The sequence below is a fragment of the Ruegeria sp. CRTD044 genome (assembly GCF_059613485.1).
The window spans coordinates 1-107,926 of sequence record NZ_JBXWSP010000009.1; the positions used below are offsets into that span (position 1 = coordinate 1).

Sequence of the window (107,926 nt, forward strand, 5' to 3'; positions counted from 1 at the left end):
TGGCTCCGGCGGTAGGGATCGAACCTACGACCAATTGATTAACAGTCAACTGCTCTACCGCTGAGCTACGCCGGAACTGAGGCGCGTATAGCAATCCGGTTTTTCGGCGTCCAGAGGGGAAAAGCACCCAGGTCGAATTTTTTGCGCGTTCAGGCGATGCGGTGAAAACTGCTCTGCACCGACAGGGCGCCTTGGGGGGCGACGCGGTCTTTTCCGGTCAGATCCACCAGATGGGCAAACACGTTGCGCTCGGCCGCTGGAAGCAGGGCAGGCGGTGTTTCGACATAGATCCGCTGGGCCAGATCCCGGGCTGTGCCCGGGCGCTCGGTCAGCGCGTCGAGGATTTGTGCCTCGCGTTCCAGCCGATGGCGGATCAACCAGTCAAGCCTTCCCGAGGGGTCTGTGATCGGCGCGCCGTGCCCGGCATGGAAGACGGACCAGTCGCGGGCGCGTAGCCGGTGGCAGGCTTTCATGAAGTCCGTCAGATCGCCATCCGGAGGCGAAACCAGTGAACTGGCCCAACCCATTACGTGATCGGCGGTGAAACACACGTCTCCCCAGGCCAGCGCGATGTGATTGCCCAGATGACCCGGCGTGTGAATAACCTCAAGGCCCCATCCGTCCCCCTCGATCCAGTCGCCGTCCGCCAACTCGATGTCCGGGCGGAATTCCGTGTCGATTCCCTCGCCGCCGCCGGCGAGGCCTTGCTCGGCCAGTTGGGACATGATCGCGCTGCGCCCTGCCTGTGGTCCGCCAAAGGCGTAGATCGGGGCACCTGTCCGTTCTGACAGCGGAGCAGCCAGCGGCGAATGGTCCAAGTGGCTGTGGGTGACCACGATATGGCTGATCTTTTGCCCGGGCTGCAGCGCATCCAGAATGGCTTGCATGTGACAGTCGCTCAACGGTCCGGGGTCGATTACGGCAAGGTCGCTGGTGCCCAGGAGGTATGTATTTGTCCCCAGATAGGTCATCGGCGACGGGTTCGGGGCCAGCAAGAGCCTGAGGCCCGGCTGCAGGGCGACAGGGATCCCCGGTTTCGGGTTGAAATCGTCTGCTGGCAGCATCTTGGCCTCTTTCTCTTGGCGGGGCAGCCCGCTAGGTTTAGCGCATGTCCTCGCGCTGGCTCAAACCCTATTTGCCCCGCAGCTTGTATGCCCGGGCGGCCCTGATTCTGGTGTTGCCGGTGATCGTGGTTCTGTTGGTGGTGTCGGTGGCATTTGTGCGTGAACACCTCGAGGATGTGACCGGTCAGATGACCCGCGCGGCGTCGCGCGAAGTGCGGCTGGTTCTGGAAGATATTCAGGGTGCCGAAACCCAACAGCAGGCGCTGGCCGCGGTGCGCCGGGATCTGAGGGTGCTGGACATGCAGGCCCGTTTCCTGGGGATCAACGAAACGCCTAAGATTGAACCGCGGCGCTGGTATGATTTCATCGCGCCGCAGATCGACGCTGATCTTCAAGAGCTGCTGCCAAACCTCGTGGCGGTATCGTTGCCGGACAGTCAGGTCGCGACTTTGTTCTTGAACACCCATCTGGGTGTGTTGGAGCTTGGCTTCGATCGCCGGCGACTGTCGACGGTCGCTCCGCACCAGTTGATCGTTACGATGCTGTTCTTTGCGGTGATCATGACCTCGATTTCGTTCTTGTACATGCGCAATCAGTTGCGGCCGATCACTCGGCTGGCCGTTGCGGCGCAGGCTTTTGGACGGGGTCGGGTCGTGCCGTTCACCCCCGGAGGGGCCGTCGAGGTGCGGGCCGCCGGTAGCGCGTTTCTTGACATGCGTGCCCGGATCGAGCGGCAGATCGAGCAGCGGACCTTGATGCTGTCGGGTGTCAGCCATGACCTGCGAACGCCTCTGACCCGGCTCAAGCTTGGCCTGTCGATGCTGCCCGAGGACGATGCCAAGCCGCTGCTTCAGGACGTGAACGAGATGCAGTCACTCCTGGATGCCTTCCTTGATTTCTCGCGCGGCGCGTCTGAGGGAGAGCAGGTCGAGATTCGTCCGGATGAGCTTTTGCGCTCGATCGTGGATGATGCGCAACGGGCCGGACAAAGTGTCGAGTTGCTGCCGCCCGAAGGGCAGGGTGCTGTGATGCTGCGTCCGACTGCGATCCGCCGCGCCGTGGAAAACCTGATCGGCAACGCGGTGCGCTACGGGTCGCACGCGATGGTCAGCATGACCCTGACCGACAAATCGCTGCGCATTCGGGTCGAGGATGATGGTCCCGGTATCCCGCCCGAGCAGCGGACCGAGGCGGTGAAACCGTTCAGCCGGTTGGACCCGTCGCGGAACCAGAATCAGGGCAGCGGGGTGGGCCTCGGGCTTGCGATCGTTGCAGATATCGCTCGTGTCCACGGCGGTGTTTTGCGCCTGGGCCAAAGCGAACGCTTGGGCGGTTTGTGCGCAGATATCATCATTGGGCGGTGATTTCGGCCGTATTTGGTAGGCCCGGAGGGACTCGAACCCCCAACCAAAGCGTTATGAGCGCTCTGCTCTAACCAATTGAGCTACAGGCCCGCCTGAGCGCTTGGGTACCACGCAGAACAGCCGCGTCAAGCCTGACCGTTGCAACGCGGCGCACAATCGACTAACCCGCGCTGAAAGCATTCATGAGGGAACGGCCATGACAGCGGGCAAGAACGGCATCACCTATGCAGATGCGGGTGTGGACATCGATGCGGGCAATGCCCTGGTTGACCGGATCAAGCCCGCCGCCAAGCGTACGAACCGCCCCGGCGTCATGAGCGGCCTTGGCGGGTTCGGCGCGCTGTTCGACCTGAAAGGGGCAGGGTATTCCGACCCGATCCTGGTGGGCGCAACCGATGGCGTCGGCACCAAGCTGCGGATCGCGATCGACACCGGCGTGGTCGATGGCGTGGGCATCGATCTGGTGGCCATGTGCGTGAACGACCTGATCTGCCAGGGGGCAGAGCCGCTGTTCTTCCTGGACTATTTCGCAACTGGCAAGCTGGACACCGACACCGCAGCGCGGATCATCGAGGGCATCGCCGAGGGCTGTGTCCGCTCGGGATGTGCCTTGATCGGGGGTGAGACCGCCGAAATGCCGGGGATGTACCCCGATGGCGATTTTGACTTGGCCGGGTTTGCCGTCGGCGCGATGGAGCGCGGCAGCGATCTGCCCGCCGGTGTGCAGGCCGGGAATGTTCTGCTGGGGCTGGCCTCGGACGGGGTGCATTCCAACGGTTATTCGCTAGTGCGCAAGTTGGTTCAGATCTCGGGTCTGGGATGGGATGCGGATTCACCGTTTTGTGACGGGCCTTTGGGAGAGGCGCTGCTGACGCCCACGCGGCTTTACGTCAAACCCGCCTTGGCCGCGATCCGGGCCGGTGGCGTTCATGCGCTGGCGCATATCACCGGCGGCGGGCTGACCGAGAACCTGCCGCGCGTGCTGCCCGACGATCTGGGTGCGCAAATCGACCTGACCGCCTGGGATCTGCCGCCGGTGTTCCGCTGGATGGCGGAAACCGGAGGCATCGCCGAGTCGGAAATGCTCAAGACTTTCAACTGCGGAATCGGCATGATCGTCGTCTGTGCCGCCGACCGCGCCGATGACTTGGCCGCCCTGCTGTCGGATGCCGGCGAGAGCGTCGCGCGCATCGGGTCGGTCACCGAAGGGGCGGGCGTCAGCTACGCAGGCAAGCTGCTGTGAGCCACAAGCGCGTCGCCATCCTGATTTCCGGGGGCGGGTCGAACATGGTGTCGCTGGTCGACAGCATGACCGGTGACCATCCGGCGCTCCCCTGTCTGGTTCTGTCGAACAATGCAGATGCTGGCGGCTTGGCCAAGGCGGCGGATCGCGGGATTGCCACAGCCGTGGTCGATCACCGACCGTTCGGTGGTGACCGCGCCGCATTTGAGGCCGAGCTGTGCAAGCCGCTGCTCGAGGCGCAGCCAGACATCGTCTGCCTGGCGGGGTTCATGCGCGTGCTGACTGGCGATTTCGTGTCCCGCTTTCAGGGGCGGATGCTGAATATCCACCCCTCGCTGCTGCCCAAGTACAAAGGGCTCAACACCCACGCCCGAGCCATCGCCGCCGGGGATGCCGAACACGGCTGCACCGTCCACGAGGTCACCGCGGCGTTGGATGACGGGCCGATCCTGGGGCAAGCCCGAGTTCCGGTCGAACCCGGCGACACCCCGGATTCGCTTGCTCGGAAGGTGCTGGCCTGGGAACACAAGCTGTATCCGGCGGTTCTGGAGCGCTTTGCCCGTGGCGATCGCGCACCGGTGTTACTCCCCTGATCTTGCGCCAGAGATTTACATGAGCGGCCAATTCGGCCTATGGTCTGGCCAAGCGCTCGGGGCAGAAGAAACCAACGGGCAATGACCAGAGCAAGAGCAAGAATAGCAAGCGCATGAAGACCCTCAAAACCACGCGAGAGTTGGCTGACTTCTGCAAGGCTGCCGCCCAACACCCCTATGTGACCGTCGACACCGAATTCCTGCGCGAGCGGACCTACTACTCCAAGCTATGTCTGGTGCAGTTGGCTGTGCCCTCTGAAGACGAGGACAGCGCGGTATTGGTCGATCCGCTGGCAGACGGGTTGTCGCTGGAGCCGCTTTACGAATTGTTCCAAAACGAAAACGTCGTCAAAGTGTTCCATGCCGCCCGCCAGGACCTTGAGATTTTCTGGGTAGAAGCCGGCATTTTCCCCAGACCGCTTTTCGATACGCAGGTCGCTGCGATGGTTTGCGGTTTCGGGGAACAGGTTGGCTATGAAACGCTGGTTCGCAAGATCTGCAAACAGGGTCTGGACAAGACCTCGCGGTTTACCGATTGGTCGCGGCGCCCGCTGAGTGAGGCGCAGCAGACCTATGCGCTGGCGGATGTGACGCATCTGCGCAAAATCTATGAACATCTGGCCGCCGAGCTGGAAAAGTCCAAACGCAGCCATTGGGTAGCGGAGGAGTTGCGCGTTCTGACCGATCCCGCAACCTATGACATCCGCCCCGAAGAGGCATGGCGGCGGGTCAAGACCCGGACCAACTCGGCCAAGTTCCTTGCGGTGGTGCGGGAGCTTGCCCGGTTCCGTGAGGAATATGCCCAACAAAACAACGTGCCGCGCAGCCGTGTATTCAAGGATGATGCGCTGGTCGAACTGGCGTCGACCAAACCACGCACGCATGCTGATCTGGGCGGCTCGCGTTTGCTGCTGCGCGAAGCGCGCAAAGGTGCCATCGCCGACGGGATTCTGGCCGCCGTGCAGGCAGGTGTGAATTGCCCGCCAGAGGATCTTCCCAAAGTGGACAACAGCCGGGACAAGATCAAGGTGAACCCTGCGCTGGCTGACCTGCTGCGAGTTTTGCTGAAGTCAAAGACGGAAACCGCAGGGGTCGCGGCCAAGCTCATCGCGACCAGCTCGGAGCTGGATCAGATCGCGGCTGGGGACCGTGACGTTGCTGCGATGTCCGGCTGGCGGTTCGAGGTCTTTGGCGAGGACGCGCTCAAACTTTGCAGAGGCGAGATTGCCTTGGCAGCGAAGGGGAAAACTGTTCAGGTCGTCCCCCTGTAAGATTGATTTCAGCGCCGACGCGATTCCAGGGCGTTCTGCTGACCGACCACGCGGATCAGACGAATGCCTTCAAGGTCCTGAAGGCTGACATTGACTGCATCGGTCACTTCACGCGTACGTTCGGGCCCCTGCGCAGTGGCATAGGTCGGGTAGTTCACGCGGAAAACAAACTCCATAACGCCGTTCTTCCGGTTTTCCTCGGATTCGACAAAGGTGAGCTTTGCGTCATAGGCGCCTTGGCGGAAGGCGGTGCCTTGCGCGACCACAATGGCACCCGAGGCGTTCGGCTCGATCCGCAGCTCTGTGATGGTGGTGATCGGTACGCTGGTGTCTTCAGGATCAGGGCGCGCGAACAGTCCCCGGCCCGAGCTTTGCTTCGGTACCAGCGCGTCTGCGTCGCTGGCCGATGTCTCGACCGGGGCAGGGGTGCTGTTCCCGAACCAGTTCGACGGGTTTGCCCGGGAGTCGCGCCAGCTGCTGCAGGCGGACAGGGTCAACAGGGTGACGAGAAGGACGGAAACAGTTTTTTGCATGGACCCAAAGCTTTGCAAGGTATTACTCGCACTGGGTAGCCTACTTTGGGTCGTTTGAAAAGCCGCCCATAGGGGTGGACACCGGACATCGGGCGACTTAGGTCAGAACCAGAACCGCAACCAGAGGACCCACGTTCATGGCCACGCCTGCCTTTGAGGAGATTGTCGAGGATTTCGAGTTCCTTGAGGACTGGGAGGACCGGTACCGCCACGTGATCGAGCAGGGCAAGGCGATGGAGCCGCTGGATGACGCCTTGAAGGTGCCGGCAACCAAAGTCCATGGCTGCGCTAGTCAGGTCTGGCTTCATCCGGTGATCGAAGATGGTGTTTTTCGGTTTGACGGCGACAGCGATGCGCTGATCGTGCGTGGTCTGATTGCTGTATTGCGCTCGCTTTACAACGGTTTGCCCGTTGCCGAAGTGGAGAAGGTCGACGCCGCGGCCGAGCTTGCCCGATTGGAATTGAATGAACATCTGTCGGCCCAGCGGTCGAACGGTGTGCGTGCGATGATCGACCGAATCCGAGACGTAGCGCGCGAAAACGCCTGAGACAGTTTCACCACTCGGGGGCCAATCAGGAAGATTTGGGGCGTGCGTCGGCCCAGTCTGTCAGCGTGGTCTGGAGATCGCCATATCCGGTGAAACGGCGTTCGAACTCCAGCCCCATCCGATCCGCGCATTCCTGTGCCCGACGGGTCAGTTCGGGGTCATCTGTCTGCGCCTGGTAGATCAGCTTGGTGTAATTTCCGAAATACATGTCGCGCAGTTCCGGGTGCCGATCCAGCCCCAGCGGCTTCCAGACGAACGCATCAAATTGTCTGGCCAGAAAGTCAGTCAGGTAAAAGGCCGTAGTCTCATCGTCGCCGCGTTCGGCGAATTTGTCGTTTCCTTCGAAGAAGGAATAACAGTGCGGCCCCCGCACCATTTCGACACCCAGCCGTTTACAAGCCTGCTCCAACAGTCCGCCGGTCCCGCAATCGGCATAGACGACAAAAATCCGGTCATACTGGTCGCGATGCTTGGCGACGGCATCCTCGACGGCCTGAGTGATCCGTTCGGGATAGACATGCAGGATGGCAGGCAGGCACGTCAGTGCAAGGTGGTCCCAGCCGTTGCGTGTCTTCAGGTCCAGAATCTCGCGCGCCAACGCACCGCAGGCGATCAACAGGATGCTTTGCCGTGCATCCATCTCGTCAAACCCCTGTTCCGTCAGGCGTTTGTCGTCAGGTATGTCGTTCTGCGGCATGTGTCGCCTCCGCAAGGTTCCAATGTCAAATGACTGCGAAAAAGCCCCGGATGCAAGTTCGCGGCCTTTGGGATCACACACTCGGCACCCGAGTTTCAATCTCGTTGTGATGCCACGGCCCGGAAATGAAAAAGCCGCCCGGACAGGCGGCTTTGTCAAAACAAGGCGTTCAGGATCAACCCGCCAGTTGGTTGTGCTTGCGCGAGACGAATTCCTTGGCGGTTTCGACCGCAACCGCCGCGTCCCGGCAATAGGCGTCAGCGCCGATTGCCTTGCCGAACTCTTCGTTCAGTGGGGCGCCGCCGACCAGCACGATGTAATCGTCACGCTTGCCCTGTTCGACCAACGTGTCGATGACCACTTTCATATACGGCATGGTCGTCGTCAGCAGAGCCGACATACCCAGAATATCAGGCTGCTCGGTTTCCAGCGCTTCCAGGTAGTTTTCGACCGGATTGTTGATGCCGATATCGACAACCTCGAAGCCGGCGCCTTCCATCATCATCGAGACGAGGTTCTTGCCGATGTCGTGGATGTCGCCCTTTACGGTACCGATCACCATCTTGCCGACGCGCGGAGCGCCGGTTTCCGCCAGCAGAGGCTTGAGGATGGCCATGCCGCCCTTCATCGCGTTGGCGGCCAGCAGAACTTCGGGGACGAACAGGATGCCGTCGCGGAAATCCTGTCCGACGATGGTCATACCGCCGACCAGCGCCTTGGTCAGAATGTCATACGGTGCCCATCCACGTTCCAGCAGGATGTTCACGCCTTCTTCGATCTCTTCCTTCAGACCATCGTAGAGGTCATCAAACATCTGTTCGACGAGTTCGTCGTCGTTGAGTTCCGACAGGACGATGTCTTCTTCATCGGACATGGGTCATTTCCCTGAGCTGGCGGGCCTTGTGCCCTTGGTGGCTGTTTTTCCCGTTTTGGCCATTTCGCCGCAGTTAGACTGTGACGATTGCGACCTCGGCGGCTCCGAGACCGACCTATAGGTTAAAATCTTGCCGCGCTCGACGCCAAATTTCACATGATCTTTCTGAGCGGTATTCATGGGTTCTGTGCCTGGAACAAGGCGGGCAACTGTGATGGCGGACTTGCCGCGGAAACCCGCAGATGCTAGGAGTATCGAGAACAAAAAGGAAACAAATATGCCGTTGCGCCACACTATTTCCGGGCGAGGTGCCATATCGAACGACGCTGGTCGGTACGAGGCGTATGCGCACGAAGCGGTCGATGACGGCTGGGAGGATCCCGAGCCTCTGCCTCCATTGCGAACCTCGGTTCGGGACGAGGTCGCGAAGTCTCTGATCACCTACAACAAGTCACCGGATCTGCCATTTGACCGGTCGATCAACCCGTATCGCGGGTGCGAACACGGTTGCGTCTACTGCTTTGCCCGACCCACACATGCATATCTCGGTCTTTCTGCCGGGTTGGATTTCGAAACGCGTCTGATCGCACGTCCGAACGCGCCGGATGTGCTTGCGCGCGAGCTTTCGTCCGCGCGGTACAAGGTGGCGCCGATTGCGCTGGGTACAAATACGGACCCGTATCAGCCGATCGAAAAAACACGTTCGATCACAAGGGCCTGCCTGGATGTTCTGAGAGATTTCAACCACCCGGTTGCGATCGTGACCAAGGGCGCTTTGATCGAACGAGACATCGATATTCTAGCTCCGATGGCCGCCCTTGGGCTGGTCCGGGTCGGCATCTCGCTGACCACGTTGGATGATAGCCTGTCGCGGCGGATGGAACCGCGTGCCCCTGCACCAAGACGCCGGCTGCTCATGATCCGAAAGTTGAACGAGGCCGGGATACCCGTTCGCGTCATGACGTCCCCGATCATACCGGGACTGACCGATCACGAGCTTGAAGCGTTGTTGGAGGCGGGCCGTGACGCGGGCGCGGATGCGGCCAGTTGGATCATGCTACGGTTGCCCCGCGAAGTCTCGCAACTGTGGCAGGAATGGTTGACCGAACACGAGCCCGGTCGCGCCGAAAAGGTCATGGCGCGGTTGCGCGAATTGCACGGGGGCAGGGACTACGACCCGCGGTGGGGGCATCGGATGCGCGGCGAGGGGGTCTACGCCGAAATGGTCGCCAAGCGGTTCAAGTCTGCGATTGCGAGGCTTGGCTTGGCGACCACAACTCCCAAACTGCGTTGCGACCTCTTTGCCCGGCCTGCGCGGGCCGGGGATCAATTGTCACTGTTCCAATAAGAAAAGACCCCGCTCGATGGCGGGGCCTGTTGTCTGTCTCAGCGGTTTTCGATGTCGACGTAGTCGCGCAGAGTTTCGCCCAGATACAGCTGGCGCGGGCGGCCAATCTTGTTCTGAGGATCGGCGATCATTTCTTTCCACTGGCTGACCCAGCCAACGGTGCGCGACAGCGCGAAGATCGGGGTGAACATCGAGGTCGGGAAACCCATCGCCTCGAGGATGATGCCCGAGTAGAAATCGACGTTCGGGAACAGCTTCTTGTCGACGAAATACGGATCTTCCAGTGCCTGTTTCTCAAGCGCCTTGGCGACCTGCAGTTTCGGGTTGTTCTCGATGCCCAGCAAGTCCAGAACCTCGTCGGCCGACTGCTTCATCACTTTGGCGCGCGGGTCAAAGTTCTTGTACACGCGGTGGCCAAAGCCCATCAGGCGGAACGGATCGTTCTTGTCCTTGGCACGTTCAATGAACTCGGGAATGCGGTCGACGCTGCCGATCTCTTCCAGCATCTCCAGGCAGGCCTGGTTGGCGCCGCCGTGCGCAGGGCCCCAGAGGCAGGCGATACCGGCTGCAACACAAGCGAACGGGTTTGCGCCCGAAGACGAGGCCAGACGCACCGTCGAAGTCGAGGCGTTCTGTTCGTGATCGGCGTGCAGGGTGAAAATCCGGTCCATGGCGCGGCTGAGGATTGGGTTCACCTCGTAATCCTCGGCCGGAACCGCGAAACACATGCGCAGGAAGTTCGACGCATAGTCCAGATCGTTGCGCGGATACACGAAGGGCTGGCCGATATGGTATTTGTAGGCCCAGGCCGCGATGGTGGGCATCTTGGCGATCAGGCGGTGCGACGCGATCTCGCGCTGGCGCGGATCCGAGATGTCGGTCGAGTCATGGTAGAAGGCAGACATCGCGCCCACGACACCCACCATGATCGCCATCGGGTGCGCGTCTCGGCGGAACCCGCGATAGAAATACTGCATCTGCTCATGCAGCATCGTGTGGTGGGTGATGGTGGATTCGAACTGTTCCAGTTCGTCGGCCTTGGGCAGATATCCGTACAGCAGCAGGAAGCAAACTTCGAGGAAGTGCGATTTCTCGGCCAGTTGGTCAATCGGATAGCCACGGTGCAGCAACTCACCTTTTTCACCGTCAATATAGGTGATGGTGCTGTCGCAGCTGGCGGTCGAGGTAAAGCCGGGGTCATAGGTGAACACGCCCGCCTGACCATAGAGCTTGCGGATGTCGACTACATCGGGTCCTGCCGTTGGCGAATGAACCGGCAACTCATAGGTTTTTCCGTGGACGGTCAGAGTCGCTGTCTTGTTGCTCTCGGTCATGTTTTCCCTTCCTCAATCATACGAATGCCGGCTCGCTGACCGACAAAACGGGCGGTGATCGCGCAAGGCTGCGCGAGTCAGGTCGTAGCGGAGCAGCATTACCCGAATGTGAAGTCAGGACTGTGCCGCTGCATCAGAAATCCGTGCAATGGCCTCATCCCGACCCAGCACGAGCATCATGTCAAAAACCGAAGGTGTGACGGCCCGACCCGCCAACGCAGCCCTGAGGGGGCCAGCCAGCTTGCCGAACTTCAACCCGTTTGCCTCGGCAAACGAATTGAGGGTCTCCTCCAGTTCGTTCCGCGTCCAGCTAGCATTTTGCAGCTGCGGCGTCAATTGATCCAGTATACCGTCGGATACAGAACTCAGCGCCTTTTCTGCTTTCTCATCGCGCTGGATCGGCCGCGAGGTCAGTGCAAAATGCGCCTTTTCAAGGAGTTCTGGAAATGTACGCGCCCGATCCTTGAGGCAATACATCGCACGTTCCAAATCATCCGATTGTGTTCTTGTCAGCGCAGGCAGGCCAGCGGCGTCCAGATATTCTTCGATTTCTTGCCGCAATGCAGCATCATCGGATATGGCGATGTGCTGTCCGCACAAGTTCTCGAGCTTTTTCAGATCGAACCGCGCCGGGCTTTTCCCGATTCCGTCCAGGTCGAACCATTCCTTGGCCTGTTCATCTGTAAAAAACTCGTCGTCCCCGTGGCTCCAGCCCAGGCGCGCCAGGTAGTTTCGCATACCGGCGGCAGGATAGCCCATGGCCTGATACTCCTGCGCGCCCAACGCGCCGTGCCGCTTGCTGAGTTTCTTGCCGTCAGGGCCGTGGATCAGCGGGATGTGCGCCCAAACCGGAACCTTCCAGCCCATGGCTTCATAGATCATCATCTGCCGCGCCGCGTTGTTCAGGTGGTCGTCGCCGCGAATGACATGGGTCACACCCATGTCGTGGTCATCAACGACCACCGCCAGCATATAGACCGGTGTACCGTCCGAACGCAGGAGGACCATGTCGTCCAGCTGATCGTTTCGGATGGTCACGTCACCCTGGACCTTGTCGCGGATGACAGTTGTGCCGTCCTGCGGAGCCTTGATCCGCACAACAAAAGGGCGATCGGGGTGGGTGCTGGGATCGGCGTCGCGCCACGGGCTGCGGAACAAGGTCGACTTGCCTTCGGCCCGGGCCTGTTCACGAAAGGCCGCGATCTCTTCCTGGGTTGCAAAGCACTTGTATGCTTTGCCTTCTGCCAGCAGCTGGTGGGCGACTTCGGCGTGACGAGCTGCGCCTTCGAACTGGCTGATGACATCTCCGTCGTGGTCGAGCCCGAGCCAGCTCATGCCCTTGAGGATTGCCTCGGTCGCTTCGGGCGTTGACCGTTCGCGGTCCGTATCTTCGATCCGCAGTAGGAACTTTCCGCCTCGACCGCGGGCGTAAAGCCAATTGAACAGCGCAGTACGGGCTCCGCCAATGTGCAGATAGCCGGTGGGCGAGGGTGCAAATCGGGTAACGACCTGATCGGACATTGTAGTGATTAACCTTTTGGTAACCGCGTTGAGCGTAGAGTTGAGCCTGTCTAACGAGCCTCAAGGACGGGGGCAACCATGCGTGTTGTGGCGTGGGTCGAAGGTGCGTTGCTAAACCAGCGAGGGCACCTTTTGCCTTGGTCTCCGGTTTGTCTGGCCATCGGCATAGGCCTGTATTTCGCAATCCGGTTCGAGCCGGATGCGCGGATTTATTCGGGCCTGTCCGGGTTGGTCCTGCTTGCCATTTGGGCCAGCCGCCGGATGTCGTCTGCCTGGGCTCCGTTGGCAATAGGGGGGGCGCTGGTCGCCGTCGGGTTCATCCTGGCGGGTGCTCGCGCTCACATGATTGCAGAGCCGGTTTTGAAATGGCGCTATTACGGCCCGGTTGAGGGGAGGGTCGTGGCGTTGGATCGCTCTGCTTCGGATGCGCTGCGGGTTACGCTGGACCAGGTGCGGATCGGGGACGTGCCGCCGGACCAAGCCCCGCGGCGCATCCGACTTTCGTTGCATGGCGACCATGTACCGATTGTGCCAGGGCAACGCGTTATGACGACGGCCCATCTGTCACCGCCGCAAGGTCCCGTCGAGCCCGGCGGCTTTGATTTTCGCAGACATGCCTGGTTTCAGCGCTTGGGCGCGGTCGGATACGCGCGCACGCCGGTGGTCACCGCCGCTCCGGCCCGCTTTGAGGCCGGGGTGCGTGTCGTTGCGGTGCGCATGGCCATTTCCGACAGAGTGCGAGAAGTGCTGCCAGGTGATGTCGGCGGCTTTGCCGCCGCTGTTTCGACCGGGGATCGCAGCGGCATCAGCGCCGACGCTTTGGACAAATTGCGTGCGTCGAACCTTGCCCATCTGCTTGCAATCTCAGGCCTGCATATGGGGTTGTTGACGGGGTTCGTCTTTGTGACTTGCCGGGTACTGCTTGCGGCCTTGCCTGCACTGGCGTTGCGGTGGCCGGTCCGCAAGGTTGCCGCGGTCTGCGCGCTGATCGCTGCAACGCTCTATCTGTTGCTTTCTGGGGGCAATGTCGCGACCGAGCGCGCTTTCGTGATGGTATCGGTTCTGTTTGGGGCAGTTTTGATCGATCGGCGTGCCATATCCTTGCGGGCCGTCGCGGTTGCCGCGCTGTTGGTGCTGTTTCTTCGCCCTGAATCATTGCTCAGCCCCGGTTTTCAGATGTCCTTTGCCGCCACGACAGCACTGGTCGCGGTTTTCGGTGCCCTTCGCGACGTCGAGGTTCCAAGAGTGCCCAAGTGGTTGCGCCCGGTGGGTGGGCTTCTGTGCTCCTCGGCGGTCGCTGGTTTGGCGACGGCCCCAATTGGTGCGGCACATTTCAACATGGTTTCGCACTACGGCTTGCTGGCCAACACCCTGTCCGTGCCGGTTATGGGATCCGTCGTGGTTCCCTCGGCAGTTCTGGCAGCGATCCTCGCGCCTTTCGGGATCGAGGCCGTGGCGATCCATGTGATGGGTTTCGGGCTGGCGTGGATCCTGGCCGTCTCGGACTGGGTGTCCGGCCTGGATGGTGCGCGGAGCTTTGTTGCCAGCTCGCCCGGTTTTGTCCTGCCGCTGTTTTCCTTGGGTGCGCTGTGGGTCATTTTGTGGCAGGGACGCAGCCGCTGGGTCGGAGTTTTTCCGATGGCGTTCGCCGCAGTATTCTGGGGACAAGGGCAGCGGCCCGAGGTGCTGATCGCCGATTCAGGTGGTTTGGTTGGGGTGATGACCGAGCGGGGCCGCGCGTTGAGCAAGGAAAAAGGCGCTGGGTTCGTCGCTTCGGTCTGGCTTGAAAACGATGGAGACGGAGCAACCCAGCCGGAGGCTGCAGGCCGGTGGCCATCGGCCCCAGATCTTGTTCAGCGATACCCTTTCGAGAAATTCCAGCTGGTCCACATCACGGGCAAGCGCGCGGCCCAGCAGGTCACCGTTTGCCACCCGGGCGAACTCGTGGTCTCTGCTGTGCCGATCAAGCTGACTGGTGACTGCGCCGTTTTTGATCCAGACCGACTGCGAAAGACCGGAAGCCTTGCGATCCGCCAAGGAAAGCTGTTCAGCAGCGCTGATGCGACGGGGCCGCGCCTTTGGTCACCGGCTCGGCCCGACGGCTTCAGTAAGTCCGAATAAGTCCGACCAGACGCCCTTGGACCTTGACCTTGTCCTCGGGCAATACCCGCGTTTCGTAAGCGGGGTTGGCGGCCTCGAGCGCAATCGCCTGGCCGCGCCGGAAGAACCTTTTGAGGGTTGCTTCCTGGTCTTCGACCAAGGCCACGACAATGTCGCCATTGTCTGCCGAAGATGTTTCGCGGATCACGACCACGTCCCCGTCATTGATACCGGCGTCGATCATGGAATCTCCGCGCACCTCAAGGGCATAGTGTTCGCCACGGCCCGATACCATCGTGCCCGGTACCGCAACATGATGGGAAACGTGGCTGATCGCCTCGATCGGAACACCGGCAGCAATTCTGCCCATCACCGGAAGTTCGAGAGCGTCCACCGACACAGGCTCGACATTGGCGGGGCGGGGCACGCTGGGCTTGTCACCTTCGATCACGCGGGGCGTGAAGCCGGCGGTCGGCTCGCCCCCCAGGCTTTCAGGCAGTTTCACGATCTCGATCGCGCGCGCCCTGTGGGCGAGACGCCGAATGAACCCACGCTCTTCCAGCGCGGTGATCAACCGATGGATGCCGGATTTGGATCTCAGGTCCAACGCCGTTTTCATTTCGTCAAAGCTGGGTGGAACACCGTCCGCCTGAACGCGTTTGTGGATGAATTCCAGCAAATCCAATTGCTTCTTGGTCAGCATCGCTCACACCTCGTTCCCATGCGTTTTCTTTTGTTCTACGCATGTTCACGTTTTGTGTCAATGGATTTGCCGGCTGAACCTAAATCGGCAGGTAGGACACCGTTTCCCCCGCAGCCCGCGCGGGATCGTTTGGAGGGCGCATCAGCAAGGCGTTCGACCGCGCCAGAACGCTGAGCAGCGAACTGTCCTGATCCTCGAAGGCGCGTATCCCATCGCTTTCCAATCGAGCGCGCATATAGTGCTCGCGCGGGCCGTTTGGTGGCAGGGCCTTCGACAGGATGGCCTGATGGAGTATCGGATCAACAGTCTGGATGCCCAGCATTTTTTTGACCAAGGGAACCAGGAAGAGATATCCGCAAACCATCGCGCTGACTGGGTTGCCGGGCAACCCGATCATCGCCGCATCACCCAGCCGCCCGGCCATCAGCGGCTTGCCGGGGCGCATCAGGACCTTGTAGAAGGATTGTTCGAGCCCCAGCCGTTGCGATGCTTCGGCCACAAGGTCGTAGTCACCCACCGACGCTCCACCAATTGTCACGACCAGATCGGCGCCTTCGGCCAAGCCAAACGCGGTTTCCAGCGATGACAGTGTGTCTTGTGCCACTGGCAACATGCGAACATGTGCGCCAGCCTTCTCGAGCAACGCTTTGATGCCAAACGAGTTCGAGGCAATGATCTGGTCAGGTCCCGGAGTTTCGCCCGGCATGACCAGCTCGTTTCCCGTGGCGATCAGCGCGATCTGAGGTTTGGTGGCCACGGAGACAGTTGGAACATTCATCGCCGCCAGCAATGCAAGATCTTCGGGCGAGAGGACTCGCGGCGCACTAACTACATCGCCGATGGTGAAGTCCACGCCTGCCGGTCGGATGTTGGTTTTTTGGCCGGGATCTTCCGTGATCGTCAACAGATCGCCGCGCAGGTCGGTGTCTTCCTGGATGACGACGAAATCTGCCCCCTCGGGGACAGGCGCCCCGGTGAAGATCCGAACCGCCTGACCCGGGCCAACCGTACCCGTGAAACGCTGACCAGCGGCGGCCTCACCGATGACCTTGAACATCGCGTGGGGTTCAACCTCGGCCGACTTCAGCGCATATCCATCCATTGAAGAGGCGGCAAACGGGGGTTGGTCCCGCTCGGCTTTGACATCCCGCATCAGCACTCGGCCGGCCGCGTCAGCAAGCGCAACCTGCTCTTCGGGCATGGTGGCGACCAGGCCGAACAGCAGCTGTCGGGCTTCTTCAACCGTTATCATTTCGCCTCGTAACGACCTGACTTACCGCCATCTTTCAGCAGAACGCGGATCCCCCCGATTTCCATTGCCTTGTCGACGGCTTTGGCCATGTCATAGACGGTCAGCGCCGCGGTAGACACGGCTGTCAGGGCCTCCATCTCGACACCAGTCTGACCGGTGGTCTTGACCGTCGCTTCGATCTGCACGCCGGGCAGGTCCGGGTCCAATGTCAGGTCGACCGACACCTTGGTGACAGGCAGGGGATGGCACAACGGTATCAGGTCCGGTGTCTTCTTTGCTCCCATGATCCCGGCCAACCGGGCAACCCCCAGAACGTCGCCCTTCTTCGCGCGGCCTTCGGAAATGATTTCAAAGGTTTGTTGAGCCATTTTCACGTGGCCCGCGGCAACGGCGACCCGGTTTGTCGTGTCCTTGTCCGATACATCGACCATATGGGCCTGGCCGTCGCTGTCAAAATGCGTCAGGGGCATCACATGACCCCCGGCACCAGCGGGTTCGACAGGATGTGACGGGTTGCGGCGGCGACGTCCTGCTGCCGCATGAGGCTTTCTCCGATCAGGAAACACCGGGCACCATAGCGGGCGATATCCGCAAGGTCTTCCGGGGTGTTCAGCCCGCTTTCGCACACGATCATGCGGTCAGCGGGAACCAGCTTGGACAAGCGACGAGTGGTATCAAGCGAAGTTTCGAACGTCTTGAGATTGCGGTTGTTTATCCCGATGAGGGGGCTTTTGAGATCGGCCGCGCGCTCAAGCTCGGCCTCGTCATGTACCTCGATCAGGACATCCATGTCCCAGTCAAACGCGGTCTGTTCCAGTTCGGCGGCTTGCTGGTCGTCCACCGATGCCATGATGATCAGGATACAGTCGGCGCCCAGTGCACGCGCTTCGACCACTTGATAGGGATCATACATGAAGTCCTTGCGCAGTGCCGGAAGCGAGCATGCAGCCCGGGCCGCGGTCAGGAATTCCTTGGAACCTTGAAAGCTGGGTGTGTCGGTCAAAACCGAAAGGCAGGCGGCGCCGCCTTCTTCATAGGCTTTTGCCAGCGCGGGCGGATCGAAATCCTCACGGATCAACCCCTTGGACGGGCTTGCTTTCTTGATTTCGGCGATCAGACCATACCCGCGGCGACTGGCCGTGCGCAGTGCCTCCACAAAGCCGCGCGTCTCAGACGCTTCGCGGGCTTGTTGCTCAACCTCGTCCAGGGGAACTTGGGCTTTGTCGGCGGCGACTTCTTCCAGCTTGTAGGCCTTGATCTTATCCAGAACGGTTTCGGTCATGCGGCTTCCTGTGTGAGTTGTGCCAGAGCAGCAATCTTGTCTTTCGCCTTGCCGCTGTCGATGCTTTCGGCGGCCATTTCGACGCCTTGTTTCAGGTCCGGTGCAGCTTCGGCGACCACAAGGGCAGCGGCCGCGTTCAGCAGGACCGCATCCCGGTAGGCCGACGGCGCGCCATCCAGCAATGCGCGGAACGCAACGGCGTTTTCCTCGGGTGTGCCGCCCAGAATATCTTCAAACGGATGAACCGGCAGGCCCGCATCTTCGGGATGCAGTTCAACCTCTTTCACCCGTCCGTCCTCAAGCGACGCGACCCAGCTGATGCCAGTAATCGTCAACTCGTCGGTCCCGTCCGAGCCATGTACCAGCCAGGCGTGCTCGGCCCCAAGCAGGCCAAGGGTCTCGGCCATCGGTCGGATCAGGTCACGGCTGAAGGCTCCGGTCAGCTGCCGCTTGACGCCGGCGGGGTTGGTCAGGGGGCCAAGGATGTTGAAGATGGTTCGGGTGCCAAGCTCTTGCCGGGTGGGCATTACATGGGCGATGGCCGGGTGATGCATGGGCGCCATCATGAACCCGATGCCGACGGTCTGCAAAGCTTTTTCAACAACTTGCGACCCGACCATCACGTTGATTCCCATCTGTCCCAATGCGTCGGCGGCCCCGGATTTCGAGCTGAGATTCCGGTTGCCATGCTTGGCCACGGTCACGCCCGCGCCAGCCACGACAAAGGCCGTTGCGGTCGAGATATTGAGCGTGCCTTTCCCGTCGCCGCCGGTCCCCACGATGTCGATCGCGCCAGATGGCGCTTTGACCGCGTTGCATTTCGCGCGCATCACGGCGGCGGCGGCGGCATATTCCTCGACCGTTTCGCCGCGCGTCCGCATGGCCATCAACAGACCGCCGATCTGGCTGGGCGTGGCGCGGCCCTCAAACAGGATCTCAAAGGCCTGTTCGGCTTCGGCACGGGTCAGGGCGCGATCGGCCGCAGCTCCGATCAACGGTTTCAGCGCGTCACTCATGCGGGGACTTTCATTTCGTTCAGGAAATTCTTCAGCAGAGCGTGGCCGTGTTCCGAGGCGATCGATTCCGGGTGGAATTGAACACCATGGATCGGCAGCTCTTTGTGTTGCAGGCCCATGATGGTGCCGTCTTCCAACTCTGCCGAGATTTCGAGGCAATCGGGCAGGGTATCCCGATCGACGACCAGTGAATGGTAGCGGGTCGCCTCAAACGGTGACGGCAGGCCGGCGAACAGGCCTTTGCCAGTGTGATGCATGGTTCCCATTTTGCCGTGCACGATTTCGTGGCACCGTACGACCTTGCCGCCAAAGGCCTGACCAATGGTCTGGTGACCCAGACATACGCCCATCAAAGGCGTGCGCGTTTCCGCGGCAGCCTCGGTCAGCGCGAGGCAGATCCCGGCCTGGTTCGGATCACAAGGGCCGGGGCTCAGCAAGATGCCGGAAGGGTTCATGGCCATAGCTTCCTGCACATCCAGCGCATCATTGCGGCGCACGACCATTTCCGCGCCCAATTCGCCCAAATAGTGGACAAGGTTGTAGGTAAACGAGTCGTAGTTGTCGATCAGCAGCAGCATTTGGCACTTGTCTTGTGTTTGGGCAATTCGGACTGGCGATACAGCCCCGCGCCACGGTATAGTGTTGGGACATACATGCTCAGGCTTGTGCGGCAGCGTCAAGGGGACAACCTCTACAAGGCGACCGGACGGGTGAGTGCCGCAGAGACGGTGCACGGGCTGCCGAGGCAGGATGAAAGACGAGAGGCAAGAACAGATGGGCGGATTTATCGGTGGAATGATCGCCGGCGCGGTCGTTGTGTTGGTTCTGGGCGCAGTGCTTTCCCTGAACACGCCACTTGGCAGCAAACCGGATATTCAGACAGCGGCGCCAGCCGCGGCGGAAGCCGATCTGCCCAAGGCGGATACTGAGGTGCAGGGCGCTGGTCCGGATTCCGATCTTGTCGAAATCGCACCACGAGCGCTTGAGGCGCTGGACGATACGTCGGATGGGGCCACTGGGCTGGATGGCATTCAGGCCGAGCCGGATGATCGTCCGCAGGTTGGTGACACCGTAGCAGGCCTGAACCACCCGGGTGCAGGAGATGCCGCGTCGGTCGATGTGACGACCGACGCGCCAGCCGCGCCCCCGGCGCCCGGACCGGTTCCGTCCAGCCCGGACGAAGAGGTCCAGCCTGTCACTGTGGACGCGACGCCGCCGACCGCACCGCAGCCACCGGCGCAAGAGGTCACGGCCGTCGAGCCCGAGACCGCCGAACCAGAGACCACGGCAAATGCGGAACCCGAAGCGACCCCCGAGCCGGAAACAGCTGTGCTGCCGTCGACGCCTGAGCCGGATCAACCGACCGGAACCGGCGACAGCCCGATCGCGGTCGAGGGGGACGAAGACACGCAGCCTCGCAAACGGGCCCGGATCGCGGCCTTGCCCCAGATCGGCGGCGAACAGGCAACGGCCTCATCCTCGATTGCCGGCAAACGCGTGATCCCGCTGACCGAACGCGATGATGCCCCGGCCGATCAGCCGGCAGAGGGTGAGGGCATGCCCGGCAAGCCGATCGATGCTTATGCGGCTGCCTTTGACAACCCGGATGCCAAACCGCTGATGTCGATCATCCTGATCGATGACGAAGGTGCGTTCGGGGCTGAGGCGCTGAAGGATTTTCCGTATCCACTGAGCTTTGCGGTCAGCCCTTCGGATCCGCAAGCGGCGGAGAAGATGAAGCGCTATCGCGAGGCTGGGTTCGAGGTTCTGGCCTTGACCGACCTGCCAAAGGCGGCCAGCGCGCAGGATGCCGAAGTTTCGCTGGCGGTCTGGCTTGAAACCTTGCCTGAAACCGTTGGCCTGCTTGAGGGCGTGAACACCGGGATACAAGGCAACCGAAAGTTGGCCGATCAGGTGGCTGCCATCGCGGCAGGAACGGGCCGTGGGCTGGTCGTGCAGGACAACGGGCTGAATACCGTTCAAAAGCTGGCCGCGCGGGCCGGTATTCCATCCAGTGTGGTGTTCCGCGACATCGACGGTGCGCGTCAGGATCCAACGGTCATGCGCCGGTTTCTGGACCAGGCCGCTTTTCGTGCCGGGCAGGAAGGCGCGGTTGTGATGCTGGGCCGATTGCGGCCCGAGACAATTTCGGCGTTGTTGCTCTGGGGGCTTGAGGATCGCGGCAACCGAGTTGCCCTGGCCCCGATCTCGGCGGTGATGAAAAGCCAGATCCAGTAATCAGCGTAGAAAAAGAAGAAAAGGCGGCCAGTTTGGCCGCCTTTTTTATGAATTCCCGGATCCGGTGAACCGCGCCGCATCCGCGGCGGCCCGTCTGATCGCATTCGATTTGTGCACGGTTTCCATATATTCGGCCTCGGGGTCGCTGTCATAGACGACACCACCGCCGGCCTGGATATAAAGTTTCTGGTCCTTCACGATGGCTGTACGCAGCGCAATGCACATGTCCATGTCGCCACCGGCGCTGAAATAGCCGACACCGCCGCCGTAGACACCGCGCTTTTCGGGTTCCAACTCGTCGATGATCTGCATCGCCCGGACCTTCGGTGCACCCGAAACCGTGCCCGCAGGCATCCCGGCAAAGAAGGCGTCCAGGGCATCCTTGTCGTCGGCCAACTCGCCCACAACGTTCGACACGATGTGCATCACGTGGCTGTAGCGCTCGATGATGAATTCCTCGGTCGGGCGGACGGTGCCGATTTTGGACACGCGACCTGTGTCGTTGCGGCCCAGGTCCAGCAGCATGAGGTGCTCGGCCAGTTCCTTTTTGTCGGCCAGCAAATCCAGCTCGTTGGCCTTGTCCTCTTCGGGGGTCGCACCACGGGGACGTGTTCCGGCGATCGGCCGGATGGTCACTTCGTTGCCGAACACGCGTACAAGTATCTCGGGGCTGGCGCCGATCACCTGAAAGCCACCGAAGTTGAAATAGAACATGAACGGCGACGGATTCGTGCGGCGCAAGGAACGATACAGTGCAAAGGGCGGCAGCGGGAAATCCTGCGTCCAGCGTTGTGCCGGAACCACCTGGAAGATGTCACCAGCCTGGATGTACTCCTTGGCCTTTTCTACGGCTTCCATGTAGCCCGATTTGGTGAAGTTGGATACCGGCGGCGCGATCTCGTGCGCTTCGCCCAAATCCCGCGATTCCGAGGGCATCGCGCGTTCCAGGTCGCGCACCGCGTCCATCACACGCTCGGCCGCTTGTGCGTAGGCGGCCTTGGCTGACTGCCCGTCGCTGGCCCAGGCCGGAGACACAATGGTGACTTCGCCTTTCACACCGTCCAAGACCGCAACCACCGACGGGCGCAGCAGTATCGCATCCGGCAGCCCCAGAGGATCGGGGTTCACATCCGGCAGGTGTTCGACAAGGCGCACCATGTCGTATCCCAGATAACCGAACAGGCCGGCCGCAGCCTGGGGCAGGTCATCGGGCAGGTCGATGCCGCTTTCGGCGAGCAGCGCGCGCAGGTTGTCCATCGGGTTGCCATCTTGCGCGTCGAACGCATCCGCATCAAACCGCGCCGAACGGTTCAATTCCGAGGTTTCGCCCCGACAGCGCCAGATCAGATCCGGCTTCATCCCGATGATCGAATACCGCCCGCGAACTTCGCCTCCGGTCACCGATTCAAGGACGAAGGCGTCCTTCTGGGCGCCCGTCAGCTTGAGCATCAGCGAAACCGGTGTGTCCAGATCCGCGGCCAGACGGGTATAAACGACTTGGTTCTGTCCGGCCTCGTAGGCGCGGGCAAAGCTGTCGAAATCGGGTGTCAGAGCCATTTTCGTTCCGGTCAGAAGTTGGCCTGAACCGCGTTCAGCGCGCGCTGGTCCAGGGTCGGCCGCGCGCGTGTCTGAGCGTCGCGCACATAGATGTCGAAGATGTTTTGGGCCAGTGCCTGGTTCAGCTGAGCGGCAGCGGCTTCCTGCATCAGGCGCTGTTCGTCGGTTTCCGCAGGCGGAAGAACCTCGTCCAGCCGTACGATGAATGCCGCATCCGGTCCCGCGATCACGCGCATCTCATTGGGCTCCATCTCAAAGATCTGGGTCATGAAGTCGGCCGGTACGTTATCCAGAAACGCGGTACGGGTCAGCGCGTTTTCGACACGGAATGGCAGCCCGGTCGCCGTGAAATCACCGTCGACGGCCAATTGAGTCACGATGCCGTTGGCCTGTTCCTCAAGCGCCTTGGCCGTCTGTTCCTGTACCCATGCGGCGGCGACGCGGTCGCGAGCGGACTCCAGCGGCTCGGGGCGCGGCGGCAGAACCTCATCCAGCCGCAGGGCAAAGATCGAACCATCCTCGAGGAATCCGATTTCCGGGAAATCATCTTCGCGGACGGCCTGAGCGGCCTGGCGGAAGCCGTCATACGCGGCGATGCCGTCGTCGCTTTGGCGGGTCCAGTCAATCTTGCCAAGCTCCATTTCGGTCTCGTTGGCCAACTCTTCCAGCGTGGCGCCGCCGGCCAGCATGTCGTTGATCTCTTCGGCCTGGCTTTCGATCAGGCGCCGGGCGCGTTCGCCGGCCAGCTCTGCACGCAGTTCCGGTTCGGCGTCCTCAAAGCTCACGTTCTGTTCGGCCAGCGATCCGTTGACCCGGAACAGGGCCGGACCAAAGACCGAGGGCAGGGGACCCACGACCTGATCAATCTCTGCGGCAAAAACGGCATCCGCGGCCTCGCCCAGATCTTCGCGGGTCACATCGCCCAGATCGACACTGCTCAGTTCAAGTTCGCGTTCGCGTACCAGCTGCTCAAAATCCGCCCCGCCGACTTCCAGCTGCGCCATCGCCGCAGTCGCCTCTTCTTCCGAGGGGTAGACCAGCCGCTCAACCAGACGACGTTCGGGTTGCTGATACTGGTCCTTGCGCTGTTCATACAGACGCTTGAGCGCGTCTTCGTCGATTTCGACCGTATCCTGCAGCATCTCCGGCGACAGAACGGCGTAGGTGATCTTTTTGGTGCGCGGCAGGGTGAACCGATCGGTATTCGCGTCGTAAAACGCTTGGATCTCGGCCTCTGTCGGCTCGGGGATCGGGGTCGTCAGAGCGTCCGGCGACAGAGTTGCGACGGTAAAGCTGCGGCGAGCGAGAACATAGTCGGCCAAGGCTTTGGTCATGATCGCGGGCATTTCAACACCGTCCATCATCGCGCCTTGGACAATTGTCCGTGCTGTTTCCTTTCGCAGGTCTTCCTCGAACTCGGTTTCGGTCATGCCGATCTGTTCCAGCTGGAAGCGGTAGGCTTCGCGGTCAAAAGATCCGTCAGGGCCCTGAAAGGCCTGAATGCCGACGATTTCCTTCTGCAGGTTGGCATCACCGATCGAAACACCCAGCTGTGCGACCTCGTTGTTCAGGGCTGCCAGCGAAACCAGACGCGCCAAGGCCCGCTGATCCAGCCCCAGCTCGCGGGCTTGTGACATCTGCATCGGTTGACCGGTCTGCGCCTCGACCGCGCGGATTTCGCGCTGCAGCTCGCGGACATAGGCATCGACCGAAACGTCCTCATCCCCGACCTGGGCGACTGTGCGTACCGTTCCGCTGAGGTTGACGGCGCCAAAACCGGCAAGACCCAGCATCAGCATGCCCATGAGAATCCAGACGAAGGTTTTGGAGAGTTTGTTAATGCCTGCGGCCATAGTGCCCTCTTGGATCTTGCGGCAGGGTTCTGCCGTGACTGTTGCGGCCCTGAATACGACGCGGGATGCCGGGGGGCAAGCTCAGAAGGACAGAGCCTGCAAGCGGTCGAACAATAGCCCGATTCCGGCACGGTCCAGATTGGCGAAAGCAATGCGCACCTGGCGTTTCCCGGCGGGGTCGTGATCGGGCATGAACATCGTGCCCGGCAACAGCAGAATACCCGCCTCGGCGACCAGTCTGCGCGCCAGAATATCCGACGGCATGTCGAACGGGTGTTCGAGATAGGCGAAGTAGGCCCCGAGACCCAGCAGCCGCCATCCCTTGTCCGTCAGGCGGGGCATGTTCTGCGTGATTGCGGCGCGGCGATCCAGAATCTCGGCGCGTTCCCCGGCCAGCCATTGAGACAGGTTCTGCATCCCCCACAGCGCCGCGAACTGGCCCATTTGTCCGGGGCAGATGGCGACGGTGTCGAGGAACTTCTCGACCTCGGCCAGCAGCGGCGCACCGGTGGCGATCGCACCCACCCGGTGGCCGGTTAGGCGGTAGGCCTTCGAGAAGGAATATAGATGCACCAGCGTCCGGTCCCAGTCGGACTGCTGGAACAGCGCGTGCGGCGGGCCACTGCGGCTGTCGAAATCACGATAGGTTTCATCGACCAGCAGGCGCAGGCCATGCTGTTGCGCAAGGTCATAGAAGGCTCGGACCAGATCCGCTGGGTATTCGACCCCACCCGGATTGTTGGGCGTGACCAGCGCGATCGCGCGCGTGCGCTCGGTGATCAGCGCGCGCGCCTGTTCCGGATCGGGCAGTAGGTCCGACCCGGTCGGCAGATCAACCGCCCGCACTCCGGCCATGTCCAACCACATTTTATGGTTGAAATACCAGGGTGTTGGCAGGATGACCTCATCCCCTTGATCGGTGATCGCCGAGATGGCCGAGGCAAAGGCCTGATTGCATCCCGAGGTGATGGCTGTCTGCTCCGGCCGAACCTCGGCAGCGTAGTGATCGCCGATCTCACGCGCGAGCTCCGTGCGCAGATCGGGGTTGCCCAATACCGGGCCGTAGAGATGTGCGGCGTCCTGATTGATCGCGAAATCGGCCATCGCCTGCCGCAGCGCCAGAGGCGGCGGATCGACCGGCGCCGCCTGGCTGACATTGATCAGCGGGCGGTCTTCCGAGAACGTGACCCCTTCGAGCCAACGCCGCGCCTCCATCACCGGAGGGGCGAAGGTGGCGGCGGTGCGGGTCAATGTCATCGGGTGTCCGGTCTTGCTGATTTGTGGTGGAAAAGTGGGATCAGTCGGTGCCGCGATAGGGCTCGACATATTGCAGGGCCATATCCCAAGGGAAGAAGATCCAGGTGTCCTGGCTGACCTCGGTGATATAGGTGTCAACCATTGGGCGGCCCTTGGGCTTGGCATAGACCGTGGCGAAATGGGCCTTGGGGTACATCTTGCGCACCAGTTCCAGCGTCTTGCCGCTGTCGACCAGGTCGTCGATGATCAGCACGCCCTCACCATCCCCCATCAGATCGGCATCGGGGGCTTTGAGCACCTCGGCCTCGCCACGTTCTTGATGGTGATAGGATTTGACGCTGATGGTATCTACGGTGCGGATGTCCAGCTCTCGGCTGACGATCATCGCCGGTGCCATGCCGCCGCGCGTGATCGCCACCACGGCGCGCCAAGCACCGTCATCGGGGCCCTGACCGTCCAGCCGCCAGGCCAGCGCGCGCGAGTCACGGTGAATCTGGTCCCAGCTGATGTGAAAGCCTTTTTCGTGGGGCAGGCGGTCCTTTGCGCTCATGGTCTTATCCCTTTTCCACGTCCGGCGCGTCGACGGCTTTCATGCCTACGATGTGATAACCCGAGTCAACGTGCAGGTTTTCACCGGTCACGCCGCTGCTGAGGTCGGACAGAAGATAAAGGGCCGATTTGCCCACGTCATCGATGGTCACGTTGCGGCGCAGGGGCGAGTTGTATTCGTTCCACTTCATGATGTAGCGGAAGTCGCCGATACCGCTGGCGGCGAGGGTTTTGATCGGCCCGGCCGAGATCGCGTTGACGCGGATGTTGTCCTTGCCCAGGTCCTCGGCCAGGTATTTCACCGACGCCTCGAGCGCGGCCTTGGCCACACCCATGACATTGTAGTGCGGCATGACCTGCTCGGCGCCGTAATAGGTCAGGGTGATGGCGCTGCCGCCGTCGGTCATCAGCTTTTCGGCGCGTTGCATCACTGCGGTGAAAGAGTAGACCGATACGTCCATCGTCAGCTTGAAATTCGCGCGCGACGTGTCGACATAGCGGCCGCGAAGTTCGTTCTTGTCGGAGAAACCAATGGCGTGGACCACGAAATCCAGCTTGCCCCATTTCTCTTTCAGTGCCGCGAACAACTCGTCGATCGACTCTTCGTTGCTGACGTCACAGGGCAGGACGATCTCGCTACCCAGTTGGGCCGCCAACGGGTCGACCCGTTTTTTTAGTGCATCCCCCTGATAAGAGAAAGCCAGTTCGGCTCCGGCTTCGGACAAGGCGCGGGCGATTCCCCATGCGATTGATTTGTCATTGGCCAGTCCCATGATGAGGCCGCGCTTGCCGGCCATCAACTGATTTGACATGTTCGGTTCTCCGCCTGTCGTCGCGATGTGTTGCGTTGGTTTATGCCATTGATTGCGCTGCATCAAGGCCATGCACTCTTGCCCGGGGCGGGTTCTCGCCGTAGGGTCATGTTCAATTCGTTCCAGGGGATGGACATGAGTGAGCGAAACGGCATCTTTGCCGGTGACGATCCGTTCGTGATCGCGGCCCGTTGGTTGGCCGAAGCCGAAAAGACGGAACCGAACGATCCGAACGCGATTGCCCTGGCAACCGTGGACCCCGATGGTATGCCGAACGCACGGATGGTGTTGCTGAAGGATATCGAGGCGGACTCCTTCGTTTTCTATACCAACTATCACAGTGCCAAGGCCCAAGAGCTGGATGCGGCCGGCAAAGCCGCTTTTGTTATGCACTGGAAATCACTGCGGCGTCAGATCCGGGTTCGTGGTACAATCACCAAAGAAGACGGCCCTTTGGCCGACGAATATTATGCGTCACGCTCGCTGAAAAGCCGGCTGGGTGCCTGGGCTTCGCGACAGTCGGAACCTCTGAGCAGCCGGGCTGCTCTGATGGCCGAAGTTGCAAAGGTGACGGCAAAGCTGGGATCAAACCCGCCGCGGCCCGAATTCTGGGGTGGCTACAGGCTGATGCCGGTTGAAATCGAGTTTTGGGCGGATGGTGCCTTTCGGCTGCACGACAGGTTCCGCTGGCGGCGCGACCCGTCCGAGCAAAAGTGGAGCGTACAGAGGTTGAATCCATGACGTTCGCGTATCGTGAAATGCAACACACGGAAATGTCTGAATTTTTTCAGCTTGAATTTGCCCGACGTTTCCATACACATCAGACCCCTAATGACCCTTTGAATCTCGTGATGGGAACACCGTGCCAGAAGACCTGAACAGCATGTACCGCGTTCGTGGACACGTAAAATGGTTTGACCCCGCAAAGGGGTATGGCTTTGTCGTGTCCGACGATGGCGGCCCTGATATCCTGCTGCACGTGAACGTTCTGAGGAACTTCGGGCAAAGCTCGGTCGCTGATGGCGCGGGCATTGAGATCATGACTCACCGCACCGATCGCGGGGTTCAGGCGGTTGAGGTCGTGAGCATCGATCCGCCCGAGCGCGCCGACTCGGTGATGCTGGCGGATTTCGCCGAAATGGATCCCAATGAGATCGCGCATGCGCCGCTCGAGGCCGCGCGCGTCAAGTGGTTCGACAAGAGCAAGGGTTTCGGCTTTGCCAATGTCTTCGGCCGCAGCGAGGACGTGTTTCTGCATATCGAAGTTCTGCGCCGGTCCGGGTTGGCCGATCTCCAGCCGGGCGAGGCGCTGGCGATGCGGGTCATCGACGGCAAGCGGGGCCGCATGGCCGCACAAGTGCTTGCGTGGGAATCCGCGCTCAATGACTGAGCGCTGCGCGTGATGCGGATTCTGGCCGGTCTTCTTCTGAGTATTTTTCTGTCACAAGGCGCCTTTGCTGAATGCCGGTCTGACCGGGTGGACCTTCGCAATGACAAGGCACAGGTCCGGTTTCTGGTCGAATTGGCCGTTTCTCCGCAGGAGCGGGCAAAGGGTTTGATGTTCCGCGAAAGCATGCCTCAGGGCGAAGGGATGCTGTTCGTGTTCGATCCGCCCCAGCCGGTCGCATTCTGGATGAAGAACACCTTGATCCCGCTGGACATGATCTTTCTGGATCGCACTGGAGTGGTGACCCGTGTTCATTCCGACGCCGTACCGGGGGATCTGACCCCAATCGAGGGCGGCGATTCGGTCTTTGCGGTTCTTGAGGTGAATGCGGGACTGGCCGCCCGTTACTCGATCGCACCGGGTACGGTCATGCGCCACGAAATTTTTTCGCAAGGCTCTGCAATCTGGCCCTGTTAGGGCTTTTCAAATCCGAATGACACCGTTAGGAAGGCGCACGGTCCGGGGCGTGGCGCAGTCTGGTAGCGCACCTGTTTTGGGTACAGGGGGTCGTGAGTTCGAATCTCGCCGCCCCGACCACTTTCCTTACAACGGAGTTCCACCGAAATAACGGTAGAGCCGTGTCAACTCATCATCCAGAACCGAGCTTTCGACGGGAACCTTGATCGTCGCTCCGTCCTTCTGGGGGACCAGGAAAAACAACTCGGCATCGACCCGGTAACCGGCCTGATTGCGGGTCGAAGACATGCGGCGCACCCCTTTGGGCAAGTCCTGCGGGTAACCGTCATAGTTGAGGATCAAGAACGCGGTGGTTTCCGGAGGCAGAGAGGAACGGCACTCGAAACTGCTGCGCTCGGGGCGTGTGAACCGTTCCTCCGGACCTTCGCAGCTGATCTCGAACGTGCTGAACAATTGATCGGGGTATTCGGCGAACTGAGCGCTGCGTGAAGACTGTTCCGGCTCCGGCGTCGCGCAAGCGGCCAGCAAGGTAAGAACCGGTAACAAACGGATAATCGAGGTTTTCACGGCGCACTCCGTCTTTTGTGTGTCGTGATGCGTCGCGTCGCGCTGCCACGAAGATTGGTGATTCTCCCCTCAGTATGGGGCACGGACGGGCAGGTGACCATTTTCTCGTAACCGGGCCGGGAAAAAAGAAAATCCGATTTGACCGATCTGCACGGTTTTGTGGACAGCGTTGTGGAGGAATCGGCGCGTTCTGTCTTGGCCCATCCTGCGGTTTTGCGGTCAACAGAAAAGTTTTGGTTCGGAGCCAAAAAATGCCGTTGACCAACTATGGGTAGATACGCCAGATTGTATGGGCCGAGTGAGTTGCCACTAAATCTGGTAGGAATAGCCGGAGTTGGCATAGGGCGAGGGTCGGAAAGCACTCCAAACTGACGTGCAACCGTGCGAACGGGTTTGCGCTGCCAAAGGCAGCGCCCGGTCCTTTGCGTCCCTGATCGGCGGTCAAGGCGGGCGGCACCCCGCCAAAAAACGGAATTGGTGCCGGACAACCGAATTTGGGCTGATTGATCTAGGGCGGCGGACATGAAGATTGAAAGAACATTTACCAAGGCAGGGCAGGACGCATACGCAGAGTTGGACTTCGTGTCCGTCACGTCCGAGATCCGCAATCCGGATGGAACGATCGTGTTCCGCCTTGATAACATCGAGGTCCCCTCTCGGTGGAGCCAGGTCGCCAGCGACGTGATCGCTCAGAAGTATTTCCGCAAGGCGGGCGTTCCCAGCAAACTGAAAAAAGTCCGTGAGAAGGACGTGCCCGAGTTTTTGTGGCGCTCGGTTCCGGCCGACGATGCCGAATTTGGCGGCGAGACGTCTTCGAAGCAGGTGTTTGATCGCCTGGCGGGTGCGTGGGCCTATTGGGGCTGGAAGGGCGGTTACTTCTCGACCGAGGAAGACGCGCGCGCCTATTTCGACGAGATGCGCTACATGCTGGCGACACAGCGCGCCGCACCGAACAGCCCGCAATGGTTCAACACTGGTCTGCACTGGGCCTATGGGATCGACGGTCCGGCCCAAGGTCACCACTATGTGGACTACAAAACCGGTAAGCTGACCAAGTCGAAATCGGCCTATGAACATCCGCAGCCGCACGCGTGCTTCATCCAGTCGGTCGATGACGACCTGGTGAACGAAGGCGGCATCATGGATCTGTGGGTGCGCGAGGCGCGCCTGTTCAAATACGGCTCGGGTACCGGGACCAACTTCAGCCATCTGCGTGCAGAAGGCGAAGCGCTGTCGGGTGGCGGCAAGTCCTCGGGCCTCATGGGCTTTCTCAAGATCGGCGACCGCGCCGCTGGCGCGATCAAATCAGGCGGGACAACCCGTCGAGCAGCAAAGATGGTGATCGTCGATGCAGATCACCCTGACATCGAGCAATTCATTGAATGGAAGGTGATCGAAGAGCAGAAGGTGGCCTCGATCGTTGCTGGATCGAAGATGCACGAGAAGATGCTGAACGGCATTTTCGAGGCCATCCGCGCTTGGGACGGCGCACAGGACGACGCCTATGACCCCAAGAAAAACGACGCGCTGAAAGCGGCGATCCGCGAAGCGAAAAAGGTCGCGATCCCCGAGACTTATATCAAGCGCGTGCTGGATTATGCCAAGCAGGGCCACGACAGCATCGAGTTCCCGACCTATGACACCGACTGGGACTCTGAGGCCTACAGCTCGGTCTCGGGGCAGAACTCGAACAACTCGATCCGTGTGACCAACGCTTTCCTGAAGGCGGTAGAGAAAGATGCCGATTGGGAGCTGATCAACCGTACCGACGGCAAGGTTGCCCGGACGGTCAAGGCACGCGATCTGTGGGAAAAAGTCGGCCACGCGGCCTGGGCCTGCGCCGATCCGGGCATTCAATTCCACGACACGGTCAATGAATGGCACACTTGCCCTGAAGACGGCGAGATTCGTGGCTCGAACCCGTGCTCAGAGTACATGTTCCTGGATGACACGGCCTGCAACCTGGCTTCGATGAACCTGTTGACTTTCCTGAAGGATGGCGAGTTCCAGGCGGCCGACTACATGCACGCGGCCCGTCTCTGGACGCTGACGCTCGAGATCTCGGTAACAATGGCGCAGTTCCCGTCGAAAGAGATCGCGCAGCTGTCTTACGACTTCCGTACGCTGGGTCTGGGTTACGCCAATATCGGCGGACTGCTGATGAACATGGGCTACGGCTACGACTCGGACGAGGGTCGTGCGATCTGTGGCGCACTGACCGCGATCATGACCGGCGTTGCCTATGCCACCTCGGCCGAGATCGCCGGAGAGCTGGGGCCGTTCGCCGGCTACAAGCGCAACGCCGAGCATATGCTGCGGGTCATCCGCAACCACCGTCGCGCTGCGCAGGGTGTGACCCAGGGCTATGAGAAGCTGTCGGTCAAGCCGGTGCCGCTGGATCACGCCAACTGTCCGGACAAACGCCTTGTCGAATTGGCCATGAGCGCCTGGGACGAAGCGCTGAGCTTGGGCGAGAAGAACGGCTATCGCAACGCGCAGGCCACGGTGATTGCGCCGACCGGCACGATTGGTCTTGTGATGGACTGCGACACCACCGGGATCGAGCCCGACTTTGCGCTGGTGAAGTTCAAGAAACTGGCCGGGGGCGGCTACTTCAAGATCATCAACCGCTCGGTGCCGTCGGCGCTGGAAAAGCTGGGCTATTCCTCGGCCCAGATCGAGGAGATCGTGTCCTACGCGGTGGGTCACGGCACCTTGGGCAACGCGCCGGGGATCAACCACACCTCGCTGACCGGTCACGGGTTCGGCCCGAACGAACTGGCCAAGATCGACGCTGCGCTGGAAAGCGCGTTCGACATCCGGTTTGTCTTCAACCAGTGGACGCTGGGCGAGGATTTCTGCACCGGTGTTCTGGGCATCCCGGCCAGCAAGCTGAACGATCCGACCTTTGACATGCTGCGCCATCTGGGCTTCAGCAAGGCGGATATCGATGCAGCCAACGACCATGTCTGCGGCACCATGACCCTGGAAGGGGCCCCGCATCTGAAGCCCGAGCACTACTCGATCTTCGACTGCGCCAACCCCTGCGGCAAGAAGGGCAAGCGGTTCCTGGGTGTTGACAGCCACATCACCATGATGGCTGCGGCGCAAAGCTTCATCTCGGGCGCGATCAGCAAGACGATCAACATGCCCAATGACGCCACGATCGAAGATTGCCAGAAGGCCTACGAGCTGTCCTGGAGCCTGGGCGTCAAGGCCAACGCGCTGTATCGCGACGGGTCCAAGCTCAGCCAGCCGCTGGCGGCGGCGTTGGTCGAGGATGACGACGAAGCGGCTGAAATCCTCGAAAGCGGCTCGATCCAGGAAAAGGCAGTGACTCTGGCCGAGAAGGTCGTCGAAAAGGTGGTGGTCAAAGAGATCATCCGCAGTCACCGCGAAAAGCTGCCGCATCGTCGCAAGGGTTATACCCAAAAGGCGATCGTGGGCGGGCACAAGGTCTATCTGCGCACCGGCGAATTCGAAGATGGGCAACTGGGCGAGATCTTCATCGACATGCACAAAGAAGGCGCTGGCTTCCGTGCGATGATGAACAACTTCGCCATCGCCGTCTCGGTCGGTCTGCAATATGGCGTGCCGCTGGAAGAGTTTGTCGACGCCTTCACCTTCACCAAGTTCGAACCCGCCGGGATGGTTCAAGGCAACGACTCGATCAAAAACGCGACGTCGATCCTCGACTACATCTTCCGCGAACTGGCCGTGTCGTACCTCGATCGCACCGACCTGGCGCATGTGAAGCCCGAGGGCGCAACATTCGACGACCTGGGTCGTGGCGAGGAAGAGGGTGTATCGAACGTCTCGGAGATCAGCGACAGCGCGGCTTCGAAATCCCTCGAGGTGCTGAAACAGATCAGTTCGACCGGTTATTTGCGCAAGCGTTTGCCGCAGGACCTGATGATGTTCAACGGTGCCGCCGAAGCGACCGGACTGTCCGAAGCGGCTGTGACCTTTGAAACCAAGAGCGAAACCACCGTCGTCACCGAAACGGCTACGGGGATGGATGCCCGGACAAAGGCCAAGATGCAGGGATACGAGGGTGATCCTTGTGGCGAATGCGGAAACTACACGCTGGTGCGCAACGGCACCTGCATGAAATGCAACACCTGCGGGGCAACCAGCGGGTGTAGCTAAGGCAAACGCCCCGCCAGGCGGGGTGTAGGGACCTGGATTTCCCCCCGGACTTCCGGTCCCGACGAATTCGGAGCAAGGCAAAACCTGAGACTTACCCTAGGTTGCCCTGGTCCACTCGGCCGGCATGCCCGTGCTGGCCGGGAACAGGGTGGGGCGGAATATCGGTCCTTCCCACTCTCTCACGGGGCGGGTGCGCTCGTCCCATGTGCAGTCCAGGCCGCAGGCAAAAAAACACCGGGCGGTCAACGAATTGAGCCTGGACGGCAAAACTGACAGGGGGCTTCGGCCCCCTTTCTTTTTTCGACTCGGTCGGGCTGAGCGACAGATTGCCGGGAACAGGGGTACGGATGAGGGAAGTTGTGCCGATAGGCCGGCAAGCGGCTTGGCGCAGCGAAAGCTTGCGAATCCAAATGGCCCAAACGGGCAGGGATTAGCGCGAATTGCGGGAAAATCTCTGCGGCCGATGACAATGCGGCTGAGCGGGTGTTTTGTGTGCCTGTCCGGACAGACTACCACAAACCCCCTATCAGGAGACTGACAATGAACTCTCAGAAACTGGCCGTTCTGGCCGCAGTTGCCCTCGGGTTCCCTGCGCTTGCATTCGCGCAGAGCTCGGCTGACGCAAATGGCGACGGTGTTCTGACCATCGAAGAGGTTCAGGCCGTTGTGCCCGACATGGATGCCGATGCGTTCTCGCTTTTGGACGCGAATGGTGACGGCGCTTTGGATGAGGCCGAAATCGCAGCCGCGCAAGAAGCCGGTCTGCTGCCGCCCAGCAACGGTTAACAGCTTGAAGCACGAGGCAGCCCAGAGCGATCTGGGCTGCTTTTCAATTGGTTATGCAGGCAAATGAATGTTGAACCTGCTTCTGAGTCCCGCATCCAGCGCCGGATCGAAACGCGCCGGAGACGGAGCGCCAAGGATCTCTTCTTTGCGTGCGGTGGCCTTTTCGACCAGGTCCGGCTTGCCCAGCTCGGCCCATTCCTTGGGCGAGGTCCGGTCGCCAAGCGCCGGATAGACATAGTCGGCCTGCATACGGCTGAGTGTTGCGTCGGTACCCAGGTAGTGACCCGGGCCACCGAGACAGACCGACGCGATCTGGTCCAGCGCCAGCGTGTCGTCCGTGACCTCGATCCCACGAACGCATCGCAGGGCCTGACCGATCAGATCGTCACCAAGGATCAGGCTTTCAAAGCAGAAACCCAGCAGCGAAGCGTGCATGCCCGCTGCTTCGTAGACCATGTTCAGGCCGGACAGCCCGGCCATGACGTTGGAACACATCTGCTCCCATCCGGCTTGCATGTCGGGCAGTTTGGAGTCCGAAGCACCGGCTGCAGCGCCGCCGGGCAGGTCATAGAATTTGTGCATCTGGGCGCAGCCTGCCGTCAACAGGGCCTGCTCGCCAGACCCGACGCTCATCGCACCGGTCCTGAGATCAAGACCAAAGGGCCAAGTGCCAAAAACCGCCGGGGCGCCCGAGCTTACGGCGTTTACATAAACCAGACCGGCCAAGCATTCCGCCGTAGCCTGGACAATCGCACCGGCCACCGTTGACGGGGCCGTGGCGCCCGCCATTCCAGCGGATAGCAACAGGACCGGCATCCCCGCCTTGATGCATTCTTCCATCACCTGGCAGCTCTCGGTCGCGAATTTCATCGGTGGCACGACAAAGCAGTTCGAGTTCGAGACGAAGGGCCGCTCACGCCATTTGTCCTCGCCGCCAGCGATCATATGCAGCATTTCCATGGCCGGAGCTACATAGCTGGGGTCTGTGAAGGATGTTCCGATATGCTTGTAAGTTCCAGAACAACAAGCATAAATCGTGTTCAGATCCATTTCGCGGTTGTCGGTGATGTCGCGGCAGACCATGGGGCGCTGCACGAAATGGATATTGTCCAATTGTTCGCAAATCCGCGCGGCATCGTGCAAGTCCTGCACTGTCGAGTCGCGGTAATTGCGGCCTTGGGCGTCGACCATGCTGACGGCTGCCCCAGCGGTTCCATAATGAACACGTCCGCCGGACAGTTCGAGATCGGTTTTGCCGTCGCGGCTGTACAGCGTGACCGAGCGGTTGGCGCGGGCGATCGTGTCCTCGACCAGCGCACGGGGAAAACGGATGCGTCCGTCATCGCCCAGCGTACAGCCGGCATTCACCAGGTAATCGATCCCGCTGGGTGGTGCGTCGGCCAGACCGATGGTTTCGAGCGCATCGAGAGCGGCGGAGTGAATACGCTCCATGTCCTGCTGGCTGAGCGGTTTGTAGGTGCCGCCCTCAAGCCCCGGGCGGACGGGGCGCAGATGTTCGGGCAGGGCCGCGGCACGGGCGGCCCGACGGGCGGCGCGGCCGCCACTGCGGGACGTTGAGCGGGATTGGTCGTTCATGGTGAGGATTCCAAATTGAAAGTCAGGTCAAAGGGGGAAGCTTCAACCCGTCACGGCCGTCCTCGTGCCGCACGCCCCCTATCGGCACCGATGGTGCGGCTGATCAGGCAGATCTTCCAGATATCGTTTGGCATGTGGTCCTCAACTCCTGCGACGAATGATGTCAGGGTCCGAGCAAGCAATCTGTCCTGTTTGCGACCGATGTCGCTTTTGGCCTCGAAAATTTGGAACGTCGATGAACGCCGCAGGAAATCCTCACGCAAAGGGCGAAATATGTTATGCTTCCATTACTTATTGTTAAGATTTGCGTGACTTGAATTGATCTGACGGCACCAAAGCACATGTGTAATTGAGGTGCACATCACCGCATCTGTTGCAATCGCAAAGGGTGCTGAACGAAAACCGGAGGTCTGCATGAAACTGATCCGCGCCTTGCTGTCGGCCCTGCTGATTCCAGCGGCGCAGGTGGCGTTGGCCGAGGATTGGACCGGACCTTATGCCGGGTTCACCTTCGGTTATACCGACGCGGACGGCCCCGGCAGTAGTGGAGGCAATTCGGGCAGCATCGGTGCGAATATCGGATACAATCTGGATCTGGGCAGCTTCGTCGTCGGGGGTGAGTTGGAGTATGATCGACTGAATCTCGACCTGGGCGCCTCGGAGGGCAGTTTGGACAGCGTGTCCCGCGTGAAACTGCGCGGCGGGTACGAGTTCGGGCCCGCTTTGGGCTACGTCGTGGTGGGTGCCGCGCGGGCGAATACTTCGGGCGACAGCGACACAGCAGCAGTCTACGGGATCGGCGTCGCTTATCCTTTGGGCGACCGGCTGATTATCAGTGGCGAAGCCTTGCGGCAGAATTTCAACGATGTCACGCGGTCGCGCGGCGATCTGGATACCAACACCTTCAATCTGCGCACGACCTTCCGGTTCTGAACGAAACCCGCCTCGGTCACTCGGCCGCTGTCTGACCCGCCAGCCGGGCAGCGAAATCGCATAGGGTCTGAAGGGCGGCGGCAAACCGGTCATCATCAATGGTCATGGCCACGCGCACATGCCCTGCAGCGGCTTGTCCGAAGCTTTCGCCGGGCATGACCGCGATGGCGTGGGTGTCCAGCAGCGCATTAGCGAAGTCTTCGCCGCTTTGCCCTGTCGCGCGGATGTCCAGCATCAGATACATCGCGCCTTGTGCGGGGATCAGGCCCACAGTGTTTTGTCGGGCCAGAACCTGCATCGCCAGGGCGCGGCGGCGGCGGAAGGGGGCCGCAACCTCTTCTTCCAGTTCGTCCCCCGCGGTCAGCGCAAAGCTGGCAGCGTCCTGGATGAATCCCGGAACCCCGTAGGTGGTGTGCGTGGCAAGGTTGACCAGATGTTTTATGGCCTCTTCGGGGCCAACGATCCAACCGCAGCGCGATCCGGTCATGGCGTGGGATTTCGACATCGAGCCCACGACCAGGGTGCGGTCGGCCATACCGGGCAGGGCGCGGGGCGACAGGTGCGCGCCGTCCCAGATCTGCGTGTCATAGACCTCGTCCGAGATCAGCCAGAGGTTCCGCTCGCGGCACAGATCGGCAATCTCGGTCAGGGTTTCGCTGGAATAGACGACCCCGGTCGGGTTGTTCGGCGTGTTGATCAGCAGCGAAGCGGCACCCTCGGCCTGTTCCGCGATCAGGGCCACGTCGGGCTGAAAGGCGTCCTCGGCCCGGGTCTGAACCGCGCGTGCGACTGCGCCCGCTCCGCGGATGGTGCCGGGGTAGGTGGCGTAGAACGGATCAAGATAGAGGCCCACATCGCCCGGGTCGCACGCAGCCATATGCGCGGCGAACAGCGCGGCCTGTCCGCCCGGGGTGATCAGCACGTTGTGGCGCGTGGTGGGAACACCCGTGCGGGTCTGCACCCGCGCGGCCACGGTATCGCGCAGCAGATCCGTGCCCGGCACCATGGCGTATCCGGTATGGCCCGCACGCGCCGACCGGTCCATCTCGGCCAGGATCGAGGGGTGGGTACGGATGTCATGCTCGCCAATGGTCAGCTCGGTCACGGCTTGGCCTTCGGCGATCATGCGGCGCGCACGATAGAACACGTCCCACCCGTCCGAACCGCCTCCGTTTAGGTGCGTGATGCGGTGCGAAAGTTTCATGGCGCGCCTCCGTTGCAGCAAGTCCGCCGAATGGGTCAGAGCCGCGGTGATTTGTCAATCAGCTTCCCGGGTTGGCAACAGAAGTCTTGGCGCGCGGGACCGGGCGTGCTATGCGATGGGCCATGAACCGGAAGACCTGCATCATTATCTGCTGCATTCCCTGCTGAACTTTCACGCGGGCCGGTTTCTTTCGTTTTCTTCCCTGAGACAAGTTGCTAAGCCCGCGTCAACGCGCACGCTATTGCTGTATCCAGGAGCCAGACGCATGACGACGATCAAACTGCACAACACGCGGACCCGGACGAAGGAAGATTTCGTTCCGATCGATGCCGACAACGTGCGGATGTATGTCTGCGGACCCACCGTGTATGACCGGGCGCATCTGGGCAACGCGCGGCCCGTGGTGGTGTTTGACGTGCTGTACCGCCTGCTGCGTCACGTTTACGGGCCCGAGCATGTGACCTATGTGCGCAACTTCACCGACGTCGATGACAAGATCAACGCGACGGCCCTGGCGCGCAAGCAGGCCGGGGCCGAAGGAACGCTCGAGCAGTTGGTGCAGGAGCGGTCGGACGAGACGATCGGCTGGTACCTGCATGACATGGGGGCGCTAGGGGCGCTGGAGCCCGACCAGATGCCGCGGGCCACGCGGTATATCGATCAGATGATCGCGATGATCGAGGACCTGATCGCCAAAGGGCACGCCTATGAGGCCGAGGGGCATGTTCTCTTCGCCGTGGACAGCTGGCGCGACGACTACGGCAAGCTGTCGGGCCGGTCGGTCGATGACATGATCGCAGGCGCGCGGGTCGAGGTGGCGCCCTACAAGAAGAACCCGATGGATTTCGTGCTGTGGAAGCCCTCGGACGATGAACTGCCCGGTTGGGAGTCGCCCTGGGGCCTGGGGCGTCCGGGCTGGCATATCGAATGCTCGGCCATGAGCTATGAGTTGCTGGGCGAGAGTTTCGACATCCATGGCGGCGGCAACGACCTGATGTTTCCTCACCACGAAAACGAGATCGCCCAGAGCAAATGCGCCCATCCGCACGGCGAATTCGCGCGGTATTGGCTGCACAACGAGATGCTGCAGGTCGAGGGAAAGAAGATGTCCAAATCGCTGGGCAATTTCTTCACCGTGCATGACCTGCTGGATCAGGGCGTGCCGGGCGAGGTGATCCGGTTCGTCTTCCTGCAGACCCACTATCGCAAGCCGATGGACTGGACCGAGAAGAAGGCGCGCGAGGCCGAGGCCACGTTGCGCAAGTGGCGGGCGTTGACTGCGGGCATCGAGCCCGCACCCAGCGCGGCGCCCGCGGTGATCGAGGCGCTTGCCGATGACCTGAACACGGCGGGCGCCCTGGCCGAGCTGCATCGCCTGGCCTCGTACGGCGACGCCGCGACCTTGCTGGCCAGTGCGCGGGTCCTAGGCCTGTTGGAGCCCGGCATGGGGGCCTGGGCCGAGACCGACGGCGTGGATCTGTCGGCCCATGCCGACCGGCTGGCCCGTGTTCGGGCCGAGGCGATGCAGACCAAGGACTTCTCGGAAGTGGATCGGTTGAAGGCCGCCTATCTGGCGGCCGGCCTCGAAGTGCGGATGAGCAAGGACGGGGTCGAACTGGTGCCCGGCGCGGGCTTTGACGCCAGCAGTCTGGAGGGCGTTGAATGAGCAAAGAGCGCCTGTACCTCTATGACACCACGCTGCGCGACGGGCAGCAGACGCAAGGCGTTCAGTTCTCGACCGCCGAAAAGGTCCAGATCGCGCAGGCGCTGGATGCTTTGGGGGTGGACTATATCGAAGGCGGCTGGCCCGGTGCGAACCCCACCGACAGCGCGTTTTTCGATACTGCGCCCAAGACGCGCGCCCGCCTGACCGCCTTTGGCATGACCAAGCGGGCCGGGCGCTCGGCCGAGAATGACGACGTGCTGGCCGCGGTCATGAACGCAGGCACGCGGGCGGTCTGTCTGGTTGGCAAGTCGCATGACTATCACGTGACCGACGCGCTGGGGATCTCGCTGGAGGAGAATGTCGAGAACGTCCGCGCCTCGGTCGCGCATATCGTGGCGCAGGGGCGCGAGGCGCTGTTCGATGCCGAGCATTTCTTTGACGGCTACAAAGACAACCCCGCCTATGCGATGCAGGTCTGCCAGGCGGCGCTGGAGGCCGGTGCCCGCTGGGTGGTGTTGTGCGACACCAATGGCGGCGCGCTGCCGGCCGAAGTGGGGCGGATCGTGTCCGACCTGGTCGCCGCGGGCTTCCCCGGCGACCGGCTGGGCATCCACACCCACAACGACACCGAAAATGCTGTGGCCTGTTCCTTGGCGGCCGTGGATGCCGGCGCACGCCAGATCCAGGGCACGTTGAACGGGCTGGGTGAGCGTTGCGGCAACGCCAACCTGACCGCCCTGATCCCGACGCTGCTGTTGAAGGAGCCCTATGCCTCGGCCTTCGAGATCGGCGTCAACCGCGACGCGCTGACCGGTCTGACCCGCATCAGCCGCATGCTGGATGACATCCTGAACCGGGTGCCCAGCAAACAGGCGGCCTATGTCGGGGCCTCGGCCTTTGCGCACAAGGCGGGGCTGCACGCCAGCGCGATCCTCAAGGATCCGTCGACCTATGAACATGTCGATCCGGCCACCGTGGGCAATGCGCGGATCATTCCGATGTCGAACCAGGCGGGCCAGTCGAACCTGCGCAAACGCCTGACCGAGGCTGGGTTGCAGGTAGAGCCGGGCGACCCGGCGCTGGGGCGCATTCTGGAACGGATCAAGGCGCGCGAGGCCGAGGGGTATTCCTATGACACCGCGCAGGCCAGTTTCGAGCTGCTGGCCCGCGATGAACTGGGCCAGCTGCCGCAATTCTTCGAGGTCAAGCGCTACAAGGTCACGGTCGAGCGGCGCAAGAACAAGTACAACCAGATGGTCAGCCTGTCCGAGGCGGTCGTCGTGGTGAAGGTGGATGGCGAGAAGAAGCTGTCGGTCAGCGAGTCGATGGACGAAAACGGTAGCGACCGTGGCCCGGTGAACGCGCTGGCCAAAGCTTTGGCCAAGGATCTGGGGCAGTACTCGCCCATCCTGGACGATATGCATCTGGTGGATTTCAAGGTACGTATCACCCAGGGCGGGACCGAGGCGGTGACCCGCGTCATCATCGACAGCGAAGACGGGCAGGGGCGGCGCTGGTCCACGGTTGGGGTCAGTGCGAACATCGTCGACGCCTCGTTCGAGGCACTACTGGAAGCGATCCAGTGGAAGCTGGTGCGCGATTGCAGCCCGCAATCGGTGGTGGCCGAGTGAGCGTGCCCTTCGACGACGACGTCAAGGCCTGCGCGGCGCTGGTCCACCGGGCCGACCCCGATCGGTTCATGGCCGCGATGGCGGCGCCGATTCAGGCGCGGGCCGTGCTGTTTCCGATCTATGCGATGAACATCGAGGTCGCCCGCGCGCCGTGGGTCACCCAAGAGCCGATGATCGCGGAAATGCGCCTGCAATGGTGGCGCGACGCGCTGCAGGAGATCGCCGAAGGACCCTCCGTGCGGCGGCACGAGGTGGTCACGCCCCTGTCGCGCGTCCTGTCCCCGCATCTGGCGGCGATGCTGGATGAATTCGTGGCCGTAAGGCGTTGGGATATCTACCGGGATCCGTTCGAGGATGAGGAACACTTCGAGGCCTACCTCACCCACAGCGCAGGGTCGCTCATGGTCGCCTCGGCGCAAGCCCTGGGTGCCGCCGACGAAATGGTCCTGCGCGATTTTGGCTACGCGGTCGGTGTGGCGAACTGGTTCCGCGCCATCCCCGAGCTTGAAGCCCGCGGGCGCATTCCCCTGTTGGATGGGACGCCGGACGGGGTGCGCCAGTTGGCCGAGCGCGCGCTGGACAGGATGGCCGCGGCGCGAGCACGGCGCGCCGATGTTTCGGATCAGGCGCGCCCTGCGCTTTTTGTCGGCTGGCAGGCAGACCGCGTCCTGCGTCATGCTTTGGCTGAGCCCGGTCGGGTCGCTGCTGGTGCGCTGAACGTGGGCGAAATCCGACGACGCGTGTCACTGATCTGGACGGCTTCGACCGGTCGGTGGTGATCAGGAGAGTTTGGCCTCGCGGGGCCTCAGCACCAGCCACAGCAGCGCGCCGCCCGCCAAGGTCAGCAGCGGCACCATCGCCAGGTTGACGGCGGTCCATCCCTCGACCGGGGATCCGCCCGAACAGTTCATCAATCCGCCCGAGGCCAGCGACGCTATCGTCACGCCGCCGAACACCAGCAGGTCGTTCAGGCCCTGCACTCGGCCGCGTTCATGCACCTCGTGCTCGGCCGCCAGCATGCTGGTGGCGCCGATGAAGCCGAAGTTCCAGCCGATGCCAAGCAGCACGAGGGCCAGAAAGAAGTTCTCGATCTCAACGCCTTGCAGAGCCACAACGCCCGCACCGCCCAAAACCGCCAAACCGATGGCGACCATCTTCTCGGCCCCGAACCGGGCGATCAGATGGCCGGTGAAGAAACTGGGAACATACATCGCCAGAACGTGGCTGGTGACCACATCCGCCGCATCACCTTCGGAGAAGCCGCAGCCGACGACCGCCAGCGGCGTCGAGGTCATCACCAGGTTCATCAGCGCGTATGAGACCATGGCACAGATGATGGCCACGGCGATGCGCGGAGTTTTCAGCAGTTCGAGCCGCGACCGGCCTTTGGGTGCATCCTGTGACGGACGGTCGGGGGTCGGAATGTCCAGAAACAGGAACAGGACCGAACCGATGACGTTCACCGCGATCACCGCGAAATAGGTGCCCAGGAACGGAATGACATAGGCCTGCGAGGTCAGTTTGACGATCTGCGGCCCGATGATGGCCGCAGCCAGACCGCCGGCCATGACGTACGAGATCGCCTTGGGCCGGAACGCGTCCGACGCGGTATCAGCGGCGGCAAAGCGATAGAAGCCATGTGCGCTCATGTAGATGCCGGTCAGCAGGCTGCCCAACAGGAACACGGGAAACGATCCCAGGTACAGGCCATAGGCGCCTACGGCGCCGCCCACCGCTCCGGCGGTGGCGCCGACGAGGAACCCAGCGCGGCGGCCCCAGCGCTGCATGATGGCCGAGACCGGCGTGGCCGCCAGCATCGAACCCAGAACGATCAGCGAAATCGGCAGCGTGGCGAGGCAAGCGTTGCTGGCCAGCGACTGGCCCGCCAATCCGCCGACGATGAAGATCATCGGCATCTGCGCGCCCAGAATCGCCTGGGCCGCCACCAGAACGGCAACATTCCGTTTGGCGCGGGTATCGTCGGGGGCGGTGCTGGTCATCGTCATGCGCAAATGGGTATCGGCGAACCGACAGACATACAAGCGGGTTGCATATGCGACAAAGCAGCCTAACCTGCGCCCCGAACCGCCACCCGGAGCCGCCATGACCGTTGGTCGAATTATCGAGACACCAGAATGCGTTGCGGAAGGGGCCGAGTGGCTGTCTGACGCCTGTCCGCGCATGGCGCACGCGATCGAACTGACCCGCCCGTTGCCCTTGCGCCGCCGGCCTGACGGCTTCGCGCAACTGCTCAGCGCCATCGTTAGCCAGCAGGTCAGCGTGGCCTCGGCCAACGCGATCTGGAGGCGGATGCAGCAGGCGGGCCTGACCGGGCCACGCAAGATCAAATGGGCCACCGACGACGATCTGCGTGCAGTGGGGCTGAGCCGCCAGAAGATCCGGTATGCCCGGGCGCTGGCCGAGGCGCGGATCGACTACAAGGCCCTGCGCGAGGCACCCGATGACGTGGTCATTGCGGCCCTGACACAGGTGCCGGGCATCGGGGTTTGGACGGCCGAGATCTATGCCATGTTCTCGCTGGGGCGGGCGGATGTGATCGCGCCGGGCGACCTGGCCCTGCAGGAGGCCGCGCGGATGCTGTACGGCCTGCCGGATCGGCCGACCGACAAGGCGCTGCGGCAGATGGCCGAAGTGTGGTCGCCGTGGCGGTCGGTTGCAGCCCGGGTTCTGTGGGCCTATTACCGCGTGGCCAAGGATAGGGAAGGGATCAGATGACACGGGTTTTGAACGCGCTCCGCAAAGAGCCGGTTTCGGGCGACACGCGCTCGGTCGTGGTGTTCGTGCATGGCTATGGCGCCAACGGGGCCGATCTGCTGGGCCTTGCGGATGTTTTGGGCGAACACCTGCCCGACACGCTGTTCGTGGCCCCCGACGCGCCCGAGCAGATCCCCGGCATGCCCAACGGGTTCCAGTGGTTTCCGATCCCGTGGATCGACGGCTCGTCCGAGGAAGAGGCCCGGCGCGGCATGGAAATGGCAGTCGAGGATTTCAACGCATTTCTCGACGCCCTGATGGTGGACGAAGACGTGCTGCCCGAGCAGGTGGTGCTGTTCGGCTTTTCCCAGGGCAGCATGATGAGCCTGCACGTGGCCCCGCGTCGCGAAGATCCGGTGGCTGGCGTGATCGCGTTTTCCGGCCGCCTGCTGGAGCCTGACCTGCTGGCCGACGAGGTGGTCAGCCGGATGCCGGTGCTGCTGGTCCATGGCGATGCCGATGACGTGGTGCCGCTGCAATCGCTGCCCGAGGCCGCCGAGGCCCTGCAGCGTGCGGGCTTCAAGGAGGTCTATGCCCACATCATGAAGGGCACCGGCCACGGTATCGCACCCGACGGGCTGGGCGTCGCGTTGGCCTTCATGCGGGACAAGCTGAGTCTGTAACGCGGAAGGGTCACCCCCACAGGTGCCCCTCGGCAAACTCCACCGAATTACCGGCCGGGTCACGCACATAGAGCGACCGAGCCCCGTTGGGCCAGTCAAACTCGGCCTCGACCGGGACGTTCCAGTCCAGCAGATGCTTGCGCATCGACGCGATCTGGTTGCGGGTCAGGATGAGGCACACATGCCCCGGACCGCGCGCACCATGCGGCGGCACCGGCAGGTCAGGATTGGTCGCAGGCTGTTCCGTCTGGTCCGGGTTGAACAACAGCAACACCGAGGTGCCGACCCGGAAGAACACGTGCCGGCCCTCGACGCGCTGAATGCGGTCCAAGCCCAGAACCTCGCCATAGAACCGTTCGGCGGCGTCCAGATCATCGACATACAGCGCGGCCTCGAGAATGCCCGAAGGCGACGGGATTCCGGCTGCTACTTTCATGACGCTATAATAACGGACATCGCTGAAAAAGTCACCGCCGCGGACGCCGGTCCCGCTTGCGTTGGGGGGCGGTTTCCAGAACGGGCATCGGCAGGCTGTCCCAGCTGCCGGGGGCGAGATCGTCTAAGGTCCAGTCTCCGATCCGGGCGCGGATCAGGCGCAGGGTGGGGTGGCCCACGGCGGCCGTCATGCGGCGCACCTGACGGTTGCGCCCCTCGCGCAGTGTCAGTTCCAGCCAGCAATCCGGCACCGACTTGCGCTCGCGGATCGGAGGCGTGCGTGGCCACAGACCTTGGGGTTCGTCGATCAGCCGCGCCTTGGCTGGGCGGGTCATGCCGTCATTCAATTCGACCCCGTCGCGCAGGGCCCGGATGGCCGCCGCATCCGGGATTCCTTCGACCTGGACCCAGTAGGTTTTGGGCATTTTGTGCTTGGGATCCGAGATCTGGGATTGCAGCCGCCCATTGTCAGTCAGCAGCATCAGCCCCTCGCTGTCACGGTCCAGCCGCCCGGCCGGATAGACCCCGGGCAGGTCGATGAAATCCGACAGGGTGCTGCGGGGCGACTCGGCATATTGCCGGTCGGTGAACTGCGGCAGCACGTCAAAGGGTTTGTTGAAGCGGATGAACCATGACATGGGCTCCGCCATACTCTCAGTTCCGGACCTGCGCAAGCTGTGGATAACTGTCACGTGATTGTTACGGATTCGGAATAGTCCGTTACCGAGATGTTGTGGAAAAACAGGACTTGTCAGAGTTTTAACACGATATATAGTTAAGTTAAGACCGGGGCGGGTGCTCCCCGCTCTGGTGTCCCATACAGGCAGCCGAGAGCGAGGAGCGATTCAGCCATGGACGGAGATTTCAGGACCGAATTTGTCAGGGAGCCAGGTGCCCTCAAGCACCATCCGGCATTGGTTTTGAACGCCGATTATCGCCCGCTTTCCTACTATCCGCTGTCGCTTTGGCCCTGGCAGGAGGCGATAAAGGCCGCCTGGCTGGACCGGGTTGATATCGTCGCCGAGTATGACGAAGTGGTCCGCAGCCCGAGTACGGTGATCCGAATACCGTCGGTGGTTGTCCTGAAAGACTATGTGAAACCCAGAAAGCGCGTGGCCTTCACGCGCTTTAATTTATTTCTGAGGGATGAATTCCGCTGCCAGTACTGCGGCAGCCGGGGCGAACTGACTTTCGACCACGTCGTGCCGCGTGCAGCAGGGGGTGTCACCAGTTGGCAGAACGTGGTGGCCGCCTGCAGTCCATGCAATCTGCGCAAAGGGTCGAAATCGCTGCGTCAGGCCGGGATGAGCCTGCGCAAGCCACCTCGGCAGCCTGACGCCAGCATGCTGCAGAATATCGGACGGAAGTTTCCGCCGAACCACCTGCACGAAAGCTGGATCGACTTTCTGTATTGGGACGCAGAATTGGACGCCCAGTAGGTTCAACGCGCGCGCCAGGCGGCCAGCCAGACCAGAACCAAACCGGCGGACAGCAGGGCGTTCCACCCAGCCATGGACAGCCCGAACATTTCCCACGGGATATCATCGCACCGCACCAACGGGGCGGCCATGATCTGCTCCATCAGTTCCTCGGCGGACAGGCCGCTAATACTGCCCGATGTGCAACTGGACGGACCTTCCCAAAGACCACGCTCGACCCCGGCGTGATAGACGCCGATACCGGACGTGGCGGCGGCAGCGGCTGCGCCGAGGAGAGGCAGCAGGCGCACGCCCGGAAGTGCAAAGGCCAGCGCGCCGAGCAATACAGCCGCACCATGCGGGTAGCGTTGCCAGATGCACAATTTACACGGGGCCATGCCGCCCAGATACTGGAACCCCCAAGCCGCAAGAAGCAAAGCTGCAGACCCACCCGCAGCCAGCAAAATGAGTGTCCGTTTCCGCGTCATATGTATTTCACCACCAGAAATCCGCCGATCAGAAGAATGATGAACAAGGTGAACATCAACCCAAGCCGTTTTTCGATGAAGTCCCGGATAGGCTCGCCAAAGCCCCAAAGCAACCCGGCGACGATGTAGAACCGCAAAGCGCGGGCGAGAATCGAAGTGGCGATGAACGTCCCCAGTGGCATTCCCGTCCAACCGGACATGATCGTGATGACCTTGTACGGGAAAGGCGTGACACCGGCGGTCAGAACGGCCCAGAACCCGAAATCGTTGAACCGCTGGTTGAACTCCTGCATCGCGTGACCCTTGCCCATCGCTTCGAGGATGGGTTGTCCGATGCTGTCGTAGAAGAACGCGCCGATTGCGTATCCCAAAAGGCCGCCCAAGACCGAGAACACCAGCGCAACGGTGGCAATCAGCCATGCCCGCGATGGGCGCGCCAGAATCATCGGGATCATCAGCACGTCGGGTGGAATCGGAAAGACCGAGCTTTCGATGAATGCCACAAATGCCAACACCCACAGTGCGTGTGGGTGGTCGGCCAGTCGAATCGTCCGATCATAAAGCGATTGCAGCATCAGCGCGTGTTCCCAAGCTTTGTCATGACGAGGCAAACCACGCGTCCGACGGGGCGTCAACCGATCTGTCTCGGGCTGATCGTCGATTGACCGATTTTTGCCTCTGGACGTTCGGCAAGATGGGCGGTAATTCAATGCGCGTGGCCCAAGTGGCGGAATGGTAGACGCAGGGGATTCAAAATCCCCCGCCTTCACGGGCGTGAGAGTTCGAGTCTCTCCTTGGGCACCACCACCGCAACCGTTACCGCATAGTCCCCAGGGCGTTTGAGCTGTCAAAGCTCGCGTGCTCGGCTGGCTACAGCTCGAGCATCCAGCCTCGAATTGAGCGAGGAAACTGTACGCGGAACAGTGGGATCCGGACCGTTGTCTGATGCGGTATCACGAGCAACGGTAGAGTTTCCAAATCGGCAACTATAGCCAACGCAGAGGCTGTCTGTGTCTCCGTTGGACGGTGTCTCTGACAGCGTATCCGCGCGCGACTGGGCGCTGAAGTGGGCACATTCCAGAGTGATATGACCCTTGAAGCTCGTGCAATATGAATGCGGCCGCATTGGGTGAAGGGCTTTCAAATAATTGAAAGAACGCGATTATGGTACAGCGTCACTGGGATAGGCCGTGACGCCATCATTTGGCCATAGAAATTGGTGAAACAATGAGCCGTGACAGGCACTGACGTGATATCGAAGCAGGCTATGACGAGAAGGGTTGGCGGGCACAGCTGTGCAGTTGCCATGCCTTTTGAGCTTTGCAATAACGGACCTCATAGTTCCCCGTCCCGGGTAATGATTATAGTTGGTTGATTTATGTGCAAAATCCTTGTGGTAGATCTGGATGGCACTCTTTTGAAGAGTGACATGCTGTACGAAAGCTTTTGGTCGGCTTTCGGACGGAACTGGCGTAGCCCGTTTCACTCAGCTGCGGCTCTGTTGGGGGGACGCGCTTCATTGAAACGTTACCTGGCCGCAGAGGCCGAAATTGACGTCACCTCGTTGCCCTATGATCCCAAGGTGTTGGAATACATCGAGAAGTGGCGCGCAGATGGCGGCAAGACCGCCCTTGTGACGGCCTCGGATGAGGGTATCGCCCAAAGCATCGGAGCCCATTTGGGTATTTTTGACGAGGTTCATGGTTCCGACGGGTCGCTGAACCTGAAAGGTGAAAACAAGGCCGAGTTTCTGGACGAACGCTTTGGTCCGGGCGGATACGCCTATATGGGCGATTCCCACGCCGACCTTGCGGTGTGGCGAAGGGCCAATCTGGCGGTTTCCGTGAACGCGGGGCCGGGACTGGCGAAACAAGCGGAAGCGGTTGCACCCAAGGTCGAGCATCTGCACACACACGAAGTGACCGCCAAGTCCTACCTCAAGGCGCTGCGTCCGCATCAATGGATGAAGAACCTTCTGGTCTTTTTGCCGATGCTGGCGGCCCATCAACTAACGGGGCAGGTGTTTTGGTTGTCGTTGCTGGCTTTCATATCGTTCAGCCTGATCGCATCCAGTGTCTATGTCCTGAATGACTTGCTGGACCTTGCAGCAGATCGGGCGCATCCGCGCAAACGCGCGCGGCCGTTTGCTTCGGGCAGCATTCCGATTTCGTCTGGAACGTGGATGGCTGCCGGTCTGCTGATTTCAGGCTCGGTCATTGCGGCCATGGTCGGGCTGGAGTTTTTCCTGGTGATGGTGGCGTATTATGCACTGACGACCGGGTACTCATTGTATCTTAAGCGCCAGTTGGTCATCGACATTTGTGTCTTGGCCGGCCTTTACACGACCCGGATCGTGGCGGGTGGAGCGGCAACAGGGTTGGAGCTTTCAGTCTGGCTCCTGGCATTTTCGATGTTTCTGTTCCTGTCGCTTGCGGCGGTCAAAAGGCAGGCCGAGTTGGTGGACTATGCGGCACGCGGTAAATTGTCGGCAACCGGGCGCGGCTATCACGTGGATGACCTTCCGATTATCTCCATGATCGCCGTCAGCGCGGGTTATGTCGCAGTTCTGGTTATGGCACTCTATGTCAGCTCGCCGGTGGTGGTGCAGCTCTACTCCTACCCGCAGGCCCTGTGGGGCGTGTGTGCTGTTCTGCTGTTCTGGATCACCCGGACCGTCATGATTACGCATCGTGGCAACATGCACGATGATCCCGTGATCTATGCGGCCAAGGACCCGGTCAGCCTGCTTTGCTTTGCTATAATTCTGCTGTTCGTTGTCGCGGGGTCAATGCTGTGACGGTTCAGGGATTGATTCTGCGCTATTCCGCCTTTGCCATCGTGGCGATGGCCTTGAACCTGGCCGCGCAGCGCGCAGTCCTGTCGCTTGGCGAGGGTGGCTGGTACTTCGCGGCTGCAGTGTTTGCGGGTACTCTGGTCGGCCTTGTGGTCAAGTATACCCTCGACAAGCACTGGATTTTCTATGACCGGCAGACGGGGCTGAAGGCCCATGGTCAGAAATTTTCGCTGTATACGGCGATGGGTGTGGTCACCACTGCAATTTTTTGGGGCACCGAGACGGCCTTTTGGGTGGTTTGGAAAACCGATCTCATGCGCGAGGTTGGCGCGGTTATCGGGCTGACAGTGGGTTACGTGATCAAGTACCATCTGGATAAGCGCTTCGTATTCAACGCCGGCTCGGCGGAGGCGCGGGCATGAGGCTTTCCGGCTGGGGCAGGTACCCCGTTCTTGAGACCAGCGTGATCGCGCCGCGCAGCGTCGAAAGCCTTCGATCGGTCGTGCGGGAAGGACCAGATGTGATCGCGCGCGGCAATGGGCGCGCCTATGGAGACAGCGCAATTGGGCGCACGACAACCGTACACACCCGGCATCTGAACAGGATGGTGTCCTTCGACAACCAGACCGGAGTGTTGGTTGCCGAGGCGGGGGTTCTGCTGGGCGACGTGATCGCAGCGTTTCTGCCCCGGGGTTGGTTTCCGATCGTTACACCGGGCACCAAATTCGTCACGATCGGCGGTGCCATCGCCGCAGATGTTCATGGCAAGAACCACCACCGTGTCGGTAGTTTCCGCCATTGCGTCGAATGGGTTGAGGTCATGGGCGATGATGGGGAAATCACCCGATGCAGCCGCGCCTCGAACAGCGCATTGTTCGACCACACCTTGGGCGGCATGGGCCTTACCGGGATCATCGTGCGGGCCGCGGTTCGGTTGCAGCCAGTCGAGACAGGTTGGATCAAGCAAAAGACCATAGCCGCACCCAGCCTTCAGGATGCGATGAATGCATTCGAGGCCGCACAGGATGCAACATACTCGGTCGCGTGGATCGACTGCTTGTCCACAGGCCGAAACCTGGGGCGGTCTCTGGTGATGCTGGGAGAACACGCTGCGGTCTCGGACCTGCCGGGGCGGTATGCCAGGCAACCTCTGGTCTGCCCGACCAAGCGAAAAAAATCCGTGCCGATGGATCTGCCGTCGTTTGCCTTGAACCGCCATACGGTTCGGGCATTCAACGCCGGTTACTACTGGATGGGGGTTCGAAACGGCGACACCAAGCTGGTGAACTGGGATACGTTCTTTTATCCGCTGGACGCCATTTTGGGATGGAACCGTATCTACGGTCGCAGCGGCTTTGCCCAGTTTCAATGCGCGTTGCCTATCCACCGTTCACGCGCCGGCCTGACCGAGCTTTTGCAAGCCATCTCTGGCAAGGGCATGGGTTCGTTTTTGTCCGTGCTGAAACGGTTCGGTCCACAGGACAGTCCGTTTTCCTTCCCCATGGAGGGATACACGCTGGCGCTTGATTTCCCGATTTCCGACAAAACGCTCATCCTCATGGACAAGCTGGATCGGATTACTCTGGAACATGGTGGACGGTTCTACCTGGCCAAAGACAGCAGAATGTCGGCCAATACTTTGAACAGATCAGACGATCGCGTGACCCGATTCCGCGAGGCGCGCAACGTCAATGGGTGGCGGGACCGGTTCCGCTCGGCCCAGTCAGAAAGGCTTGAAATATGACAATGGAACACGTTCTCGTTCTTGGTGCCCGGTCGGATATCGGCAAGGCCATCGCTCATGAGTTTGCCGAGCGGGGACACCCGGTCCAGCTGGCCGCCCGGAATGCTGAGACGCTCGAGGCCGACAAGGCCGATATCGAACTGCGCTATGGTGTGGGGGCAACGTTGCACGAGTTCGACGTTCTGGAAGCCAACAGCTTCGATGGGTTCGTCGATGCGTTGCCTGAATTGCCGGGTATCGTTGTATGCGTTGTCGGGTACATGGGCGAGCAGACCGAGAACGAAAAGGACGCCGCCGCAGCTTCTCTGGTGATGCGTAGCAACTTCGAAGGGCCGGCTCAGATCCTCGGAGCCTTTGCCAACCGGTTTGAAGAGCGCGGATCGGGTACGATTGTGGGTGTCAGTTCCGTGGCCGGTGATCGGGGCCGGGCGACCAACTATATTTACGGATCGGCCAAGGCCGGCCTGACTGCTTTTCTGTCCGGGTTGCGCAACCGGCTCGCCAAGAAAGGCGTGCATGTCGTGACGGTTCTTCCGGGATTCGTCGACACACAAATGACCGAAGGAATGGACTTGCCCGAGCGTCTGACGGCGCAGCCGTCCGAAGTTGCCGCCGCAACGGCCCGGGCGGTCGAGCGCGGTCGGAACGTGATCTACGTCAAGCCGATTTGGCAACTGATCATGGCGATCATCCGAAACATCCCCGAGCCGGTGTTCAAGAAGCTCAGCATCTGACCTCGCGTTGCCGGGTGGCCTCGTCACTCATTGCCGTCTCTAGACGAAGTCGCGCGCAAGTTGTCGCTGGCTGCGAGAGCCTGAATGCAGCCCACGACAAAAAACGGCATGAAGTACATGACCAGCCGACCGATATTGAACTGTACGTTCAACATGGCGATGAGCGAGAAAAACGCCAGCAGCGACAAAACGTCCGTCCGGCGTAGGACCTGATGTTCAGCTTGACCGGTCACGGCAATCCACCAGCAGGCGGTCAGAACCAACAACGGCCAGACGTTCAGATACAGTCCTTTGACACTTGTGCTGCCTTTTAAAGTGGACAGCGCGCTGGAGATGAATTGCCCAATCTCTCTCTGATTGTCGTTCACGCCCGGAAACGGAAATGCGGTAATGAAAACCAGAAATCCAACGAACAGGCAAAGCAGGGCGGCCGTGACCTTGGCCTCAGCGCTGCGCAAGGACATTATTGCCAATGCGCGCAGACCAAAGATCAGCAGCGTCACGATGATGATCTTTTCATTGATGAACGCGCCAAGAAACACGGTAAGAAGAAACCACTTCCATTTCTTCTCGGCAGCCAACAGAAGGGCCACTGTCAACGGAAAGACCGAGATGCCGTCATTGCCTTCCAGCGCCAGAAACTGCCCCAGAAACAGAACTGACGCGGCGCCGATGAATGCCCATTGTGCGGTGGTTCCAACACGCCGCAGCAAATAGGCGTAAACCAGAAGCGCCGTCAGAACCAGGTAGAAGACGTTTGCGGCACACATCGCGGCCAGTGCCTTTGCGTCAGCAACGCTGTCAGGAAGAAAGACTTCTCCCGACCCGGTGGACAGTGAGACGAATGGCAGATTGTAGAACGGCAGCGCAAGTATGACCGAGCCTATGCGGTAAACATGCGGCGAAGGGGGAACCCGGCCACGCTCTTCATCCAGAAGATACAGCAGGTAGTGGGAATAGTCGTCGAAAGAGACCGCGCCGAAGTAAACGACGCGATATGTGTCGAAAAACATCTCACCGGCGGCGACCGTGAAGACCAGCGCCAGAAACAAATGCCAGCGGAACTCGCTGATTGATGACGATTTGCTTTGCAATGAAGAATAACCAATCACGCTGTGAACTCACACGAACAGGAAAAAAACAAATAACCGATTGTCAGAAAACAAGAGATCTTTGAACTCAGCGACCTGAGAGATCATACTTGACGCGCCACAGACCGGTCAACACGGTGCGACACCAATTGTTGCGGGGTCAAGCCGGGGAAATTTTTGGGTTCCACGTCATATGTGCGTCCCGACGCCGGGGTCGGGCGCTTAACGCTTGACAACAGAGGTACTGGCAACAAACCATCGTGAATGTTGGGAGAATTCGGGAAAATTTGAGCTCATCCGTTGCCTGCTCATGCGGATTGTCATAATGGCTCGTCCCCCGGACAAGGGGCCTTTGGCCTGTCTTCCGTCCACAATAAGAATCTTGGGAGTTCCTAAATGATCAAGAAAAGCAAGCTCAGCCTCGGCGCGGTCGTGACCGCTGCCCTCATGGCTCCGGCGGCTTATGCCGAAGAATTCATCACCATCGGCACCGGCGGTGTGACCGGCGTGTACTATCCCACCGGTGGCGCGATCTGCCGCCTGGTGAACAAGGGCCGCAAAGAACATGGCGTGCGTTGCTCGGTCGAATCGACGGGTGGATCGGTCTACAACATCAACACCATTCGCGAAGGCGAACTGGAATTCGGTGTGGCCCAGTCCGACTGGCAGTACCATGCCTACAACGGCACCTCGAAATTCGAGGAAAACGGCCCGTTCGAAGAGCTGCGCGCCGTATTTTCTGTTCACCCCGAGCCGTTTACCGTGGTGGCCCGTGCCGATTCCGGCATCAAGAACTTCGAAGACCTGAAGGGCAAGCGCGTCAATATCGGCAACCCCGGTTCCGGTCAGCGCGGCACCATGGAAGTTCTGATGGAAGCCCTGGGCTGGACCACGGATGACTTCGAACTGGCAACCGAGCTGAAGGCCGCAGAACAGTCGGCCGCGCTGTGTGACAACCAGATCGATGCGATGGTCTACACCGTCGGCCACCCGTCCGGTTCGATCCAGGAAGCCACCACTGCGTGCGACTCGGTTCTGGTGAACGTCAGCGGTGAAGCCGTTGTCAAGCTGGTTGCCGACAACTCGTTCTACCGTACGGCCACCATCCCCGGCGGCATGTATCGCGGTTCGGACGCTGACACCCAGACCTTCGGTGTGGGCGCGACCTTCGTGACTTCGGCAAACGTGTCTGACGATGCGGTGTACGCGGTCGTCAGCTCGGTCTTCGAGAACTTCGACGACTTCAAAAAGCTGCACCCGGCCTTCGCCAACCTCAAGCCTGAGGAAATGATCAAGGACGGTCTGTCGGCTCCGCTGCATCCGGGCGCCGAGAAGTACTACAAAGAAAAAGGCTGGATCCAGTAATCCACCTTCAAGTCCAGAAACGAGGCGCTGTTCGCGCCTCGTTTTCAACCGGTGAGACGCCGGAAAGACCAAAGCTGCGCCGGAAACCGGCCGTTGGACGGGGAGACAATTGATGAGCGCTGATCAACAGGGCAATCGTCCGTTATCCGAAGAAGAACTACAGGAACTGGTCGCATCCTCGGATGCGGGTGCCCGGGACCCGGCTGGAAATGTCGGCTTGTTCCTCGCGATCGTGGCCGCAATCTGGTCGATCTTTCAAGTCGTTCTGGCGTCACCGATTGCCAACTACGTCCTGCCCGGCAGCGTTGTGAACAACGCGCGTCAGTTTCATTTGGCCTTCGCGTTGTTCCTGGCCTTCGCGGCTTATCCAGCGCTGAAATCCAGTCCGCGAAACTACATTCCGATCCAGGATTGGATCATGGGTGTACTGGGGGCCGGTGTCGCCCTTTACGGCTATTTCTTCTATGACAAGATCGTCAATGCGGGCGGTCTGGCGGATGATGTCGACAAATGGATCGCCCTCGGCGGCTTGATCCTGCTGTTCGAAGCCGCGCGTCGCGCGCTTGGCCCCGCCATGGCGATCATCGCGACGATCTTCCTGGCCTATGTGTTCTTCGGCTCGTCCGAGTGGGTGCCCGAAGTGATCCGGTGGAAGGGCGCCAGCTTGAAAAAGGCCATGAGCCACATGTGGATCACGTCCGAGGGTGTGTTCGGCATCGCTCTGGGCGTTTCGACCAAATTCGTGTTCCTCTTCGTTCTGTTCGGCGCTTTGCTGGATAAGGCCGGGGCAGGGAATTACTTCATCAAGATGGCCTTCGGCGCGCTGGGTCACCTGCGCGGCGGTCCGGCAAAGGCCGCCGTCGTCGGTTCGGCCGCGACCGGCCTGATTTCGGGTTCGTCCATCGCCAACGTCGTGACGACCGGCACCTTCACCATCCCGCTGATGAAGCGCGTTGGCTTTACCAGCGAGCAGGCAGGCTCAGTCGAGGTTGCAAGTTCGGTCAACGGACAGATCATGCCGCCCGTGATGGGCGCCGCCGCCTTCCTGATGGTGGAATATGTGGGCATCTCGTATGTCGAGGTCATCACCCACGCCTTCCTGCCGGCGGCGATTTCCTACATCGCGCTGGTCTACATCGTGCATCTCGAGGCCGTGAAGCGGAACATGCCCACCCTGGGCGACCGCGACGTGCATCTGGCGCGCACGGTCGTGGGAATGCTGATGTTCTTCCTGGTGTTTGCGGGGCTCTGCTATGGTTCGCAGTTCCCAGTGGATGCTGTCACAAGCTGGGCGCCGTCCAGCGCTGGTCTGATCCTGAGCCTGGCGGTGTGCGTCATCTATGTTGCTCTGCTGTACCTGGCCGCTCAGGTTCCGGACCTTGAGCCCGATGACCCGAACGCGACCGAAGTTAAGCTGCCGGTGATCTCCGAGATCTACAAGGCCGGCCTGCATTATCTGCTGCCGATCATCGTTCTGGTCTACTTCCTGATGATCGAACAGAAGTCGCCGGGTCTGTCGGCCTTCTGGGCGACCGCGCTGCTGTTCGTGATCCTGCTGACGCAGAAACCGCTCAAGGCGATCTTCCGGGGGCAAAGCGATCTGGCGAATGCCTTTGTCGATGGGGTTGCCGATCTGTGGCAGGGCTTGATCGACGGCGCGCGCAACATGATCGGCATTGCTCTGGCCACGGCCACGGCCGGCGTGATCGTGGGCACCGTGACCCTGACCGGTGTGGGGCAGGTGATGGCCGATCTGGTCGAGTTCCTGTCCGGCGGCAACCTGATCCTGATGCTGGTGATGGTCGGGCTGCTCAGCCTGATCCTGGGCATGGGGCTGCCGACCACGGCAAACTATATCGTCGTCAGCTCGTTGATGGCGGGCGTTGTGGTCGAACTGGGCGCGCAAAGCGGCCTGATCGTGCCGCTGATCGCGGTGCACCTGTTCGTGTTCTACTTCGGCATCATGGCCGACGTGACGCCTCCTGTGGGCCTCGCCAGTTTTGCTGCGGCCGCCGTTTCGGGAGGTGATGCGATCAAGACCGGCTTCACCGCCTTCTTCTACAGCCTGCGTACGGTGGCGCTTCCCTTCGTGTTCATCTTCAACACCGACCTGCTGTTGATCGATGTCACCTGGGTTGAGGGGATCATAGTGGCCATATTCGCCACGATTGCGATCCTCGTGTTCACGGCCGGCACGATGGGCTACTTCCTGACCCACAGCCGCATCTACGAAAGCGTTGCGCTGATTGCGATCGCCTTCGCGCTGTTCCGGCCGGACTATTTCATGGATCGCATCTCGCCCTCGCACCTCGAGGTCGAGCCGGCCGGATTCGTTCAGGCCATTGGTGAGGCTGAACCCGGCACCGACGTGCGGGTCGTGGTCAGCGGGCCGGATTTCGACACCGGCAACATGACCGAGACCACGGTCGTCGTCACCGTAGGGTCCGAACCTGATGGTGCGGCGCGTGTTGATGCCATGGGCTTTTTGCTGATCGAGGAAGATGGCCTGGTGAAGATGGACGAGCCTATGTTCGGCTCGCCCATCGCCGATGACCTGGCCAATTTCGACTATTACGCGGACGAGCCGGTGCGCATCGCATCCGCCGATCTGCCGGTCAGCCAGCCGCCAAAACAGTTGATCTATATCCCGGCCATGCTGCTGCTGGGGTTGATCGCCTTCCTGCAACGCGGCCGTGCCGCCAGACAAGAGGTGCCCGCATGACCAAGTCCGTCCTGTGCGCCGTTGATATCAGCAACGGCAATATCGATGCTCCTGTCCTGAAAATTGCCGCGAAACTGGCCGATCTCGACGCGGCGCAACTGGACGTGGTGACCGTCCTGCCGGATTTCGGTGAAAGCTGGGTGTCCGGTTTTTTCCGGCCCGACTTCCACGATAAGGCGCAGCACGAAGCGCATGACAAGCTGGTTGAGCTGTGTGTCGATGCGGTCGGGTCGGAGCGCAACGCCAAGATACGTCATGTCGTTGCAACGGGCACGGCCTATCAGGAGATCCTGAAGACCGCCGAAAGTGCCGGCAGCGATCTGATCGTGATTGGCGCACACAAGCCGGATTTCAAGGATTACCTGTTGGGGCCGAACGCGGCGCGAGTGGTGCGCCACTCGAACGTTTCGGTCTACGTGGTCCGCTAAGCCCCGCTAGTACCCGGTCATCTCAAGGTAGCCGCGCCCCTTGTGGCTGCCTGACACAGTGACCGGGCCCTCCCAGTACTGAAAGCGCGTTCCCATCCAGGCTAGGGTGTTCTGAGCCTGAACGCGAATGTCCAGATCCTCGCCCGGGATGGTCACGCGCCAATCCGTCGGAACATCGCGGTCCGCGACCCGGCTGGTTTCCAGTGGTGTGAAGGTCACTGACCCGTTCGGCAGGCTGCGGCTGGAACCGTCCGCGTTGATCCAGGTGGCCGAGGTATAGTCCCCACGTCCGCCGCGCAGGCGAAACGCCATCAACTTGTCGCCGTCCTCGAAACTGAGTGAGAACCAGTCCCACCCTGATTGATCGGCGGACAGAGGCTGCGAGGACCACTCGCGGTCCAGCCAACCGTTCCCGGTGACCGCTACATCGCCGTCGGGCAGATGCAGCGTGCCCTGAACGGCGTAGCCCGGCTGTGAATAGTAGTAGCTGGCCTGCCCATCAGCGGATTTCACGGAAAACCCATTCTCTCCATGAAAAACCAGCGGCCCCGAAGCAGACAGGTTCAGGTCGTACCCGAAATCGGCTCCGTTTGCAGTCAGGGTCAGGGTCTGGAGCGTTGGTCCTGCCATGCGCCATTCGTCGATCCATGCTTCGAACGGGTCGGCCGTGACACCGGCCTGCCCAATTCCACCACGAGACAGGCGCTCGGCAAAGAAGTGGCGTTCCGGAGTTGTCAGCGCGGCATGGCCCATCCAGATCTGTGGGCTTTGCCAGCCGGCGGTTTCAAATGGCTTCAGGGCAGAGCGAAACAGGGTCCACTGTATGCCGAAGTCCCGACCGTCCTCTCCGGTCAGGTTGGCCGTCAGGTACCACCATTCGATCCGATAGGATGGATGCGGGCCGTGGTCGGTGGGAAAATCGAACTGGTACTCTGGCTGTGGTACGTCAAACCCGTCGGCAGAACCGCCCAAACCGGCAAACCCCTGCGCCATTGCCGCAAGTGGCCAGAACAGTGCACACACAAGTAGTTTAGCGTTCATTGGCAAAGACCCTCAGCAAATCGGCCGGCGGCACCCGCCGAAGCCGCCAGGCAGGCAGCGCCGCGGCAAGGGCGGCGGCCACAAGTGTCCACAGCATGAGCTGCACCCATGACAACGGGAAAAGGTGCATGGGTAGCCGCCATCCGAACGCCTCGACATTGATGACAGCCAGCAGAATCCACGCCAGCGCCAGGCCCAGCGGCAAGGCGAGGCAGGCGGTAAGGAAAGCCAGAACCATGCTGCGCGCCAGTTCCAGTTTGGACAAATGCGACAGCGTCAGCCCCATTGCCCAGACCGGAGCGATCTGAGGCAGCCGCTGGGTCCAGAGCGTCAGCAAGCTGGTCAGAATCGCAAAGCCGGCTACCCCAAGCGTCAGGATGTTCAGCGCGGATGTCACGACAAATGTCTTTTCGAAGATCGCCAAGGATTGCGCCTTCAGCGCGGCCTGCCGGATGATCGCGCCGGGGTCCAGATCAAACCTGTTCTGCAGATCCGCCGCCAGCTCATCTACGCGCTCCGGAGCGATGCGAATACGAAACTGTCGGTTTTCGGCATTTGGCGCGATCCTGCCGAACAGGTCCATTGAGACGATCGCTTGCCCGGTCGGATTGCCGTAGTCGGAATAGACCCCAGCGATTGCCAGAGTGTGATCGGCGGTCAGTGCAATCAAATCCCCGGGCCACAGATCAGCACGGCGGGCCAGCTGTTCATTGATCAATATGGCGCCGTCGGACAGAATCTTGGTCCATACGTCCGGGGCCGCGGCGACAAGGGGCCAGTTGTCCCGGTAGGTCGCGTGATCGACCACTCCGTACAGAAACAGCGGGCCTGTGGGATGATCCAGCTCCACATTCCGTATCGGTAGGACTGCGTCCACGCGCGGGGTCAGCCATGTCTCGATCTCGCGTCCTTGATCCGAGTCCTTTGCCGTGATGTACAGCTCGGCCATCAGGCGCTGGTCCAGCCAACCGACGAAGGTAAGCCGGAAGCTGGAAACCATGGTTCCGACACCGATATTGGCGGCCAGGGCCAGCAGCAGGGCCATCAGCGCAAGCGACAGGCCCGGCAGCTGGGCCTGCATGTCGGCCAGCACCCACTGCCGCACCGGGTCACGGACGCGCCCTGCACACAGGTGCAATATGCTGGACAGAACCAGAGGCAGCAAAAGGGCGCTGCCTGTCAGAATGCCTGCCATCAGAGCGAAACCAGCGACCAATCCGTCAAAGAGCAGAAAGATCACGACCCCGCCAAGAGCGAGCCCCACACCCGCCAGTCCGGTCACGACGGCTCGTGTGCTGCGTCCACGCCATGCCTGCAGGCCGGGGCCGGACAATATCGGCATTCGGCTCAGACGCCACAGGGCGTATCCGCTGGCCGCCAGGGTCCCTGCGATGGACATACCCAGCCCGGCCAGCACCCAACCGCCCCTCAGTTGCAACTGGCCATCCACCGGAGCCCCATAGAGCCCGCGCAGGGTTGCGGCGACATCGGGCAACAACGCTCCGGCCAGGAAAAAACCCAGCAGAAGGCCCATGGATCCACCGATCAAAGCCAGACCTACAAGTTCGGCCAGAATGATGCGGGAAAGCGTCCCCATCGGGGCACCCATCGCACGCAGACTGCGCACCATTCCGCGGCGCTGCGCAAAGGCCAGCCCAACCGTTCCATGTACAATGAACAGCCCGACGGCGAAGGACAGCAGGCCGAACGCGGAAAGGTTCAGGTGGAAGCTGTCGGTCAGGCGAGCAGTGTCGACGCTGTTTCCGGGGGGCTGGCGATTCAGCTCTGGCGCAACCTGGGACAGGGGCGCAACTCCGCGAGGCTGATCTGGCAGGATGGCAAGTCGCGAAATCTCACCCGGTTTGTTCAGCAACGTCTCAGCCACGCCGATATCGGTCAGAACCACATTGGGGGGAAGCGCAGTGCTGGCGATCGCCGGTGGAAGATCGGGCCGATCCTCCAGCATCGGCACCAAGTCGGGTGGCGCCAGCAGTCGGCCGGGCGCGGTCAGCATGGCCGCCGGGTCGGGTGGGGCTTCTTCCTGTTCCAGTTGCGTTACCGCCGGAAGCGGGGGGTAGGAGACAAGGTCCACTCCGGTCAAAAGAACCGACCGGTCCCCAACCCTGTACCGACCTTCCAGAACGGCCGCGACCTGCCATCCGGCGCGACGCAGATTTACGTATGTTTCCAAAGGAATGTGGCCGGATGGATGCCGCAGCATCTCCATCTGCCCAAGCGCCAATTGTTGGTTGGCACGCGCATAGCTGGCCCGGGCTTCGGCGTTGATGGCCTGGACCGCCGACCAAAGACCTGTCGCAAGCGCGATTCCGATCAGCAGCGTGGCCAGTTGGATGCGGTGCCAACGCCAATGCGACCAGAGGGCCTGGATCACGGTGCGAGTCATGCGATCCGACCGTTTGCCAGATGCGCCGTTCGATCAAGCCGAGCCGCGATCACGGGCGAATGCGTGACCAGCAGCAGGGCTGCCCCGGTATCCGCGACCAAGGACAGCATAAGGTCCAGAACCGCCGCGCTTGCAGTCTCGTCCAGGTTTCCCGTCGGCTCGTCCGCCAGCAGCAGCTTGGGCCGGACGGCAAGAGCCCGGCCAATCGCGACCCGCTGTTGCTGGCCGCCCGACAGATGTTCGGGATAGCGTTGGGTCAAATCGGCGAGACCGAGCGTCGCGGTCAGATGCGCGAGCCACTCGGGGTCAACTCGATTTGCCAGCCGGGCATGAAATGACAGGTTCTGCGCAACCGTCAGTGACGGGATCAGATTGAATTGCTGGAACACCAGGGACACGTCTTCGCGCCGTAGCAATGCGCGGCCGCGATCGTCCAGTCGCGACAACGCCGTGCCATCCAGAACGATCTCACCGCTGTCAAAACTGTCCAGCGCGCCGGCAAGGTTCAGCAACGTGCTTTTGCCGCTGCCACTTTCGCCGGTGATAGCAAGCGTCTGACCGCGTTCCAGCGACAACGAAACGTCGTTCAGGACAGGCCGCCCGCGCGGGTAGGTTTTGTGGATATTCTGTATTTCCAACAACATGATCAGTCTCACTTGGTGCGCTCTACAATGTGCGGCGCGCCGATCCGCTGTCCAGCCTTCAAAAAGTTTCGGTTCTTTTCGTCGCACGACCGCCCGCTGTCCGGCCTTGTGCCTTGAGAGCAGAGCCGCCATTGTGCAGTTTCAGTTTCCGGGCCGATGCAGGGTATTACCATGACATTGTCGCAGCAGATCCTTTGGGGCAGCTTCTATCTGGGGCTGTGTTTCCTGATCGAGATCGGGCTGCTCACATGGTGCACTATCATGGTGCGCAAGGTGATCGACAGGTGGGACGGGCAGGGAACCTTTCTGCCCACGGCAGGCCCGATCGCCTTGGCGCTGGCCGTCATCGTAGCGACGCATACGATTCAGGTGTGGATCTGGGCGATTGTCTGGGTGATGGGAGATGTCCTCCCGGACTGGAACTCGGCCTTGTATTTCTCGCTCGTGACCTTCACGACGCTGGGCTATGGCGACATTGTATTGGGAGAGGGGCTGCGGATATTCGGGGCCTTCGCCTCGGTCACCGGATTGTTGGCCTTTGGTCTTTCCACGGCATTCATGGTCGCGTTGATGACGCGCGTGTTCCAGGAACGGTTCCTGACCTAGAGGATCGGCGAGAACAACCGCGCCAAAGGCGCGCCATAGCGGATATGCGGCGGTTGCTGGGCTAGGCTTCTGGTCATTTCGTAGCTGGCTTCGAAATCGGTCTTCAGCATGTTCTCGGTGGCAGCGGCTGCCCGGCTGTCGAAAAACAGCGCCATCGCTTCGAAATTCAGACGGAACGAGCGGTTGTCCAGGTTGGTGGTGCCAACTGCGGCCAACGTGTCGTCCACCAGAATGACCTTTTGGTGCATGAATCCGTCAGTATAGCGGAATACGCGCACGCCGGAATCCCGGATTTCATCGAAATAGGCAAAGGCCGCCAACCAGGGCAGGCGGTGGTCAATCATGTCCGGCACCAGAATGCGGACGTCGACGCCGCGCAGCGCGGCATGCTCCAGTGCCGTCATCACGTCGATATCCGGCACGAAATAGGGTGATGCGATCCACAACCGCTCTTGTGCCGCAGCGATCGTGGAAAAGAACATCAGCGACCCCGTTTCAGTCGCGTCGCCCGGTCCGGTGGCGACCAGCAGCGCGTTCATGTCCTGATCGGATTCCGACCCCGCCCAGTCCAGAACGTCAATCAGGTCTTCTCCGCGGGCCCAGTGCCAGTCCTCGGTGAAAATCAGCTGCAACTGCCGAACGATATGGCCGGTCATCTTGATGTGGGTGTCCCGCCAGCGGCCAAAATACGGATCCTGCCCCAGGTATTCGACGCCCACATTGTGCCCGCCGATGAACCCGGTTTCGCCGTCGATGATCACGGTCTTGCGGTGGTTGCGGTAATTCAGCTGAAACCGGAACTTCGGCCCGCGCTGGTCGCGTGGATCAGCGACATCCACACCGGCCGAGCGCAGCTCCTCCAGGTATGAGGACGGTAGGCCATAGCTGCCCACCGCGTCAGTCATGAACCGGACGCTGACCCCGCGTTTGGCCGCATTGATCAGCCTGTCTTGTAGTTCCAGTCCCAGCGCGTCATCGCGCACGATGTAGAACTGAATGAGGACGTAGTTCTTGGCCACATCGATCGCACGGAAGATGGATTGAAACGTCGCCTCGCCGTCGATCAGCAGTTCAGCCCCGTTGCCGCGGGACAGGGGCAAGTGGGCCAATGCCTCGAACGGGCGCGGATTGACGGTCAGCGTTGCGGGATCGGGTTTCGAGTGATCGGCAAAGCTGCGGATCCCTTCGACCACGCGCTCGCTTTCCTTGCGGGCGATCCGATACCCTTTGAACCGGTGATGTCCCAGAAACAGGTATAGCGGCACCGCCAGAAACGGTGCCGAAAGCAGAAACACCACCCAGCCCACGGCGCCCTGCGGGGTGCGCGCCGTCTGGGCGGCCCGTACTGCGAAAAACACCGCGACACAGTAGATGGCAAAGACGGACAGCGAGGCGATGAATGTCCACATAAGTATGCCGACCTTTCCGCGCTTTAGTTCGAGCCGGTGAAAACCCGGGACCAGTCTTTGGCCATATCCACGATAACCCAGCCCATTTCTGGGCCTTTGTCCAGCCCGTCGACAAGCCGCCCGATGTGGCTGTCGCGATCATAGGCCCATTCCCGTTCGGCATCTGTGTGGTGGATCAGAACGCCCATCCGCGGCCCGTCGCCGGCGGTGGTCCATTCCAGCATTGCAAAATCACCGTCCGAGTTGCCGACCGCCAGGATCGGGCGTTTCCCGATCGTACGCTCGATGTTGATTGGCTTGCCCTCCTTGTCGTCGATGAACGCCAGCGCGGGCGCCTTCATGATCGTGGGAGTGCCGTCGACAAGTTCGTAGGTGCTGTCCGCATAGGTACCCAAGATCTGGTTGGGCGGTATCCCATAGGCGTCCTCGGCGAACACGCGCATGAAATGCAGGCCTCCACCCGAGACTATGTAGGTCGTGAACCCCTCGTCGCGCAGATACCTGAGCAGTTCGATCATGGGCTGGTACGTCATCTGGTCATAGGCCAGCCCCGTATCGGGATGGCGTTCAGTCTGGAGCCATTCGGCGACGGAAGCCTGGAAGGCATCGACGCTGAGCCCCGAATGCGTGGCGCTGACGACTTCGATCAGGGCATCTTCACCGCCCTTCAGCACGAATTCGGCGTCGCCCTTGGCCGCTGCCTCCAATGTCGGCGTGGTCAGGATCGAGGGATCGTCCTGCGCCATCTCGGCCAACTCATCCATGGCATAGATGAACTGGAAATAGACCGGCTGCTCGGCCCACAGCGTTCCGTCATTGTCAAACACCGCTACCCTGTCTGTAGGGGTGACATAGCCGTCTGAGTTCGGCGTCGTCACCGTATCGACAAAGGCGATGATCCGATCCTTGGCCGGACTGTCGGTCCAACTGGGCAGAGGGTCCGCCGCAAGGCCCGCAGGCAACGCGAAAACGGCGGCTGAGAAGATCAGGCGGAACATGAAATATCCTTTCGCAACAAAGAAATGAGGGTCGCCGATCAAGCCGGCGACCCTCGAGAGTAGAACCGACCTTTATCAGTTGTTGGTCGGCGTCAGCATCTTTTCCATCACCTGATCCAGGCTGAAGCTCGCCGCCTTCTGGCGCGGCGGGAACTCCTGGAAGGTTGCGAGGAAATTCGCCACGTATTGCTGCGCGGGCACTAGGAAATACACGCGGTCGATCATCCAGTCATAATAGGTGTTGGACGTGCGATATCCGCGTTCATAGGGATCGCGGCGCAGGTTCACGATGATCGGAACGCGAAGTTCGGTCCACGGCTCCATCCAGGCGCGCAGGGTGGCCCAGGCCTTCTGCTCCAGGAAGATCAGCTTCCAGTCTCCGAAGCGCAGCGCCGTCATGTCGCCGTCATCCGAGAAATAGAAGATCTCCTTGCGCGGGCTTTCTGTGGTTTCACCCGTCAAGAGCGGCAGGATGTTGTAGCCGTCCAGATGCACCTTGTAGTCGCGACCCATCCCCGAGGACGAATAGCCTGCCTTCAGCTTGTCCTTGATCTCGGGATCTCCGGCCGCCGCCAGATAGGTCGGAAGCCAGTCCATGTGATGCACGATCTCGTTTGTGACCGAGGCGGGTTCGATCTTGCCGGGCCAACGCACCATCGAGGGCACGCGCCAACCGCCTTCCCAGTTGGTGTTTTTTTCGCCCCAGAACGGCGTGGAAGCAGCATCGGGCCACGTATTGTAGTGCGGTCCGTTGTCTGTCGAGTAATGAACGATCGTGTTGTCGGCGATGCCCAGCTCGTCCAGCAGATCGAGCAACTGGCCCACATGCATGTCATGTTCGATCATGCCGGCCGAGTATTCGTCCATCACACGACCGGTCATGTCATTGGCCTGCTGGCGCATCTCGTCTTTGACATGAGTTCGGAAGTGCATGCGCGTTCCGTTCCACCAGACATAGAAGGGCTGGCCTTGCTCGTGGGCCCGCTTGATGAAGTCGATCGCCGCAGCCACCGTTTCCTCATCCACGGTTTCCATCCGCTTCTTGGTCAGCGGTCCGGTATCTTCGATGGTTCCGTCGGCCTTGGACTTGATGACGCCACGGGGACCGAAGGCTTCGCGGAAAGTCCGGCCATCGGGCAGAACGGTGTCACCCGGATAGTCCTCGTTCTCGGGTTCTTCTTCCGCATTCAGGTGGTAAAGGTTGCCGAAAAACTCGTCAAATCCGTGGTTTGTAGGAAGATGTTCATCCTTGTCACCCAGGTGGTTCTTGCCGAATTGACCGGTGGCATAGCCGTGGTCCTTCAACAGACCGGCAATGGTCGGATCTTCGACCTGCATACCAAGATCCGCGCCCGGCAGACCGACCTTAGACAGCCCTGTGCGGAACACCGACTGACCCATGATGTAAGACGACCGCCCCGCAGTACAGGACTGCTCACCATAATAGTCGGTGAAGATCATGCCTTCATTCGCGACCCGGTCGATATTGGGTGTACGGTATCCCATCATGCCTTTGGTGTAGGCCGAGATGTTCGACTGACCGATGTCGTCGCCCCAGATGACCAGAATGTTGGGCTTCTGATCTTGCGCCCAGGCCGGCGCGGCCAGCGCGACAGAAACCGTAGCAACGGCCAATCGTCGCAATCCTCTGCGCCATAGATGTGTTAAATTTCCCTGTGATGACATCTTTTTCTCCTTATGTGGTCAGGCAAAAACGGCCTTGCAGGAAAGTCAAAAGGGGAAAATGCGTCCCCCGATCCGTCAATCATTCAACACGCCCTTCCCAAGTCAGGCGTTTCGGCAAAAAGGGGGAATCAAGACAAGCCCCTCTAGGCAATTGATAACTATCACAAAGACCAATCTAAAAATACTTATGTTTGAAGACAGCGCCCTAAGATGGACCTCCGCTTAAGGTGACGTAAGGTAAGGGATTGGTGGTCGCGTCAGGGATTGAGCTGAGGCAAGGCGGATTGAGAGTGACGCCGCGGGCGGGCGATACGGTCAAGGCCATCGCGGACCTTGCTCCAGTTTTCCGCGTGCCGTTCACCGCCGCCATATCTGGACGCGCCGATTTCTGCCAGCGAAGCCTCGAATTCAGCAGTGTCTGGCGGGTCGGGCAGCCGCCGTTTCCAGCCTTCCAACGTTTGATAAACACGGGCCAAGTCTTGTTGGCGTACAGCTTGCTTAAGCTCCGAAAACGCATGCGCAGCCGAGGCCAGCCTGCTTTGTCTGGCCTCTGCCCAGCGTGCTTTAATAACCGGATGTAGCCTACGAAACACAAGCCATAATATCGCGATCCCAATGATGAAATAGCCTGCCAGCCGCAGGACGGTTTCTCGGTCGGGAGGCCGCCAAGGCGGCGGCGCAAGAACGAGGTCGACAGGATCGGCGCGCGCAGTTTCGACCTTGTTGGTCTTGAGATTGAGCCAATCGATCTCGACAGCCGGCAATTGGGTCTGTCCGCCGTCCTGGGCCACATAGGTCACCCGGTCGGTTCGTTGGCCGGACAGAACGCCCCGGTCTTCGGTTTCCGACAATCGGGGTTCATTGGGATAGGCTCGCAACAACGGGCCCTCGATCTCGGGTAACAAAGGCGGGATCATGATCGGGGTCGTTCCAGTGATCTTTGCCGTCAGGGTACGGGTCAGTGCGTCTCCGGTTTGAAGGCTGGTATCGCCCTCAATCTCCTGGGTCAGCTCGAACCCGTGAGCGATTATCAGGGGATCCAATCCTCGGGCTGCGTCAGGAACATCTACTGTCAGGCGAACGGCGGGCAAGGGAACCGAGACCTGAACGGGATCGTTGGTTTCCGGATCCGCAAATGTCACCTGCACCTCGGCAGCGGCGAAATCATACGTGCCGGGGGCCAGCGGATACAGCCGATAGCTGCGCTGAACCCCTGACCATGTTTCGCCATCAACGCTCTCGCTGACCGGCCCAGAAGCGCGATCGGGCAAGCGCACCAGAAGATTTTCCTGTTCAAGCGATGGAAAGATCGGTGGATTTGGCATGTAGGTGGGCACCAGCACCTTCAGGCGAACGATGGCGGGCTGGCCGACGATTGTCGGATCCTCAGGCACTTCGATCGTGACGCGGGGCTGGATGTCTGTTGCTTGCGCCAAAACCTGGGCTGGGCATAGAAGCAGCATCAAGAGCGCCAGGTACCTCATTGGGACCTCTCCTGATTTTCAAGAACAAACCGGCTGCGCAGGAAGTCCTGCATGTCTGTGTCGATGGCGCTGATCCACTGGTCGGCAGACAGGGGCGCGGCGTCCCCGGTCTCGGCCTGTTGCGTGGTGTCCGCGCCCAGACCGGCTTCGTTGTCGAACACTATGTCGTCAGCCCCGATGCCCGCCTCCTCGCCGGTATCGGATTGCTCGCGGGTGGATTCGACCTCGGCCAGAATGGCCTGTGCGACGGCCAGGTTGTACGCGGCTTCCGGCCAATCCGGGCGGCGCTCCAGCGCGGTTTCAAAGGCTGCGATGGCCGGACGATACTCTCGATTTCGGATGCGGGCCATGCCTTCGGCAAACGCCGCTTCGGGCGTTGAAAGCTGAGCAAAGGTCTCGGAGGCTTCCGCATATTGCCCGGCCTTTAGCTGCGCATACCCTCGGTGATACTGATCCTGAAACAGGGTGCTGGCGGCGGCGTAGTCCTTTTGGTTCATGGCGATCTGGCCCTGCTGGTCCCGGGTCAGGAACCAGTCCCGCCAACCGTCTGCGCGCGTGCCGGTCGGCGGCAGAAACAGCAATGCCACAAATCCCCAGCGAATGACCCAGCCACGTCGGAACCACAGAAGCGCGATCAAGGCGACGGGCCAGGCCAAAATCCAGGCGCGGTCCTGCCAGTCGACGCGATCATCCTCGCCCAGGGCTGCGGAAAAACTGCGGGTGATCCCGCGGTTCAGCCGGGCGATGTCGCGGTCGTCGCCCGAGAAGGGAACGATCGTGGCACTGCGCAGGCCGTCCAGTTGGGGAATCTGGCGACCATTCGGAAGCATTGTCAAAAAAAACAACGGGGTATCAGATTGTCCCAATGCGGAAACCTGTTGCGGATCGATATCGTCGAGTACGAAGAGAACCGCGCCTGTGCCCATCTGATCGCCCAGAACGTCCTGCGCCAGCGTCAGCGCGTCACCGGCGGCATCGCCCGCAACCGGCATGACCGCCGGGGTTAACCCTTCCAGCAAGGGGCGCAGAATGTTGGCGTCTTCGGTCAGCGGCGCGACGCGGTGTGCGGATCCGGCATAGGCGATCAGTGCGGTGGGAGCACCTGCGCGGGTGTTGATCAGATCGGTGATTTTCAACTTGGCACGGTCCAACCGCGACGGCGCAAGGTCTGCCTCCTCCATGCTGTCTGTGACCTTCAGCGCGATCACCAGCGGCGCGGTGTCCGCGATCAGAGGGTTCGGCGCCCGTGACCATGTCGGCCCTGCCACCGCAAGAGTCAGAAGGCCGCCGGCGAGCGCGGCGAGGTCCAGCGGACCGACCCGCCGTTGATCTTCGGCCCCCAGACGCAGTGCCTGCGCCAGGTGAGGTGCAATGCCCGCAGGCAGGTCCGAGCTGCCGGATCTGCGCGGCCGGGTCAGCCACCAGTAGGCGGCAATCGGCAGCAACAGCAACAGCCAGTACGGGCGCAGGAAATGAAACTGGGCAAGAGCGTCGATCATGCCGCGCGCCTCCGCTCCTGTGAAAGGCGAAGGCCTAGCGTGCTGGCGAGGATGAGGAGCAGCGCCGCCGCCAGCGGATAGTGCGCAAGGCTGACCTTCGGGCGGTAGCTTTGGGTTTCCACCACGCGAGGGTTCTGGGCGTCGATCTGCTCATAGACCTCTGTCAGGGCGGCCTCATCATCGGCAAAGAAATACTGGCCTTGGGTTTTGTTGGCGATGTCCTTCAGCGCGTCCAGATCGACCCGGTCTTCGCCCGTGGCATCCGGGTCGCCGACGCCGATCGTGTAGATCACGACACCCTTGTCCGCGGCAATCGATGAGGCATTGACCGGCGTCATGCGGCTTGAGGTGTCGGCACCGTCCGACAGCACGATCATCAGGCGTTGGTCCACCTCGCTCGACTCGAAGGTTCGGATGCCCAGCCCGATCGCATCGCCCAGAGCCGTGTTCGGACCGGCCATGCCGACGGCGGTCTGGTCCAGAAAGCCGGCGAGGCTTTGCAAATCCTCGGTGAAAGGGGCCTGAACGAAAGCGCGGGTGCCGAAGATGATCAGCGCCATCCGGTCGCCATCGCGCGCGGCGATGAAGGCGCGCAGAACGTCCTTGACGGCCTCCAGCCGCTGCTTGGGTGTGCCGTCCGCGGCCTTGAAATCGCGCTGGTCCATCGAGCCCGAGATGTCCACGGCCAGCACCACGTCGCGGGCGGATTTTTCGATGACGATCGGGTCGCCCAACCGTTCGGGCCGGGCCATGGCCAGAACCAGCAGCACCCAGATCAGGATCGCCAGACCGGTTTGCATCCGCGTCCGTCTCAGGGTTACCGAGCCGGATTGCGGCTCGGCCCCGGCCGCCCGGGCGACGTGGCGAAAGAACGGGATGCGAATGGCATCGACCCGTTGCCGGTGTGGCGGAGCAAAGAAATAGACCAGTGCCGGCAGCGGCAGCAGAAGAAACACCCAAGGCGCGGCGAAACTGAACATCAGACCGCCCCCTTGGACCGATGTGACTTGATCCAGTGCCGCGCCAGTTCGGTGGCATCCGGATCGGTGACCCCCTTGCGGTAGGGAGCGGCCGCCAGATTGCCGAGGGCAGAGGCGGAAAACCCGGAGAGATCAGCGGTTTGAACCAGAAAATTCGTCCAGTCGTCACCGGTCAAACTGGCCACCTGAGACCGGTGAAAGGCGGCAAGGGCGGCACGGCGCACGATCTCGGCGGCTTTGGCCGGGTCATTCTGGCATCGGTCCAATTCCTTCAGGGCATACCGCCGATAGGCATTTGCCTGCCGGTGCCGCCAGATCGTCACGAGGATCAGACCAAGTACGAGCAGCAGCGCCACCGCCAGAGCAACCCAGCCCCAGGTCTGTGGCACCATGGAAATCGGTGCCGGCTCGGGCGCCGGTTTCAGCATGTCCAGCAGCTCGACCAGCGATTTGCCTTCGGTGTCCGGGGTCATGACCGCCCCCCTTGGTGGCCGAACAGCCTCAGGATCTGGGCCAGTGCGGGCTCGGCCGTGGTCAACGGGACGATCGGAAACCCGTATCGGCGCGACCAGGATTGCAGCTGCGTCAGCCTCTGCTCCATCGCTTGAGTCACGCGGTCCGACATTTGACGGTCTGACGCGTCCAGTTCGATCTGCTGGTCGCCGTCCGAGACCGTCAGCCGAAGCTCGGGCGGCATATGGCGCGAGATTGGGTCGGAGATGTCGAACAGGATCAGGTCATTGGAATGGGCAAGGCGGCGCAGCAGCCGTTCGGACCCGTCGGTCAGGCCGTCAAAATCCGAGAATACACAGACCAAGGCATTGGTATGTGCGATGCGAGCAGCCTGTTGCAGCACCTGGTTCAGCGAGACCGTGGCTTGTGGGCGCAACCCAGCGTGCAGGCTGCAGTTGAGCGCGCCGAGCGAGGACAGAAACCGCCGCAAGGCCGCCGGGCGGCGCTGTGGCCGATGTTCGGCCAGGTCGGTATCGCCGAACACGATACCGCCGACGCGGTCGCCTTGCGCCAGAACCTGATGAGCAGCGATGGCCGCGGCCTCGGCTGCCACTACCGATTTCATGTAGACTTGTGTGCCGAAGAACATCGAAACCCGCTGATCCACCAGCAGCAGCGCCGGGCGGTCACGCTCTTCGGTATAGACGCGCACATGCGGCTCGCCCGTTCGGGCCGTCACTTTCCAGTCGATCGTGCGGATGTCGTCGCCGGGCAGATAGGTCCGCAGTTCCTCGAAATTCAGGCCGCGCCCGCGCAGGCGCGAGGCATGGCGGCCGTTCAGCACCGAACGGGCAGGCTGCCGGGGCAGCAGGCTGAGCGCGCCGCTGCGCCCGCCGAGGCTCAGCAGGTGGCGGGCATCAACATGGATGCGTGGGTCGCGGGATGTCGCTGCGGTCGGGGACACGCGGCTCTCCTTTGTTGCGCTCAGGGCAGGGCGACGAGCTTCAGGATCTCGTCGGTCACGTCATCGGCGGTCTTGGCGTCTCCCTGCGCTTCGAAACTCAGCGTGATGCGGTGGCGGAACACGTCATGGGCAATGGCACGGATGTCGGCCGGGTCGACATAGTCGCGCCCGTTCATCCAGGCATGGGCCCGGCCGCATTTGTCCAGCGCCAGCGACGCCCGCGGGCTGGCGCCGATCTCGATCCAGGCGGCGAGCTCATCGCTGAGCGCGGACGGCGTCCGGGTCGCCTTAACAAGATCGGCCATGTACCGATCCATCGCATCCGAGACATGTATCTGCCCGATCTCCTGCCGGGCGGCAAAGACGGCATCTTGCGGGATCGGTGAGGGTTTCTCGGCGGTGGTTCCGGAATTGGCGGCGGTGTCCTCGCCGCGGACCAGACGGATCACCAGCACCTCGTCCTCTACCGGGGGGTAGGTGATCTGCACATGCATCAGGAACCGGTCCATCTGCGCCTCGGGCAGCGGATAGGTACCTTCCTGCTCGATCGGGTTCTGGGTGGCCATCACGATGAACAGCGGCTCCATCTTGTGGGTGGTGCCGGACACGGTGACCTGCCGTTCCTCCATCGCCTCAAGCAGCGCGGCCTGAACCTTGGCCGGCGCGCGGTTGATCTCGTCCGCCAGGACGATGTTGGCGAAGATCGGACCGGGCTCGAACCGAAAGGTGCCGCCCGCGTCGGTCTGGGTATAGACCTCGGTCCCGGTCACGTCGGACGGCAGCAGGTCGGGCGTGAACTGGATGCGGCTGAATTCGGCATCAAGATTGCGCGCCATCGCCTTGACGGCACGGGTTTTGGCCAGGCCGGGCAAACCTTCGATCAGCAGGTTCCCGTTGGCCAGCAGCCCGATCAGAAGGCGGTCGATGACCTGTGTCTGTCCAATGATCGATTGGGCCATCCGGGCTTTGAGATCGTTGATTTGGTCAAGCGGTGTCATGGCGGTCCAATCATCAGAAATGGTCAATCATGCGTTTGCGCCGGACCCGCTGGATCTTTTCGGTCAATCCATTGCAATATTTGAAAGTTAGCAGCGCACCTCGGGCCGATCCACCCCCGATTTCAGGGCGTTCAGCCCCGATCAGGACCGTGCGACTTGACGTCGTCGGCCAGCCGTCCATCCAGCGACATGAGGACGGCGATAGGGCGCAGGGCCGGAATGTGGCTGAAGATGATCAGAATGCACACGGTCAACGGAACGCTGAGAAACGCGCCGATCAGGCCCCAGACCGTCGTCCAGAACGTCAGTGCGAGGATGACAAGAAAGGTCGACATGTTCAGCGAGCGGCCCAGCAGGGCCGGATCAAGGAAGTTGCCGATCAGGAATTGGATGGTACCGCACCCGAAGACGATGATCAGGAACGGGCCGATCGTCTCGAATTGAACAAGTGCGATCATCGCGGGAAAGATCACCGCGATGATCGACCCGATTGATGGGATGAAGTTCAGGGCAAACGTCAGAACGGCCCAGGTTTCCGCGTATTCCAGACCCAACACGCGAAAAACCGAATAGCTGATTCCAGCGGTAACGAGGCTGATGAAGGTCTTGACCCCGACATAGCGCTGCAAGCTGAAGGTTATCGCATCCAGAACCGAGGAAAGCTCAGCTCCGGTGACGGGGTTGCCGGCTGCAATCCGCAGCTTTTTGCGGAATGCCAGCCGTTCGGCCATAAGGAAGGCCACATAAAGGCTGATCAGGAAAAACTGGTTCAGCATCGAGGTGGCGCTGCCCAGCAAAATCCGGGCGACCGAGGTCATGTCGATGCTGATCAGGTTGTCCCGGACAAAAGAGGTGACATCATTCCCGACCAGACCGGTGACGCGGTTGATCACGCCGTCGAACTGGCTTTCATAGGTACCCGCAGTTCGCGCGAACTGCGTGGCCTGACTGCCCAGGATGTAGGTGATCATGAACAGGCCTGCCAGAACCACTGTGACGGCGGCCAGGTTGGCAAGCCAGACCGGAGCACGGGTCAGCGCGATCACCCGATCGCTGAGTGCGATGATCAGCACGTTGATCAGCAAGGCCATGGTCAGCGGAATCAGAAAGCTGGCGCCTGCGTAAAGCCCCAGAACCACAAGCGTCAGCACGATGGTGACGTCGCGAACGACACTCAACCTCAGCGGTGTGCGGGTGGGGGGCTCTGATGGCGTCATGCGGGGCCTCGGCTATACCGGCGCAAGCCGGCAGCGATTGGAGTTTTGTGGGGCAATCCTGCACAGGCGGCGGGCTTTATGCAATCGGGCCAGACAGTTATTCGGAAGAATCTCGTGCAATTGGCACATTGGCTGGTTCTTCCAACGCGGATTGCAGGCTAGAGTTTCCCAATGACACGTCTTTCGATTCCCGTTTTTGGCCGGTTTGGCCGGGCGCTGTGGCTGGCGGTCCAACGCTTCGGCGACAAAAACGGTTTCGTCATGAGCAGCCATGTGGCGATGTCGCTTATGCTGGCGCTGTTTCCGTTTGTTCTGTTCACCGTCGCTTTGGCCGGATCGTTGTCGCAGGGATATGTGACGGACGAACTGATCGAGTTGATATTCGGTGCGTGGCCACAGGACGTGGCCCAACCCATCGTGGCAGAACTGCGCGCGGTTCTGGACGGGTCGGGTTCCGGTGTGATCACGCTGGGCGGTTTGCTGGCCGTCTACTTCGCCTCGAACGGAGTGGCGGCCGTACGTGCCGCCATGAACCAAGCCTATCATGACAATGACAGCTGGCCATTCTGGAAGACGCGCCTGCTGTGCCTCGGGTTGGTCATTTTGGGCGGAACCGCGATCCTGCTGATCGCGGCGGTTGAACTGGTGCTGCCGGTCTACACACGTCTGGTGTCCGAGAATACTGCCGTGGACGTGGGCGAATGGCTGTCGGTTGACCGTTTGCGGTGGACCTTCACGGTGGCGGTGCCGGCGGGAACGGTTCTGCTGGCCCATTTGATCCTGCCGACCAAGCGTCACCGCATCATGCAAATCCTGCCCGGCGTGGCGCTGACCCTTCTGTTGTGGGCGGCCGGAGGGTGGGGGTTCTCGGTCTATATCGCGCAGTTCGCGACGTACAGCGCCACCTATGCTGGCCTGGCCGGGGCCATGGCCGCGTTGATTTTCATGTATCTGTGCGCCGCCATCCTAATTTTCGGCGCAGAGTTCAATGGCGCGCTGATGGACATCGACAACCAGGGTGAGGTCGGACCTTCATGAGAAATTTGCACCGCATCGCCCGGATCATCGCATTTTCCGGATGCGCCCTGTTGCAAAACGGCGGTTGGGCTTGGGCGCAGGACTATGTCGGCTCGGACGCTTGTCGCGATTGTCATGACGAACAGGTGCAAGCCTGGGCGGGATCCCACCACGCCTTGGCTTGGACAGAACCCACGCCAGACACCGTTGTGGCCGATTTTGATGAAACGACCTTTTCTCATGACGGCATGTCCGTCACGTTTCGGCAGGAGGGGTCGGACTATCTTGCCGACGTGACCGAGAAGGACGGCCAAAGCCAGCAATACAGGGTTCATTCCGTCGCGGGGATTGAGCCGTTGCAGCAATATCTGTTTGAAACCGAGCCCGGCCGATTGCAGAGCTTTGATGTGGTCTGGGACACGCAGGCCGAGCGCTGGTACCACCTGTATCCCGATCAGGACTTGCCGCCAGACGATGGGTTGCACTGGACCGGCCCCTACAAGAATTGGAACGGCCGCTGCGCGGAGTGCCACGCGACAGGGTTCGAAAAGAACTTTCAGCCGCAGACCCAGTCCTTTGCTTCCGACCAGGTCGAGATCGGCGTGGGCTGTGAGGCCTGCCACGGCCCCGGCTCGGCCCATCTGGATTGGACAAAAGGTCAGCCCGCGCCTGCCGGGCTGAACGAGTTTGGCTTTCCTGCCATCTGGGGTACGGGCGACACCGAGGTCGAGATTCAGCAATGCGCCGGCTGTCATTCCCGCCGCGAAGCGATGGAGGACGGAAACCCGCTGCCTGGCACGCCATTCCACGATGCCTACAATCTGGCGCTTCTGCGTCCGGGTCTGTACCAGCCCGACGGCCAGATACTGGACGAGGTCTATGTCTATGGATCGTTTCTGCAGTCCAAAATGTATGCGCAAGGCGTCGGCTGCCTGAACTGCCATGAGGCGCACAGTGCAACCTTGAAAGCCGAGGGCAATGCGGTCTGTACGCAGTGCCATTCCCCGGCTGGCAATCCCGATTTTCCGTCACTGCGAAAGGCGCAATACGACGATCCCTCACACCACCACCACCCGGAGGGAGGCGAGGGGGCGCAGTGCAAAAGCTGCCACATGATCGAACGCCTCTATATGGGCGTGGATGGTCGGCGCGATCACAGTTTCCGTGTGCCGCGCCCCGATCTGGGCTTGGGAGAGGATGCCTGCACTGATTGCCACACGGATCAGGATCAGCCATGGGCCGCCGCCGCCATCAATGACTGGTTCCCGGACTCGGATCACCGTACGCCCCATTTCGGTACGGCATTCGCCCCCGCATTCGCCGGAGAGGTCGAGGACCCGGCCGCGTTGCTGGCAGTTGCTCAGGACGGTGCGCAACCCGGCATCGTGCGGGCGACGGCCGCCTATCTGCTGCAACCCTTTGCGACCCCCGAAATGGCCGAGCAAACAGCAGCGATGCTGACCGATGAAGACCCGTTGGTCCGCGCCAACGCGGCAGTGTTGCAGCGGGCGGCAGGGCTGGACGACAGGGTGGCCCGGCTGTCGCCGCTGTTGTCCGACCCAGTGCGAAGCGTACGCCTGGCCGCTGCCAAAGAGTTCCTGCCCATTCCCGCCGGAGCTTTGACACCCCTGCAGCGCAACAACGCGCGTGAGAACATGGCGGATTGGCAGCGCTCCTTGTCAAACCGTCTGGATTTCCCGGAAACTCATCTGGTCCTTGGGGGGATGGCGCTGACGCTGAGAAACCCTGTCGCCGCCGAACAGGCCTTTCGTCAGGTGGTATCCATGGATCCCCAGCGCGAAGATGCTTGGCCAATGCTGATCCAACTGGCCCAAATCAACCGCGGCACGGATGCAGCCCGCCAGGTATTGGAGGAGGGTCTTCGGACTCTGCCGGACAGCCCAGCGCTTCAGGATCTTGCGCGGCAGCTAGGCCGGTAGGCCGGCATCGAAGCGACGCAGTTGCGCCATTTTGCAGTCCTATTTACGGGTCAACATCCATGGTCAAGGCATTGACCAGTTCAGGATGTGGAAATCCATGTTGTATTTGAAACGCCCGTCGACCAAGCTCGACCAACCTGTGGCCACGCGCCGGGTCTCGCTGGATCAGCGGATCGACGAGTTGCGCAACAAGCCGGCCACGTATCTCAACCATGGCGAGGCGTTGCTGCTGCAGGGGATGGCGGCGGCGTCGTTGCGGCCGCAGCGGATTGTAGCCGACAAGATCGCGTTGGACGACGACTGATCAGCCCCGAAAACCGGTTGCCACCACGAATTTTTCCGAACTGTCCGACCGTGAAGCTGGCGGTTTGACGTTTGCCACTTTGTCGAACTTCTGCTTCAGCAGTTTCTGCAGATCACCCTCGGCGCCACCGGCCAGAACTTTTGCGACAAAGGTTCCTCCGACCTCCAGCACGTCAAAGGCGAAGTAGGCAGCGGTTTCGCACAGCGCCATGATCCGCAGGTGGTCGGTCTGCTTGTGCCCGGAGGACGCGGCGGCCATGTCCGACATGACAACGTCGGCCTTGCCGCCAAGCCACTGTTTTACCTTCTCGTCGGCATCGTCTTCCATGAAGTCCAGAACGTGGGTTTCGGCACCCGCCACGGGCTCGACCTCTTGCAGGTCGACGCCCAGAACCGTCCCGATCCGCTTGCCCGATTTCTCGCCCAGCGCATTCACGCGTTTGACCGCGACCTGGCACCAGCCACCGGGCGCGCAGCCTAGGTCGACCACGCGTGCGCCGGGAACCAAAAAGCGGAACTTGTCGTCCAACTCCAGAATCTTGTAGGCCGCGCGACCCCGATACCCCTCGGCCTGCGCTCGCTTGACATACGGGTCATTCAGCTGCCGCTCGAGCCAGCGGGTCGAGCTGAGCTTGCGTCCGCGCGCGGTCTTGACCTTGACCTTCAGGTCACGCTGCCCGCGTCCCGAAGTGTTTTTGCCGCTGGGTTTCTTGGCCATTGAAAAGGTCTCCTGAAGACTGCGAGGCCTTTACCCGCTTGTTCATGTGGCATCAAGCCGATGATATCGACCGCTCCATCAATAGCAGATCGGGCCAGGGCGTAGAAATACCAAATGCCACCCATCCAAGACGGTTCAAGAGCTTCCCGCCGAGGGTGCCAGATGTCGGCGGTGGGCTCGAAAAACTGTGCAGCAGTTCTAGCGCCTTTGCCGAGTCGACCGCTGGCACGGCGATCCCAATGCCGCCAATCGCCAAAGCATAGTGCGGAACGGTGTTGGCGATGTGAAAACCCGGGCTGAACACCTTGAACCCGGCAGCCTCAAGCGCACAGATCGTGGTTGCAGCCGTCGAAACCCGGTAGGCGATCGCTATGGTCGCAAGCGGCATGCAGCGCAGAGCTTTCTCAAAACGGCCCGTCTTCCAGGACGCCATCGGCGCTCATCTGTGCATAAAGCAAACCCTCGCGCAGCCCGCGGTCCGCCACCGAGAGGCGGTCGGTCGGCCAGCAGCGCAACAGCGCCTGCAAGATGGCAGATCCGGACATGATCAGGGCCTGCCGGTCCTCGCCGATGCGCGGATCGCGACGGCGGCCTTGAGGGCCAAGCTCCAGATAGCCGCGAATGACCTTGTCGATCTGATCGCTGGTCATGCGCAGGCCGTCCACCTTGGTCCGGTCATAGCGTTTCAGGCCCAGATGAGAGGCAGCGACTGTTGTGACGGTGCCGCTAGTGCCAACGATCTGAAACCCCTCGCGGGCCTGTTCGTCCTTATAGGGCGCAAAATCGGCGAGGTTTTCTTCAAAAAACCAACTCATCAGGGCAAAGCGGGCAGCATCGTCTTCGACATCGTGGAACTGATCGCGCAGTGTGGCGACGCCCAGTGGAACGCTGATCCAGTCCACCACCTTGGCGGCGGGAAAGGGACTGTCGACGGTGTGAAACCCGTTATGCAGCCGCATGATCGCCGTTGAACGGTCGCGTCGCGGAACCGAGGACAGGTCAATCCAGACCAGCTCGGTCGAGCCGCCGCCGATATCGACGACCAGCAACTGCTCGGTCTTGGTGCTGACCAGCGGAGCACAGGAAATGACCGCCAGACGGGCTTCTTCCTCGGGTTGGATGATTTCAAGGGTCAGGCCAGTCTCACGCTTCACCTGCCGGATGAAGTCGCGCGAATTCCGGGCGCGGCGGCAGGCCTCGGTCGCCACCAGCCGCATGCGCTTGACCTTGTTGCGCTTCAGCTTCTGCTGGCAAATGCGCAAGGCTTGAATGGTTCGCGCCATCGAGGACCGCGACAGCCGTCCGGTCCTTTCAAGCCCCGAGCCCAGTTGCACGGACTTCGAGAAGCTGTCCACCACATGGAACCCGCTGCCCTTGGGCTGGGCGATCAACATGCGGCAGCTATTTGTTCCCAGATCCAGCGCAGCATACAGGGCGTCTGGATCGGGTCTTGCCGGCGCGGGGCTTTCGACCACCTTCGGGAACGCGCCCGCACCTTTGGGACGCTTGGGCGCCATCGTCACGCCCTCCGATTTTCGAGTTACCCCGACCTTAGGTCGCGGGCGCGCGTCGTGCAAGACGCTCATTAAAGTCATGAGGATTTTGATGGACCCCGACACTGGAGAAACCGGTGCAGGGCCTGTATCCCGAATTGCAAAACGTCGCTGGAAAAGCCCCGGGTGTCGAAATCCGACCGACCCGGCCCCACATAGCCGTTTAGAACCGGACCATCTGGTTAGGAGGAATCAAGACCAATGCCTGACGTCACCATCGTTTACTGGCGCGACATCCCCGCTCAGGTCATCGTGGGCAAGGGCCGCCGTGGCGCAAAACGACAGTTGGATGTGCGGTTCGAGCAAGCCATCGACCGCGCCGCCATGAAGGTGAACGCCAAGGACAGTGATGCCTATCTGGCCGAGTGGCGCAAAGCCGAGCCGTTCGAGGTTGAGGGCGACCCTTCCGAGATCGCCGAGGCTGAAGCGTTGCGTCTGGAAACGGAATACGATCAGGACCGCATCAAGGCTCTGATCGCAAATGACGGTTGGGCATGAGCCCCAGATCTTTATGGGAGGCCGCAATGGCTTTGCTGAACTTCAAGAAACGTGATGCGGCCGATAAGGCCCCGGTGAACCCGACCGTCGAAGCCTTCTTGCAGGGTTATTCGATCGAAGTCATGCCGCGTACTGCCGAGAAGGTCGAGGATTTCCGCGACCTGCTGCCCGAAGGCACGCGTGTCTACATCGCTCATATCGAAGGCACGCCGATCGAGGACATGGTGCGCACTGCCAAGCGGATCGCGGCCGAGGGCTATCCGGTCATGCCGCATTTCCCGGCCCGCATCATCAAGGACGCGGCGACGCTGGGGAACTGGATCAACATGTACCAGGGCGAGGCGGGCGTCGATCAGGCGTTGCTGCTGGCCGGAGGCGTTGCCAAGCCCCATGGCGAGTTCGACAGCTCGATGCAGTTGCTGGAAACGGGCCTGTTCGACAAGGCGGGCTTCAAGCGCCTGCACGTCGCAGGTCACCCCGAGGGCAACAAGGACATCGACCCGGACGGTTCCACCAAGAATGTGGACGAGGCATTGCGTTGGAAGCAGAAATTCAGCGAAACCACCGACGCCGAAATGGCGCTGGCCACCCAGTTTGCCTTTGACGCCAAGCCGATCATCGCATGGGCCGACGGTCTGAAGGCGGCCGGGATCGACCTGCCGATCCATATCGGCATCGCCGGTCCGGCCAAGCTGCAGACGCTGATCAAATTCGCGATCGCCTGCGGTGTGGGCCCGTCGCTGAAGGTGCTGCAGAAGCGCGCCATGGACGTGTCCAAGCTGCTGCTGCCCTACGAGCCGACCGACGTGATTACCGAATTGGCCCAGCACAAGGCGGCCAACCCCGACTTCAACATCACCAACGTACACTTCTTCCCGCTTGGCGGCATCAAGACCAATGCCAACTGGGCCATCGAAAACGGCGGCGCCTCGGCGAAGCCTGTAAACGCTTAAGGACCGGACATGACCCGTACAGTCGTAGAATCAAAGACCAAAACCGCGATCATCGGCTTCGATCAGCCGTTCTGCGTGATTGGCGAGCGGATCAACCCCACCGGCCGCAAGAAGCTGGCCGCCGAGCTGGAAGCGGGCGATTTCTCGACCGTCGAACAGGACGCGCTGGCGCAGGTCGCGGCCGGGGCGACCGTGCTCGATATCAACGCAGGCGTGGTTTACAACTCGAACCCCAACCCGAACGAGACCGAACCGCCGCTGATGCGACAGATCGTCGAGCTGGTGCAGGGTCTGGTCGACGTGCCGCTGTGCATCGACAGCTCGGTTCCGGGTGCGTTGGAGGCCGGGCTGGAGGCCGCCGAAGGCCGCCCGCTGCTGAACTCGGTCACCGGTGAGGAGGACCGCCTGGAACTGGTTCTGCCGCTGGTCAAGAAATACAACGTGCCGGTCGTGGCGATCTCGAACGACGACACGGGCATTTCCGAAGACCCCGACGTGCGCTTTGAGGTTGCCAAGAAGATCGTTCAGCGCGCGGCCGACTATGGCATTCCGGCCCACGACATCGTGGTGGACCCGCTGGTGATGCCGATCGGCGCGATGGCTACTGCCGGCCAGCAGGTCTTTGCCCTGGTACGCCGCCTGCGCGAGGAGCTGGGCGTGAACACCACCTGTGGCGCGTCCAATATCTCGTTCGGTCTGCCGAACCGTCACGGCATCAACAACGCCTTCCTGCCGATGGCGATGGGCGCGGGCATGACCTCGGCCATCATGAACCCGGTGGCGCTGCCGGTGACGCAGAAGAAGATTGCCGAGAAAAAGGCCGAGGTTGCCGCGGCGGGCATCATCCTGCCCGACGGCATGGACGACGAAACCTTCGTTCAGATGTTCGGTCTGGGTTCGACCAAGCCGCGCGCCGGCAAGGAAATGGAGGCCATCCGCGCCGCCAACCTGCTGACCAACAACGACCCGCATGGCGGCGAGTGGATCAAGTTCAACAAACCGGCCGATGCTGCTGGTGCCGAAGGCGAGAGCGCACGTGGCCGCCGGGGCGGTGCTCGACGTCGCCGGGCCTGAACAGGCTGCTTTGTCAACGGGCCGGGCAATCTGCCCGGCCTTTTTGTTTGCCGCGCTGATCGAAGCATCTTGAATTCGGCGAAGGACGGGTGATATTCAGCACCGAGCGGCGGGTATGATGTAATGGTAGCCTGTCAGCTTCCCAAGCTGAACGCGCGGGTTCGATTCCCGCTACCCGCTCCAAAACACTTTGATATTGGCCCGCTTGAAGCTCAAAAGCTGAGGTTGACTCGCGCCATTTCGCGCCAAAATCCCGCCACAAAAAAGCCAAAATGAACGAATTCTCGCGTTAAACGGGAAATCCTTTTCGTTTGTGGGGAGGTTTGCCAGATGCGGGCTCGCTACGATTTGAACTGACGGGGGAACCCTCGTTCCTGTGCGAAATTCGCACATTAATGAGTACAAACTGGAGTTCAAATCATGTCGAAGGCAATTCGTAGTCTTTTTATTCGTCTGCGCCGTGACGAGCGTGGCGCCACTCTTGTCGAATACGGTATCGCACTGTTCATTGCGATCGCTGTTGGCGGGACCCTGCTGACCGGTCTGGGCGGCACAACCAACACCAACTTCAATGACGCCAACACGGCTGCGACACGGCCGTAATCCTGCTGTTTTAGCCTGAAAAGCAACTGGTTTTCCGCCGCGAGGACGGCGGGAAGCCAGAAACAACCCAGTCTCGGCATTCGGCGTCCCGCGTGACTCAGTTTCGGCCGAGGCTTGGCCCCACGTTTTCAAAATGACCGCCCCGGCTATTTGGAGGGATCTATGCGATTGAAATCCTTGATGATGACTATTCTTGGCGTGGGTCTGGCGGGTGGCGCCGTGATGATTGCGCAGGAGCAGCTGAGACGGAGCCAGGCCGCCGCTGATCCGACAATCGTTCGCGTGGTCGCCGCAGCAGAAGAGATCCCGTTCGGATCTCCGATTGAAGGTCACAAGTTGACAGCCATCGACTGGCCGGCGGATTCTGTGCCGGCAGGTGTGTTTACAAGTTTCGAAGATGTTCTGCCCACAGCAGGTGTCGACCCGCGACGCGCCAAGCGCGCGTTGGCGCAGGGTGAAATCCTTTTGGCGTCAAAGGTTTCTGACTTCGGTGAGAAGGTCACCATCGTTCAGACCTTGGGCGAGAACAATCGTGCAATGGCCATCAATGTGGATGCGCAGACCGGTGTTGGCGGGTTCGTCACACCAGGTGACTTTGTTGATATCGTGCTGACGCAGGGCAAGAACGAGTCGCTGCGGGCGGTGACGATCCTGCAAAACATCCGTGTCATTGGTGTTGATCAGACGGCTGATGAAGATGTCGACCAGCCCGGGATTGCCCGAACGGTGACTGTCGAAGTCACGCCGGACCAGGGACAGCGGTTGGCATTGGCTCAGAAGGCTGGGCAACTCAGCCTGTCGCTTCGGTCGCTGCATATCCAGGAAGACAAGCCGTTGGAGGCCATCCGCCTCAGCGACATTCTGCTTGAAAAGTCGCCGGTTGCAGAGGGCGCGCCCAAGCCGATCGTGAAGGTGCGTCGGGGCACCACGGACGTCCAGGAAGTTCCTGTTGCCGGCAACCCCGCGAATGCAACCGTGTCCAACTGATCGCTCTCGAGGTCTGTTCATGCCCACGCTGCGCAACATAAAGGACGACGAACAGGGGACCATTCTGGTTTTCGTCGGAATTTGCATGACCGTGATCGTTGGCATGGCGGCGCTGACCTTTGATCTTGGGCGACTGGCTTCTACGCAGACCGACCTGCAGGCTTATACCGATCACGTGGCTCTGGCCGCCGCCGGAGAACTGGATGGCGGTAGTGATGCGATCACACGCGCCACGGCCGCTGCAGCCGGAATGATCGAAGACTCCCAGTTCTTTGCCGAGGGCAGCCAAGATCTGGGGACGGCCGCAGATTATTCGCTGCGGTTTCTGTCGGGACTGCCCGATCCTGCCGCCGATCCGGATGACAATGATCCAGTCGATGGGTTTGTGACGACCGATCCCGCTCTGGCCGTTCTGGTTGAGGTGACCGCGACCCCTAGAACCGTTTTCCTTCCGTTCGGTCGGGCGCTCGCTGACTTGTTGGGCGTCACGCGTCCGGATGAGGATGTCGAGGCTGTCGCGATTGCGGGTTACACCCAATATGCCTGTGATGTGACGCCGTTGATGTTCTGCATCCCTCCCGGTTGGACCGCGAATGCAAACAAAGGGTCAACCATCAAGTTGCGCACTGGAGGTAACGGTGCCGCTTGGGGGCCGGGGAATTTTGGTTTCCTCGACCCGACGGACATCGGCATAAACCCCAACGGTCCTTGCGCGGGGCAGACCGGATCAAAACTCTATATCTGCCTGATCGCGGCGCATGGGAACCTGACGCAATGCGTGTCTCAGCGCGGTGTAGATACCGAGCCCGGTCAGCGCAATGGCATTGGCAGCGCAATCTACAATTCACGGTTCGATATTTTCCACTCGACGATGAGCAAACTCAAGAATGATGAAGATTATGCGCCCGGACCGCAGGTCATCGCGGGCTGGGAAAACTCTGGCGGAAGCTGTCTGAAGAACAATCCCGAGGTTTCGACCGACTCGATGCCGTTTCCGCCCGACGATTGCTTCGCCGCCGGCACCTGCGCGCATGGCGGCCGTTTTGGAAACGGTGTCTGGACCTCCGGCAAAGCGGCTTATCTGGACATGAACTATGGCGACGGCCCCGCCAACGATCTGACGCCACACCCGCTGGGCAACCCGACTGGAAACACGCGATACGAAATGTATCTCGACGAGATCGCCAGGGCTGGTACGGGTGATGTGCTGTTCGGGCGCAGCGAGTCCGGCCGCCCTCAATGCGCGAGCACAACGCTGGACGATCCTGACCGCCGCACATTTATCGCAGCCGCCATAAACTGTGGTGCCAATCCGGTCGCGGGACGCGCGGAGAACGTTCCGGTCCAGGAATTTGTCAAGGTTTTCCTGATCCAGCCGCTCGAAGAATCTTCGGGGACTGATTTTGACATCTATGTCGAGGTGGTCGAGCAGGTCGGTGGTGGAGTAGGTGGCAGCAGCGATGATGGCATTTTTCGCGATGTCGTGAGGTTGTATCGATGACTCGGCTCGTTCGACATATCCGACGGTTGCGGTCGTGCGAGGCCGGCGCCCCGATGGTCGAGTTCGGGATCGTACTTCCGTTGATCCTGCTGTTCTTTGCCGTGATCATCGAAGGTGGGCGTATCACCTGGATTCATCAGGCAACGTCGGCCGGGGTGCGCGATGCCTCGCGTATGATCGCGCGGATCGCGCCGTTGGACTTGTGCGCAGCGGGCGGAGTCGGCAGCTATGACGCTCTGGCCACGGACATCGTCCAAAACCAGTTGGGCGGTTCGTCGATCATGCCGCATGGCACAACCGTCATCGACGTCACGCCGCGCTGTATCTCGAGGGCTGGCGTGTACCGGATCAATCCGACTTCGGTGGTCGAGGTCACGGCTCAGATCCGGATCGAGTACCTGTTTGGAAATGTTTTCAGCCTTTTCGGGGCAGTGCTGGGGCCTCTCGACACCGAGATCTCGGACCAGAGCCGGGTGTTTGGGGTATGACGGGTAACCTGCATATGCTGCGCGCTTTCTGGCGCCGTGAACATGGATCGGCACTGGTCGAGCTGGGCATGGTCGTTCCGTTGTTCCTGGTGCTCGTGTTTGGAATTCTCGAGTACGGACGGCTCTACTGGTCCACGACGATGGCGCAGAAAGCGATGCAAAAAGCCTCACGGCTTGCCACGGTCGGGCCGCCCCTGTGTGGCGCGATGCCGGCCACGCACACGCTGGCCGGTGGCGCCCCCGCAACAACCAAGTTCGGCGCGCTGTGCCGCAGTGGCAGCATCTGCGCCACTCCGAACCTGCCGGCGCCGTGTAAGCTTGACGCATCAACCGCCTATGGCAGCCGGATCTGGGACGAGATCGAAATGCTGCTGCCGCCCGGAGCCACCGCGGCAAATGTGCAAATCACCTATTCGCACGATCCTCGTCTTGGTTTTCTTGGTGGACCCTATACGCCGGTAGTTACAGCCGAACTGGTAAACCTGGACTACGATTTCGCGCTGCCAATTGGGCCGCTGGTCGCCCTTGCTGCTGGCAACCCTGCCATATCCGCCAGTAGCCCCAACACCATTTCAATCCCAACGATGAGCACATCCGTCCCGGCCGAGGATCTTGCCATCGGTGCCGTTGAGTAAGGAGAAGAGTCATGAGTGCCAAGCAGATTTCAGTGCTGTTGATTTCACCGGACGAAGAGATTTTCGCGGCAATCGAAACCTCGTTGGAGGGGCTGAGCAATTGCCGCTTTACGGGCCGCAAGGACACTGTCGCGCGGGTCAACGGGACGGCCGTTGCCTTGTCAGCGCGTCATGACGTGGTTCTGTTTGATGTGGATGACAGTTCGCCCGAGCTGTTGCAAACCGCACAGCAAATTTGTGACGCGCGCATGCCCAATGCGATCATTATCGCGCTGGCGTCCGAAGATCTGCCGCTGGAGAAAGCCCGACAGCTCAAAAAGCTTGGAGTTGATGACGTGCTGCCGCGCAATGCAATCCATGAGGAGATCATTCCACAAGTGGATGCGATCCGTGCCCGGCGGCAGGCGCAGCTTCCCGCCGTTTGGGGTGGACAAGCCACACTTGGCAAGTTGATCGCGGTTGGCAAATCTCGTGGTGGCGTCGGATCGTCCTTGGTTGCGGCCAATATGGCGAACGAGCTTCAATCCAAGGCCGGATTCCTGAAAAAGACGGCGTCGAACTCGGTTGCGCTGGTGGATCTGGACTTTCAGTTCGGCTCGATTGCGGCACTGATGGATGTCGCCGAAAGCGACGCGATGTGGCGTATGGCCATGGAAGGCAGCATTCCCGACAGTGCCTTTTTGGAACAGGCAATGGTCAAGTCGCCCTGCGGGGTCGATATCCTCGCGGCTCCGTCGCGCTATGGTCCGTTGACTGCAATCAAGGAAGAGCAGATTTCGGCCATTCTGGATTCCCTGAAACGTACCCATGACTACGTCGTGGTAGATTTGCCGCGGGCGCTGGTGGAATGGATTACGCCCGTCCTGACGCAAGCGGACCGCCTATATTTGGTGACGGACGTTGCCGTTCCGTCCGTTCGCTCGGCCCGCAAGCTGATGGATTTTTACCAAGCGGAAAACCCAGCACTGGAAATTCAATTGGTCGCCAACCTTGAAAAGAAACCCATCATTCCGGCGGCGCACCACAGAGCGGCGGCAAAACTCCTTGAAAAGGACTTTGCATTTTGGGTGCCGCGCGACGAGCGCACGGTACGCGAGTCGGTCGATCGGGGCGTGCCGTTGGAAGATGTTTCATCCCGTGCACCGATGACACGCGCAATCCGAAAGCTGGCGCACGAGACATGCCTGTCATTGCCGCCTCGGGTCGGCCAGCACTGAGGCAGACTGTTTCGGAATAGTTAAATATTTGCAGAAGGTTAAGTAGATGTTTCGAGAATTCGACCGACCAGGTCAGGAAAAACCGGACGCTTCGAAAGTTGTGCCGTTGGACACCAAGCAGTTTGCTCAGATCAGCAAGCCGGTTCATGGCTCCGGCGATGACCTCGTATTGATGCATGACATCCAGAACGATCGGATAGATCTGAAGGCACGACTGCATAACTCGTTGCTGGACAAGCTGAACCTCGCCGTTATCGAAAAGGTCGAGGAAGAAACGCTGCGGGGCGAAATTGGGCGACATGTCACCGAACTGCTGCGTGCCGAAGGCCGTGCGATGCGCAGCGAGGAGGTCAAGCAGCTTGTCGAAGAGCTGATGCACGAGGTGCTTGGCCTGGGCCCGCTGGAACCGTTGTTGGCCGACCCCACGATCAACGATATCCTCGTGAACGGTCACACGCAGATTTTTGTCGAGCGCTCGGGCATCCTCGAAAAGACATCGGCACGCTTCCGTGACGAACGTCATCTGCTGCGGATCATCGACAAGATCGTCAGCCGGATCGGTCGCCGTATTGATGAACGGCAACCGTGGGTGGATGCGCGGTTGGAAGATGGCAGCCGCGTCAACGCGATCATTCGGCCCTGCGCACTGGACGGGCCGGCGCTGTCCATTCGAAAATTCTCGCGGGTTCCGCTGACGATGGAACGCCTGATCAAGAATGAGGCCTTGAACGAAAGCGCGGCCAAGCTGCTGCGGGGATTGGTTGAAGCCAAGATGAACGTGCTGATCTCGGGCGGAACCGGATCGGGCAAGACCACGATGCTGAATGCATTGTCGTCGTATATCAGCCCTCGGGAGCGGATCGTCACGATTGAAGACGCGGCAGAACTTCAGCTTCAGCAGGAACATGTCTTGCGCATGGAAACACGGCCTGCTGGCCTCGACGGTACTGGCGCCGTTGTCCAACGAGACCTTGTGCGAAACGCGCTGCGGATGCGTCCTGATCGGATCATCATCGGCGAGGTGCGCGGCTCCGAAGCATTCGACATGCTGCAGGCAATGAATACCGGCCATGACGGGTCGATGACGACGGTACACGCCAACAGCCCGCGCGATGCGCTTTCGCGGGTCGAGCAGATGGTGCAGATGGGCGGGCTGGAGCTGCCGCATGCAGCCATCCGCGCGACCATCGCTTCGGCAATTCACTTCGTTCTGCAATTGAACCGCCTGTCTGATGGTACGCGCCGTGTCACCTCGATTGCCGAGATCACCGGCATGGAGGGCGATATCGTGACCATGCAGGACATCTTCGTCTTCAAACGTGAAGGCAAGGACGAGGCCGGCAACATCCTTGGGCGCTTCATGCCGACCGGTATCCGACCGAAATCCAGCGATGCGCTGGCGGCGGCGGGTGTCGACCTTTCATCGATCAAGTTCAACTGAGGGACCCAGCCATGTTGGAAGATCTCAGATCCTTCTTTTCGACGCACAGCATAGACTCGTTGATCGGACCAGAGATGGAAGTGGGCGGATACGATGTCCGCTTTGTCCTGTCACTCTTGATATTCCTCGGCGCACTGATTGCCTTCGAAGGGGTCCGTCAGCTTTTGAAGCGCGGAGAAAACCGGGAAGAGGCGATAAACCGGCGCATCCAGATGCTGAACCAGGGAAAGACTGGCGAGGACGTTCTGGAATTGCTCAAGCCGCGGGAGAGCAAACCACTCATGAAGTCGTTTCCGCTGGTCGGCGACTTGCCGGGTGCCCTTGCGGCATCGGGCCTGAACATGGTGCCGGAAATGTTCCTGTTGGGTTGTGGGGGTGCTTTTCTGGTTTCGGCGACAGGAGGCTCATTGGTGGCCAACCCACTGACGGTAATACCCGTGAGCGCTGTGTGCTTCCTGTTGGCTCCGTTGGTCTACCTTGGCGCCAACCTCAGACGGCGCAAGGCTGCGCTGATCAAGCAGTTGCCGGATGCGTTGGACCTGATGTCGCGTGGGTTGAAGGTCGGACATCCGTTGAACACGACCTTGCAGAGCGTGGCAAACGAAATGCCCGATCCGATCGGAACTGAATTCGGTCTGGTCGTGGACCAAGTCGCTTACGGAGAAGAGTTAACGACCGCCATTCGCAACATGGCAGACCGAGTAGATGAAGAGGATATCCAATACCTCTCGGTCGCGCTGACGATGCAGCACGGCACTGGCGGCGATCTGGCCGGCATTCTGCGGACATTGGCGCGCGTCATCCGTGCCCGCATGTCCTTACGGCGCAAGATCAAGGCCATTTCTGCCGAGGGTCGGATGACCGCCTATATCCTGTCGTTCATTCCCGTCGGGATTGCCCTCGTGATGACGGTCATGACGCCGGACTATTACGGAAGCGTGGTGCAATACCCGATTTTCTGGCCCGTCATGAGCGTCATTTCTGCGGCCATCGTTCTGAATGCCATCGTTTTGTTCAAGCTTGTCAATTTCCGGATCTGAGGGAGGGTTGTCGAAATGGAAATCGTGAACTCGGTACTCGTCACTGGTCTTTTTTCCCAACTCATGATCTTGGGCTTTGTTGCCGCCGGCGCGATCGTTGCGTTCTTTGGGATATCATCGTCGCTCGGCGATCGGTCTACAGCGGCCGAACGGATGCTTCCCAAACGAACAAGGGGCCAGAGCCTTGCACGTCTTGTGCCGGAAAAGGTGGAGGGCGACACACCGACCGGGCTGAGCGCCGCACTTATACCCAGTGATGCAAGTGTCCGGTTCGAAGTTGGCCAAGTGCTTGCGCGCTCGGGGTTTCGCGGCCGGAATGCAATCGCCAATTTCTATCTGATCCGTTTGGGCTTGGCGACGTTTCTGCCGCTTGTCTTTCTCGTCCTCATGTCGTGGCAGCCTTCGTCCAATATCGGCGCCACGATCAACGATTATGTGTCTGGTCTGAATTCATTTCAGATATTGCGGAACCTTGGCATCCTCTGCGGCATCGGGTTCTTCATCCCCCAACTTTGGATGAGCGCCCGGATCAAGGAGCGTAAACGTCGGATGGAAAACGCGTTCCCGAACATGCTGGACTTGCTCCAGATTGGGATCGAGGCGGGAATGGGCTTTGACCAGGCGCTTCTCAAAGTTGCAGTGGAAATGCAGACTGTATCGCCCGAAATGTCCGAGGAAATCCTGATTGCCCTGAGCGAGATTCAGGCCGGGCGCGACCGTGAAGTCGCGTTGATGAGAATGGCGCGCCGGACGGGCATCGACGAAATGAGTTCGTTCGTGAGCGTCGTCCTCCAGTCGTCCCGGTTCGGTGTCCCGTTGTCGGCTGCCTTGACTACGTATTCCGAAGAAATGCGCGAACTGAGAGAGCTTCGCGCGCAGGAAAAAGCCAACAAGCTGCCGGTGCAGATGTCCGCCGTCATGGCGAGCCTGATGTTGCCCTCGATCGCTGGGCTGATCCTTGCACCGATCATCATTCGATACGTCGAAACCTTCGTGAAATGACGCTGTTTTTGTAGGTGCGGCGCTCCCGGGTCTGCACGAGGTCAACCTTGCGTTCCCGGTTGGGTCACGCTCTTTCAGGCGCTGTAAAGCAGCATCGACCAGCCGGCCAGGATCAGGCCTGAAAGGCCTATGGCAATCCCAAGAGGAAACTCGCGTCCGCTGAGCGTCGCTGCAAGCCTTCCTGTCGGTTGTCGGACGAACAGGCGCAGCAAGGTCAGGCTGGTCAGTCCAAACGCCATCGCGGCAGATAGCAGCAGCATGTATGTCGAAAGGGCTTGGGTCGGTATCGCCAGAAAGACCACCGGTAGCATTTTGGCGTCTCCGCCCCCCAACCAACCGGCGGCGAAAAGGGCAAAACAGATCCCAAAGCAAAGCCCGGCGGCGATCAATCGCAATCCAACTTCATGCAAACCGAGGGCAGGGGACCCGACCAGAAACAAGGCAACCCCTATAAGGCAGTACAGGTTCGGTATCCGATATTCGGTTAGGTCCGTCCACGCCACCGCCACAAACAGCGGCACCATCAACCACAGAGGTACCCAATTATGCCAAGGCAGATCAATCATCATGCGCGTGCCTGATTGTGTCTGCCGTGCAAGGCTTCGCGTTCTTCGATCGAAACCAGCCGTCTGGCCAACATGTGGAAGTTCTCCATTCCTGTCTTGCCGTAGATATGCTTGAGATGCGTTCTCACAGTCGCCGGACCAATCTCGAGCTCGGATCCAATGGACTGTTGCGACAGTCCCCGGGAAATCAGAACGCAGACCCGCCATTCGGCCCGTGTCAGGCCCGCTGGGTTTTCGAGGCTCATCAGCGGCGCGTCATTCACCGCCCTTTGGATGGTCGTTACGGATTGGCGGGAAATTGCTTCGGTAATCAGACCGGCGCGTCTGTTGCGGTAGATTTCGGAAATTTCGGGTGCGACTGTCTCTATCGCTTCGCGCCAGCCGGGTTCGAGGCCTTTGGCGAAATGCAGCTCCAGAAAATCGATTTCGCAGCCTTGGTTGTCGAGACAGACGAACAGGATATCGTGCAGCTTGCGGTGCGAGATCCAGTCCAGAACAACGGCAGAAAACTCGTTTACGGGTTTCCCGTGATCCTTGAGGCTGAAGACGACGCCTTTCTTTGGCTTGCTCGCAAACGGACCAATCACGTCATTCGTGAAGGAAAGAAAAAGCGGCCGGCTTATTGTCGTGTCACGGGTATCTGCGCGCGCAGCTACTCGGCTGCCAACTTTGTTGAGCCAGACACGGCTGAGGGTACCGCAATCGGCTCCAAACGCGTTGACAACTTCGGTCAACGCAGCGTCCAGAACCACTCCGCCCTGGCTCCACTGAATGAAATTGATCAATGCGCGTGTGTGTTGCGTGTTCGGTAGCCACGCACCTGCACGGCCCATCCCCCTGTCCATATAGCACCAACTGGTAAACGTCTTACTCACTAAAGCGAGCCGGTTTAGCGGCTTCTGTAGATTTGAATTACTCTGCCCAATACATTCATATTTTACGATTTTTACGCAAAAATCACCAAGAATCTTATTAAGTTTTCGGATGGTGAGAAAAACACTGGCAAAACGCAGACAATTAGGCTCAAAAGGCTGCAAAGAGTTGACGATCGGAAACAATACCGGTCAGCGGGTATGATTGGCCAAGGGCGACACGATCTGGTGTGTCAGGAGGGCTGGCGGGCCTGAAAGACGTTGATGACTGCCGGGATGCCAAACCCATCTGCCGTTTGAAAACTCGAAAACTCCTGGGCCACGGCGCTCTGGATTTTTCGTTCGTCGGCCTCGTCGCCTTCAAAATGCGCAATGACGCGCGCCGCCGGTCCGACCCGGGTGCAAAGCTCGGCGGTGGCCTCCACCGATCCAAGCCCCGGCAGTCGGAGGCTTACAGGGTTGGCGAAGATGTCGTCCAAACCTGCCGTTGCCATCATCCCGGTCACATGATCGACGTCATGAAAGGCCAGTGGCCCGGGTGCGTAGCGACCATGTTTTGGTGGGTGGCCCAGATGCGATGTGGCAGCCATGTGGGGGATCCTGAACCAGGGATTGTCGGCCAGCGGTCCCCACGCGGCAAAGGTCATCCGACCGCCGGGCGCCAGAGCCTTTGAGATGTTGGCGAACGCCGCAACCGAATCCTGGAAGAACATGACACCGAAGCGCGATATTGCAGCGTCGAACGCGCCCTCGGGGAACGGGGCGACCTGAGCGTCGACGCATTGGAAATCGACGTTTTCAACACCCGCGGACAAGGCCCTTTCCCGCGCTCGGTTGAGGAACGGCTCAGAAATGTCGCCGCCAAGAACATGGCCCTGCGGTCCGACACGCTGGGCGGCCGCGATGGTGCTGGCGCCGGTCCCGCAGCCGATGTCCAGCACGCGCATTCCGGGTTCCAGTTCGGCCTGTTCCAGAACGAGGTCCAGAACCGGGGCCAGCATGTGGTCCAGTTTGTCCTCAAAAGTCAGCCACTTGGTGCCGGATTCGGAGTTGCCCCAGTATTCAGCCTGATCTTCGTTTGCTGTTTGCATGGGGGTCCTCCGCAGTTTTTCGGACTATGCCTTTCTGCGGCGACGACGGCCAGTTTTTTCCGTGTCGCCTCCGGTGTTAAAAGACGGGGTGGGCAGGGTGACGATCTTGGCCAGTTCCGGGAACGGGTCGGTCTTGTGCGGGATCGCGTTGGCGGCCACGAAATGCTCCTGAAATTTCGGCTCGATCGCGGTTTCGACCTTGGTGATCTCGCGCACCACGCGTTCGATCTCGGCCCGGGCGGCGATGTTGCACAGCGCGATGCGCGCGCCGGTACCGGCGGCGTTGCCAGCGCTTTGGACCTTGTCCAGCGGCGCGTCGGGGATCATGCCCAGAACCATCGCGTGTTTGGTCGAGATATGGGCGCCGAACGCCCCGGCCAGCACCACGCGATCCACCTTGTCCACGCCCATCTCGTCCATCAGCAGCCGCGCCCCGGCATAGAGCGCGGATTTCGCCAGCTGGATCGCCCGGATGTCGCCTTGGGTCACGGTGATGCGCGGGCCGCCCTCGGCGCTGGCGTCATGGATCAGGTAGGAATGGGTGCGGCCCTCGGGGATGCAGCGGCTGGTGCCAGTCAGCTCGACCGAGCCGATCAGGCCGCTCTCGTCCAGCAGGCCGGCCATGCGCATTTCGGCCACCGCCTCGATGATGCCCGACCCGCAGATGCCGGTGATGCCGGTAGTGGCAATGTCGGCATCAAAACCCTCTTCGTCCGACCACTTGTCCGAGCCGATCACGCGGAACCGGGGTTCCTTGGTCACAGGGTCGATCTGAATGCGTTCGATCGCGCCGGGCGCGGCGCGCTGGCCCGAACTGATCTGCGCACCTTCGAAGGCCGGTCCGGTGGGCGAGGAACAGGCCAGCACGCGGGTCGTGTTTCCCAGCAGGATCTCGGCATTGGTGCCGACGTCCACGATCAAAACCAGATCCTGCGACTTGCCCGGCTCTTCGCTCAGCGCCACGGCGGCGCAGTCGGCCCCCACATGGCCCGCGATGCAGGGCAGGATGTAGACCTGCGCGCGGGGGTTCATCGTGGTCAGATTCATGTCGCGCGCGGGCAGCGAGACACTTTCAGACGTGGCCAGCGCGAAGGGCGCCTGGCCCAGTTCAACCGGATCGAGCCCCAACAGCAGGTGGTGCATCACCGGGTTGCAGACGAACACGGTTTCCACGATCAGGGCCGGGTCGATCCCGGCCTCGTCGGCGATCGAGGTGACCAGATCGTTGATCGCCTCACGCACGGCCCGGGTCATTTCCTGATCACCGCCGGGGTTCATCATCGCGTACGAGACGCGGCTCATGAGGTCCTCGCCGAACCGGATCTGCGGGTTCATCAGGCCGGAGGAGGCCTTGACCTCGCCGGTGTCCAGATCGGTAAGATGCGCGGCGATGGTGGTCGAACCGAGGTCGATGGCCAGCCCGTACAGCCCGCCTTCGTGCAGGCCGGGCCAGATTTCGACGATGCGCGCCACGCTGTCCTTGTGGCCCTTGTGCAGGGCGACCGTGACCTCCCACTTGCCCTTGCGCAGGGTCGGCTGCAGTTTGGACAGAAGCGACAGGTCGGCGGTGACGGCGTCGATCTGCCACTGCTCGCGCAGGGCGCGCTCCAGCCGTTCAAGATCGCCAGTGGGCGAGTGCATGTCCGGTTCTTCGACCACCACGAAATAAAGGCGCGTGGCCGGGTCCATGGTGATGGCGCGCGCGGCGGCGGCCTTGCGCACCACCTGGCGGTGAACCTGGCTTTCGGGCGGGACGTCGATCACCACGTCGCCTTGAACGGTGGCCTGACAGCCCAACCGACGGCCTGGTTTCAACCCGCGCTTGTCGTCATAGCGCTGCTCGACCGCGTTCCATTCGCTCAGCGCGTCTTCGCGGACCGTGACGCCGTGTTTGGGAAACTCGCCATAGCTGGGCGTGATCTGGCATTTCGAGCAGATCCCGCGCCCACCGCAGACCGAATCCAGATCGACCCCCAGCTGCCGGGCCGCCGTCAGGATCGGAGTGCCAACGGGGAAATGTCCGCGTTTGCCCGAAGGGGTAAAGACGACAAGGGGATCGGTGGTCATGACGGATGCCTTTTTGGTGTTCGCGCATATGGCGGCAAGATATGGGTTTCGCGGCAAAGGGAAAGGCCAATCCGCGGCAGGTTTTGCGCGGCTTGCGTCGTTTTCCGCGCCATCACGGCGGTTTGTGGGCGAACAAGTTGGGCCAAGGGCTTTTCCTTTGGTCGAAACCATGTAATAGGGTCACCGCCAAACGGGGTTTTGCATGGGGTTAACAGATGCAGATTCGTGAGGCACTCACCTTTGATGACGTTCTTTTGGTTCCGGCGGCCTCGTCGGTGCTGCCGGCAACTGCGGACACGTCCACGCGCGTGACGCGCGCGATCACCATGAACATACCGCTGCTCAGCTCGGCCATGGACACGGTGACCGAGGCGCGCATGGCCATCGCCATGGCGCAGGCCGGCGGCATCGGGGTGATCCACAAGAACCTGACAGTCGAGGAACAGGCCCGCGAGGTGCGCCGGGTCAAGCGGTTCGAATCCGGCATCGTTTACAACCCAGTCACCCTGCGCGCCGATCAGACGCTGGCCGATGCCAAGGCCTTGGTCGAGCGCTACAACTTCACCGGTTTTCCGGTGGTGGATGAAGAAGGCCGCGTCGTTGGCATCGTGACCAACCGCGACATGCGTTTTGCTACCTCGGACGACCAGCCGATCCGCGCGATGATGACCTCGGACAACCTGGCCATGCTGCAAGAACCGGCCGACCGGGAAGAGGCCATCAGCCTGATGAAGGCCCGCCGGATCGAAAAGCTGCTGGTCGTGGATGCCGACGGCAAGCTGACCGGCCTGCTGACGCTGAAAGACACGGAACAAGCGGTGCTGAACCCCACGGCCTGCAAGGACGGTTTGGGCCGACTGCGTGTCGCGGCGGCAACGTCTGTTGGCGATGCCGGTTTTGAACGATCCGAGCAGCTGGTCGACTCTGGTGTCGACATCATCGTGGTCGACACGGCGCACGGTCATTCCCAAGGAGTGCTTGACGCGGTGAAGCGGATCAAGTCGCTATCCAACGAGGTTCAGATCATCGCGGGTAACGTAGCAACGGGCGACGCGACCAAAGCTCTGATCGACGCCGGTGCCGATGCGGTGAAGGTCGGGATCGGGCCGGGCTCGATCTGCACCACGCGCATGGTGGCCGGTGTCGGCGTGCCGCAACTGACCGCGATCATGGATTGTGCGGCGGCGGCCGGAGACGTGCCGGTCATTGCTGATGGTGGCATCAAGTTTTCGGGCGATTTCGCCAAGGCCATCGCGGCGGGGGCGTCCTGCGCCATGGTCGGCTCGATGATCGCCGGCACCGATGAAAGCCCGGGCGAGGTCATTCTGTACCAGGGCCGCTCTTTCAAATCCTACCGCGGCATGGGCAGCCTGGGCGCGATGGCGCGCGGCTCGGCCGACCGCTATTTCCAGAAGGACGCCGCCAATGACAAGCTGGTGCCCGAAGGGATCGAGGGGCAGGTGCCCTACAAGGGCTCAGCCAGCGCCGTTGTTCATCAACTGGTCGGCGGTCTGCGTGCGGCCATGGGCTATACCGGCTGCGCGACCGTTGATGAGATGCGCCGCAATTGCCAGTTCGTGAAGATTACCGGAGCGGGTCTGAAGGAAAGCCACGTGCATGACGTACAGATCACACGCGAAAGCCCCAACTATCGCGTGATGTGACGGTTTCCGTCGGACTCAGGACCTCGACATGACCCCAGGCGCGCGCGTTCAGGCCGCTATCGAAATCCTAGACGATATTCTGGGCGGAACCCCCGCCGAGAAAGCGTTGACGGGCTGGGCGCGGCGCAGCCGTTTTGCCGGATCGAAGGACAGGGCAGCGATCCGCGACCATGTCTTTGACGCACTTCGGCATCTTCGGTCTTACGCTGCGATCGGCGGTGCAAGGACGGGGCGAGGCCTGATGCTGGGCGCTCTGCGGTCGCAGGGTAAGGACCCGGGCGATCTGTTCACCGGAGATCGTCATGCCCCAGACTCCGTCACGGCGGACGAGGTCGGTCGCCCATTCGAAACGGAAGCCGAACAGTTTGACATTCCCGAGTGGCTTTGGCCGGTTTTCGAGCGGTCGCTTGGTGAAAGTGCCAGAGAGGCCGCCGCCGCGCTGCAATCGCGCGCTCCGGTTCACCTGCGGGTCAATTTGGCCCGCACGAGCTTGCAAGAGGCGGTGGACGCGCTGACGCGGGAAGGGATTTCCACTGCGCCGCACCCGGCCTGCGAGACAGCGCTTGAAGTTGTCGAAGGTGCCCGGAAGATTTCGCAATCCCAAAGCTATCGTGACGGTTTGGTCGAGTTGCAGGATGCGGCGAGCCAGGCTGTCATTTCGGCATTGAATCTTAGTCCCGGCATGAGGGTTCTGGACTATTGTGCCGGGGGTGGCGGCAAGGCGCTGGCCATGGCCGCCACCGGCGGTGTCGAAGTCTTCGCCCATGACGCCAACCCCGGGCGCATGCGTGACCTTCCTGATCGAGCGCAACGGGCGGGAGCGCGCATTACCATCCTGTCGACAGATGACTTGGTAAAACACGGCCCGTTTGACGTGGTGCTGACTGACGCTCCCTGTTCCGGGAGCGGCTCGTGGCGGCGCGCACCTGCGGGCAAATGGGCATTGACGCCCGAGCAATTGACCCAGTTGCCTAAGACGCAATTGTCCATTCTGGACGCGGCCGCACCCTTCGTCTGTGATGGCGGTGTATTGGCCTACGCCACCTGTTCGATGCTGGATGTCGAAAACAGAGGCGTCATAGACACGTTCCTGTCGTCGCATCCGGAATGGCAATGTACGTTCAGCCGATTGTGGCAGGTTGTACACGGGACTGACGGCTTCTATTCCGCCTACTTGACGCGACGCTGATACGCTGAAAACAACTTAAAGGAGAATATTCGCCGGATTCCTTAAGCGGATATTAACCCTTTGTGCCACGATATGCCGTGGATTGATTTTGAATCGAGTTGTTGATGACCGAAGTCGCTCAATTTACGCCAAGCTTGACCGGGCGACATTTTCCGAGTTGGTCGAGGGCCATCTCTCTGGTCGGTGTCGCGCTCTTGTTGGTCATTCTCGCCCAGCTCTTTCCGATTTCACCCCAGTTGGTGTCGGGACTGCTGACGGTTGGCGGGTCTTTTCTGGCCGTTGGCGCGTTTGTTCTGTTGCGCGGATGGTTCTCTTACCGCGTCGACAAACAGGCGCAAGCCATTCTCACGTCGTTTCTGGAAAAAGAGCCCGCCCCGGGTTTCATCACGGATGCCAACGGGCGGCTCCTGATCGTGAATTCCGCAGCGCGGGACAGGTTCAACGCCTCAACAGGCGCAAGGCTGGACATGTGTCTGCGGTCCGTTTTCGCCAATCCTGCGGCAATACTGGTTCGGATGCAGTCATTGGCGCAGGTCGAAGGGCGCGCGGCAGAAGACATCGTGACAAAGGGCACGACAATTCCAGTTCTGGCGATCGACCTCGGCGATGATCTGTACCTGTGGCGGATCAAGGCCTCGGGTCGGCAACCCTGGGCGTATGCTTCGCTTCCAATCGTGACGCTCGGGCGAAATGACGTGGTCCTGAACATGAATGCCGCGGCCGAGGCGATGCTCCAAGGCAGCGAGGTGGGCGCGGCCGAGGCTCTGACGCCGGAGGTCATATCCGGTGAAACGGTTCTACGCCTGCCTGCTCAAGAAGGTTCGCGGCGGGTATTCGTGTGCGAGGTTCAAAAAACCAGTGCGGGCCGGGATATCGGGCTGGTCGTGCTTGACGACGCGCCTGCAGATCAGTGGACCACGACTTTCGCCGACGTCCCGGTACCCATGATGCACCTTGCTCCGGGTGGAGAGATTCTGGATGCCAATCGATTGGCGCGCAAGCTGATCGGTGATGTTGAGTTGGGTCAGACCAATATCGACACGATCCTGAGCGGATTGGGACACCCTTTGCGAGACTGGCTGCTTCAGGTCGCCGCGTGCGATGGACCACCACGTTCCGAATTCCTGCGACTGGGTGGAAAGGACCGAGAGGTCTTCGTTCAACTGACCTTGACCCGCATCGTCAAGAACGGTGAGGTGCGCCTGGTTGCCGTGTTGAACGACGCGACCGAACTCAAGACGTTGGAGGCTCAGTTCGTCCAAGGGCAAAAGATGCAGGCGGTCGGGCAGCTGGCGGGCGGTGTTGCGCATGATTTCAACAATCTGCTGACCGCCATTTCCGGACATTGCGACCTGCTGCTGCTGCGCCATGATCAAAGTGATCCGAACTACGGTGATCTCGTCCAGATAAATCAGAACGCCAACCGGGCCGCTGCGTTGGTCAGCCAGTTGCTGGCCTTTTCCCGTAAACAAACCCTGCGGCCCGAAGTGCTGGATCTGCGCGATACCATTTCCGACCTGATCCACTTGTTGAACCGCCTTGTAGGCGAGAAGGTCAAGCTGATCCTCAGTCATGATCCGGTTCTCAAGCCCGTTCGCGCAGACAAGAGGCAGTTGGAACAGGTCGTCATGAATCTGGTTGTGAACGCGCGCGATGCGATGCCCGACGGCGGAGAGATCCGTATCGAAACCGAGGTGTTTTCTTTGACCGAGCCGCTGATGCGGGACAGGGCGACCGTTCCGGCGGGTGAATATGTTTCGGTCAAGGTCATCGACAGTGGCGTCGGTATTCCGTCAGACAAGCTGCAGAAGATTTTCGAACCCTTCTACACGACCAAACGGACAGGCGAGGGGACCGGGCTGGGTTTGTCGACGGTCTATGGCATCGTCAAGCAAACCGGCGGCTTCATCTTTGTGGACAGCACCGAAGGGCGTGGGACCGAGTTCAACGTCATCCTGCCGGTCTGCTTGGCACGGGACCCCGAGGTCGCGATCGAACCGTTGGCGCAACCCGAGCCGAATGCGCATCAAGGCGAAGGTGTCGTTTTGTTGGTCGAGGACGAAGCACCGGTACGCGCCTTTGCCACTCGTGCCTTGCGCCTCAAGGGCTATACCGTCTTTGAGGCGGGCTCGGCCGAGGACGCGTTGCGCATTCTCGAGGATCAGAACCTGCACGTCGACGTCTTCGTCACGGACGTGGTCATGCCCGGAATGGATGGTCCAACCTGGGTTGCCAAGGCGCTGGAAAGCCGGCCCGATGTGCGGGTGGTCTTCATGTCAGGCTATACCGAAGGCGCGTTTGGAGACGCTGGGCCGGAGATCAGAAACTCGACTTTCCTGCCCAAGCCCTTTTCACTGACACAATTGACCGAGGCGGTGTTTCAGCACCTCAACTAACGCGCCTGCTGATGCAGACGAAACTCGGCGGCATGAGCCTTGCGGAATGCATCCAATGTCTGGTCCGAAAGTGTCAGTTCCCGTTTGGGCGATACGTTTTCGCGGGTCAGACTGATCCGAGAGTTCAGTCGATCTTGAAGGAAGTCCAGAATCTCGTCCTGGTGTTCGTAGCGAAAGATATGCGAAGCGCCGGCGCCGTTGCTTCGGGTCCGGAAGAATTCAGTTTGGCTTCCGACATCGGCAAACCCGGGACGGGGCGATTGCATATAGGCCTGAACAAACATGTCGAAAGACATGCCGGCGGTCGAATGCGGGTGGCCTGTCAATTCGGTGCGCGTCCTGTACCGGTACCAGCTGCCCAGCCAATCGACGGGTTCGCGGACTACGGCCATGATTTCCATTTCCGTGTCGTACATCTTGCGGAAAATGTTTTGGAAGAAACGGTCATAGCGACGCACCGGCGCATGTTTCAGATCCGGTGGACCCGACACCACGATATCTGCGCGGTCCCGCAACGCGACCTGATAGGCGGTGCTTCCGGTTTTGGGCAGCGACAGAAGCGCAAGGCGTTCCTTGAAGAAGATCAGCATTTCATGTCTTTCCTGCGCCGAAGGCTGTCGTGCCGCATGATTGTCCGCCCCGGCGGCCGAGGTCAATTGCTTCCGCACAAAATCACCAGCCTGTTCAAGTTAAATTTCATCGCAAAGACAGAGCCTTGGGCATGATTGAGCAGTTTCGAGATCAGAATAAACGACTCTTTAACCTCTTCATCCAAAGGTAAGGAATGAAAGTTTTTGTTGAAATGTTCTTCTTTTGATCTCATAAGGAACAAGAGGCGAACAAAGCAGCGATTGCCGCCCGGTGATGGGTGTGACAAAAGGGAAGGCGACAGGACAATGGCGGATCTTCTGACAATGAACGACAAGAAAAACCCCGACAAGCAAAAGGCGCTGGACAGCGCGTTGGCGCAGATCGAGCGGCAGTTCGGCAAGGGCTCGATCATGAAACTGGGCGATGGCGCCCGGCAGGAGATCGAAGCCAGTTCGACCGGTTCACTCGGGCTGGATATCGCCCTTGGCATCGGCGGACTTCCGATGGGTCGGATTGTCGAAATTTACGGCCCGGAAAGCTCGGGCAAGACGACCCTGACTCTGCATTGTATCGCCGAGCAGCAGAAACGCGGCGGCGTCTGTGCATTCGTCGATGCGGAACACGCGCTGGACCCGCAATACGCCCGCAAGCTGGGGGTGGATCTGGACGAACTGCTGATCTCGCAGCCCGATACGGGTGAACAGGCGCTGGAAATCACCGATACGCTGGTGCGTTCCGGGGCGGTCAACATGGTCGTGGTGGACTCGGTGGCGGCGCTGACGCCGAAATCCGAGCTGGAAGGCGACATGGGTGACAGCAGCGTGGGTGTGCAGGCCCGGCTGATGAGCCAGGCGATGCGCAAACTGACCGGCTCGATCGCCCGCAGCAACTGCATGGTGATCTTCATCAACCAGATCCGCATGAAGATCGGCGTCATGTTCGGCAGCCCGGAAACCACGACCGGGGGCAACGCCCTGAAATTCTACAGCTCGGTCCGCCTGGACATCCGCCGCATCGGCGCGATCAAGGACCGCGACGAGGTGGTCGGCAACCAGACCCGCGTGAAGGTGGTGAAAAACAAGGTGGCCCCGCCGTTCAAGCAGGTCGAATTCGACATCATGTATGGCGAAGGCATCAGCAAGATGGGCGAACTGCTGGATCTTGGAGTCAAGGCCGGAGTGGTCGAAAAGTCCGGCTCGTGGTTCAGCTATGGGGATGAGCGGATTGGGCAGGGGCGCGAGAACGCCAAGCAATACCTGCGGGACAACAGTCGGGTTGCGCTGGAAATCGAGGACAAGATCCGCGCCGCGCACGGGCTGGAGTTCGACATGCCGCCCGCGGCGGACGAGGATGATATCCTCGAAGCCTGATCGGAAGATTCGAGTGAAAACTGCCAAGGTGAGCCTTCGGGTTCACCTTGTTTCGTTTGCGGTGCAGCAATCCTGTGGACTATCGGCGGGCAGGGGGCTAAACCGTCGCGATAGATCATGAATGCGCGCTGAGAGAGCCCAATGCCCACGCTGAACGATATCCGCTCAACCTTTCTGAACTACTTTGCCAAACAAGGGCACGAAGTGGTCGCGTCGAGCCCGCTTGTGCCGCGCAACGACCCGACCCTAATGTTCGTCAACTCGGGCATGGTACAGTTCAAGAACCTGTTCACTGGCCTTGAGACACGCGACTACACACGTGCCACTACGGCGCAGAAATGCGTGCGCGCCGGCGGCAAGCACAACGACCTGGACAATGTCGGCTACACGGCCCGCCACCACACGTTCTTCGAGATGCTGGGCAACTTCTCGTTTGGCGACTATTTCAAATCAGAAGCGATTCCGTTCGCTTGGGAGCTGATCACCAAAGAGTTCGGGATCGACAAGAACCGTCTGCTGACGACCGTCTATCATACCGATGACGAGGCGTTTGAGATCTGGAAGAAAGTCGGCGTTCCCGAAGACCGGATCATCCGCATCGCCACCAGCGACAATTTTTGGCAGATGGGCCCAACCGGCCCCTGCGGCCCCTGTACCGAGATCTTCTATGATCATGGCGACCACATTTGGGGCGGGCCTCCGGGATCGGCCGAGGAAGACGGTGACCGGTTTATCGAGATATGGAACATCGTTTTCATGCAGAACGAGCAGTTCGACGACGGCTCGATGCGCGAACTGGACATGCAGTCGATCGATACAGGCATGGGGCTGGAACGGATCGGCGCGTTGCTGCAGGGCAGCCATGACAACTATGACACCGACCTGTTCAAGACACTGATCGAGGCCTCAGCCGAAGTCACGCATGTGGACCCCTATGGCGATCAGAATGTGCACCATCGGGTGATTGCCGACCACTTGCGGTCGACCTCTTTCCTGATTGCTGACGGGGTCATGCCTTCGAATGATGGTCGCGGATATGTCCTGCGCCGGATCATGCGCCGGGCCATGCGCCACGCGCATCTTCTGGGCGCCAAGGATCCGGTCATGCACAAGCTTGTTCCGACACTGGTTCAATTGATGGGCGCGCAGTATTCCGAACTGGGTCGTGCTCAGGCTCTGATCGAAGAGACGTTGTTGTTGGAGGAAACCCGGTTCAAGCAGACGTTGGACCGGGGCCTCAAACTGCTGGATGACGAAGTGGCGGGCCTGCCGGACGGGGCGCCGCTGCCCGGGGATGCCGCCTTCAAGCTGTATGACACCTATGGCTTCCCGCTTGACCTGACACAGGATGCCCTGCGCGAAAAAGGCCGGACGGTTGATACCGATGGGTTCGACACTGCCATGGCTGAGCAGAAGGCTAAGGCACGCGCCGCCTGGGCAGGTTCGGGCGAAGCAGCAGATCAGGCGGTCTGGTTCGACATACTGGACGCAAGCGGTGCGACCGATTTCTTGGGTTACGAAACCGAAATGGCTGAGGGCCAGGTTATGGCCCTGGTGGTCGACGGTGACCTTGTGGACCGTATCGAGCAGGGTGGATCCGGCTGGGTGGTCGTAAATCAGACTCCCTTCTACGGCGAGGCTGGTGGCCAGGTCGGTGACTCCGGCAGCATCCGCCGTCTTGAAGATCGCACCCAGAGCGCGACGGTCGAAGATACCCGGAAGTTTGCCGATGGCAAGGTCTATGCACACAAGATCGTCGTGGACAGCGGTGCGGTAGCCAAAGGTGATGCCGTCGAACTCGAAGTCGATCACGGCCGGCGCTCGGCCATTCGAGCGAACCACTCGGCAACGCACCTGCTGCACGAAGCGCTGCGCGAAACGCTTGGCGATCATGTTGCACAGCGCGGATCGTTGAATGCTGCCGACCGTCTGCGGTTTGATTTCAGCCACGCCAAGGCGCTGACACCGGCTGAGTTGCAGACCGTTGAACGCGAAGTGAATGAGTTCATCCGTCAGAACTCGACGGTCGAAACCCGTATCATGACCCCGGACGATGCCCGCGCCTTGGGGGCACAGGCGTTGTTCGGCGAAAAATACGGCGACGAAGTCCGGGTCGTCTCGATGGGCAAGGCTCAGACCGGCAAGGGCCATGACGGCCAAACCTGGTCGATCGAACTGTGTGGTGGCACGCATGTGCGCCAGACTGGTGATATCGGGACCTTTGTCATTCTGGGTGACGGCGCAAGCAGCGCGGGTGTGCGGCGGATCGAGGCTCTGACCGGGGACGCTGCATTGCGGTATTTGACCGAGCAGGATCGGCGCCTTGGCCAGATTGCTGCCGAGTTGAAGGCGCAGCCGGATGATGTCGTTGATCGCATCAAAGCTCTGCTGGACGAGCGCAAATCCTTGCAGAACGAAGTGGCGCAGTTGCGCCGCGATCTGGCGATGGCCGGTGGAGCCGGTCAAGGCGGCGGCGCTGAGGCCAAAGAGATCAATGGCGTCAAGTTCTTGGCACAGGCTCTGAATGGTGTGTCGGGCAAGGATCTGCCGGCCCTCATTGATGAGCACAAAGCGCGGCTGGGATCGGGCGCCGTTCTTCTGATCGCCGACACGGGGGGCAAGGCTGCAGTCGCCGCCGGTGTCACAAGTGACCTGACGCAGTCGATATCGGCCGTCGATCTGGTCAAGGCTGCGGTGCAGGAACTGGGCGGCAAGGGCGGCGGCGGGCGTCCCGACATGGCGCAGGGCGGTGGTCGCGACGCCGCCAACGCCGCGGCGGCCATCAAGGCCGCGGAAGAGGTTTTGGGAGGATAAGATGCCAGCACTCTGGATAGCACATGCCACGGTTACTGATGCCGAAGCTTATGGCAAATACGCCGAGCTTGCCGGCCCGGCCATTTCCAAACACGGGGGCACGTTCATTGCCCGTGCAGGACGCTACGTCCAACTGGAAGGCAAAGAGCGGCCCCGCAATGTCGTGGCCAAGTTCCCGTCGGTTGAAGCCGCCGTCGCCTGTTACAACTCGGCTGAATACCAAGAAGCCCTGAGCCACGCCCGGGGCGCAAGCGAGCGCGAATTGCTGGTCGTCGAAACGACCGAGTGAGAATCAACCGGAGCCGGTTTTGGATCGGCTCCGGAACCCGCTTTGGATGACGCAACGTCAGACAAAGCTGCGACGCCGATCCGGGAATTGGGCCAAAATTGTTCCGGCGATCACGTCCCGCAATAGAATTTCCTCATGTTTTCAATTGGTTGAGCCTTTTTGTGGCGGTGAAATTATGACGCTCTACCTCTAATTGTGTCAGGCTTCGCCATTTTCTTGCGCAGAAAAGGTCATATTGAGTTACGAATTTCCGCCGTTTTTTGCCGACAACCTGACCGAGGATTGCCAGAGCCAGTCTGTTAACGGATAGTTTCCAAAAGCAGAATATGGTCCTCAGAAGCGGCAGTCAGTCGAACGTATGGGATCGAGGGACAGGCATGAATCGGGTTTTGGACAGGTTCAACGCAGTGGCAAGTCGCGCAGCCAGAAAGGCCACATTGGCTCTGGGTGTGTTGGGAGTGATCGGCGGTGCCGTTCTTACGACAGGACAAGCCAGCGCTTCAGAGACAGCTTTCATTTCGGGATTTTCGGCTTCGCCACCGCCGTCGGGCGCACGGACACTGTGCCGACAGTATGCGTGGGCCTGTGCGAACAAGAAATCGGTTTCGCTGCCCAGCCATCAGGAGCTGCGACTGGTCAAGCAAATTAATGCCCAGGTCAATGCGACAACGCGTGAGGTCACGGATCAGGTGCAGTACAAGACGCGGGAGCGTTGGGCCCTGCCAACATCGCGCGGCGGTGATTGCGAGGATTTCGCGCTGCTGAAAAAGCGTGACCTGATCAAGGCTGGAATTGATCCCAACAAGCTTTTGCTGGCGACCGTCCTGGACACCCGTCGCGGACCTCACGCGGTTCTGGTTTACCGCTCCAATCAGGGTGATCTCGTACTGGACAACCTGACCAATCGGATCAAACCCTGGTCGGCCACACGCTATTTGTTCCTGCGGATGCAGGACCCGAAACAACCCCAGCGTTGGGTGGGGATCTACGGGCGGAGCTGAGAAGCAACAGAGAATTTAAGTTTCTTGGAGCCTCCAGCAAAAAAGGGCGATGAATTCATCGCCCTTTGTCATTTGTATGCCAGATTGCCATTGAAACGTGGCATCACGCCCAAAGGCGGTTAGTCCTCGTCGTTGTTGGCGTTGTTGCCCTGACCAGGGCTTGCGCCTTCCGATCCATTTCCACCGCCATTATTACCGTTAACGCCGCCGCCGTTACCGTTGCCGCCGCCGTTACCGTTGCCGCCGCCGTTACCGTTGCCGCCGCCGTTACCGTTGCCGCCGCTTGAGCTGCCACCGTCGCCGCCGCCCGAGCCGCCATCACCCGAGCCGCCGCCGTCACCGCCGTCGCCACCGCCCGAGCCGCCATCGCCGGAGCCGCCGCCGTCACCGCCGTCGCCACCACCAGAGCCGCCGTCACCAGATCCACCGCTGGAGCTACCGCCGCTTGAGCTGCCACCACCATCGCCGGACCCACCGCTGGAGCTACCGCCACTCGAGCTGCCACCGCCATCGCCGGACCCGCCGCTGGAGCTGCCTCCGCTGGAGCTTCCACCATCGCCAGAACCGCCGCTGGAGCTGCCTCCGCTGGAGCTTCCACCATCGCCAGAACCGCCGCTGGAGCTGCCTCCGCTGGAGCTTCC

General features: G+C 60.9%; 98 protein-coding genes and 5 tRNA genes. 53 read left to right on the top strand and 50 right to left on the bottom strand.

Annotation, left to right across the window (positions count from 1 at the left end):
- Nucleotides 1-75, bottom strand: a tRNA-Asn gene (locus AC2FNL_RS09010).
- A 74-nt stretch (nucleotides 76-149) separates the two neighbouring features.
- Nucleotides 150-1,064 carry an MBL fold metallo-hydrolase gene (locus AC2FNL_RS09015; RefSeq protein WP_496833224.1) on the bottom strand — a complete coding sequence of 305 codons (915 nt, stop codon included), beginning with the start codon at nucleotides 1,062-1,064 and terminating at the stop codon, nucleotides 150-152.
- A gap of 44 nt (nucleotides 1,065-1,108) precedes the next feature.
- On the opposite strand from AC2FNL_RS09015, the gene AC2FNL_RS09020 reads away from it, so the two are divergent.
- Nucleotides 1,109-2,428: an ATP-binding protein gene (locus tag AC2FNL_RS09020; RefSeq protein ID WP_496833226.1), complete on the top strand. Its 1,320-nt coding sequence runs from the start codon at nucleotides 1,109-1,111 to the stop codon at nucleotides 2,426-2,428.
- Between the two features lie 13 nt (nucleotides 2,429-2,441).
- Here the strand turns inward: AC2FNL_RS09020 and AC2FNL_RS09025 are convergent.
- Nucleotides 2,442-2,518, bottom strand: a tRNA-Ile gene (locus AC2FNL_RS09025).
- Between the two features lie 106 nt (nucleotides 2,519-2,624).
- Here AC2FNL_RS09025 and purM point away from each other — a divergent pair.
- From purM to rnd, 3 genes are all read left to right on the top strand, one after another.
- A complete protein-coding gene (purM, locus tag AC2FNL_RS09030; protein ID WP_170586839.1) occupies nucleotides 2,625-3,671 on the top strand; it encodes a phosphoribosylformylglycinamidine cyclo-ligase in 1,047 nt (348 codons plus the stop codon).
- On the top strand, nucleotides 3,668-4,264 hold the full coding sequence (gene purN / locus AC2FNL_RS09035; RefSeq protein ID WP_170586837.1) for a phosphoribosylglycinamide formyltransferase: 597 nt from the start codon (nucleotides 3,668-3,670) through the stop codon (nucleotides 4,262-4,264). The genes purM and purN overlap by 4 nt, the downstream gene beginning before the upstream one ends.
- Before the next feature lie 113 nt (nucleotides 4,265-4,377).
- The gene (rnd, locus tag AC2FNL_RS09040) at nucleotides 4,378-5,535 is read left to right on the top strand and encodes a ribonuclease D (RefSeq protein ID WP_496833228.1); all 1,158 of its coding nucleotides are present in this window, start codon (nucleotides 4,378-4,380) and stop codon (nucleotides 5,533-5,535) included.
- A gap of 8 nt (nucleotides 5,536-5,543) precedes the next feature.
- Here rnd and AC2FNL_RS09045 read toward each other — a convergent pair whose 3' ends face one another.
- Nucleotides 5,544-6,068, bottom strand: coding sequence for a hypothetical protein (locus AC2FNL_RS09045; protein ID WP_496833229.1), 525 nt, complete (start codon nucleotides 6,066-6,068; stop codon nucleotides 5,544-5,546).
- A 137-nt stretch (nucleotides 6,069-6,205) separates the two neighbouring features.
- Between AC2FNL_RS09045 and AC2FNL_RS09050 the strand changes: the two genes are divergently transcribed.
- On the top strand, nucleotides 6,206-6,616 hold the full coding sequence (locus AC2FNL_RS09050) for a SufE family protein (RefSeq protein ID WP_170338435.1): 411 nt from the start codon (nucleotides 6,206-6,208) through the stop codon (nucleotides 6,614-6,616).
- Nucleotides 6,617-6,641: 25 nt separating this feature from the next.
- Here the strand turns inward: AC2FNL_RS09050 and AC2FNL_RS09055 are convergent, their stop codons facing one another.
- Together AC2FNL_RS09055 and AC2FNL_RS09060 are read right to left on the bottom strand one after the other, a co-directional pair.
- On the bottom strand, nucleotides 6,642-7,313 hold the full coding sequence (locus AC2FNL_RS09055; protein WP_496833230.1) for a DUF1638 domain-containing protein: 672 nt from the start codon (nucleotides 7,311-7,313) through the stop codon (nucleotides 6,642-6,644).
- A 175-nt stretch (nucleotides 7,314-7,488) separates the two neighbouring features.
- Nucleotides 7,489-8,187: a corrinoid protein gene (locus tag AC2FNL_RS09060; protein WP_093962188.1), complete on the bottom strand. Its 699-nt coding sequence runs from the start codon at nucleotides 8,185-8,187 to the stop codon at nucleotides 7,489-7,491.
- 277 nt (nucleotides 8,188-8,464) lie between these two features.
- Here AC2FNL_RS09060 and AC2FNL_RS09065 point away from each other — a divergent pair, with 277 nt between their 5' ends.
- The gene (locus AC2FNL_RS09065) at nucleotides 8,465-9,535 is read left to right on the top strand and encodes a PA0069 family radical SAM protein (protein WP_496833231.1); all 1,071 of its coding nucleotides are present in this window, start codon (nucleotides 8,465-8,467) and stop codon (nucleotides 9,533-9,535) included.
- 38 nt (nucleotides 9,536-9,573) lie between these two features.
- Here AC2FNL_RS09065 and gltA read toward each other — a convergent pair whose 3' ends face one another.
- Together gltA and gltX are read right to left on the bottom strand one after the other, a co-directional pair.
- Nucleotides 9,574-10,869 (bottom strand): citrate synthase, encoded by a 1,296-nt coding sequence (gltA, locus tag AC2FNL_RS09070; RefSeq protein WP_093962186.1) that lies wholly within the window; start codon nucleotides 10,867-10,869, stop codon nucleotides 9,574-9,576.
- 114 nt (nucleotides 10,870-10,983) lie between these two features.
- Nucleotides 10,984-12,390 (bottom strand): glutamate--tRNA ligase, encoded by a 1,407-nt coding sequence (gene gltX / locus AC2FNL_RS09075; protein ID WP_496833232.1) that lies wholly within the window; start codon nucleotides 12,388-12,390, stop codon nucleotides 10,984-10,986.
- Nucleotides 12,391-12,468: 78 nt separating this feature from the next.
- Here gltX and AC2FNL_RS09080 point away from each other — a divergent pair, with 78 nt between their 5' ends.
- Nucleotides 12,469-14,511 (top strand): ComEC/Rec2 family competence protein, encoded by a 2,043-nt coding sequence (locus AC2FNL_RS09080; protein WP_496833233.1) that lies wholly within the window; start codon nucleotides 12,469-12,471, stop codon nucleotides 14,509-14,511.
- Here the strand turns inward: AC2FNL_RS09080 and lexA are convergent.
- The 6 genes from lexA to AC2FNL_RS09110 all read right to left on the bottom strand — a co-directional run bounded on the left by lexA (nucleotide 14,495) and on the right by AC2FNL_RS09110 (nucleotide 19,321).
- Entirely contained in the window at nucleotides 14,495-15,193 is a 699-nt protein-coding gene (gene lexA / locus AC2FNL_RS09085) for a transcriptional repressor LexA (protein ID WP_093962183.1), read from the bottom strand. The two genes, AC2FNL_RS09080 and lexA, sit on opposite strands and share 17 nt — an antisense overlap.
- Before the next feature lie 79 nt (nucleotides 15,194-15,272).
- Nucleotides 15,273-16,445 carry a molybdopterin molybdotransferase MoeA gene (locus AC2FNL_RS09090; protein WP_496833235.1) on the bottom strand — a complete coding sequence of 391 codons (1,173 nt, stop codon included), beginning with the start codon at nucleotides 16,443-16,445 and terminating at the stop codon, nucleotides 15,273-15,275.
- The gene (moaC, locus tag AC2FNL_RS09095; protein WP_093962181.1) at nucleotides 16,442-16,915 is read right to left on the bottom strand and encodes a cyclic pyranopterin monophosphate synthase MoaC; all 474 of its coding nucleotides are present in this window, start codon (nucleotides 16,913-16,915) and stop codon (nucleotides 16,442-16,444) included. Before moaC ends, AC2FNL_RS09090 begins: the two co-directional genes overlap by 4 nt.
- A complete protein-coding gene (trpC, locus tag AC2FNL_RS09100) occupies nucleotides 16,915-17,727 on the bottom strand; it encodes an indole-3-glycerol phosphate synthase TrpC (protein ID WP_170439112.1) in 813 nt (270 codons plus the stop codon). Before trpC ends, moaC begins: the two co-directional genes overlap by 1 nt.
- Complete coding sequence (gene trpD / locus AC2FNL_RS09105; protein ID WP_093962179.1) at nucleotides 17,724-18,743, bottom strand: anthranilate phosphoribosyltransferase; 1,020 nt, start codon at nucleotides 18,741-18,743, stop codon at nucleotides 17,724-17,726. The genes trpC and trpD overlap by 4 nt, the downstream gene beginning before the upstream one ends.
- Nucleotides 18,740-19,321 carry an anthranilate synthase component II gene (locus tag AC2FNL_RS09110; protein WP_093962178.1) on the bottom strand — a complete coding sequence of 194 codons (582 nt, stop codon included), beginning with the start codon at nucleotides 19,319-19,321 and terminating at the stop codon, nucleotides 18,740-18,742. Before AC2FNL_RS09110 ends, trpD begins: the two co-directional genes overlap by 4 nt.
- Before the next feature lie 196 nt (nucleotides 19,322-19,517).
- On the opposite strand from AC2FNL_RS09110, the gene AC2FNL_RS09115 reads away from it, so the two are divergent.
- Nucleotides 19,518-20,981, top strand: a complete 1,464-nt coding sequence (locus AC2FNL_RS09115; RefSeq protein ID WP_093962177.1) for a divergent polysaccharide deacetylase family protein — start codon at nucleotides 19,518-19,520, stop codon at nucleotides 20,979-20,981.
- Nucleotides 20,982-21,026: 45 nt separating this feature from the next.
- Here the strand turns inward: AC2FNL_RS09115 and trpE are convergent, their stop codons facing one another.
- From trpE to fabI, 5 genes are all read right to left on the bottom strand, one after another.
- Nucleotides 21,027-22,538 carry an anthranilate synthase component I gene (trpE, locus tag AC2FNL_RS09120; protein WP_496833237.1) on the bottom strand — a complete coding sequence of 504 codons (1,512 nt, stop codon included), beginning with the start codon at nucleotides 22,536-22,538 and terminating at the stop codon, nucleotides 21,027-21,029.
- Between the two features lie 11 nt (nucleotides 22,539-22,549).
- Nucleotides 22,550-24,391, bottom strand: coding sequence for a peptidyl-prolyl cis-trans isomerase (locus AC2FNL_RS09125; protein WP_496833239.1), 1,842 nt, complete (start codon nucleotides 24,389-24,391; stop codon nucleotides 22,550-22,552).
- Nucleotides 24,392-24,472: 81 nt separating this feature from the next.
- A complete protein-coding gene (locus AC2FNL_RS09130; RefSeq protein WP_496833241.1) occupies nucleotides 24,473-25,648 on the bottom strand; it encodes an aminotransferase in 1,176 nt (391 codons plus the stop codon).
- Nucleotides 25,649-25,688: 40 nt separating this feature from the next.
- The gene (gpt, locus tag AC2FNL_RS09135) at nucleotides 25,689-26,198 is read right to left on the bottom strand and encodes a xanthine phosphoribosyltransferase (protein WP_093962173.1); all 510 of its coding nucleotides are present in this window, start codon (nucleotides 26,196-26,198) and stop codon (nucleotides 25,689-25,691) included.
- Nucleotides 26,199-26,202: 4 nt separating this feature from the next.
- The gene (fabI, locus tag AC2FNL_RS09140) at nucleotides 26,203-27,009 is read right to left on the bottom strand and encodes an enoyl-ACP reductase FabI (RefSeq protein ID WP_093962972.1); all 807 of its coding nucleotides are present in this window, start codon (nucleotides 27,007-27,009) and stop codon (nucleotides 26,203-26,205) included.
- 135 nt (nucleotides 27,010-27,144) lie between these two features.
- Here fabI and pdxH point away from each other — a divergent pair, with 135 nt between their 5' ends.
- The 4 genes from pdxH (at nucleotide 27,145) to AC2FNL_RS09160 (ending at nucleotide 28,993) form a co-directional block, all read left to right on the top strand.
- Complete coding sequence (pdxH, locus tag AC2FNL_RS09145) at nucleotides 27,145-27,750, top strand: pyridoxamine 5'-phosphate oxidase (RefSeq protein ID WP_170363392.1); 606 nt, start codon at nucleotides 27,145-27,147, stop codon at nucleotides 27,748-27,750.
- 121 nt (nucleotides 27,751-27,871) lie between these two features.
- Nucleotides 27,872-28,399 carry a cold-shock protein gene (locus AC2FNL_RS09150; protein WP_093962172.1) on the top strand — a complete coding sequence of 176 codons (528 nt, stop codon included), beginning with the start codon at nucleotides 27,872-27,874 and terminating at the stop codon, nucleotides 28,397-28,399.
- Nucleotides 28,400-28,411: 12 nt separating this feature from the next.
- Nucleotides 28,412-28,873 (top strand): DUF192 domain-containing protein, encoded by a 462-nt coding sequence (locus AC2FNL_RS09155; RefSeq protein WP_496833297.1) that lies wholly within the window; start codon nucleotides 28,412-28,414, stop codon nucleotides 28,871-28,873.
- A gap of 43 nt (nucleotides 28,874-28,916) precedes the next feature.
- A tRNA-Pro gene (locus AC2FNL_RS09160) sits at nucleotides 28,917-28,993 on the top strand.
- A 6-nt stretch (nucleotides 28,994-28,999) separates the two neighbouring features.
- Here AC2FNL_RS09160 and AC2FNL_RS09165 read toward each other — a convergent pair.
- A complete protein-coding gene (locus AC2FNL_RS09165) occupies nucleotides 29,000-29,440 on the bottom strand; it encodes a hypothetical protein (protein ID WP_367646452.1) in 441 nt (146 codons plus the stop codon).
- A gap of 522 nt (nucleotides 29,441-29,962) precedes the next feature.
- Here AC2FNL_RS09165 and AC2FNL_RS09170 point away from each other — a divergent pair.
- Both AC2FNL_RS09170 and AC2FNL_RS09175 read left to right on the top strand, forming a co-directional pair.
- The gene (locus tag AC2FNL_RS09170) at nucleotides 29,963-33,589 is read left to right on the top strand and encodes a vitamin B12-dependent ribonucleotide reductase (RefSeq protein ID WP_496833243.1); all 3,627 of its coding nucleotides are present in this window, start codon (nucleotides 29,963-29,965) and stop codon (nucleotides 33,587-33,589) included.
- A gap of 540 nt (nucleotides 33,590-34,129) precedes the next feature.
- The gene (locus tag AC2FNL_RS09175; RefSeq protein ID WP_093962168.1) at nucleotides 34,130-34,375 is read left to right on the top strand and encodes an EF-hand domain-containing protein; all 246 of its coding nucleotides are present in this window, start codon (nucleotides 34,130-34,132) and stop codon (nucleotides 34,373-34,375) included.
- A gap of 51 nt (nucleotides 34,376-34,426) precedes the next feature.
- Here the strand turns inward: AC2FNL_RS09175 and AC2FNL_RS09180 are convergent, their stop codons facing one another.
- Nucleotides 34,427-35,971 (bottom strand): trimethylamine methyltransferase family protein, encoded by a 1,545-nt coding sequence (locus tag AC2FNL_RS09180; protein ID WP_496833244.1) that lies wholly within the window; start codon nucleotides 35,969-35,971, stop codon nucleotides 34,427-34,429.
- 414 nt (nucleotides 35,972-36,385) lie between these two features.
- Here AC2FNL_RS09180 and AC2FNL_RS09185 point away from each other — a divergent pair, with 414 nt between their 5' ends.
- Nucleotides 36,386-36,904, top strand: a complete 519-nt coding sequence (locus AC2FNL_RS09185; RefSeq protein ID WP_496833245.1) for an outer membrane protein — start codon at nucleotides 36,386-36,388, stop codon at nucleotides 36,902-36,904.
- Between the two features lie 16 nt (nucleotides 36,905-36,920).
- Here AC2FNL_RS09185 and AC2FNL_RS09190 read toward each other — a convergent pair whose 3' ends face one another.
- Nucleotides 36,921-38,108: a pyridoxal phosphate-dependent aminotransferase gene (locus AC2FNL_RS09190; protein WP_496833247.1), complete on the bottom strand. Its 1,188-nt coding sequence runs from the start codon at nucleotides 38,106-38,108 to the stop codon at nucleotides 36,921-36,923.
- A gap of 265 nt (nucleotides 38,109-38,373) precedes the next feature.
- Between AC2FNL_RS09190 and cysS the strand changes: the two genes are divergently transcribed.
- From cysS to AC2FNL_RS09205, 3 genes are read left to right on the top strand one after another with little or no spacing between them, the layout of a single operon-like run.
- The gene (gene cysS / locus AC2FNL_RS09195) at nucleotides 38,374-39,774 is read left to right on the top strand and encodes a cysteine--tRNA ligase (RefSeq protein ID WP_496833248.1); all 1,401 of its coding nucleotides are present in this window, start codon (nucleotides 38,374-38,376) and stop codon (nucleotides 39,772-39,774) included.
- Nucleotides 39,771-41,405: a citramalate synthase gene (cimA, locus tag AC2FNL_RS09200; protein WP_170368481.1), complete on the top strand. Its 1,635-nt coding sequence runs from the start codon at nucleotides 39,771-39,773 to the stop codon at nucleotides 41,403-41,405. The genes cysS and cimA overlap by 4 nt, the downstream gene beginning before the upstream one ends.
- 2 nt (nucleotides 41,406-41,407) lie before the next feature.
- Complete coding sequence (locus AC2FNL_RS09205) at nucleotides 41,408-42,184, top strand: squalene/phytoene synthase family protein (protein ID WP_496833298.1); 777 nt, start codon at nucleotides 41,408-41,410, stop codon at nucleotides 42,182-42,184.
- Here the strand turns inward: AC2FNL_RS09205 and AC2FNL_RS09210 are convergent, their stop codons facing one another.
- Complete coding sequence (locus AC2FNL_RS09210) at nucleotides 42,185-43,411, bottom strand: MFS transporter (protein WP_496833250.1); 1,227 nt, start codon at nucleotides 43,409-43,411, stop codon at nucleotides 42,185-42,187. It lies immediately after the preceding gene.
- A gap of 97 nt (nucleotides 43,412-43,508) precedes the next feature.
- Here AC2FNL_RS09210 and AC2FNL_RS09215 point away from each other — a divergent pair, with 97 nt between their 5' ends.
- Entirely contained in the window at nucleotides 43,509-44,141 is a 633-nt protein-coding gene (locus AC2FNL_RS09215; protein WP_480721055.1) for a DNA-3-methyladenine glycosylase family protein, read from the top strand.
- Nucleotides 44,138-44,803, top strand: coding sequence for an alpha/beta hydrolase (locus AC2FNL_RS09220; protein WP_496833252.1), 666 nt, complete (start codon nucleotides 44,138-44,140; stop codon nucleotides 44,801-44,803). The genes AC2FNL_RS09215 and AC2FNL_RS09220 overlap by 4 nt, the downstream gene beginning before the upstream one ends.
- A gap of 10 nt (nucleotides 44,804-44,813) precedes the next feature.
- On the opposite strand, the gene AC2FNL_RS09225 is transcribed toward AC2FNL_RS09220, so the two are convergent.
- On the bottom strand, nucleotides 44,814-45,239 hold the full coding sequence (locus AC2FNL_RS09225; RefSeq protein WP_496833253.1) for a VOC family protein: 426 nt from the start codon (nucleotides 45,237-45,239) through the stop codon (nucleotides 44,814-44,816).
- 31 nt (nucleotides 45,240-45,270) lie between these two features.
- Nucleotides 45,271-45,876, bottom strand: a complete 606-nt coding sequence (locus tag AC2FNL_RS09230; RefSeq protein ID WP_496833254.1) for a pseudouridine synthase — start codon at nucleotides 45,874-45,876, stop codon at nucleotides 45,271-45,273.
- A 213-nt stretch (nucleotides 45,877-46,089) separates the two neighbouring features.
- Here AC2FNL_RS09230 and AC2FNL_RS09235 point away from each other — a divergent pair, with 213 nt between their 5' ends.
- The gene (locus AC2FNL_RS09235) at nucleotides 46,090-46,677 is read left to right on the top strand and encodes an HNH endonuclease (RefSeq protein WP_093962158.1); all 588 of its coding nucleotides are present in this window, start codon (nucleotides 46,090-46,092) and stop codon (nucleotides 46,675-46,677) included.
- Between the two features lie 2 nt (nucleotides 46,678-46,679).
- Here AC2FNL_RS09235 and AC2FNL_RS09240 read toward each other — a convergent pair whose 3' ends face one another.
- Nucleotides 46,680-47,144 (bottom strand): disulfide bond formation protein B, encoded by a 465-nt coding sequence (locus AC2FNL_RS09240; protein WP_093962157.1) that lies wholly within the window; start codon nucleotides 47,142-47,144, stop codon nucleotides 46,680-46,682.
- Nucleotides 47,141-47,719 carry a YqaA family protein gene (locus tag AC2FNL_RS09245; RefSeq protein ID WP_093962156.1) on the bottom strand — a complete coding sequence of 193 codons (579 nt, stop codon included), beginning with the start codon at nucleotides 47,717-47,719 and terminating at the stop codon, nucleotides 47,141-47,143. The genes AC2FNL_RS09240 and AC2FNL_RS09245 overlap by 4 nt, the downstream gene beginning before the upstream one ends.
- Before the next feature lie 143 nt (nucleotides 47,720-47,862).
- On the opposite strand from AC2FNL_RS09245, the gene AC2FNL_RS09250 reads away from it, so the two are divergent.
- From AC2FNL_RS09250 to AC2FNL_RS09270, 5 genes are all read left to right on the top strand, one after another.
- Nucleotides 47,863-47,948 (top strand) — tRNA-Leu (locus AC2FNL_RS09250).
- Nucleotides 47,949-48,522: 574 nt separating this feature from the next.
- A complete protein-coding gene (locus AC2FNL_RS09255) occupies nucleotides 48,523-49,941 on the top strand; it encodes a UbiA family prenyltransferase (RefSeq protein ID WP_496833256.1) in 1,419 nt (472 codons plus the stop codon).
- On the top strand, nucleotides 49,938-50,360 hold the full coding sequence (locus AC2FNL_RS09260; protein ID WP_093962154.1) for a GtrA family protein: 423 nt from the start codon (nucleotides 49,938-49,940) through the stop codon (nucleotides 50,358-50,360). The genes AC2FNL_RS09255 and AC2FNL_RS09260 overlap by 4 nt, the downstream gene beginning before the upstream one ends.
- Entirely contained in the window at nucleotides 50,357-51,682 is a 1,326-nt protein-coding gene (locus AC2FNL_RS09265; protein WP_093962153.1) for an FAD-binding oxidoreductase, read from the top strand. The genes AC2FNL_RS09260 and AC2FNL_RS09265 overlap by 4 nt, the downstream gene beginning before the upstream one ends.
- Nucleotides 51,683-51,684: 2 nt before the next feature.
- Nucleotides 51,685-52,416, top strand: a complete 732-nt coding sequence (locus AC2FNL_RS09270) for an SDR family oxidoreductase (protein WP_496833257.1) — start codon at nucleotides 51,685-51,687, stop codon at nucleotides 52,414-52,416.
- A gap of 23 nt (nucleotides 52,417-52,439) precedes the next feature.
- Here the strand turns inward: AC2FNL_RS09270 and AC2FNL_RS09275 are convergent, their stop codons facing one another.
- Entirely contained in the window at nucleotides 52,440-53,510 is a 1,071-nt protein-coding gene (locus AC2FNL_RS09275) for a hypothetical protein (protein ID WP_496833259.1), read from the bottom strand.
- A gap of 393 nt (nucleotides 53,511-53,903) precedes the next feature.
- Here AC2FNL_RS09275 and AC2FNL_RS09280 point away from each other — a divergent pair, with 393 nt between their 5' ends.
- The 3 genes from AC2FNL_RS09280 to AC2FNL_RS09290 all read left to right on the top strand — a co-directional run bounded on the left by AC2FNL_RS09280 (nucleotide 53,904) and on the right by AC2FNL_RS09290 (nucleotide 58,022).
- Entirely contained in the window at nucleotides 53,904-54,872 is a 969-nt protein-coding gene (locus AC2FNL_RS09280) for a TAXI family TRAP transporter solute-binding subunit (protein ID WP_496833260.1), read from the top strand.
- A gap of 112 nt (nucleotides 54,873-54,984) precedes the next feature.
- Nucleotides 54,985-57,594, top strand: coding sequence for a TRAP transporter permease (locus AC2FNL_RS09285; RefSeq protein ID WP_496833262.1), 2,610 nt, complete (start codon nucleotides 54,985-54,987; stop codon nucleotides 57,592-57,594).
- Nucleotides 57,591-58,022, top strand: coding sequence for a universal stress protein (locus tag AC2FNL_RS09290; protein ID WP_093962149.1), 432 nt, complete (start codon nucleotides 57,591-57,593; stop codon nucleotides 58,020-58,022). Before AC2FNL_RS09285 ends, AC2FNL_RS09290 begins: the two co-directional genes overlap by 4 nt.
- A 6-nt stretch (nucleotides 58,023-58,028) precedes the next feature.
- On the opposite strand, the gene AC2FNL_RS09295 is transcribed toward AC2FNL_RS09290, so the two are convergent.
- The 3 genes from AC2FNL_RS09295 to AC2FNL_RS09305 are packed head-to-tail and all read right to left on the bottom strand — an operon-like array spanning nucleotide 58,029 to nucleotide 62,111.
- Nucleotides 58,029-59,063, bottom strand: a complete 1,035-nt coding sequence (locus AC2FNL_RS09295) for a lipocalin-like domain-containing protein (protein WP_496833264.1) — start codon at nucleotides 59,061-59,063, stop codon at nucleotides 58,029-58,031.
- Entirely contained in the window at nucleotides 59,053-61,467 is a 2,415-nt protein-coding gene (locus tag AC2FNL_RS09300; RefSeq protein ID WP_496833265.1) for an ABC transporter permease, read from the bottom strand. The genes AC2FNL_RS09295 and AC2FNL_RS09300 overlap by 11 nt, the downstream gene beginning before the upstream one ends.
- Nucleotides 61,464-62,111 carry an ABC transporter ATP-binding protein gene (locus AC2FNL_RS09305; protein ID WP_170338488.1) on the bottom strand — a complete coding sequence of 216 codons (648 nt, stop codon included), beginning with the start codon at nucleotides 62,109-62,111 and terminating at the stop codon, nucleotides 61,464-61,466. The genes AC2FNL_RS09300 and AC2FNL_RS09305 overlap by 4 nt, the downstream gene beginning before the upstream one ends.
- Before the next feature lie 171 nt (nucleotides 62,112-62,282).
- Between AC2FNL_RS09305 and AC2FNL_RS09310 the strand changes: the two genes are divergently transcribed.
- On the top strand, nucleotides 62,283-62,717 hold the full coding sequence (locus tag AC2FNL_RS09310; RefSeq protein ID WP_093962966.1) for an ion channel: 435 nt from the start codon (nucleotides 62,283-62,285) through the stop codon (nucleotides 62,715-62,717).
- Here the strand turns inward: AC2FNL_RS09310 and cls are convergent.
- From cls to AC2FNL_RS09360, 10 genes are all read right to left on the bottom strand, one after another.
- Nucleotides 62,714-64,126 carry a cardiolipin synthase gene (cls, locus tag AC2FNL_RS09315; RefSeq protein WP_170339032.1) on the bottom strand — a complete coding sequence of 471 codons (1,413 nt, stop codon included), beginning with the start codon at nucleotides 64,124-64,126 and terminating at the stop codon, nucleotides 62,714-62,716. The two genes, AC2FNL_RS09310 and cls, sit on opposite strands and share 4 nt — an antisense overlap.
- A gap of 23 nt (nucleotides 64,127-64,149) precedes the next feature.
- Nucleotides 64,150-65,124: an HAD family hydrolase gene (locus AC2FNL_RS09320; RefSeq protein ID WP_496833266.1), complete on the bottom strand. Its 975-nt coding sequence runs from the start codon at nucleotides 65,122-65,124 to the stop codon at nucleotides 64,150-64,152.
- A gap of 75 nt (nucleotides 65,125-65,199) precedes the next feature.
- Entirely contained in the window at nucleotides 65,200-66,810 is a 1,611-nt protein-coding gene (locus AC2FNL_RS09325; RefSeq protein ID WP_496833267.1) for an arylsulfatase, read from the bottom strand.
- Nucleotides 66,811-67,067: 257 nt separating this feature from the next.
- Nucleotides 67,068-68,294: a hypothetical protein gene (locus tag AC2FNL_RS09330; protein ID WP_496833268.1), complete on the bottom strand. Its 1,227-nt coding sequence runs from the start codon at nucleotides 68,292-68,294 to the stop codon at nucleotides 67,068-67,070.
- Nucleotides 68,291-69,793 carry a VWA domain-containing protein gene (locus AC2FNL_RS09335; RefSeq protein WP_496833269.1) on the bottom strand — a complete coding sequence of 501 codons (1,503 nt, stop codon included), beginning with the start codon at nucleotides 69,791-69,793 and terminating at the stop codon, nucleotides 68,291-68,293. The genes AC2FNL_RS09330 and AC2FNL_RS09335 overlap by 4 nt, the downstream gene beginning before the upstream one ends.
- Nucleotides 69,790-70,773 (bottom strand): vWA domain-containing protein, encoded by a 984-nt coding sequence (locus AC2FNL_RS09340; protein WP_496833270.1) that lies wholly within the window; start codon nucleotides 70,771-70,773, stop codon nucleotides 69,790-69,792. Before AC2FNL_RS09340 ends, AC2FNL_RS09335 begins: the two co-directional genes overlap by 4 nt.
- Nucleotides 70,773-71,246: a DUF4381 domain-containing protein gene (locus tag AC2FNL_RS09345; protein ID WP_496833271.1), complete on the bottom strand. Its 474-nt coding sequence runs from the start codon at nucleotides 71,244-71,246 to the stop codon at nucleotides 70,773-70,775. Before AC2FNL_RS09345 ends, AC2FNL_RS09340 begins: the two co-directional genes overlap by 1 nt.
- Nucleotides 71,243-72,190, bottom strand: a complete 948-nt coding sequence (locus AC2FNL_RS09350; RefSeq protein WP_496833272.1) for a DUF58 domain-containing protein — start codon at nucleotides 72,188-72,190, stop codon at nucleotides 71,243-71,245. Before AC2FNL_RS09350 ends, AC2FNL_RS09345 begins: the two co-directional genes overlap by 4 nt.
- 20 nt (nucleotides 72,191-72,210) lie before the next feature.
- The gene (locus tag AC2FNL_RS09355) at nucleotides 72,211-73,188 is read right to left on the bottom strand and encodes an AAA family ATPase (protein ID WP_496833273.1); all 978 of its coding nucleotides are present in this window, start codon (nucleotides 73,186-73,188) and stop codon (nucleotides 72,211-72,213) included.
- Between the two features lie 131 nt (nucleotides 73,189-73,319).
- Complete coding sequence (locus tag AC2FNL_RS09360; protein WP_170339049.1) at nucleotides 73,320-74,405, bottom strand: AI-2E family transporter; 1,086 nt, start codon at nucleotides 74,403-74,405, stop codon at nucleotides 73,320-73,322.
- A 171-nt stretch (nucleotides 74,406-74,576) separates the two neighbouring features.
- On the opposite strand from AC2FNL_RS09360, the gene AC2FNL_RS09365 reads away from it, so the two are divergent.
- From AC2FNL_RS09365 to AC2FNL_RS09375, 3 genes are all read left to right on the top strand, one after another.
- The gene (locus tag AC2FNL_RS09365) at nucleotides 74,577-75,443 is read left to right on the top strand and encodes a YihY/virulence factor BrkB family protein (RefSeq protein ID WP_170338509.1); all 867 of its coding nucleotides are present in this window, start codon (nucleotides 74,577-74,579) and stop codon (nucleotides 75,441-75,443) included.
- Complete coding sequence (locus AC2FNL_RS09370) at nucleotides 75,440-77,362, top strand: multiheme c-type cytochrome (RefSeq protein ID WP_496833275.1); 1,923 nt, start codon at nucleotides 75,440-75,442, stop codon at nucleotides 77,360-77,362. The genes AC2FNL_RS09365 and AC2FNL_RS09370 overlap by 4 nt, the downstream gene beginning before the upstream one ends.
- A gap of 97 nt (nucleotides 77,363-77,459) precedes the next feature.
- Nucleotides 77,460-77,666 carry a hypothetical protein gene (locus tag AC2FNL_RS09375; RefSeq protein WP_093962135.1) on the top strand — a complete coding sequence of 69 codons (207 nt, stop codon included), beginning with the start codon at nucleotides 77,460-77,462 and terminating at the stop codon, nucleotides 77,664-77,666.
- Here AC2FNL_RS09375 and AC2FNL_RS09380 read toward each other — a convergent pair whose 3' ends face one another.
- From AC2FNL_RS09380 to AC2FNL_RS09390, 3 genes are read right to left on the bottom strand one after another with little or no spacing between them, the layout of a single operon-like run.
- Nucleotides 77,667-78,383 (bottom strand): RlmE family RNA methyltransferase, encoded by a 717-nt coding sequence (locus AC2FNL_RS09380; RefSeq protein ID WP_170338513.1) that lies wholly within the window; start codon nucleotides 78,381-78,383, stop codon nucleotides 77,667-77,669.
- Nucleotides 78,384-78,435: 52 nt separating this feature from the next.
- Nucleotides 78,436-78,771 carry a hypothetical protein gene (locus tag AC2FNL_RS09385; RefSeq protein WP_496833277.1) on the bottom strand — a complete coding sequence of 112 codons (336 nt, stop codon included), beginning with the start codon at nucleotides 78,769-78,771 and terminating at the stop codon, nucleotides 78,436-78,438.
- 16 nt (nucleotides 78,772-78,787) lie between these two features.
- Nucleotides 78,788-79,900 (bottom strand): Ppx/GppA phosphatase family protein, encoded by a 1,113-nt coding sequence (locus AC2FNL_RS09390; protein ID WP_093962132.1) that lies wholly within the window; start codon nucleotides 79,898-79,900, stop codon nucleotides 78,788-78,790.
- Nucleotides 79,901-80,137: 237 nt separating this feature from the next.
- Between AC2FNL_RS09390 and AC2FNL_RS09395 the strand changes: the two genes are divergently transcribed.
- The 13 genes from AC2FNL_RS09395 to AC2FNL_RS09455 all read left to right on the top strand — a co-directional run bounded on the left by AC2FNL_RS09395 (nucleotide 80,138) and on the right by AC2FNL_RS09455 (nucleotide 91,375).
- The gene (locus AC2FNL_RS09395; protein WP_170523652.1) at nucleotides 80,138-80,434 is read left to right on the top strand and encodes a virulence factor; all 297 of its coding nucleotides are present in this window, start codon (nucleotides 80,138-80,140) and stop codon (nucleotides 80,432-80,434) included.
- A 26-nt stretch (nucleotides 80,435-80,460) separates the two neighbouring features.
- The gene (locus AC2FNL_RS09400; RefSeq protein ID WP_496833279.1) at nucleotides 80,461-81,387 is read left to right on the top strand and encodes a methylenetetrahydrofolate reductase; all 927 of its coding nucleotides are present in this window, start codon (nucleotides 80,461-80,463) and stop codon (nucleotides 81,385-81,387) included.
- A gap of 9 nt (nucleotides 81,388-81,396) precedes the next feature.
- Entirely contained in the window at nucleotides 81,397-82,461 is a 1,065-nt protein-coding gene (locus AC2FNL_RS09405) for a methyltetrahydrofolate cobalamin methyltransferase (RefSeq protein ID WP_170403005.1), read from the top strand.
- A gap of 109 nt (nucleotides 82,462-82,570) precedes the next feature.
- Nucleotides 82,571-82,644 (top strand) — tRNA-Gly (locus AC2FNL_RS09410).
- A 237-nt stretch (nucleotides 82,645-82,881) separates the two neighbouring features.
- Nucleotides 82,882-83,064, top strand: coding sequence for a Flp family type IVb pilin (locus AC2FNL_RS09415; RefSeq protein ID WP_093962121.1), 183 nt, complete (start codon nucleotides 82,882-82,884; stop codon nucleotides 83,062-83,064).
- Between the two features lie 180 nt (nucleotides 83,065-83,244).
- Nucleotides 83,245-84,051, top strand: a complete 807-nt coding sequence (gene cpaB, locus AC2FNL_RS09420) for a Flp pilus assembly protein CpaB (protein WP_496833280.1) — start codon at nucleotides 83,245-83,247, stop codon at nucleotides 84,049-84,051.
- A gap of 19 nt (nucleotides 84,052-84,070) precedes the next feature.
- Nucleotides 84,071-85,552 carry a pilus assembly protein TadG-related protein gene (locus AC2FNL_RS09425; RefSeq protein ID WP_170538525.1) on the top strand — a complete coding sequence of 494 codons (1,482 nt, stop codon included), beginning with the start codon at nucleotides 84,071-84,073 and terminating at the stop codon, nucleotides 85,550-85,552.
- Nucleotides 85,549-86,040, top strand: coding sequence for a TadE/TadG family type IV pilus assembly protein (locus tag AC2FNL_RS09430; RefSeq protein WP_170367137.1), 492 nt, complete (start codon nucleotides 85,549-85,551; stop codon nucleotides 86,038-86,040). Before AC2FNL_RS09425 ends, AC2FNL_RS09430 begins: the two co-directional genes overlap by 4 nt.
- Complete coding sequence (locus tag AC2FNL_RS09435; RefSeq protein ID WP_496833283.1) at nucleotides 86,037-86,675, top strand: TadE/TadG family type IV pilus assembly protein; 639 nt, start codon at nucleotides 86,037-86,039, stop codon at nucleotides 86,673-86,675. The genes AC2FNL_RS09430 and AC2FNL_RS09435 overlap by 4 nt, the downstream gene beginning before the upstream one ends.
- An 11-nt stretch (nucleotides 86,676-86,686) precedes the next feature.
- Complete coding sequence (locus AC2FNL_RS09440) at nucleotides 86,687-87,892, top strand: CpaE/TadZ family protein (protein WP_093962116.1); 1,206 nt, start codon at nucleotides 86,687-86,689, stop codon at nucleotides 87,890-87,892.
- Nucleotides 87,893-87,938: 46 nt separating this feature from the next.
- Nucleotides 87,939-89,333 (top strand): TadA family conjugal transfer-associated ATPase, encoded by a 1,395-nt coding sequence (locus tag AC2FNL_RS09445; protein WP_170418797.1) that lies wholly within the window; start codon nucleotides 87,939-87,941, stop codon nucleotides 89,331-89,333.
- 11 nt (nucleotides 89,334-89,344) lie between these two features.
- Nucleotides 89,345-90,373 carry a type II secretion system F family protein gene (locus tag AC2FNL_RS09450; protein WP_093962114.1) on the top strand — a complete coding sequence of 343 codons (1,029 nt, stop codon included), beginning with the start codon at nucleotides 89,345-89,347 and terminating at the stop codon, nucleotides 90,371-90,373.
- A gap of 15 nt (nucleotides 90,374-90,388) precedes the next feature.
- Nucleotides 90,389-91,375, top strand: a complete 987-nt coding sequence (locus AC2FNL_RS09455; protein WP_093962113.1) for a type II secretion system F family protein — start codon at nucleotides 90,389-90,391, stop codon at nucleotides 91,373-91,375.
- A 74-nt stretch (nucleotides 91,376-91,449) separates the two neighbouring features.
- On the opposite strand, the gene AC2FNL_RS09460 is transcribed toward AC2FNL_RS09455, so the two are convergent.
- Genes AC2FNL_RS09460 through AC2FNL_RS09475 form a run of 4 tightly spaced genes read right to left on the bottom strand, consistent with a single transcriptional unit; the run spans nucleotide 91,450 to nucleotide 95,971 of the window.
- Nucleotides 91,450-91,944 (bottom strand): A24 family peptidase, encoded by a 495-nt coding sequence (locus tag AC2FNL_RS09460; protein ID WP_496833284.1) that lies wholly within the window; start codon nucleotides 91,942-91,944, stop codon nucleotides 91,450-91,452.
- Nucleotides 91,941-92,999, bottom strand: a complete 1,059-nt coding sequence (locus AC2FNL_RS09465) for a helix-turn-helix transcriptional regulator (protein ID WP_496833285.1) — start codon at nucleotides 92,997-92,999, stop codon at nucleotides 91,941-91,943. Before AC2FNL_RS09465 ends, AC2FNL_RS09460 begins: the two co-directional genes overlap by 4 nt.
- A 47-nt stretch (nucleotides 93,000-93,046) precedes the next feature.
- Nucleotides 93,047-93,904 (bottom strand): class I SAM-dependent methyltransferase, encoded by an 858-nt coding sequence (locus AC2FNL_RS09470; protein ID WP_496833286.1) that lies wholly within the window; start codon nucleotides 93,902-93,904, stop codon nucleotides 93,047-93,049.
- 24 nt (nucleotides 93,905-93,928) lie between these two features.
- The gene (locus AC2FNL_RS09475) at nucleotides 93,929-95,971 is read right to left on the bottom strand and encodes an ASKHA domain-containing protein (RefSeq protein WP_496833287.1); all 2,043 of its coding nucleotides are present in this window, start codon (nucleotides 95,969-95,971) and stop codon (nucleotides 93,929-93,931) included.
- Nucleotides 95,972-96,186: 215 nt separating this feature from the next.
- Here AC2FNL_RS09475 and guaB point away from each other — a divergent pair, with 215 nt between their 5' ends.
- The 3 genes from guaB to AC2FNL_RS09490 all read left to right on the top strand — a co-directional run bounded on the left by guaB (nucleotide 96,187) and on the right by AC2FNL_RS09490 (nucleotide 101,220).
- Nucleotides 96,187-97,635 (top strand): IMP dehydrogenase, encoded by a 1,449-nt coding sequence (gene guaB, locus AC2FNL_RS09480; protein ID WP_170368461.1) that lies wholly within the window; start codon nucleotides 96,187-96,189, stop codon nucleotides 97,633-97,635.
- A gap of 28 nt (nucleotides 97,636-97,663) precedes the next feature.
- On the top strand, nucleotides 97,664-98,824 hold the full coding sequence (locus AC2FNL_RS09485; protein WP_496833289.1) for an RsmB/NOP family class I SAM-dependent RNA methyltransferase: 1,161 nt from the start codon (nucleotides 97,664-97,666) through the stop codon (nucleotides 98,822-98,824).
- Between the two features lie 104 nt (nucleotides 98,825-98,928).
- On the top strand, nucleotides 98,929-101,220 hold the full coding sequence (locus AC2FNL_RS09490; protein ID WP_496833290.1) for an ATP-binding protein: 2,292 nt from the start codon (nucleotides 98,929-98,931) through the stop codon (nucleotides 101,218-101,220).
- On the opposite strand, the gene AC2FNL_RS09495 is transcribed toward AC2FNL_RS09490, so the two are convergent.
- A complete protein-coding gene (locus AC2FNL_RS09495; RefSeq protein ID WP_496833292.1) occupies nucleotides 101,217-101,810 on the bottom strand; it encodes a gamma-glutamyl kinase in 594 nt (197 codons plus the stop codon). The genes AC2FNL_RS09490 and AC2FNL_RS09495 overlap by 4 nt on opposite strands.
- A gap of 306 nt (nucleotides 101,811-102,116) precedes the next feature.
- On the opposite strand from AC2FNL_RS09495, the gene recA reads away from it, so the two are divergent.
- From recA to AC2FNL_RS09515, 4 genes are all read left to right on the top strand, one after another.
- Entirely contained in the window at nucleotides 102,117-103,181 is a 1,065-nt protein-coding gene (gene recA / locus AC2FNL_RS09500) for a recombinase RecA (RefSeq protein WP_093962106.1), read from the top strand.
- Between the two features lie 141 nt (nucleotides 103,182-103,322).
- On the top strand, nucleotides 103,323-105,995 hold the full coding sequence (gene alaS / locus AC2FNL_RS09505; protein ID WP_496833294.1) for an alanine--tRNA ligase: 2,673 nt from the start codon (nucleotides 103,323-103,325) through the stop codon (nucleotides 105,993-105,995).
- Nucleotide 105,996: 1 nt separating this feature from the next.
- Nucleotides 105,997-106,284: a DUF1330 domain-containing protein gene (locus AC2FNL_RS09510; protein ID WP_496833295.1), complete on the top strand. Its 288-nt coding sequence runs from the start codon at nucleotides 105,997-105,999 to the stop codon at nucleotides 106,282-106,284.
- 377 nt (nucleotides 106,285-106,661) lie between these two features.
- Entirely contained in the window at nucleotides 106,662-107,285 is a 624-nt protein-coding gene (locus AC2FNL_RS09515) for a transglutaminase-like cysteine peptidase (protein WP_170338554.1), read from the top strand.
- A 103-nt stretch (nucleotides 107,286-107,388) separates the two neighbouring features.
- On the opposite strand, the gene AC2FNL_RS09520 is transcribed toward AC2FNL_RS09515, so the two are convergent.
- Complete coding sequence (locus tag AC2FNL_RS09520; RefSeq protein WP_496833296.1) at nucleotides 107,389-107,778, bottom strand: hypothetical protein; 390 nt, start codon at nucleotides 107,776-107,778, stop codon at nucleotides 107,389-107,391.
- Nucleotides 107,779-107,926: the final 148 nt, after the last annotated feature.

Excerpts from the sequence above, each read along its gene's own strand:
- AC2FNL_RS09015 (WP_496833224.1), bottom strand. The coding sequence starts at position 1,064 with ATGCTGCCAGCAGACGATTTCAACCCGAAACCGGGGATCCCTGTCGCC.
- AC2FNL_RS09020 (WP_496833226.1), top strand. The coding sequence starts at position 1,109 with ATGTCCTCGCGCTGGCTCAAACCCTATTTGCCCCGCAGCTTGTATGCC.
- purM (WP_170586839.1), top strand. The coding sequence starts at position 2,625 with ATGACAGCGGGCAAGAACGGCATCACCTATGCAGATGCGGGTGTGGAC.
- rnd (WP_496833228.1), top strand. The coding sequence starts at position 4,378 with ATGAAGACCCTCAAAACCACGCGAGAGTTGGCTGACTTCTGCAAGGCT.
- AC2FNL_RS09045 (WP_496833229.1), bottom strand. The coding sequence starts at position 6,068 with ATGCAAAAAACTGTTTCCGTCCTTCTCGTCACCCTGTTGACCCTGTCC.
- AC2FNL_RS09050 (WP_170338435.1), top strand. The coding sequence starts at position 6,206 with ATGGCCACGCCTGCCTTTGAGGAGATTGTCGAGGATTTCGAGTTCCTT.
- AC2FNL_RS09055 (WP_496833230.1), bottom strand. The coding sequence starts at position 7,313 with ATGCCGCAGAACGACATACCTGACGACAAACGCCTGACGGAACAGGGG.
- AC2FNL_RS09060 (WP_093962188.1), bottom strand. The coding sequence starts at position 8,187 with ATGTCCGATGAAGAAGACATCGTCCTGTCGGAACTCAACGACGACGAA.
- AC2FNL_RS09065 (WP_496833231.1), top strand. The coding sequence starts at position 8,465 with ATGCCGTTGCGCCACACTATTTCCGGGCGAGGTGCCATATCGAACGAC.
- gltA (WP_093962186.1), bottom strand. The coding sequence starts at position 10,869 with ATGACCGAGAGCAACAAGACAGCGACTCTGACCGTCCACGGAAAAACC.
- gltX (WP_496833232.1), bottom strand. The coding sequence starts at position 12,390 with ATGTCCGATCAGGTCGTTACCCGATTTGCACCCTCGCCCACCGGCTAT.
- AC2FNL_RS09080 (WP_496833233.1), top strand. The coding sequence starts at position 12,469 with ATGCGTGTTGTGGCGTGGGTCGAAGGTGCGTTGCTAAACCAGCGAGGG.
- lexA (WP_093962183.1), bottom strand. The coding sequence starts at position 15,193 with ATGCTGACCAAGAAGCAATTGGATTTGCTGGAATTCATCCACAAACGC.
- AC2FNL_RS09090 (WP_496833235.1), bottom strand. The coding sequence starts at position 16,445 with ATGATAACGGTTGAAGAAGCCCGACAGCTGCTGTTCGGCCTGGTCGCC.
- moaC (WP_093962181.1), bottom strand. The coding sequence starts at position 16,915 with ATGCCCCTGACGCATTTTGACAGCGACGGCCAGGCCCATATGGTCGAT.
- trpC (WP_170439112.1), bottom strand. The coding sequence starts at position 17,727 with ATGACCGAAACCGTTCTGGATAAGATCAAGGCCTACAAGCTGGAAGAA.
- trpD (WP_093962179.1), bottom strand. The coding sequence starts at position 18,743 with ATGAGTGACGCGCTGAAACCGTTGATCGGAGCTGCGGCCGATCGCGCC.
- AC2FNL_RS09110 (WP_093962178.1), bottom strand. The coding sequence starts at position 19,321 with ATGCTGCTGCTGATCGACAACTACGACTCGTTTACCTACAACCTTGTC.
- AC2FNL_RS09115 (WP_093962177.1), top strand. The coding sequence starts at position 19,518 with ATGGGCGGATTTATCGGTGGAATGATCGCCGGCGCGGTCGTTGTGTTG.
- trpE (WP_496833237.1), bottom strand. The coding sequence starts at position 22,538 with ATGGCTCTGACACCCGATTTCGACAGCTTTGCCCGCGCCTACGAGGCC.
- AC2FNL_RS09125 (WP_496833239.1), bottom strand. The coding sequence starts at position 24,391 with ATGGCCGCAGGCATTAACAAACTCTCCAAAACCTTCGTCTGGATTCTC.
- AC2FNL_RS09130 (WP_496833241.1), bottom strand. The coding sequence starts at position 25,648 with ATGACATTGACCCGCACCGCCGCCACCTTCGCCCCTCCGGTGATGGAG.
- gpt (WP_093962173.1), bottom strand. The coding sequence starts at position 26,198 with ATGAGCGCAAAGGACCGCCTGCCCCACGAAAAAGGCTTTCACATCAGC.
- fabI (WP_093962972.1), bottom strand. The coding sequence starts at position 27,009 with ATGTCAAATCAGTTGATGGCCGGCAAGCGCGGCCTCATCATGGGACTG.
- pdxH (WP_170363392.1), top strand. The coding sequence starts at position 27,145 with ATGAGTGAGCGAAACGGCATCTTTGCCGGTGACGATCCGTTCGTGATC.
- AC2FNL_RS09155 (WP_496833297.1), top strand. The coding sequence starts at position 28,412 with ATGCGGATTCTGGCCGGTCTTCTTCTGAGTATTTTTCTGTCACAAGGC.
- AC2FNL_RS09170 (WP_496833243.1), top strand. The coding sequence starts at position 29,963 with ATGAAGATTGAAAGAACATTTACCAAGGCAGGGCAGGACGCATACGCA.
- AC2FNL_RS09175 (WP_093962168.1), top strand. The coding sequence starts at position 34,130 with ATGAACTCTCAGAAACTGGCCGTTCTGGCCGCAGTTGCCCTCGGGTTC.
- AC2FNL_RS09180 (WP_496833244.1), bottom strand. The coding sequence starts at position 35,971 with ATGAACGACCAATCCCGCTCAACGTCCCGCAGTGGCGGCCGCGCCGCC.
- AC2FNL_RS09185 (WP_496833245.1), top strand. The coding sequence starts at position 36,386 with ATGAAACTGATCCGCGCCTTGCTGTCGGCCCTGCTGATTCCAGCGGCG.
- AC2FNL_RS09190 (WP_496833247.1), bottom strand. The coding sequence starts at position 38,108 with ATGAAACTTTCGCACCGCATCACGCACCTAAACGGAGGCGGTTCGGAC.
- cysS (WP_496833248.1), top strand. The coding sequence starts at position 38,374 with ATGACGACGATCAAACTGCACAACACGCGGACCCGGACGAAGGAAGAT.
- cimA (WP_170368481.1), top strand. The coding sequence starts at position 39,771 with ATGAGCAAAGAGCGCCTGTACCTCTATGACACCACGCTGCGCGACGGG.
- AC2FNL_RS09210 (WP_496833250.1), bottom strand. The coding sequence starts at position 43,411 with ATGACGATGACCAGCACCGCCCCCGACGATACCCGCGCCAAACGGAAT.
- AC2FNL_RS09215 (WP_480721055.1), top strand. The coding sequence starts at position 43,509 with ATGACCGTTGGTCGAATTATCGAGACACCAGAATGCGTTGCGGAAGGG.
- AC2FNL_RS09220 (WP_496833252.1), top strand. The coding sequence starts at position 44,138 with ATGACACGGGTTTTGAACGCGCTCCGCAAAGAGCCGGTTTCGGGCGAC.
- AC2FNL_RS09225 (WP_496833253.1), bottom strand. The coding sequence starts at position 45,239 with ATGAAAGTAGCAGCCGGAATCCCGTCGCCTTCGGGCATTCTCGAGGCC.
- AC2FNL_RS09230 (WP_496833254.1), bottom strand. The coding sequence starts at position 45,876 with ATGTCATGGTTCATCCGCTTCAACAAACCCTTTGACGTGCTGCCGCAG.
- AC2FNL_RS09235 (WP_093962158.1), top strand. The coding sequence starts at position 46,090 with ATGGACGGAGATTTCAGGACCGAATTTGTCAGGGAGCCAGGTGCCCTC.
- AC2FNL_RS09240 (WP_093962157.1), bottom strand. The coding sequence starts at position 47,144 with ATGACGCGGAAACGGACACTCATTTTGCTGGCTGCGGGTGGGTCTGCA.
- AC2FNL_RS09245 (WP_093962156.1), bottom strand. The coding sequence starts at position 47,719 with ATGCTGCAATCGCTTTATGATCGGACGATTCGACTGGCCGACCACCCA.
- AC2FNL_RS09255 (WP_496833256.1), top strand. The coding sequence starts at position 48,523 with ATGTGCAAAATCCTTGTGGTAGATCTGGATGGCACTCTTTTGAAGAGT.
- AC2FNL_RS09265 (WP_093962153.1), top strand. The coding sequence starts at position 50,357 with ATGAGGCTTTCCGGCTGGGGCAGGTACCCCGTTCTTGAGACCAGCGTG.
- AC2FNL_RS09270 (WP_496833257.1), top strand. The coding sequence starts at position 51,685 with ATGGAACACGTTCTCGTTCTTGGTGCCCGGTCGGATATCGGCAAGGCC.
- AC2FNL_RS09280 (WP_496833260.1), top strand. The coding sequence starts at position 53,904 with ATGATCAAGAAAAGCAAGCTCAGCCTCGGCGCGGTCGTGACCGCTGCC.
- AC2FNL_RS09285 (WP_496833262.1), top strand. The coding sequence starts at position 54,985 with ATGAGCGCTGATCAACAGGGCAATCGTCCGTTATCCGAAGAAGAACTA.
- AC2FNL_RS09290 (WP_093962149.1), top strand. The coding sequence starts at position 57,591 with ATGACCAAGTCCGTCCTGTGCGCCGTTGATATCAGCAACGGCAATATC.
- AC2FNL_RS09295 (WP_496833264.1), bottom strand. The coding sequence starts at position 59,063 with ATGAACGCTAAACTACTTGTGTGTGCACTGTTCTGGCCACTTGCGGCA.
- AC2FNL_RS09300 (WP_496833265.1), bottom strand. The coding sequence starts at position 61,467 with ATGACTCGCACCGTGATCCAGGCCCTCTGGTCGCATTGGCGTTGGCAC.
- AC2FNL_RS09305 (WP_170338488.1), bottom strand. The coding sequence starts at position 62,111 with ATGTTGTTGGAAATACAGAATATCCACAAAACCTACCCGCGCGGGCGG.
- AC2FNL_RS09310 (WP_093962966.1), top strand. The coding sequence starts at position 62,283 with ATGACATTGTCGCAGCAGATCCTTTGGGGCAGCTTCTATCTGGGGCTG.
- cls (WP_170339032.1), bottom strand. The coding sequence starts at position 64,126 with ATGTGGACATTCATCGCCTCGCTGTCCGTCTTTGCCATCTACTGTGTC.
- AC2FNL_RS09320 (WP_496833266.1), bottom strand. The coding sequence starts at position 65,124 with ATGTTCCGCCTGATCTTCTCAGCCGCCGTTTTCGCGTTGCCTGCGGGC.
- AC2FNL_RS09325 (WP_496833267.1), bottom strand. The coding sequence starts at position 66,810 with ATGTCATCACAGGGAAATTTAACACATCTATGGCGCAGAGGATTGCGA.
- AC2FNL_RS09330 (WP_496833268.1), bottom strand. The coding sequence starts at position 68,294 with ATGAGGTACCTGGCGCTCTTGATGCTGCTTCTATGCCCAGCCCAGGTT.
- AC2FNL_RS09335 (WP_496833269.1), bottom strand. The coding sequence starts at position 69,793 with ATGATCGACGCTCTTGCCCAGTTTCATTTCCTGCGCCCGTACTGGCTG.
- AC2FNL_RS09340 (WP_496833270.1), bottom strand. The coding sequence starts at position 70,773 with ATGTTCAGTTTCGCCGCGCCTTGGGTGTTTCTTCTGCTGCCGCTGCCG.
- AC2FNL_RS09345 (WP_496833271.1), bottom strand. The coding sequence starts at position 71,246 with ATGACCCCGGACACCGAAGGCAAATCGCTGGTCGAGCTGCTGGACATG.
- AC2FNL_RS09355 (WP_496833273.1), bottom strand. The coding sequence starts at position 73,188 with ATGACACCGCTTGACCAAATCAACGATCTCAAAGCCCGGATGGCCCAA.
- AC2FNL_RS09360 (WP_170339049.1), bottom strand. The coding sequence starts at position 74,405 with ATGACGCCATCAGAGCCCCCCACCCGCACACCGCTGAGGTTGAGTGTC.
- AC2FNL_RS09365 (WP_170338509.1), top strand. The coding sequence starts at position 74,577 with ATGACACGTCTTTCGATTCCCGTTTTTGGCCGGTTTGGCCGGGCGCTG.
- AC2FNL_RS09370 (WP_496833275.1), top strand. The coding sequence starts at position 75,440 with ATGAGAAATTTGCACCGCATCGCCCGGATCATCGCATTTTCCGGATGC.
- AC2FNL_RS09375 (WP_093962135.1), top strand. The coding sequence starts at position 77,460 with ATGTTGTATTTGAAACGCCCGTCGACCAAGCTCGACCAACCTGTGGCC.
- AC2FNL_RS09380 (WP_170338513.1), bottom strand. The coding sequence starts at position 78,383 with ATGGCCAAGAAACCCAGCGGCAAAAACACTTCGGGACGCGGGCAGCGT.
- AC2FNL_RS09385 (WP_496833277.1), bottom strand. The coding sequence starts at position 78,771 with ATGCCGCTTGCGACCATAGCGATCGCCTACCGGGTTTCGACGGCTGCA.
- AC2FNL_RS09390 (WP_093962132.1), bottom strand. The coding sequence starts at position 79,900 with ATGGCGCCCAAGCGTCCCAAAGGTGCGGGCGCGTTCCCGAAGGTGGTC.
- AC2FNL_RS09395 (WP_170523652.1), top strand. The coding sequence starts at position 80,138 with ATGCCTGACGTCACCATCGTTTACTGGCGCGACATCCCCGCTCAGGTC.
- AC2FNL_RS09400 (WP_496833279.1), top strand. The coding sequence starts at position 80,461 with ATGGCTTTGCTGAACTTCAAGAAACGTGATGCGGCCGATAAGGCCCCG.
- AC2FNL_RS09405 (WP_170403005.1), top strand. The coding sequence starts at position 81,397 with ATGACCCGTACAGTCGTAGAATCAAAGACCAAAACCGCGATCATCGGC.
- AC2FNL_RS09415 (WP_093962121.1), top strand. The coding sequence starts at position 82,882 with ATGTCGAAGGCAATTCGTAGTCTTTTTATTCGTCTGCGCCGTGACGAG.
- cpaB (WP_496833280.1), top strand. The coding sequence starts at position 83,245 with ATGATGACTATTCTTGGCGTGGGTCTGGCGGGTGGCGCCGTGATGATT.
- AC2FNL_RS09425 (WP_170538525.1), top strand. The coding sequence starts at position 84,071 with ATGCCCACGCTGCGCAACATAAAGGACGACGAACAGGGGACCATTCTG.
- AC2FNL_RS09430 (WP_170367137.1), top strand. The coding sequence starts at position 85,549 with ATGACTCGGCTCGTTCGACATATCCGACGGTTGCGGTCGTGCGAGGCC.
- AC2FNL_RS09435 (WP_496833283.1), top strand. The coding sequence starts at position 86,037 with ATGACGGGTAACCTGCATATGCTGCGCGCTTTCTGGCGCCGTGAACAT.
- AC2FNL_RS09440 (WP_093962116.1), top strand. The coding sequence starts at position 86,687 with ATGAGTGCCAAGCAGATTTCAGTGCTGTTGATTTCACCGGACGAAGAG.
- AC2FNL_RS09445 (WP_170418797.1), top strand. The coding sequence starts at position 87,939 with ATGTTTCGAGAATTCGACCGACCAGGTCAGGAAAAACCGGACGCTTCG.
- AC2FNL_RS09450 (WP_093962114.1), top strand. The coding sequence starts at position 89,345 with ATGTTGGAAGATCTCAGATCCTTCTTTTCGACGCACAGCATAGACTCG.
- AC2FNL_RS09455 (WP_093962113.1), top strand. The coding sequence starts at position 90,389 with ATGGAAATCGTGAACTCGGTACTCGTCACTGGTCTTTTTTCCCAACTC.
- AC2FNL_RS09460 (WP_496833284.1), bottom strand. The coding sequence starts at position 91,944 with ATGATGATTGATCTGCCTTGGCATAATTGGGTACCTCTGTGGTTGATG.
- AC2FNL_RS09470 (WP_496833286.1), bottom strand. The coding sequence starts at position 93,904 with ATGCAAACAGCAAACGAAGATCAGGCTGAATACTGGGGCAACTCCGAA.
- AC2FNL_RS09475 (WP_496833287.1), bottom strand. The coding sequence starts at position 95,971 with ATGACCACCGATCCCCTTGTCGTCTTTACCCCTTCGGGCAAACGCGGA.
- guaB (WP_170368461.1), top strand. The coding sequence starts at position 96,187 with ATGCAGATTCGTGAGGCACTCACCTTTGATGACGTTCTTTTGGTTCCG.
- AC2FNL_RS09485 (WP_496833289.1), top strand. The coding sequence starts at position 97,664 with ATGACCCCAGGCGCGCGCGTTCAGGCCGCTATCGAAATCCTAGACGAT.
- AC2FNL_RS09490 (WP_496833290.1), top strand. The coding sequence starts at position 98,929 with ATGACCGAAGTCGCTCAATTTACGCCAAGCTTGACCGGGCGACATTTT.
- AC2FNL_RS09495 (WP_496833292.1), bottom strand. The coding sequence starts at position 101,810 with ATGCTGATCTTCTTCAAGGAACGCCTTGCGCTTCTGTCGCTGCCCAAA.
- recA (WP_093962106.1), top strand. The coding sequence starts at position 102,117 with ATGGCGGATCTTCTGACAATGAACGACAAGAAAAACCCCGACAAGCAA.
- alaS (WP_496833294.1), top strand. The coding sequence starts at position 103,323 with ATGCCCACGCTGAACGATATCCGCTCAACCTTTCTGAACTACTTTGCC.
- AC2FNL_RS09510 (WP_496833295.1), top strand. The coding sequence starts at position 105,997 with ATGCCAGCACTCTGGATAGCACATGCCACGGTTACTGATGCCGAAGCT.
- AC2FNL_RS09515 (WP_170338554.1), top strand. The coding sequence starts at position 106,662 with ATGAATCGGGTTTTGGACAGGTTCAACGCAGTGGCAAGTCGCGCAGCC.